This window comes from Brachybacterium saurashtrense (genome assembly GCF_003355475.1).
GTDB classification, from domain to species: domain Bacteria; phylum Actinomycetota; class Actinomycetes; order Actinomycetales; family Dermabacteraceae; genus Brachybacterium; species Brachybacterium saurashtrense.
Genome location: NZ_CP031356.1, coordinates 506223 through 621565 on the forward strand (window position 1 = coordinate 506223; position 115343 = coordinate 621565).

The following is a 115343-nucleotide window of genomic DNA, read 5'->3' on the forward strand; positions in this document are numbered from 1 at the left end:
TGGTTCCTCGGCGTCTCGCTGGTCGTGCTCGGCGTGCTCAACGCGGTGCGGGCGATCGTCGGCACGTCGCACTGAGCGCACGGCCCCGCGCCGCCTCACGCGCCCTCCCGGCCGCGCCGGGAGGGCGCGCCGTGACGCACGCCGCGCTCGAGGAGGCCGCGCCGTCGGATAGACTCGCCACAGCATCCGGTCCGTCCGGATGACTTCGCGTGCCCACCACGGCCCGTCGGCCAGCGGTCCCCGACCGTCCCCGCACCTCGCGTGCGGGAGCGAGAGGGGCGGTCGACGCCCGGGCACCAGGCCCCGCACCGACCGGTGGCGGGGGAAGAACCCAGAAAGCAGGTCCTGCGCGATGACCGCGGACGCCCCCGGGCGCGCCGTGCGAGCCCAGGGCCGGAGAACAGAGGACACCATCATGGCAGTCGTCACCATGCGCCAGCTCCTGGAGAGCGGCGTCCACTTCGGTCACCAGACCCGTCGGTGGAACCCGAAGGTCCGTCGCTTCATCTTCACCGAGCGCAACGGCATCTACATCGTCGACCTCATGCAGACCCTGTCGTACATCGACAAGGCCTACGACTTCGTCAAGCAGACCGTCGCCCACGGCGGCACCATCCTGTTCGTCGGCACCAAGAAGCAGGCGCAGGAGTCCGTGCAGGAGCAGGCCACCCGCGTGGGCATGCCCTTCGTCAACCAGCGCTGGCTGGGCGGCATGCTCACCAACCTGCAGACGGTCTCCGCGCGCGTGAACCGCCTCAAGGAGCTCGAGCAGATCGACTTCGACGATGTGGCCTCCTCCGGCCGCACGAAGAAGGAGCTGCTGATGATGCGCCGCGAGAAGGACAAGCTCGCCAAGACCCTCGGCGGCATCCGCGACATGGGCAAGGCCCCCTCGGCCCTGTGGATCGTGGACACCAACAAGGAGCACCTGGCGGTCGACGAGGCGCAGAAGCTCAACATCCCGGTCGTCGCGATCCTCGACACCAACTGCGATCCCGACGAGATCACCTACCCGATCCCGGGCAACGATGACGCGATCCGCTCCGTCACGCTGCTGACCCGCGTCATCGCCGATGCCGTGGCCGCGGGCCTGCAGGAGCGCCACGCCAAGTCCACCGGCGGCGAGAAGAACGTCTCCGCCGTGGACGCCGAGCCGCTGGCCGAGTGGGAGCAGGAGCTGCTCAAGCAGTCCGAGGTCCAGCAGCAGGACGCTCCCGCCGAGGAGTCCGTCGCCGCCGCCGAGGAGACCCCGGCCGCCGAGGCCCCCGCCGCCGACTCCGCCGAGGAGAAGGCGACCGAGGCCCCCGCCGCGGAGTGACCCACGGGCCCGGGAGCGCGCACCGCGCTCCCGGGCCCCTCCACGGGGAGGCGCACCCCGCCTCCCGCCCCTCCCGAAGCAGCTCCCACAAGGAAGAGGAACATGGCCAACTACACGGCAGCAGACATCAAGGAGATCCGCGAGAACACCGGCGCGGGCATGCTCGACGTCAAGAAGGCTCTCGACGAGGCGGACGGCGACAAGGCCAAGGCCGTCGAGCTGATCCGCGTCAAGGGCCTCAAGGGCATCGCCAAGCGCGAGGGCCGCACCGCCTCCGAGGGCCTGATCGCCGTCGACATCCGCGACAGCGAGGCCGGCCGCACCGGCACCCTGGTCGAGCTCAACTCCGAGACCGACTTCGTGGCCAAGAACGACAAGTTCGTGGCCCTGGGCGACGAGGCCGTGGCCGCGGCCGTCGAGTCCGGCGCCACCGAGCCCGAGCAGCTCTCCGAGACCCCCTTCGGCGAGGCGCTGACCAACGCCGGCGCCTCCATGGGCGAGAAGATCCTGGTGCGTCGCATCGGCCGCGTCTCCGGCGAGGCCGTCACCGAGTACATGCACCGCACCAACAAGGACCTGCCCCCGCAGGTGGGCGTGCTGGTGGCCACCGACGCCGCCGGCGCCGAGGTCGCGAAGGACGTCGCGATGCACATCGCCGCGTTCACCCCGGCCTACCTCTCCCGCGACGAGGTCCCCGCGGACATCGTCGAGAACGAGCGCCGCATCGCGGAGGACACCGCGAAGAACGAGGGCAAGCCCGAGAAGGCCCTGCCCAAGATCGTCGAGGGTCGCCTCAACGGCTTCTTCAAGGAGCACTGCCTCCTGGACCAGGCCTTCGCGAAGGACGCCAAGAAGTCCGTCGGTCAGATCGTGGAGGAGGCCGGCGGCACCGTCACCGGCTTCCTGCGCTTCCGCGTCGGCAGCTGAGACCGCCGGGGGCGAGCAGTGAGGTCCGCTCCCACCGGCCGCGCGTGAGCGTGGCCACCGCCCTGCGGCCCCGCACCATCGGTGCGGGGCCGCACCGGTACCATCACCAAGGACCCAGCGCGGAAGGACCCCCATGACCCAGACGTTCACCTCACCGATCCCTGTTCTCCCCCGACCGGAGGAGGGACGCCGAGTCCTCCTGAAGCTCTCCGGCGAGGCCTTCGGCGGCGGCGCCGTGGGCGTCGACCCGGACGTCGTCTCCCGCATCGCCGGCGAGATCGCCGAGGGGGTCTCCCAGGGCATCGAGTGCGCCATCGTGGTGGGCGGCGGCAACTTCTTCCGCGGGGCCGAGCTCTCGCAGCGCGGCATGGACCGCCGGCGCGCCGACTACATGGGCATGCTCGGCACGGTGATGAACTGCCTCGCCCTGCAGGACTTCCTCGAGCAGCGCGGCATCTCCACCCGCGTGCAGACCGCCATCGAGATGGGGCAGGTGGCCGAGCCGTACATCCCGCTGCGCGCCGTGCGGCACCTCGAGAAGGGCCGCGTGGTCATCTTCGGCGCCGGCGCCGGGATGCCCTACTTCTCCACCGACACCGTCGCCGTGCAGCGCGCGCTGGAGATCGGCTGCGAAGAGGTGCTGATGGCGAAGAACGGCGTGGACGGCGTGTACGACGCGGACCCGCGCACCCACGCGGACGCGAAGAAGCTCGAGCACGTCACTTACAACGACGCCCTCCAGCGCGGCCTGAAGGTCGTGGACTCCACCGCCTTCAGCCTCTGCATGGACAACGGCCAGCAGATGATGGTGTTCGGCCTCGACGCCCCCGGCAACATCACCCGCGCGCTGCGCGGCGACCGGATCGGCACCGTCGTCACCCGCTGACGTCCTGTCCCCGCGACCCGCGCCCGCCCCCACTCCCTCCCGCCGGGCACGGCGGTGCGGGACAATGGACCACGCACACACACCCAGAACCGAGGAGCACCCCGTGAGCGACGACATCCCGAGCATCCTGAAGGACGCCGAGGCCAAGATGACCAAGTCCCTGGACGTCACCAAGGACGAGTTCACCGCGATCCGCACCGGCCGCGCCAGCGCCGCGATGTTCCAGGGCATCACCGTCGAGTACTACGGTGCGCCCACGCCGCTGAACCAGCTCGCCTCCCTGCAGTTCCCCGAGGCGCGCACCGTGATCGTCACCCCGTACGACAAGTCGGCGATGGCCGGCGTGGAGACAGCGCTGCGCGAGTCCGACCTCGGCGTGAACCCCACCAACAACGGCGACACGCTGCGCGTGGTGCTGCCGGCCCTCACCGAGGAGCGTCGCAAGGACTACGTCAAGCTCGCCCGCACCAAGGCGGAGGAGGGCCGGGTGGCCGTGCGCGGCTCCCGCGGCAACGCCAAGAAGGCGATCGAGAAGCTCGTCAAGGACGGCGAGGTCGGCGAGGACGAGGGCACCCGCGCGGAGAAGGAGCTCGAGGCCCTGACCAAGAAGTACACCGAGCAGATCGACGAGGCGCTCGGCCACAAGGAGACCGAGCTCGAGACGGTCTGAGCCGAGGAGCGCAGAGCCCTGCACCGCAGCACCGTCCGGCGGTCCCGGTGAGCACCGAGCCGGCCGCCCCGCCCGCCTCGACCGCCTCGAGCAGCCTCGAGGCGGTCATCGGCGCGCCTGAGCCGGAGCCGGAGCACGCCAAGCGCCGCGGCGCCGGACGCAACCTGCCTGCAGCGATCGCGGTGGGCGTGGGGCTCCTGGTGCTGCTGGGCGGGGCACTGTTCGTGGTGCCGCAGGCGTTCCCCGTGATCGCCGCCATCGCCATGTGCCTGGCGGTGCTGGAGCTCACCCGGGCCCTGTCCCACGGCGGCCTGCAGCTACCGCCGGTGCCGCTGCTGGTGGGCGTGATCGGGATGGTGGTCTCCACCGTGGTGTTCGGGGTGGAGGGCCTGCTGGTCGCCACCGCCGCCGCGGTGTGCGTGCTGATCCTGTGGCGGGTGAGCGAGTCGATGGGCCTCTCCGCCCTGCGGGATGTGGCCGGCGGCGTGTTCGCCCTGGCCTGGGTGCCCTTCCTCGGCTGCTTCCTGCTGCTGCTGTTCGCCCGCGAGCAGGGGGCGATGCTGGTGCTGCTGGCGGTGCTGGGCCCGGTGGGCAACGACATCGGCGGGTACGTCGCCGGCGTGCTCTTCGGCAAGCATCCGATGGCCCCGCGGATCAGCCCCAAGAAGAGCTGGGAGGGCTTCGCGGGCTCCCTGCTGCTGGGCACCGGCGCGGTGGCGGCCGTGGGCCACTACGCGCTGGAGCTGCCCTGGTGGGTGGGTGCGGTGATCGGCGTGGTGATCGTACTCGTCTCCACCGGCGGGGACCTGTCCCAGTCGCTGCTCAAACGTGACCTGGGCATCAAGGACATGGGGCACCTGCTGCCCGGCCACGGGGGAGTGCTGGACCGGGTGGACTCGATCCTGCTCGCCGCCCCCACCACCTACGTCTTGCTGGAGGTACTGCTGCCATGACCACTCCCGAGAACCCTCGCAGGCCACGCACCGCCACGCCGGTCGCGCCGCCGTCGAACCCCGATCTCTCCCGCGAGGCGGTGCCCGGCCAGAAGGTCGCGCTCGCCCCCGGGCAGCTGCAGATGAAGCCCTCGCGGCGCGGGAAGCCGCCGGTGCACCTGGCGGATCTCACCCTCGCCGAGCGGATCGCGGCGGTGGAGGAGATGGGACTTCCCGGCTTCCGCGCCAAGCAGCTCTCGGTGCACTACTTCGAGCACTTCACCACCGAGGCGGAGGACCTCACGGACCTGCCCAAGGAGCGCCGCGACGAGCTCGTCGAGCGCTTCTTCCCGCCGCTGCTCACGCAGGTCTCGCGGCAGTCGGCGGACAACGGCGCCACGCAGAAGTTCCTGTGGCAGCTGTTCGACGGCCCGATGGTCGAGTCGGTGCTGATGCGCTACAGCGACCGCACCACCCTGTGCATCTCCTCCGAGGCCGGCTGCGGCATGAACTGCCCGTTCTGCGCGACCGGCCAGATGGGCCTGACCCGCAACCTCTCCGCCGCCGAGATCCTCGAGCAGGTGCGCCTGGCGAACCGGCTGCTGGCCCGCGGCGAGCTGCCCGGCGGTCCCGGCCGCGTGAACAACATCGTGTTCATGGGGATGGGGGAGCCGCTGGCGAACTACCGTCCCGTGGCCACCGTCTGCAAGCGCCTGAACGCGCCTGCGCCCGAGGGCTTCGGGATGGGCGCCCGTCACATCACCGTCTCCACGGTGGGCCTGGCCCCGGCGGTCCGCAAGCTCACGGCGGAGAAGATCCCCGTCACGCTCGCCGTCTCGCTGCATGCCCCCGACGACGCGCTGCGCGACGAGCTGGTCCCCATCAACACCCGTTTCGACGTGGACGAGATCCTCGACGCCGCCTGGGAGTACTTCGAGACCACCGGCCGACGGGTCAGCATCGAGTACGCCCTGATCCGCGACATCAACGACCAGGCGCACCGCGCCCAGCTGCTCGCCGACCGGCTGATCGCCAAGGGCGGCGCGCACTGGGTGCACGTGAACCCGATCCCCCTGAACCCGGTCAAGGGCTCGAAGTGGACCGCCTCGGATCCGCTGGTGGAGAAGCGCTTCGTGGAGATCCTGCGGGACAACGGCATCTCGGCGACGATCCGTGACACCCGCGGCTCCGACATCGACGGCGCCTGCGGCCAGCTCGCCGCGGAGGTCATCGAGACCGACACCCACCGCGCGGACCGCGAGGCACGGGTCGCTCGGGTCGAGGCGGTCGCCTCGGCCGTCGCCGACTGATCGGGTCGAGGCATCGCCCCGCCCCCAGGAGATCCGATGGATGCACGATTCACGCGGACGCGTTTCGCCCCGGGCTATCGCACCGAGGAGGTCGATCGCTTCATCGCACGCTGCGAGCGCGCGCTCGCAGCGCGGGACGGCTCCGTGACCGCCGACGAGGTGATGCTCCACCGCTTCACCGAGGCCCGGTTCGAGAAGGGGTACTCGATGGATGAGGTGGACCGCTACCTGGACACGATGATCCCGACCCTCCGCGCCGCCGAGGAGGGCCGGGCTCCGGCGGCCGGCGTCCCGGCCTCGCTCGGCGCTCCTCCCACCGGGGCGCAGGCTGCGGCGGAGGGCGGCGCCATGGACGCCGCACGTCGGCTGGGCGCTCGCGCGGCGCATCCCGCCGGGCAGCGACCGGGCCTTCTCGCGCGGCTCGTCGGCTCCGGGCGCTGAGGCGCCGTCCGTCACTCCGTCCCTGCACGCCTCCCCGACACACCCCGCCCGCCCCGCTACAGTGGGGCCCGACAGCACCGAGGAAGGACCCACAGGTGAGCACATCGTTCGAGCGTGTCTCGCGCTTCAGCGTCGGATACGACATGCGCGAGGTCGACGAGTTCCTCTCCCGCGCCCGCACCGCCTACGAGGGCCCCGACCCGGCCTTCTCCGGCAGCGACATCACCTCGGCGAGCTTCGGCACCGAGCGCGGCGGCTACGACATGCGCGTGGTCGACGAGGCGCTGGACCGCCTCTCGGACGCCTTCGCGCTGCAGGCGCGGGATGACGCCGTCGCCGAGCGCGGCGAGGAGGCGTGGATCGCGCAGCTCACCGAGCGGGCGGAGGTGCTCAAGGAGCGGCTCGAGCGCCCTGCCGGCGATCGCTTCGCCCCCGCCGCCCAGGGCGAGCCCGCCTACGACAAGGCCGACGTGGACGCCCTGTGCGACCAGCTCGTCGCCTACTTCACCGACGGCCACCCGATGAGCGTGGACGACGTGCGCCGCGCCGCCTTCGGGCGTCGCCGCGGCCCGGACGGCTACCGGGAGGCCGTGGTCGACGTCTACCTCGATCATGTCGCGGACGTGATGGCCTCCGTCCCGTGACGGGCACGCCCGGGCGTCGCCTCGTGCTGCTGGGCGCGACCGGCTCCATCGGCACCCAGGCGCTGGACGTCCTCACCCGCTATCCGCACCTGGCGCAGGTCCACGGCCTCGCCGTGGGCGGCTCCCGGCCGGAGCTCGTGGCCCAGCAGGTGCTCGCCCACCGCCCCGCGCAGCTGGTGGTCTCCGATCCGGCGCGCGCGGACGACGTCGCGGCCGCGGTGCACCGCGCCTGCCGGGAGGAGGGGCGCTCCGCCCCGCGGCTCGAGACGGGGCCGGAGGCGGTGAGCGCGCTGGCCGGTGCGCTCGGCGAGGGTGATGTGGTGCTCAACGCCATCACCGGGTCCGTCGGCCTGCTGCCCACGCTGGCCGCCCTCGCCTCGGGAGCGCGCCTGGCGCTGGCGAACAAGGAGTCGCTGGTGGTGGGCGGCCACCTGGTCACCGAGGCCGCCGCGCCGGGACAGATCCTGCCCGTGGACTCCGAGCACACCGCGATCGCCCAGGCGCTGGCCGGGGTGCGCCACGACCAGATCGACCACCTCGTGGTCACCGCCTCGGGCGGGCCCTTCCGCGGCCGCACCCGGGAGCAGCTCGCCGGGGTGACGCCGCAGCAGGCGCTCGCCCACCCCACCTGGTCGATGGGTCGGGTGATCACCACGAACTCCGCCACCCTGGTCAACAAGGCGCTCGAGGTGATCGAGGCCTGCTTCCAGTTCGATCTGCCGGAGGAGCGGGTGCAGGTGGTGGTCCATCCCCAGTCGATCGTCCATTCGATGGTCACGCTAGTGGACGGCTCCACGATCGCCCAGGCGAGCCCCCCGGACATGCGCCACGCGATCGGCTGGGCGCTCGCCCACCCCGAGAAGCTGCCCGGCCTCGCCGCCGCGCTGGACTTCTCCACCGCGCAGTCCTGGACCTTCGAACCGGTGGACGAGGGCACCTTCGACGCGATCGCCCTGGCCCGGGCCGCCCACCGCGAGGGCGGGGGAGCGATGGCCGTGTACAACGCCGCGAACGAGGAGGCGGTGGACGCCTTCTTCGCGGGCACCGTCTCCTTCCTCGGGATCACCGGGCTGATCCGTGAGGTGCTCGAGCATCCTCAGCGGCCGCGCGCCGCGCGCGCCGACGGGGTCGAGGGCCTGCTCGCCGTCGAGGACTGGGCGCGCCGCACCGCCCGCACGCTGCTTACCGCCGCGGAGAGCTGAGCCGTGCTGCTGTTCGCCCTGGGCGTGGTGGTGATCGCGCTGGGCCTGGCCGTCTCCATCGCGCTGCACGAGGTGGGCCACCTGGTGCCCGCGAAGCTGTTCGGGGTGCGGGTCACCCAGTACATGATCGGGTTCGGCCCCACGATCTTCTCCCGCACCCGCGGGGAGACGGAGTACGGCCTCAAGGCGATCCCGCTGGGCGGCTACATCCGGATGATCGGCATGTACCCGCCGCACAAGGGGGAGCCGGAGGGCACGATCCGCGAGGACTCCACCGGTCTGCTGCAGCAGCTCACCGAGCTGTCCGAGGACGCGAAGGCTTACGAGTCCTCCCAGTACGGGCCGGAGGACGCCCACCGCACCTTCGTGGCGCTGTCCGTCCCCAAGAAGCTCGTGGTGATGCTGGGCGGTCCGCTGATGAACCTGCTGCTCTCGGTGCTGCTGATGGGGGTGCTGGTCTCCGGGATCGGGCTGCCGGCGGTGACCCCCACGGTGCAGTCGGTCTCCGAGTGCGTGGTGCCGGCGGACGCCCCGGCGGACGTCTCCTGCGAGGGGCGCGAGGCGGCCCCCGCGCTCGCCGCCGGGATCCGCCCCGGGGACACCCTGCGCGAGATCGACGGGCGCGAGATCCGCACCTGGTCCGATGTCACCGCGGCGGTGCGCGCCGCGGGGGACCGCACCGTCGCGGTGGTGGTGGAGCGCGACGGCGAGACCCTCCATCTCGAGGCGACGATGGTGGTGGATGCCCGTCCGGTGCTCGACGAGGACGGCGCCGCCGTGCGCGACGCACAGGGGGACCTGGTCACCGAGGAGGTGGGCTTCCTCGGCGTGGCCGGCACCCCGGACTTGGCGCCGCAATCCCCGGCGGCGGTGCCGCAGATGGCGTGGACGGCGTTCACCCGCACCGGAGAGCTGGTGCTCACCCTGCCGGTGCGGCTGTGGGAGGTGGGCGAGGCGGCCTTCGGCGGCGCGGAGCGGGATCCGAACGGTCCGCTGGGCGTCGTGGGCGTCTCCCGCCTGGCGGGCGAGGTGGCCGCCGCCGAGCAGCCCGGGTTCGAGCTGCGCGAGAAGGTGGGGACGATGGTCTCCATGCTCGCGTCGCTGAACATGGCCCTGTTCGTGTTCAACCTGCTGCCGCTGCTGCCGCTGGACGGTGGGCACGTGGCCGGGGCACTGCTGGAGGGGATCCGCCGGTTCCTGGCGCGGCTGCGCGGACGGGAGGACCCGGGCCCCGTGGACATGTCCCGGATGCTGCCGCTCACCAACGCGGTGGCGGGCGTGTTCCTGCTCATGACGGTGCTGCTCGTCTACGCGGACATCGTCTCGCCGATCACCCTGTTCCCCTGACCGGCGGGGCCCGCGGCCTCTGGCGGCACCCGTCGACGCCGGGTCGCGCCCGGCGTCGCCCGGCGGCACCGCACGGCAGGACGCGCGCCCGGCGCCGCCGCATGGACTGTGCGACGGGCCACCGCGGAGGTGCAGGAGCAGTGGAGGTGGGCCACGTTCCCTCCCCCCGCCCCCGCCGGGAGTCCATAATGAGGGGGTGACTTCTGTGAGCCTGGGTATCCCGTCCGTCAAGCAGCCGCCGCCGGTGCTCGCCCCCCGGCGGAAGACCCGCAAGGTCAAGCTCGGAGACCTGTACGTGGGCGGCGACGCGCCGATCACGGTGCAGTCGATGACCACCACCCCCACCCACGACATCAACGCGACCCTGCAGCAGATCGCCGAGCTCACCGCCGCGGGCTGCGACATCGTGCGCGTGGCCTGCCCGCGCCAGGAGGATGCGGACGCGCTGGTGGCGATCGCCGCGAAGTCCCCGATCCCGGTGATCGCCGACATCCACTTCCAGCCCAAGTACGTCTTCGCCGCGATCGAGGCGGGCTGTGCGGGCGTGCGCGTGAACCCCGGCAACATCCGCCGCTTCGACGACCAGGTGAAGGACATCGCACAGGCCGCGAAGGACCACGGCACCGCCCTGCGGATCGGCGTGAACGCCGGCAGCATCGACCAGCGCATGATGACCGGCGACCGCGTCACCCCGGAGGCGCTGGTGGCCTCCGCCAAGTGGGAGGCCTCCCTGTTCGAGGAGCACGGCTTCCACGACTTCGGGATCTCCGTGAAGCACAACGACCCGATCATCATGGTCGAGGCGTACCGCCAGCTCTCCGAGGAGGGCGACTGGCCGCTGCACCTGGGCGTCACCGAGGCGGGGCCCGCCTTCCAGGGCACCATCAAGTCCTCCGTCGCCTTCGGCATCCTGCTGGGCGAGGGCATCGGCGACACCATCCGCGTCTCCCTCTCCGCCCCGCCGGTGGAGGAGGTCAAGGTGGGCAACCAGATCCTGCAGTCGCTGAACCTCAAGCCCCGCAAGCTCGACATCGTCTCCTGCCCCTCCTGCGGCCGGGCCCAGGTGGACGTCTACACCCTCGCGGACAAGGTCACCGAGGGCCTCAAGCACCTCGAGGTGCCGCTGCGCGTGGCCGTGATGGGCTGCGTCGTCAACGGCCCGGGCGAGGCCCGCGAGGCCGATCTCGGCGTCGCCTCCGGCAACGGCAAGGGGCAGATCTTCGTCAAGGGCGAGGTCATCAAGACCGTCCCCGAGGCGGACATCGTCGAGACCCTCCTGGCCGAGGCCAACCGGATCGCCGCGGAGATGGGCGAGGACGTGCCCGCCGGCGGCGCCCCGTCGGTCTCCGTGAGCTGACCTCGATGTTCCGGCGCGGAGGGCGGGTCCGAGCGGTCCGCTCCACGGGCTACGACGCCGCCCTCGCCCTCGCCCTCACCGCGCCGGCGGTCAACGCCCTGGCGGGAGCCCGCCTGCGGGAGCTGTCCCGCAGCGCCGCGCTGTCCCAGGAGTTCTCGATGGTGGGCGAGGAGCAGCGGCCCGAGGGCCTGCTGTGGCACGGCGTGAATCTCTCGCCGCTCTCGGCCACCCCGCAGGCGATCGCGGAGCTGGGCCGGCAGCAGGCCTCCCGCTCCCGGCGCTGCAGCTCGGTGGTGGGGGATCGGCGCGCGGTCGAGCAGCTGTGGGAGCATCTGGCGCCGCTGTGGGAGTCCGAGGTGCGCGAGCACCGCTGGAGCCAGCCGCTGCTGCAGGCCGAGGAGCCGCCGGCGGGCACCGGCGTCGGCGCCTCGAGCGCAGCGGGGACGCGCACCGTCGGCCCGGGCGCCGGCGGAGCGCGACTGCGCCCCGCCCTCCCGGGGGAGGAGGAGGCGGTGTTCCCGGCGGCAGTGGCGATGTTCCGCGAGGAGGTGGGCGTGGATCCGCTGGCCGGGGACGGCGGAAGATCCTACCGGGCCAGGGTGGGCGAGCTGATCCGTCGCCGTCGCACCTACGTGGTGATCGAGCACGGCGAGGTGCTGTTCAAGGCGGATGTGGGGGCGCTGTTCGGTCCGGTCGCCCAGATCCACGGCGTGTGGGTGCGACCCGATCTGCGCGGTCGCGGTCTGGGGCGTGCGGGGATGACCGAGCTGGTGCGGCAGGTGCGTCGCGATCACGCGCCGCAGGTCTCCCTCTACGTCAACGACTTCAACGAGCCCGCGCGCCGCGCCTACGCCGCCGCAGGGTTCACACAGGTGGGCGAGCTCGCCACCCTCCTCTTCTGAGCCTCTTCTGAGCGGAGCGCCGGCCCGCCCGCGGTCAGGCGTGCGCCAGCTCGTCGAGCGCGAGCAGCACGTTCGCGGCGGTCCAGGCCAGCGGTGCCACCTCGGCGGGCCGGCCGTCGTGCAGCACCTTCTCGGGCAGGGACCCGGCCTCGGTGCGGTGCGCCGCCACCCACCGGAGGATCTCGGAGGCGTCGTCGCGATGCCCGCTGCGGGCGAGGGCGAGGCCCAGCAGGCTGGTGGACGGCGTCCAGCTCACCCCGTCCTCGCGCCAGGCCGCGCCGGGGGTGATGCCGCCGCCGGGCCGGGCCAGCTCGTGCCGCAGGGCGCGCAGACGCGCCCGCGGGGCCACGCCGTGGCATCCGGTGGCGTCGAGCAGGGCGAGCGCGGAGTCGGCACCGCCCCCGGCGCGGTACCGCTGGTACCCGGTGGCCCCGAAGGTGCCCTCCAGCAGCGCGGTGAACGTCTCTGCCGCCCGGTGCGCCGAGTCGGTCCCGGTCAGCAGCGCCCCCGCGCGCAGTCCCGTCAGCGTCGCGGCCATGCTGCCCAGCGTCACCGAGCGCTCGCGCGTCTCCCAGTAGTCGGGGGAGACCGGCGGCAGCACGGCGCCGCCGCGGGTGGCGGCGTGCAGCGCGCCCGACGATCTCCCGATCAGCGCCGTGAGCCGCTCGACGATCCGGCCGCGCGTCGTGGGCACCGCGTCGTCGCCCGTCTCCGTCCCGGTGCTCGTCGCACCGGCGTGCTCGGCCACCTCCGCGCAGGCCCACAGCACCAGCCCGGTCCCGTCGAACTGTCGCGGCCGACGGTCCGGGGCGCGCCCGGTCCACGGGTCGTACCGGGCCTGGAACCAGCCGTCGTCGGCCTGCACCGACTGCAGGTGCTCGAGCACGGCGAGGGCGCGCGCCGGGTGGCCGACGCGGGCCAGGGCGACGGCGCAGAACGCGGCGTCGCGGGGCCAGATGTACCGCCAGGACGGGCTCCAGCCGGCCACCGGGGCCGGGAGTCCCTCGCCGAGCACCCAGAGATCCAGCAGAGCGGAGCGGGCCAGGTCCGGCCACGGATCGGAGCCCCCGCCGGCACGGGCGAGATGGTCCCGCCACGGCGCCGTGGCGTCGAGGAACGCGCGCGCCCGGGCGCGCACCGGGGCGTCGTCGGGCAGCTCCGCGGCGAGCCGCGTGCCCGGGGTGAGGGCGAGCGGGGCGGCGCGGCCGCCCACCAGCTGTCGCCGTCCCGCGGCGGTGAAGGCCACGGTCTGCGACCAGAGCGGGATCTCCGCCGGCGAGGCGGGCTCCGGGCGCAGCCGCCGGTGCGCGCCGACCCCGCCCGCCCCGGCCGCGCCGAGCACGGCCAGAGCCCCTGCCCCGCGCAGCACGCTGCGCCGCGCGGCGCCGGCGCGGGGCGCGGCGTCCCCTCCCGGGGTGCCGGGGGCCTGGGGGTCCTGCTGCGCTCGCCGCTGCATCGCCCCAGGGTACCGAGCCCGGTGCGTCGGCCGCGTGGGGGTGGTGGCGTCCGCCGCGTCGACGGGACGGCTCCACGGCGCCGCGACCAGTACGATGGGCGCGCGCGTGCCCCGGTGGCCCCGCCCCGAACCGCCCTGTGTGAAAGGCCTGCTCCATGATCCGTCTGTCCTCGTCGTTCGTCCGCACCCTGCGGGAGGACCCGGCCGACGCCGAGGTGGCCAGCCACAGGCTGCTGGTGCGCGCGGGCTGCATCCGCCGCAGCGCCGCCGGGGTGTACACCTGGCTGCCGCTCGGGCTGAAGGTGCTGCGCAAGGTCGAGCAGATCGTGCGCGAGGAGCAGGACGCGATCGGCGGCCAGGAGGTGCTCTTCTCCGCCCTCCAGCCGCGCGAGCCCTACGAGCGCACCGGCCGCTGGGAGGACTACGGCCCGAACCTGTTCCGCCTGCAGGACCGCCGACAGGACGACTACCTCCTCGCCCCCACCCACGAGGAGATGTTCACCCTGGCGGTGAAGGACCTCTTCTCCTCCTACAAGGATCTGCCCACGATGCTGTACCAGATCCAGTCGAAGTACCGCGACGAGGCGCGGCCCCGCGCCGGCCTGCTGCGCACCCGCGAGTTCATCATGAAGGACGCCTACTCCTTCGACGCCACCGACGCCGGGCTGGACGCCTCCTACGAGAAGCAGCGCGGCGCCTACCAGCGCACTTTCGACCGGCTGGGCCTGCCCACCGTGATCTGCCGCGCCGATGCGGGCGCGATGGGCGGCTCCCGCTCCGAGGAGTTCCTCCACCCCACCGAGGTGGGCGAGGACACCTTCGTGGTCTCCGACGGCGGGTACGCCGCGAACGTCGAGGCCGTCGAGACGCTGCCCCCGCCCGCGCTGGACGAGGCCGCGATCGCGGCGCTGCCGGCGATGCACGTCGAGGACACCCCCGGCGCGAACACCATCGCGGCGCTCACCGACTTCTCCAACCAGGCGTTCCCGGGCCGTGGCCCCGTCGCGGAGGACGGCTCGTGGACCCGCTACGAGATGCTCAAGCACCTCGTCTATCTGCTCACCCACCCCGACGGCAGCACGGAGCCGCTGGTGATCGCGGTGCCCGGGGACAGGGAGGTGGACCCCAAGCGCCTGGAGGCCGCGCTCTCCCCGGCCGTCGCCGCGCCCTTCACCGACGCGGACTTCGCCCGCCATCCGGTGCTCGCCAAGGGCTACATCGGCCCTGCGGGACTGGGCCTCGACTCCGACTCCGGGATCCGCTACCTGGTGGACCCGCGCGTGGTGCCCGGCAGCTCCTGGGTGGCCGGCGCCGGCGAGGCCGGCAAGCACGTGTACGACCTCGTGTTCGGCCGGGACTTCACCGCCGACGGCACCATCGAGGCGGCCGAGGTGCGCGACGGCGACCCCGCCCCGGACGGCTCCGGTCCGCTGCGCCTGACCCGCGGCATGGAGATGGGCCACATCTTCCAGCTGGGCCGCAAGTACGCGGAGGCGCTGGACCTCACGGTGCTCGACGAGAACGGCAAGGCGGCCGTGGTGACCATGGGCTCCTACGGCATCGGGGTCACCCGCGCGGTGGCCGCGATCGCGGAGCTGAACCACGACGAGAAGGGGCTGTGCTGGCCGCGCGCGCTCGCCCCCGCGGACGTGCACATCGTCGCCACCGGCAAGGGCCAGGAGGTGTTCGACGAGGCCGAGCGGATCGCCGCGGAGCTCGAGGGCCGCGGCATCGAGGTGCTCTACGACGACCGGCCCAAGGTGTCCCCGGGCGTGAAGTTCAAGGACTCCGAGCTGCTGGGCGTGCCCACCTCCGTGGTGATCGGTCGAGGTCTCGCCTCCGGGACCGTCGAGCTGCGTGACCGTGTTTCCGGGGAGATCCGGGAGCTGTCCCCGCAGGAGATCGTCGAGGCCGTGGTCGCCGAGGTGCGCGGCGCCTGATCCCCGGGGAGGGGCCGGCAGGGCCCGTCCCGGTCAGCCCGCCGGCTCCTCCTCCACCACCAGGCCGGGCAGCTCGTCCATGGCGTCCACGAGCGGCGCCAGGGTCTCCGCCTCCTGCAGGGCGGCGGCGATCGGCAGCGGGCGGCGCTCGAAGGGAGCGGCGCCCACCAGGGCCAGGTGGTCGAGCAGCAGCTCCTGCGCGAGCAGGGTGGGCAGCTGTGCGGCGGTCTCCTCGTCGAGGGTGCCGCCGGGGATCGCGTACACCGCCTGACGCGCCACCACCGGGGCGCCGTCCTCCTCCGCGATCCGGGAGAGCTCCTCGGCGCGCGCTCGATGGAGCTCGGCCCGGTCGAGGTGTCCCTCCCGGACCTCGTCCTCGGTGCGGGCGGCCAGCACCTCGTGGAGGTACCCGCCGTACCACTGCGCGCGCTGCGCCCGCTCGATGCTCGCGCGGTAGTCGGACTCCGCCCCGATCGAGGGAGGGTCGGCGGCGGGCACCTCGCGCCGTGGCTGCAGGTCCTCGGCGGCCGGCGAGAGCGGGACCTCGGCGTCGTCCACGCTGTCCCGGAGCCGCAGGACGCTCCAGGCGGTACGGGCGGCGATCGCCGCGACCGGGCGGGCGAGGGAGCCCGAGACCTGCCGGGCCGCGTCGGCCGCGAGATCCCGCAGCTCCACCAGCGTCGCGAGCAGCGAGGCCGCATCCGTCGGCGCCTCCGGGGGCGGAGCGGAGGCGGTGGGCTCCTCGGACGCCTCCGCGGCCGAGTCCCGCTCCGCCTCGATCTGGGCGCCGGTGAGCAGAGCGGTCCGGTGCACGGGCAGCACCCGCACGAGGTCGGCGAGCGTCACCGCGACGGCCGGGTCCGCCGCCGCGGCGACGTCCGCCTGCACGGTGCGCGACCCCGCCGCGGCCCGGTCGAGCGCGGCGAGCAGATCGGCGCGGTACAGATCGTCGATCCCCGGCGGGGGAGGGGTGTACGGCTCCGGTCCGCCCAGAGCGACCCGTCCGCAGCCCGCCAGCGACAGCGCGCCGACGGCCACGGCGCCGAGCAGGGCGCGCCGACGGAGCATCGGGGCGCGACGGGGGCCGGGGGCGGGACGGATCACAGGAGGATTCTCGCATCGCAGGCGTGCGCGGGAGCGCGGAGCCCGCGCGACCACTATCCTGGACGCACTGCTCCGGGGCGCGCCCCGGGCACCACAGGCACCCATACCGGCAGGAGGCGAGCGGCCCATGAGCGCACTCGAGGACCAGACCATCCTGCGGGAGACGGCCACGAGGGTCCTGGCGGGCCACGGGCTGGTGCTCGAGGAGGTCGAGATCCGGCGCGGCGGCGGGATGCCGCAGGTGCGGCTGGTCGTGGACCTCCCCGAGGACCAGCTGGGCAGCGCCGATCTGGACACCGTCGCCGAGGCCTCCCGCGAGCTCTCCGAGGCGGTGGACGCCGACGACGCGGTGCTGGGCGCGGACCCCGTGCTGCTGGAGGTCACCACACCCGGCGTGGAGCGCGAGCTCACCGCCCTGCGGCACTTCCGGCGCTCCCGCGGCCGGCTGCTCACGCTGACCACGACCGCCGGCACCGCGCTGCGCGCCCGGCTCCTGGCCGTGGACGGCGAGGAGATGGTGCTGCGGCAGGAGCCCGGCCGGGACGACCGCGGGCGCCCGCGGAAGCTGCCGGCGGGCACCTCCGAGCACCTGCGGCTCGCCCACGAGGAAATCGACTCCGCCCGGGTGGAGGTCGAGTTCGACCCGCCCGCCGACCTCGAGCAGCTGCTCGCCGAGGCGGAGGCCGCCCCCGACGACCCCGACGACACCACCCCCGCGGCCGCGCCGGCCGCCACGAAGGAGAGCTGAGATGGACATCGACATGGGTGCCCTGCGGGCCCTCGAGCGCGAGCGCGAGATCAGCCTGCCCGTCCTGCTGGACGCGATCCGCTCGGCGCTCCACGCCGCCTACCTCCACACCGACCACCCGGTGCGGGACTCGGAGGTGCTGATCGACGAGAGCACCGGCGAGGTCGCGGTGATCGCGCGCGAGCGCGACGCCGGAGGCACGGTGCTCGAGGAGTGGGACGACACCCCGGAGAACTTCGGCCGGGTCGCCGCCTCCACCGCCCGCCAGGTGATCTTCCAGCGCATCCGCGACCTCGAGGACGACGCGGTGCTCGGCGAGTACGCCGACCGGGCGGACGACATCGTCTCCGGCATCATCCAGCAGGGCCGCGATCCGCGGATGGTGCTGGTGGACCTCGGAGAGGTGGAGGCGGTGCTCCCGCCGCACGAGCGCGTGCCGGGGGAGGACTACTCCCACGGACGCCGCCTGCGCGCCTACGTCACCGAGGCGCGCCGCGGCCCGAAGGGGCCCCAGATCACCCTGTCCCGCTCGCACCCGAACCTGGTGCGCCGGCTGTTCGCGCTCGAGGTCCCCGAGGTCGCCGACGGCACCGTCGAGATCGCCGGGCTCGCCCGGGAGGCCGGGCATCGCACCAAGATGGCGGTGCGCGCCACCGTGGCGGGTGTGAACGCGAAGGGCTCCTGCATCGGGCCGATGGGTGCCCGGGTGCGCTCGGTGATGAACGAGCTCGGCGGCGAGAAGATCGACATCGTTGACTTCGACGAGGACCCGGCCACCTTCGTCACCAACGCGCTCTCGCCGGCGAAGGTCTCCAGCGTCACCGTCATCGACGAGGTGGGCCGTGCGGTCCGCGCGGTGGTACCGGACAACCAGCTCTCCCTCGCCATCGGCAAGGACGGGCAGAACGCCCGCCTCGCCGCCAAGCTCACGGGGTGGAAGATCGACATCCGCGCCGAGGGCGCCCCGGAGCAGCCCGCCGTCTGAGGTGTGTCCCACGCCTCTCCGCTGAGGTCGCTCCGCGGCAGGTCCGTTACACTGGGGAGGCTGTTCGCCCCGGGGCGGCCCGCATCGCCCGCCGATCGAGCCGCTGCCCGGGCGGAGATGCTCGGAACGGAGGTGGAGGAATGGACACCCGCTCCTCCCGCTCCCACCCCGAGCGCACGTGCGTCGGCTGCCGCCAGGCGGCCCCGCGCGCCCAGCTGGTGCGTCTGGTCCGGGAGCCCGCTCCCGACGGATCCGCACCGCGAGTCCGCGTCGACCCCACCCGGTCGGCGCCCGGTCGCGGCGCATGGCTCCACCCCGACGCATCGTGCCTCGACCTCGCCCTGCGGCGAGGCGGCGTCGCGCGGTCCTTCCGAGGACCGGTCGACACCGGACTGCTCGCGCAGTCGCTCGAGGATCCCGATTTCACCCGCACGTGGAACAGGTAGAAGAACCATGGACATCCGATGAGTACTCACCCATGAGCACCTTCAGGAATTAGTGGTCCGAGCCCTCTTGTCGGCCGGACCGAGACAGGAGAAATGTGGCTAAGGTCCGCGTCCACGAGCTCGCCAAGGAGCTCGGACACCCGAGCAAGGTCGTTCTGCAGAAGCTGCAGGACATGGGCGAATTCGTTCGCTCCGCCTCCTCGACCATCGAAGCCCCGGTAGCCCGTCGGCTGCGCGAGGAGCTCCCCGCCAAGGGCGGAGCCGGAGCTCCCGCGCCCAAGGGCGGCGCCGGGTCCCCGTCCGCGCCCGCCGCAGGCCCCAAGTCCGGCGGTGCCGCACCCAAGCCCGGCCAGAAGCCCGGGCCCGCGAAGCCTGCGCAGGCTCCGGCCCCGGAGAAGCCTGCCGCCCCGGCGCCGGACGCGGAGAAGCCCTCCGCCCCGAAGCCCGGTGCCGAGAAGCCGGCCACCCCCACGCCTGGCGCGGAGAAGCCCTCCGCACCGAAGCCCGGAGCCGAGAGGCCCTCTGCCCCGAAGCCCGGTGCCGAGACGCCCTCCGCCCCCAAGCCGGGTGCCGAGAAGCCGTCCGCGCCGAAGCCGGGCGGCGAGCGCCCCGGACCGCGCCCCGGCGGCGCGCGTCCCGGCAACAATCCCTTCGCCAGCGCCCAGGGCATGCCCCGTCCCGGGTCCCGCAAGCCGGGCCAGGGCGGCGGTCGTCCCCCGCGCGGCGAGGGCGGTCCCCGTCCCGGGAACAACCCGTTCGCAACCTCGCAGGGTATGCCCCGTCCGGGCCAGCGTCCCGGCCGCCCCGGCGGTGCCGGCGGCACCGGCGGCGCCGAGCAGGGCGGCGGTCGTCCGCCCCGTGAGGGCGGCGCGCCCCGTTCCGGCGGCGCCGCGCGTCCGGGCGGCGGTCGTCCCGGCATGCCCACCCCGGGCATCATGCGCCAGCACTCCAGCGGCGGTCTCGCCGAGACCAACCAGGGCGGCGGCGGTCGCGGCCGCGGCGGTCGTCCCGGCCCGGGCGGTCGTCCGGGCGGCGGCCCCGTCGGCGGTGGCGGCGGCGGTCCCCGCGGCCGCGGCGGTCGCGGCAGCACGCAGGGCGCCTTCGGGCGCGGCGGCAAGCCGGCGCGCTCGCGCAAGTCGAAGCGGGCGAAGCGCCAGGAGTTCGAGCAGCAGCAGGCGCCCGCGCCGGGCGGCGTCTCGATCCCGCGCGGCAACGGTCAGACCATCCGGCTGCGTCGCGGCGCGTCCCTCTCCGATTTCGCCGATCGCATCGACGTCAACCCGGCGTCGCTGATCACCGTGATGTTCGCGATGGGGGAGATGGCCACCGCCACCCAGTCCCTGGACGAGGACACCTTCGGCCTGCTGGGCGAGGAGCTGGGCTACAAGATCGAGATCGTCTCCCCGGAGGACGAGGAGCGCGAGCTGCTCGAGCAGTTCGACATCGATCTCGACGCCGAGCTCGCCGAGGAGGATGCGGAGGATCGCCTGCCGCGCCCGCCGGTGGTCACCGTGATGGGTCACGTCGACCACGGCAAGACCCGCCTGCTGGACACGATCCGGAAGGCGAAGGTCGGTGCGGGCGAGGCCGGCGGCATCACCCAGCACATCGGCGCCTACCAGGTCGGGGTGGAGCACGAGGGCGAAGAGCGCGCGCTCACCTTCATCGACACCCCCGGCCACGAGGCGTTCACCGCCATGCGTGCCCGTGGTGCCGACGTCACCGACATCGCGATCCTCGTGGTCGCGGCCGATGACGGCGTGATGCCCCAGACCATCGAGGCGCTCAACCACGCCCAGGCGGCGGACGTGCCGATCGTGGTCGCGGTCAACAAGGTGGACAAGCCCGAGGCGAATCCCGAGAAGATCCGTCAGCAGCTCACCGAGTACAACCTGATCGCCGAGGAGTACGGCGGCGAGACCATGTTCGTGGACGTCTCCGCCCGCGAGAACCTCAACATCGAGGCGCTGCTGGAGGCGGTCCTGCTGACCGCCGACGCCGCCCTCGAGCTCGAGGCGAACCCGGACAAGGACGCGCGCGGCGTGGCCATCGAGGCCAACCTCGACAAGGGCCGCGGCCCGGTCGCGACCGTGCTCGTCCAGCAGGGCACCCTGCGGGTGGGCGACGCGATCGTGTGCGGCAGCGGCCACGGCCGCGTCCGTGCGATGCTCGACGAGAACGGCGAGACCGTCCAGGAGGCGGGCCCGTCCCGTCCGGTCCAGGTGCTGGGCCTCGCCTCGGTGCCCGGCGCCGGTGACTCCTTCCTGGTCGCCCAGGACGAGCGTACCGCGCGCCAGATCGCCGAGAAGCGGGAGGCCGCCAAGCGCGCCGCCTCGCTCTCGAAGGTCCGCAAGCGGATCAGCCTCGAGGACATCAACAAGCACATGGCCGAGGGCAAGGTCGAGACCCTCAACCTCATCCTCAAGGGCGACGCCGCCGGTGCGGTCGAGGCCCTCGAGGAGTCGCTGCTGGGCATCGAGGTCGGGGAGGGCGTGGATCTGCGCATCATCGACCGCGGCGTCGGCGCCATCACGATGAACAACATCAACCTCGCCGTGGCCTCCGACGCCGTCATCATCGGCTACAACGTGCGGGCCGAGGGCCTGAACGCGGATTACGCCGACCGCGAGGGCGTGGAGATCAAGTACTACAGCGTCATCTACAACGCGATCGACGAGGTCGAGCAGGCCCTCAAGGGCATGCTCAAGCCGGAGTACGAGGAGGTCGAGCTGGGCTCGGCGGAGATCCGCGAGATCTTCCGCTCCTCCAAGTTCGGCAACATCGCCGGCTCCATCGTGCGCAGCGGCACCATCAAGCGCGGCACGAAGGCGCGCATCACCCGCCGGGGTGCGGTGATCGCGGAGAACATCGAGATCGCGGGTCTGCGCCGGTTTAAGGACGATGTCACCGAGGTCCGCGAGGGCTACGAGTGCGGCATTAACCTGGGCTCGTACAACGATCTGCAGCTCGAGGACCTCATCACCACCTATGAGATGCAGGAGAAGCCCCGCAGCTGATCCTGGTGCGGCCGGGCGCCCCTCGCGGGCGCCCGGCCCTCACCCGCGGGGGAGGAGACCACGATGACCCAGGTGTCCCTCGTCCTGCGCGCCCCCTCGGCCAACCGTGTCTATGCGCAGGCCGCGGGGGCTCTCGGCATCGCGGAGGCCCGCTGGGTGCTCGGGGCGCACCTGGGCGCGGTGCCCGCGGTGCGCGTGCGGAGCGTCGCCGGGATGGACTCCCTCGAGGTGCGACGCCCCACGGCCCGCGCCGGCGGCGAGGGCGCGGCGCTCCCCGCCGTGGACGAGGTCGACGCCCTGCTCTCCACCCTCTCCGGCACCCTCGGGGTGCTCGACGTGGTGGAGGACGTCCCGGCCGGCGGCGCCGCGAACGGGGCCGGGCAGCCTCTGCTGCGCCCCCGCGCCCTCCCCGCCGTGCTGTGTCACCCCGAGGACCTCGAGACCATCCAGAAGTACCCCGGCAAGACCAATGAGCAGTTCACGGCGCTGCTGATCAACCTCGCCGCAGCACTCTCCACCCGTCGCGCCGGTCTCTGGGACGGCTCGCTGTCGCTGCTGGACCCGATGTGCGGGCGGGGCACCACCCTGCACCGGGCTCTGCGCCTGGGCCTCAGCCCCGTGGGCGCGGAGATCGACGCCAAGGACGTCGAGGCCCACCGCACCTTCCTCGGCACCTGGCTGCGCACCCATCGCCTGCCCCACACCCTGACCTCCACACGCCTCACGGTGCGCGGGGAGCAGCTCGGCACCCGCACCGACGCCGAGCTCGCCGCGGATCGGCAGAGCCTCCGCCGGGGCGAGGGGCAGCGCCTCACCCTGCTGGGCTGCGACACGGTGCGCCTGGGGGAGCTGCTCCCGGCGGCGTCCGTGGATGCGCTCGTCGCCGATCTGCCCTACGGGGTCCAGCACGGCTCCCGCGCCGGCGGCTCCTGGCAGCGCTCCCCGCTGGAGGTGCTGCGGGGCGCGGCCTCCGGCTGGCGCCGTGCTCTGCGCACCGGCGGCGGGATCGCCCTGGCCGTCAACCGCCGCACCCTGGACCACGACAGCGCCCGCGAGGTCCTCGCCGAGAACGGCCTGCGCCTGCTCAGCGCCGACGGCGCCTTCCGCCACCGCGTCGACGCCTCGATCGACCGCGACGTGCTGCTCGCGATCCCCACCGACCACCCCTGCGCCGAGGAGCTCACAGCCCTCGCCGCCGAAATGGAGGATGACACCCCATGAACGACACCAACCCCCGCGCCCTCAAGCTCGCCGACCGCATCAAGGTCATCGTCGCGACCATGCTCGACACCCGCGTCAAGGACCCCCGCCTCGGTTTCGTGACGATCACCGACGCCCGGGTCAGCGGCGACCTGCAGCACGCCACCGTGTTCTACACCGTCTTCGGCTCCGAGGAGGAGCGCGAGGGCACCGCCGCGGCGCTGCAGAGCGCCACCGGCATGCTCCGCCGCGAGGTGGGCCGCCAGACGGGCGTGCGGCTCACCCCCACGCTCGAGTTCATCGCCGACGCCGTGCCGGAGAACGCCCGCGTGATCGAGGACCTCCTCACCGAGGCGCGCGGCCGCGACGCCGCGCTCGAGCAGGCCAAGGCCGGCGCCGCCTACGCTGGCGAGGCCGACCCCTACCGCAAGCCCCGCGAGGAGGAGCTCGACGACGCCGACGACGAGGGCCCCGCGGACCGGGACCTGGGCGACGACTCCCCCCGCGAGCAGGCGTGAGCCCCGCCCCGCACGGGATCCTCCTGGTCGACAAGGCCCCGGACCGCACCAGCCACGACGTGGTGGCCCGCGTCCGCTGGCTGCTGGGCACCAAGAAGGTGGGCCACGCCGGCACGCTGGACCCGATGGCCACCGGCCTGCTGGTGCTGGGCGTGGGCCAGGGCACCCGCCTGCTCACCTACCTGGTGGGCCTGGGCAAGACGTATCGGGCGACGATCCGCCTGGGGCGCGCCACCACCACGGATGATCGCGAGGGGGAGCCGCTCGGCGAGGTGGTCGACGCCACCGCCCTCACCGCGGAGGATCTCGCCCCGCACCTGGCCGCGCTGCGGGGACGGATCGCCCAGGTCCCCTCCACGGTGAGCGCGATCAAGGTGGACGGCAAGCGCGCCTACGCCCGTGCCCGCGCGGGGGAGGAGGTCGCCCTCGACCCCCGCCCGGTGACGATCTCCCGTCTCGAGGTCACCGATCGTCGCGTGGACGGTCCGTTCCTGGATCTGGACGTGGTGATCGACTGCTCCTCGGGCACCTACGTGCGCGCCCTCGCCCGCGACCTCGGCGCGGCGCTCGGCGTGGGAGGGCACCTCACCGCGCTGCGCCGCACCGCCGTGGGACCGTTCGCGACCGAGGACGCGGTGCACGTCCCCGCCCGTGGGGAGGGGGACGACGTCCCGCTGCCGCTGCAGGGTCTCGGCGCCGTCGCCGCGACGGTGCTGCCCTCGCTGCGGGTGGACGCCGCCGGGGCCGAGGCCCTCGGCACCGGCCGCCGCCTCCGCTCGGACGCCCCGCGGCACCCTGCCGCCCGCGCCACGGCGGCCGGGACGCGCGAGGACGAGGACGGGGGAGCGGTGGCCGCCCTCGACGACGGGGACCGCCTGATCGCGATCCTCGCCCGGGAGGACGGGGCTTGGCGTCCCCGACTCGTGGTGCCGCCCGAGGCGCGCTGCTGAGCCGTCCCGCCCGCGGCTGCCGCACGCCGATCCGCCCCGTGCACGCACGGACGGGGCCCCTCCCGCAGGAGGGGCCCCGTCCGTGCGTGCGAGGGGGTCGGGCTCAGTAGTGCACGACGGTCTTGGTGCCGATGCTCGCCCAGTCGTACAGCCACTTCGCATCCGAGACGGGCAGGTTGATGCAGCCGTGGGAGCCGGAGTAGCCGAAGGAGGACCGCCAGGGCGCGCCGTGGAAGCCGTAGCCCCGATGGAAGTACTGCACCCAGGGGACGTCCGGGGTGTAGTAGTACTTCGGGTGGTCCTCGGGGTAGTAGGGCGCGTTGGTCATGTCCTGCCGGTCGTAGCGCAGGTAGATCTCGTAGGTGCCCGTGACGGTCTCGTAGCCCTCCTTGCCGTCCACCATGGCGCGGGGGCCCCACACGGGGGTGTCACCCACGTAGGCGGTGACCGTCTTCGCCGAGAGGTCCACGTCGATCCACTTCTCGCCGGTGGGGTTCGCGGGCGGGGCCGCGGACTCCTCGGAGTCCTCCTCGTCCTCCTCCTCGGCGGGCGCGGGGGCGTCGACCTGCTCCACCGTCGCCTCCACCGTGGTCGACTCGAAAGCGGCCTCGAGGGGCGTGGTGCCCGTGAGGGCGGCGATCAGCTGGTCGGCGACGGCGTCCGTGTTGGTGATCTTCAGGCCGTCCTTCTTCTCGGTGACGACCTTGACCACCTCGCCGTCCTCGTCCACCTGCTCGATGCCGTCCTCGGGCTCCACGGCGTCCTGCGCTGCGACGGTCGAGACCCACTCGCGCACCGCGTCCTCGTCCACGGCGATGCGGAGGGTCTGCTCCGCCTCGTCCGGGGCCACGGAGATCCAGCCGTTGCGGCGCTCGGAGGAGACCTCATGGGTGGCGCCGTCCGGACCCTCGATCGCCATCGGCTGCTCGAGCAGCGCGGCGATGTCCGCGACCACCGCCTCCGCCTCCTCGGTGGTGATCGAGGGGGCGATCTCCTCGATGGGCTGCTCCACGCTGAAGCTCTCGAGCGTGGGGGCGTGCGCGGTGACGGCGTCGACCAGGGGCTGCGGGTCCACGCCCTGGCCGTTGCGGCCCGGCTCGGCGGTCCACGTCTGCGAGTCCTCGTCGAAGGTGACCTCGGCATCCACCGGGGTGGTGCGGTCCTCGGGCACCAGGCCCTTGGCGAACGCCACGGTGCTCGCCTCGTCCACGGCGACCACGGGTGAGACCTCGTGCTCGCCGGACCAGGTGGAGGCGATCACGTCGGCGAAGGAGTCGTCGCGCCCCACGGCGGCCTGGGCGGTGGCGGCGGCGTCCACCGACACTCCGAGCTCCTCGAGACCCACCTCGAGCTGCTTCTCCCCGGCCGTGACCGAGACGGTCACCTCCTCGCCGCGCTCGGCGACCAGTGCGGCGATCTCCTCAGGGGTCTGGCCTGCGACGTCCTGACCGAGAACGGTGGTGCCGGGGAGCGCGCGACCCTCGAACTGCTTGGCGTAGGCGAGCGCGCCACCCGTGAGGACCACGGCGATCACGGCCACGATCGCCACGATCAGCAGGGCCACGCGCCGGCGGCCATGCCGACCGGTGGGCCTGGACGGGCCGCCCAGCGCGGCCGAGTCGGTCACGTTCGTCATGGGTTCAGATCCGTTCTCGGCGGTCATCGTGATTCCCCCGCTACTCCAATGCGCGGGAGGGCGCAGGGTCCCTCCCCCGGGTCCGCCTCATCCCTCAGGATAACGGAGGGGCTTTTCCCAGGAAATGTCCGCGCGCCGGAGCTTCGTCACAAAGCGGCATCGGTCGGCGCGGGCGCCGGAGATCCGCGCGACGGGTGGACGACGCCCGTGCCCTGCGTCGTCGCGTCGGCACCGCGCCTCCGCGCCGTGCGCACCTCGGTGGGACCTCGGTGGGGACGGGTCGCGGGCGAGTGCGGGCCGGGCGCTACAGTGTGGTCCGGCGGAATCCGCCTCCGGCGCCGTCACGGCGCCCCGACCCCGGCGCGAGAGCGCATCCGGCCCCGGAAGGACATGACCTCGTCGTGACCCGCGTCCCCATCTGGCACACCGTCGACGAGGTGCCTGCAGATCTCGGCCCCACCGCGGTCTCCATCGGGAACTACGACGGCGTGCACCGCGGGCACCGCTTCGTGCTCGACCAGCTCCGTCGGCAGGCGCAGAGCCGTTCCCTCGCCCCCGTGGCGCTCACCTTCTGGCCTCATCCGCGGCACGTGATGGGCGATCCGGAGGCAACCCCGCTGCTCACCGGGCACGAGGACCGCGACCGCCTGCTGCTCCTGGCCGGGCTGCACGGCGTGCTCGATCTCGAGTTCACCCTGCCCTTTGCCCAGCATTCGCCCGAGGATTTCGTGCGGATCTTCCTGGTCGAGGGGCTGGGGGCGCGCTGCGTGGTGCTCGGCGAGGACTCCCTGTTCGGGCGCGGCAACTCCGGGGACATCTCCACGATGCGCGCCCTGGGGGAGCGGTACGGCTTCGAGGTGGTCACCGTCGACGAGCTCGGGCCGGAGGGCGCCGGCTCCGGGCGCATCTCCTCCTCCGCCATCCGGCGCGCCCTGCTGGACGGCGAGATCGAGGTCGCGAACGACGCGCTGGGCAGGCTCCACACGGTCACCGACATCGTCCACCACGGCTTCCGCCGCGGCCGCGAGCTGGGTTTCCCCACCGCGAACCTGGGCCCCGCCCCCTCCGGGCTGATCCCGGCCGACGGCGTCTACGCCGGGTACCTCACCGTCACCGAGCAGGACCTCTCCCATCTGGGCACCCCGCCGCTGGCCGGGGCGCCCGCCACGATCTCCGTGGGCACCAACCCCACCTTCGAGACCGACGGGGCGCCGCGACGCACCGTCGAGGCGTACGTGCACGGCGCCTATGACCTGGACCTCTACGGCGATCGGGTGCGGCTCGAGTTCGTCGCCCTGCAGCGGCCCACGCTGAAGTTCGACTCGGTGGAGAGCCTGGTCGAGCAGATGGATCGCGACGTCGAGGTGACCCGCCGCACTCTGGCCTCGGAGCACTCCCTGCCCGGTTCCACCCCCTGATATCCTTCCGGTGCCGTCCTATCGGCCGCGGAGAGCGATTCCGCCCCTGACTCCCTGCCCCTGCGGGCGCGTGCGTCGCGGGCGCGCTCGCCCCAGAGCCCGGGCATCCGGCCCGGCGCGCCGCGCAACGACCCCAGGAGAGCCATGGCCTTCGACACCGCTACGAAGCAGCAGATCATCAAGGAGTACGGGACCACCGAGGGCGACACCGGTTCGCCCGAGGTCCAGATCGCGCTCCTCAGCCACCGCATCACCTACCTGACCGAGCACCTCAAGACCCACAAGCACGACCACCACACCCGTCGTGGTCTGATGCTGCTGGTCGGTCAGCGCAAGCGTCTTCTGCAGTACCTGCAGGGCGTCGACATCGAGCGCTACCGCTCGCTGATCAAGCGTCTCGGCATCCGCCGGTGACCACCGCCGCCGCTCGCCCCTCGGGCGGGCGGCGGTTTCATGTGCCCCGCGCGCCGCGCGGAGGGCGCACCGTCCACCGCCCCGACCAGGTTCGGTCCTCGGCAGTGGCCCGCGGAGAGGGACCCGGCGCCCCGGGTCCACGCACCGAGGGTGACTGACGAAGGCCGCACCGGCAGGGCACCACCGTCCTCTCAAGGAGACACACATGGCCATGGAAGGCCCTGAAATCACCGCCACCACCGCCGTCATCGACAACGGCTCCTACGGGCGCCGCGAGGTCCGCTTCGAGACCGGGCGCCTCGCCCAGCAGGCCGCCGGCGCCGTCGCCGTCTACCTCGACGACGACACCATGGTGTTCTCGGCGACCGCCGTCTCGAACAAGCCGAAGGAGCACTTCGACTTCTTCCCGCTCACCATCGACGTCGAGGAGCGGATGTACGCCGCGGGCCGCATCCCCGGCTCGTTCTTCCGTCGCGAGGGCCGCCCGGGCACCGACGCGATCCTCGCCGCCCGCCTCACCGACCGCCCGCTGCGCCCCGCCTTCGTGAAGGGTCTGCGCAACGAGGTCCAGGTCGTGCTGACGGTCATGTCCTGCAACCCCGAGGACGCCTACGACGTCGTCGGCATCAACGGCGCCTCCGCCTCCACCCAGATCTCGGGCCTGCCCTTCTCCGGCCCGATCGGCGGCGTGCGCATCGCGCTCATGCCCGACGCCTCCGGCGGTGGCCAGTGGGTCGCCTTCCCCACCTTCGCGCAGCTGGACGAGGCCGTGTTCTCGATGGTGGTCGCCGGCCGCATCGTGGAGGACGACGTCGCGATCATGATGGTCGAGGCCGAGGCCACCGACAACGCCTGGACCCTCATCAAGGAGCAGGGCGCGATCGCCCCCACCGAGGGCGTTGTCGCCGAGGGCCTCGAGGCCGCGAAGGTGTTCATCCGCAGCCTCTGCGTCGCCCAGCAGGAGCTGGCCGCGAAGGCCGCCAAGCCGGTGCGCGAGTTCCCGCTGTTCCTGGACTACCAGGAGGACGCCTACGGCATCGTCGAGGCCGCCGCGACCGAGCGCCTCGCCGAGGTCATGGCCATCGCCGCGAAGACCGAGCGCGAGGAGCGCACCGAGCAGCTGCTCGCCGAGGTCACCGAGGAGCTCTCCGGCGAGGGGAAGCAGCTCGAGGGCCGCGAGAAGGAGGTCTCCGGGGCGTTCCGCGCACTGACCAAGCAGGTCGTGCGGAAGAAGGTCCTCACCGACGGCATCCGCATCGACGGCCGCGGCCTGCGGGACATCCGCGCGCTCTCCGCCGAGGTCGAGGTGCTCCCGCGCGTGCACGGCTCGGCCCTGTTCCAGCGCGGCGAGACCCAGATCCTGGGCGTCTCCACGCTGAACATGCTCAAGATGGAGCAGCAGATCGACTCGCTCGGCCCCGTCGACCGCAAGCGCTACATCCACCACTACAACTTCCCGCCGTACTCCACCGGCGAGACCGGCCGCGTGGGCTCGCCGAAGCGCCGCGAGGTGGGCCACGGCATGCTCGCCGAGCGCGCCATCGTGCCGGTGCTGCCCAGCCGCGAGGAGTTCCCCTACGCGATCCGCCAGGTCTCCGAGGCGCTGGGCTCCAACGGCTCCACCTCGATGGGCTCCGTGTGCGCCTCGACCCTGTCGCTGCTGAACGCCGGTGTGCCGCTCCGCGCCCCGGTGGCCGGCATCGCCATGGGCCTGATCTCCGACACGGTCGAGGGGGAGACGCGCTACGCGGCCCTGACCGACATCCTCGGGGCCGAGGACGCCTTCGGCGACATGGACTTCAAGGTGGCCGGCACCAGCGAGTTCGTCACCGCGATCCAGCTGGACACCAAGCTCGACGGCCTCCCGGCCTCCGTGCTCACCGGTGCGCTGTCCCAGGCGCACGAGGCGCGCCTGGCGATCCTCGGCGTGCTCGCCGAGGCGATCGACGCCCCCGACGAGATGAGCCCGCACGCCCCGCGCGTGCTCGCGGTCACCATCCCGGTGGACAAGATCGGCGCGGTCATCGGCCCGAAGGGCCAGATGATCAACCAGATCCAGGACGACACCGGCGCGGACATCACCATCGAGGACGACGGCACCGTCTACATCGGCGCCACCGACGGCCCCTCGGCCGAGGCGGCCCGCTCCGCGGTCAACGCCATCGCCAACCCGATGGTCCCCGAGGTGGGCGAGCGCTACCTCGGCACCGTGGTGCGCGTGGTCGACTTCGGCGCGTTCATCTCGCTCACCCCGGGCAAGGACGGACTCCTCCACGTCACCCAGCTGCGCAAGCTCAACGGCGGCAAGCGGGTCGACAACGTCGAGGACGTCGCCACGGTGGGCCAGAAGATCGAGGTGGAGATTCGCGAGATCGACGCCCGCGGCAAGATCTCCCTCGCGGTGATCGAGGACGAGGCGGAGTCCACCGACGCCGCCCCGGCCGAGGAGACCTCCGCGGAGTGACCCGTCCGCTCACCCGCTGAGCGCCTGCGCGAGGGCGGCACCCCACCCGGGGTGCCGCCCTCGCGTCGCCTCCGGCCCCGCGGCGTGCCGGACCGCGCGCATCGTGCCTCGGCCGTCCACAGTCGACGAGCCGTCCTCGGTGGCGTCGCGTGCCCTCACGTACGGTAGGCGACGTGCTCCAGATCACGGGGGATGGCAGCAGCGAGGAGTATGCCGAGGTGGAGCAGCAGTACGGCGTCACGCGCGAGGAGATCGACCAGTGGAGGCACGAGTTCAGGCCATGGAACTACGAGTTTCCGCCGACCGGTGATCCTGGCAGCCCCGGGTATCAGGAGCAGATGCAGGAATACCTGGACCAGGGCGTGGAGGTCGATGCCCGAGAACGTGAGGACGAGTTCGCTGACGAGTTCACCATCGAGGACCTGCAGCAGGCACAACGCGATGCTGGTGTCCCGGTGAGACAGGGATGAGCGGGACCACCAGACGAGCTCTGCTGGGCGCCGGGCTGATCCTCGGAGCGGGAACGCTCAGCGCCTGCGGCCGGCCTCCGGGCAGCGTCTGCGTGGAGGGTGATCAGCAGCTCGATCCCGGGGGCGGGGTGTCGATCCCCTTTCTCGGGGCGGAGACCCCACTGCGCAGAGAGCCGCAACTGGGGCTCCTCGGCCTTGTCGTGTCTCCGGACGGCACCCGGGTCGCTGCCCAGGAATGGTGGCACCGCAAGTCGTTGTCGGAGAGCAGGACGGCCGGGACGACGATCTGGGACACCGCGTCCGGTGAGATCGTCACCCGCTTCGACGACTCCATGACCGGTGCGATCGCCTGGCATCCGCAGGACGACCTGATCGCGACCGCCAGTGAGCTCGCGATCCACCTGGCGCGGCCCGACGGCGAGGTGCTGTGGACCCTCGGCGGGCATGTCCCGTCCGATTCCCTGCGCTCCCGGATCGTCCGGGACCTCGCCTTCAGTCCCGATGGCGACCAGCTCGCTTCGCTGAGCACGGACGGGACGGTTCGGCTCTGGACGGTCGCCGCGGGCACGTGTTCGACCGCGCAGGTCCTTCGGATCTCGTCCGGAACGCCGATGGCGCTCACCTACATGCAGGGCGGCGCACAGATCGCCGTCGCCGTCCAGGGGCGAGGCACCGAGGTGTGGGACGCCCGCACCGGTGAACGGGTCGCCACCCTGGAGGACTGCTCGCAGGACGCGGTGGGGATCGCCGCGAGCGGCCGCGGGCGCGTCATCGTGGGCATCGCCGAGGAGGCCCGGCTCCAGTCGGCGTCCCCCGATTCCGAGTGCGAGCCGGGTGTCGAATCGGGGATCCCCGTTCCCGAGTTCCTCGCCGCAGGCCCGGGCGGCCGCATCGCCGTCTCCGGAGGGGAGTCCGGGAGGGTCGAGCTCTGGGGTGCGGGCCTCGCGAACCACGAGCGCGTCGACCTGCCCGAGTCCATCCCGGACCTCGGTGTCCCCGGAGAGCTGGGGCGCACCACGTGGGGCCCGGACGGCACGCTCTTTGCGGTGACCCGTTGGTGGGGAGTGATCGTGTGGGACGGCCAGGAATGGTCGCCGCTGGAGATGCCGTGATGGGGGCCCGGTGTGAGGGCGGCGGGGGTGAGGGAGGTCTCGCGGGGCGGCGCGCCGCGCCGTGGGACACTCGAGTGATGTCCACGCTCCTCATCGACGACGACCCGACCTCCGACGTGCAGCTGGACCCCGTCACCGGGGTGCGTCGCAGCATCCTCCCCGGCGGCGTGCGGCTGCTCACCCAGACGGACCGCAGCGTGCGCAGCGCCAGCATCGGGCTGTGGCTGCCCGTCGGCTCCCGGGACGAGAGCCCGGCCCACGCCGGCTCCACCCACGTGCTCGAACACCTGCTGTTCAAGGGCACCCGGCGCCGCAGCGCGATGGACATCGCCGCCGCCTTCGACGAGGTGGGCGGGGACTCCAACGCCGTCACCGCCAAGGAGCACACCCTCTACTACGGCCGGGTCCGCTCGGCCGACGTCCCCATGGCGGTGGACGTCCTCACCGACATGATCACCGCGTCGGTGCTCGCCGAGGAGGCGCTGGAGACCGAGCGCGAGGTGATCCTCGAGGAGCTCGCGATGGCCGAGGACGATCCGAACGACATCGGCTACGAGACCTTCCTCGCCGACGTGCTCGGACCGGACACCGCCATCGGGCGGCCCGTCGGCGGCACCGCCGAGAGCGTTCGGGCGCTCAGCATCGAGGACGTGCGCGCCCACTTCGCCGCGCACTACCGCAGCGACAACGTGGTGGTCACCGCCGTGGGGGACATCGACCACGACGAGCTCGCCGCGCTGGTGCAGTCCGGGCTGCGCCGCGGCGGCTGGGCCCTCGAGCCGGGCACTCTTCCTGCACGGCGCCGCCGCGAGGAGCAGGCGACGGTCTCCCTGCCGGCGGGCGGCGTGGGCGAGGTGGCGGCGCTGACCCCGCACCGGCTGGGCCGCCCCACCGAGCAGAACCACATCTACCTCGGCGGCCACGGGGTGACCTCGCTCAGCGAGGACCGCCACACCATGGCCGTGCTGATGTCGATCCTGGGCGGGGGGATGTCCTCCCGCCTGTTCCAGACCGTCCGCGAGGAGCGCGGGCTGGCGTACTCCGTGTACTCCTTCAGCGCCGGCTTCCGGGACGCGGGCCTGTTCGGGCTGTACGCCGCCTGTCGTCCCGGCCGCACCACCCAGGTGGTGGAGCTGCTCGCCGAGGAGCTCGCGCGGATGGGCTCCGACGGCGTCACCGAGCTCGAGCTGGCGCGTGCGCGCGGGCAGATCACCGGCTCCTTCGCGCTCGGCCTGGAGGACACCAGCTCCAGGATGGGCCGTTTGGGCACGATCGAACTCGTCCACGGCCGCTACACCAGCGTGGACGAGACCCTTGCACAGATCACCGCGGTGGGCGCGGAGGATGTGCGCGGCCTCGCGTACCGACTCGCCGACTCCTTCAGCACCCGGGTCGAGGTGGGCCCGGAGAGCTGATCTCCGCTCGTCGCCCCGGCCCCTCGTCCTGCCCGACCCGCTCGTCCCGACGCCGTCCCTCCCGCACCGACCCACGACCCCAGGAGCACCCCGTGACCCAGCCCTCCACCCACCCCACCCGCGTCGCCGTGCTCGGCGCCTCCGGCCGGATGGGCGCCGCCGCCTGCGCCGCCGTGGAGGACGCCCCGGACCTCGAGCTGGTGGCGAGGATCGGCCGCGAGGACGACCTGGAATCGGCCGTGGAGGCCGGGGCCGAGGTGGCGATCGACCTCACCGTCCCCTCCGCCACCGCCGAGAACGTGCGCCGACTGGTCGAGCACGGCATCCACGCCGTGGTGGGCACCACCGGGTGGACCGAGGAGTCGCTCGCCGCGCTGCGCACCCAGCTCGCCGACGCCCCGGCAGTGGGCGTGCTGATCGCACCGAACTTCGCCATCGGCGCCGTGCTCGCGATGCGCTTCGCCGAGATCGCGGCGCGCTACTACGACAGCGCCGAGATCATCGAGATGCACCACGAAAACAAGCTCGACGCCCCCTCCGGCACCGCCCGACACACCGCGGCCGCGATCGCGCGCGGCCGCGCCGAGGCGGGGCTGGGCCCGGTGCCCGATGCCACGGAGAAGGATCCTGACGGCGCCCGCGGCGCGGTGGTGGACGGCATCCACGTCCACGCCGTGCGCCAGCGGGGCCTGGTCGCCCACGAAGTGGTGCAGTTCGGCGGGGAGGGGGAGCAGTTCGTGCTGCGCCACGACTCCTTCGACCGGATCAGCTTCATGCCCGGCGTGCTGCTGGGCGTGCGGGAGGTCGCCGCCCACCCGGGCCTCACCGTGGGCCTCGACGGCTACATGGACCTGGGCTGAGGCGGGGCGGCCCCATGAAGGACAGGCTCTTCGTGGCCCTGCTGGTGCTGATCACCGCCGCATATGCGTGGGGGCTCGGCTGGATCGCCTGGGGATTCGTGCGCGCCGGCAGCGCCCTCGGCTACGGGCTCGCCCTCGGCATCGTGATCCTGCTGCTGCTGACGGTGTGGGTCACCTGGCGCGAGGTGCTGTTCGGCCTCGCCTCGGCGCGGCTCGCGGCGCGGTACGAACCGCCGGCGGAGGCCGACGGCGAGGACCGCCGGGCCGAGTTCGAGGCGGCGCGCTCCGCGATCCAGGACGGCGCCGAGCACGAGTGGCGCGCCTGGTTCCGCCTCGCGCTGGCCTACGACGCGCTGCGCGACCGGCGCGGCGCCCGCGCGGCCACGCGGCGCGCCATCGCCGAGCACCGCGGCTGAGCCCGGCACCCGCGCCGGCGCCGGGACGGACGCCGTGCGCTCAGCCCCAGCCCAGCGCCCGCAGGCCCGCCGCCACCCCCGCGGCACCGATCACCACCACCAGGAACGGTGCCCGCCGCCACAGCAGCACGGCCGCGACCGCGAGCGCGGCCAGCCGGGCGTCGAGCACGATCTCGGGACCGCTGGTCGCCGCCTGAGTGGCGACCAGCGCCCCCAGCAGCGCGATCGGCAGCAGGGTGGTGACACGGGCGATCCGGGGCCGCTCCAGCACCTCCGGCGGGGCCTGGTAGCCGATCCACTTCTGCACGAAGGACAACGCCGACGCGCCGAGCACCGCGATCCACAGCACGCTCATGGCCGCCCCCTCCCGGCCGCACCGTCCGCGGCCGCGTCATCGTCCGTCGCACGGTCCTCGGCCCCGTCGGCCTCCTGCGCACCGCCGGCGGGCCCCTCCGGCTCGACGCCCTCGCGGTGCACCGGCCGGCGGGGCGGCAGCAGCCCGGCGAGCACCGCCACCAGTGCGGCGGCCAGCACCGGCAGACCCGCGGGCAGGGCCGGGGTGGTGACCAGGGCGACGAACGCCGCCGCCCCCGCGATCGCCACCGCGTCGCCGCTGCGAAGCCGCGGCCACAGCAGCGCCAGGAACGCCGCCGCCGCGGCCGCGTCCAGCCCCCAGGCCGCGGGATCGGCGACGTGCCGGCCGGCCAGCGCGCCCACCAGGGAGAACAGGGTCCAGAAAACGTACACCCACACCCCGGCGGCCCAGAATCCCGCGCGCTTCTGCGCGATGGTGGTGCCGGTGGCGGCGAGTGCCGCGGATTCGTCGATCGTCAGCTGCGCGCGGGCGAGGCCGCGCACCCCGCCCCGCGGCAGGGACGGGGCGAGGATCAGCCCGTAGAGGGTGTTGCGCACCCCCAGCAGCAGCGAGGCCAGCGCCGCGCCGAACGCCGAGCCGCCCCCGCCCAGCACCCCGATGAACGCGAACTGGCTGCCGCCGGTGAACATCACCGCCGAGAGCACCATCGCCTGCCAGACGTCCAGCCCGGAGGTGGTGGCCAGCGCCCCGAAGGAGATCCCGTACAGCCCGGTGGCGAGTCCGATCGAGACGCCGGTGCGGCGCAGGCCGCGCAGGGCGGCGGCCTCCTCGCCGGAGGCCGTGGCGGAGGAGGAGGGGGCCCGTCCCGGCACGGGCGTGGAGGCATCGGTCATGATGCTCGACACTCTACGTTCACCTGCGGGAACGGTGCCGCGCCGTCCGGCGGGCGGTGTGAGAATCTAGTGCCATGCCCTCGCCTGCGGATCCCACCCCCGTCGCCCCGTCCACGCAGTCCCTGCCGCTGCGCGGCGCGGCGCTGCTGCTGGACATGGACGGCACGCTCATCGATTCCGGCCCCGCCGTGGAGCGGTCCTGGAACCAGCTGTTCTCGGAGCTCGGCGTCGAGCTCGAGTTCGGCGCGGAGCAGCACGGCAAGCCCGCCCGGCAGGTCCTCGGCGAGGTGCTGCCCGAGCTGGGGGAGGAGCAGCTCGCCGAGGCGCACCGCCGCATCGAGGAGCTCGAGATCGCGGACGTCGAGGGGATCCTCGTGCTGCCCGGCACCGAGCGGCTGCTGGCCGAGCTCGACGAGGCCGCCGCCCGGCTGGGCCGCCCCACCTGGACGATCGTCACCTCCTGCACCCGCGACCTGTTCGAGGCGCGCTGGGCCCGCACCGGCCTGCCCGTGCCGGACGGGCTGGTCACCGCGGACCAGGTCGACCACGGCAAGCCCGCCCCGGATCCGTACCTGCTCGGGGCCCAGCGCCTCGCGGTGGACCCCGCCGCGAGCATCGTGATCGAGGACTCGCTGGGCGGGCTCCGCTCCGGCGCGGCGGCCGGCGCCCGCACGGTCGCGGTGACCAGCACCACCCCCGCGGGAGACCTCGCGCCGCTCGCGAATGCGCTGGTCACCTCGCTGGACGATCTCGAGGTGCGGGCCGACGGCACCGAGCTGCTGCTCACTCGCCGCGGCCAGTGAGATCTGCGCCCGCGCCTTCCTCGGCGCGGCGCGCCCCGTTGATAGGCTCGGGCGGCCGATCCCGGTCCGCCCGTGCGCGCGGGCCCGGCGGGAGCGCTCGCCCGCTCCCCGTGCCGGATCGCTGATCGCGGACGGCTGCCGTCCCCCTCGAAAGGACTCGTCGCATGTGCGGAATCTCCGGTACCTACGGATTCGGTGCTGACACCGAGGACATCGCCCGTCGGATGAGCGGGGCCCTGGCCCATCGCGGTCCCGACGGCGAAGGCCTGTTCACCGACGGCGCCGTCTCCCTCGCGCACCGGCGACTGGCGATCATCGATCGTGAGCACGGCGCCCAGCCGATGACCACGGCGGACGGCCGCTACACGATCGTCTACAACGGCGAGACCTACAACTACCTCGAGCTGCGTGCCGAGCTGGAGGAGCTGGGCCACACCTTCCGCACCGACTCGGACACCGAGGTGCTGCTCGAGGCGCACGCCGAATGGGGCACGGCCGCCTACGACCGCTTCAACGGCATGTTCGCGTTCGCGATCCACGATGCCGAGACCGGCACGGTCACGCTCGCGCGTGACCACTTCGGCATCAAGCCGCTGTACTACTGGGTCGATCCCGAGGCGGGCGAGGGCGATCCGCGGGTGCTGTTCGGCTCCGAGATCCGCTCGCTGCTGGCGGCGAAGGTGTTCGACGCCGCGCCGGACGACCGCGCCGTGTACCGCTACCTCAAGTTCCGCGTCCAGGACGACGACTCCCAGACCTTCTTCGCCGGGGTGCGCCGCCTGATGGCCGGCGAGCTGCTCGAGATCCGTGCCGACGGCACCGAGATCTCCACCTTCACCTCCCTGAAGGAGGAGCTGCGCGAGATCGCCGCCCGTCCCGGCCGTCCCTACGACGACTCCGTGGTCGAGGAGTACCGCGAGCGTTTCCAGGAGTCCGTGCGCATGCGCCTGCAGTCCGAGGTGCCCGTGGGCACCTCGCTCTCCGGCGGTCTGGACTCCTCCGCCGTCGCCGCCGTGATCGCCCGCCATCTGCGCGAGCAGCCGGACGACGAGGGCTACAGCGCCGTGGGCAGCCGCCAGAACACCTTCTCCGCGGTGTTCCCCCAGGCCTCCAACGACGAGGAGCGCTACGTCGACGCGCTGCTGGACGACTACCGCGGCCAGATCACCGCCCACAAGATCCAGCCCCGGCCCGAGGCCTTCCTCGAGGACGTGCACGACTTCGTGCGCACCCAGGAGGAGCCGATCATCTCCACCGGCCCCTACGCCCAGTACGCGGTGATGCGCGAGGCCAGCGAGCACGTCACCGTGCTGCTGGACGGCCAGGGGGCCGACGAGATGATGGCCGGGTACAACCCGTACTTCTACGTCTACCTGCGCCAGCTGCGCCGTCAGAAGCGCTTCACGGAGCTCGCCGGCGAGGTCGTCGGCTCCCGCGACATCCTTCGCAAGCTCGCCCGCACCAAGTTCTCCGGCCGCACCTCGGTGCCGATCGAGGCGCTGCTGAACTCCGGCTTCGTCGCCGAGCACAGCGGCGAGAAGGTCACCTCCGTCCAGGACGACCTCAAGGAGCGCCTGCTCGAGGACACCTTCCGCTCCTCGCTGCCCTCCCTGCTGCGCTACGAGGACAAGAACACGATGCGCTTCAGCATCGAGGGGCGCGTGCCCTTCGTGGACAAGGAACTGCTGAAGTTCCTGTTCTCCCTCGACGAGTCCGCGATCATCCACGACGGCTGGAACAAGCGGATCCTGCGCGAGTCGATGGACGGCATCCTGCCGGACATGATCTCCAAGCGCCGCAACAAGATCGGCTTCACCACCCCGGAGGGGGAGTGGTTCCGCACCATCGCGCCGCAGCTGCGGGAGATCTTCGCCTCCCCCTCCTTCGCCGCGCGCCCCTACTTCGACGCGCCGAGCGTGCTGGCGCTGTTCGACGACTACATCGCCCATCCCGAGAACCACGGCACCCTGATGTTCTGGCGTCTGCTGAACGTGGAGCTGTGGATGCGCACCTTCTTCGACGACGCCGACGGCGCCGGCCGTGCGCTCGGCGGCTCTGCCGAGACCGGTGCCGCACCCGCCGTCACGCCGGCAGCGGCCGCCGAGGCCCCGGTGGAGGAGGACGAGGAGCCCAAGAGCGACTACGCCCCCAACCCGGACAAGCAGCTCGACCTCACCTCGGAGGCCGACGGCCACGACTGGCGCCGCTTCCCGCTGCAGACCTCCCTGGTCGCGCGCGGGGACGACATCGAGGCCCTGGTGCGCGGGCACGTGGAGCGCTTCGCGGCCGGGCTCCCGGCCGACGCCGTCCCGGCCGGGGCGCCCTGGTACTTCGTGATCAGCGAGAAGATCGTCGCGATCGCGCAGGGCCGCTCCTGGTTCACCTGGGAGGTGCGCCCGCGCCGCGCGGCGAAGGTGCTCAGCCGTTTCGTGAGCCGCACCCCGGCCGGCATCGGCCTGGGGGACCCCACCACGATGGAGCTCGCGATCCGCGAGGTGGGCCTGCCGCGCGTGCTCGCCGCCTCCGCCGCGGGCGCCGCCGGCAAACTGGTGCGCCGCAAGGGCCTGTTCTACGAGGTGGTCGGGGCGAACGTGCGCGCCATCGACGGCCCCACCCCGTACTCCGCCTTCCCCTCCAACGTCTCCGCGAAGCTGCCGCCGAAGGATCCGGACGCGGTCTCCGCTCGGATCTCCGCGGCGATCCGCGGCGCGGACATCCCCGCGGCGCTGCGCGACAGCTTCGTGGGCACCGTGGTGATGGACGCCAACGACATCGGCCGCAACGTGCTGGGCTCGGACGTGCCCACCCCGGCCACGCACCTCGAGGCCACCTTCGCCGACAACCCCCTCGGCCAGGGCCGCCAGCGCACCCCGCTGGCGATCCTCGTCGATCTCGGCATCGCGTCAACCCGCTGAGCGCGGCCCGGTCTGGATTAGGCTCCGACCATCAGCACCTTTCGGAGGACACCATGACCAGCACCGACCCGCGCATCGCGCGGCCGTTCGGCGCGGTGGGGACCGCGATGGTCACCCCGCTCACCGAGGACGGCCACGGCGTGGACCTCGACGCCGCCCAGCACCTCGCCGCCCACCTGGTGGAGCACGGCCACGACATGATCGTGGTCTCCGGCACCACCGGCGAGGCGCCCACCCTCACCGACGTCGAGAAGCATGACCTCGCCCGCGCCGTGCGGGAGGCCATCGGGCCCTCGATCACCCTGGTCGCGGGCGTGGGCACGTACGACACCGCCCATTCCATCGACCTCGCCCGCGAGCACGAGAAGCTCGGCGTGGACGGCCTGCTGGTGGTCACCCCGTACTACTCCAAGCCCAGCCAGGCGGGGATCATCGCGCACATCACCGAGATCGCCGATTCCACCCCGCTGCCGGTGATGCTCTACGACATCCCGGGCCGCACCGGGATCCCGCTGACCTACGAGACCCTCTTGCGCCTGGCCGAGAACCCGCGCATCGTCGCGGTGAAGGACGCCAAGGGCGACCTGCACCAGGCCTCCCGCGTCATGGAGAACACCGATCTCGTCTACTACTGCGGCGAGGACGCGCTGAACCTGCCCTGGCTCACGATCGGCGCCGCGGGCATGGTCTCCGTGGTCAGCCAGGTCGCGGGCGACCTCGAGAAGGCGATGGTCGACGCGGTGGACCGCTTCGACCTGGAGGCGGCGCGCGCCGCGCACCACCGCCTGGTGCCGGTGGTCGAGGCGATCATGGGGCACATGCCTGGGGCCGTCGCCGCGAAGACCGCCCTGCACCTGCAGGGCGTGCTGCCCAACGCCGTCATGCGCGGGCCCCACGTGGGAGCGGACACCGACCAGCTGCGCATGCTCCAGTCCGCCCTGGAAGCCGCCGACCTGCTCTGAAACCGGAGGATCCGATGTCCACCCCCTTCTCCGAGCGCCTCGCCGCCCCGCCGCCGCAGCCGGAGGGCGCGCTGCGGATCATCCCGCTCGGCGGCCTGGGGGACGTGGGCCGGAACATGACCGTGATGGAGTTCGGCGGGCGACTGCTGGTCATCGACTGCGGTGTGCTGTTCCCCGAGGACTCCCAGCCCGGCGTGGACCTGATCCTGCCGGACTTCGGCGTGCTCGAGGACCGGCTCGAGGACGTGGAGGCCATCGTGCTCACCCACGGCCACGAGGACCACATCGGCGCGGTGCCCTACCTGCTGCGCCGCCGCCCCGACATCCCCCTGGTGGGCAGCCGGCTCACCCTCGCCTTCCTCGAGGCGAAGCTGCGCGAGCACCGCATCCGCCCCACCACGCGCGTGGTGGAGGAGGGGCAGGGCGCCGCCCTGGGCCCCTTCGACTGCGAGTTCGTGGCCGTGAACCACTCGATCCCGGACGCTCTCGCGGTGCACGTGCGCACCCCGGCCGGGACGGTGCTGCACACCGGCGACTTCAAGATGGACCAGCTGCCGCTGGACGGCCGGATCACGGATCTGCGCGCCTTCGCCCGCCTCGGCGAGGCCGGAGTGGACCTGTTCATGACCGACTCCACCAACGCCGAGGTGCCCGGCTTCACCGTGGGCGAGCGGGAGATCGGCCCCACCCTGGACGGACTGTTCGCCCGGGCCCGGCAGAAGATCGTGGTCGCCTCGTTCTCCAGCCACGTGCACCGGGTGCAGCAGGTGCTCAACGCCGCGGCGGCCCACGGCCGCAAGGTCGCCTTCGTGGGCCGGTCGATGGTGCGCAACATGTCGATCGCCGCCGATCTGGGCTTCCTCGACGTCCCGCCGGACACCCTCGTCGACGTCAAGCGCATCGGTGACCTGCCCGACGAGCAGGTGGTGCTGATGTGCACCGGCAGCCAGGGCGAGCCGATGGCGGCCCTGGGCCGGATCGCGAACCGCGACCACCGCGTCAGCGTGGGCCCGGGGGACGTGGTGGTGCTCGCCTCCTCGCTCATCCCCGGCAACGAGAACGCCGTGTTCCGCGTGGTCAACGGCCTGATGGCGCTGGGCGCCGAGGTGGTCCACAAGGGCAGCGCGATGGTGCACACCTCCGGCCACGCCAGCGCGGGGGAGCTGCTGTACTGCTACAACATCGTGCGGCCGCGGAACGTGATGCCGATCCACGGCGAAGTGCGCCATCTCCTCGCCAACGGCAGGATCGCCGAGGCCACGGGCGTCCCGCGGGAGCGGATCGTGCTGGCCCGGGACGGCCACGTGATCGACCTCCAGGACGGCATCGCCCGCACCGTCGGCGAGGTGCCCAACGGCTACGTGTACGTGGACGGCTCCAGCGTGGGCGAGATCTCCGAGGCGGATCTCAAGGACCGCCGCATCCTGGGCGACGAGGGCTTCATCTCGCTGTTCGCCGTGGTCAACTCCGAGACGGGCGCGCTCATCGCCGGTCCGGAGATCCACGCCCGCGGCGTGGCGGAGGACGACGCGGTGTTCGAGCGGATCCGGCCCGAGATCGTCAAGGCCCTCGAGCAGGCGGTGGCGGACCAGGTCGAGCGGCGCGACACCTACCAGCTCCAGCAGGTCATGCGCCGGGTGGTGGGGCGCTACGTGGGGCAGCGGCTGCGGCGCCGACCGATGATCATCCCGGTGGTCGTCGAGTCCTGAACCGCTCCGGCGTGACCGGGCCGGGGACCGGCCTCCCGGGCGTGCGGCGGGGCGGACGGTAGGATCGGTCCCATGGCGACACGTACGTCTTCCCCCGCACGTGCGTCGAAAGGCTCCTCCCGGACCGCCGCGGCCGGCACCTCCCGCACCCGCGCCTCCGGGGCGAACGACCCCTCGACGCTCCCTCTGCCGGTGCGCGCAGCGCGCTCCGGCTATCTGGCGATCGCCCGGATGGCCGGCGGCCTGGTCCGCTCGATCGGGGTCCAGCGCTGGGAGGTCGCCCCCGAGCAGCGGCGCGACGGCTACGCCCTGTTCCTGCTCATGATCGCCGTCCTGGTGGCGGTGGTGGAGTGGTGGCAGTCCACCGGCCCGGTGCTCGGGGCCGTCCACACCGTGGTGGCCGGCACCTTCGGCGTCTCCTCGATGGTGATCCCGCTGCTCGCCGCGGGCTGGTCGCTGCGCATGTTCCGCCGGCCCGATCAGGTCCGCGCCAACACGCGGATCGCGATCGGCATCGGCATCCTGCTCACCGCGCTCTCCGCGATCGCCGCGGTCTCCGCGCGCCTGCCCGCCCCGTCCGACGGAATCGACGCGCTGGCGCGCGGCGGCGGCGTGCTCGGCTACCTCGCCGCGGCGCCGCTGGAGGCGCTGGTGCCCCCGGTCGCCGTGGTCGTGGTGCACTCCGTGCTGATCGCCTTCGGCGTGCTGGTGCTCACCGCCACGCCGGTGGAGTCCATCCCCTCGCGCCTGCACGGCGTGTACGAGGTGATGGTGGGCCGCAGCGAGGAGGAGGACGAGGAGCGCATCGCCTTCGGCCTTCGCCCGCGCCGCGTGGACCCGGCCGTGCACGAGCAGGCCACCGCCGCGCAGAGCGCCCCCCGCTCGCGCCGCCGCAGCAAGAAGGAGAAGGCGGAGGCGGAGGCCTCCGAGCGCGATCACGAGAGCTTCGGCTACGTGGGGGACGAGGCCTTCGAGCAGGGCGTCGCCGAGGAGGAGGCCCGCGGCGGTGGAAAGCGCCGCAGTCGCCGCTCCGGCGCGCGCCGCGGCGCCCCGTCGGACTCCACCGAGGTGTTCGACGTCGTCGAGGACGAGAACCAGCGCGCCAAGACCTTCCCCGGCAAGGACGCGGAGAAGCCCGCCGGTCGCGCCGCCGCACCGACGCCCACGGCGCCGTTGCCCGCCGCCGCCCGGGGCGCCTCCGCGAAGGCCTCCGCGGCGGCCGCCGCGGAGGAGAAGCCCGATCTGGTGCCGCCCCCGATGGGGGACCTGCCGCGCGCCGGCGAGCAGCTCGAGCTGGCCGGGGACGTCGTCTACACCCTGCCGGAGTCGACCTACCTCGCCGAGGGCCCGCCCCACAAGACCCGCTCCGAGGCCAACGACCAGGTGGTCGCCGCCCTCACCGAGACCTTCGCGCAGTTCAAGGTCGACGCCGAGGTGGTGGGCTTCTCGCGCGGCCCCACGGTGACCCGCTACGAGGTGGAGCTCGCGCCCGGCACCAAGGTCGAGAAGGTCACAGCGCTGGACAAGAACATCTCCTACGCGGTCGCCAGCGCGGACGTGCGCATCCTCTCGCCGATCCCCGGCAAGAAGGCGATCGGCATCGAGATCCCCAACACCGATCGCGAGACGGTGGCGCTCGGCGACGTGCTGCGCAGCTCCGTGGCCCGCCGCAACGAGCACCCGCTGGTGATGGGCGTGGGCAAGGACGTCGAGGGCGGCTACGTGGTCGCGAACCTCGCGAAGATGCCGCACATGCTGGTCGCCGGCGCCACCGGCGCGGGCAAGTCCAGCTTCGTCAACTCGATGATCACCTCGATCCTGATGCGCGCCACCCCGGAGGAGGTGCGCATGGTGCTGGTGGACCCCAAGCGGGTGGAGCTCACCATCTACGAGGGGATCCCGCACCTGATCACCCCGATCATCACCAACCCCAAGAAGGCCGCGGAGGCACTGGAGTGGGTGGTCAAGGAGATGGACTCCCGCTACGACGACCTCGCCGCCTTCGGCTTCAAGCACATCGACGACTTCAACAAGGCCGTCCGCGCCGGGGACGTGCAGGTGCCGCCCGGCAGCGAGCGCCGCCTCGCCCCGTACCCGTACCTGCTGGTGGTGGTCGACGAGCTCGCGGACCTCATGATGGTGGCCCCGCGGGACGTCGAGGCCTCGATCCAGCGCATCACGCAGCTGGCGCGTGCGGCCGGAATCCACCTGATCCTCGCCACGCAGCGGCCCTCGGTGGACGTCGTCACCGGCATCATCAAGGCCAATGTGCCCAGCCGCCTCGCCTTCTCCACCTCCTCCCTGCAGGACTCCCGCGTGATCCTGGACGCGGTGGGCGCCGAGAAGCTGATCGGCCAGGGCGACGCGCTGTTCCACCCGATGGGCAAGGCCAAGCCGATGCGCGTCCAGGGCGCATGGGTGGGCGAGTCGGAGATCCACAAGGTCGTCGACCACGTCAAGGGGCAGATGAAGCCCGACTACCGCGAGGACGTCGCCGTGGTCGCCGCGAAGAAGCAGATCGACGACGACATCGGCGACGACCTCGACGTGCTCCTGCAGGCCGCGGAGCTGGTGGTGACCACCCAGTTCGGCTCCACCTCGATGCTCCAGCGCAAGCTGCGCGTGGGCTTCGCCAAGGCCGGGCGGCTGATGGACCTGCTGGAGTCGCGCGAGATCGTGGGCCCCTCGGAGGGGTCCAAGGCACGCGACGTGCTCGTGCACCCCGACGACCTCGGCACGGCCCTGGCCCGCCTCCGCGGCGAGGAGGTCGCGGACGAGGGCGAGGACGCGCCCTACGGGGCGGACGACGCCGTCGAGCTGGAGCCCGGCACCGCGGAGGACGCCGCCGCCCACGACCGCTACGGGGAGGACCCGCTGGCGCAGGACGACGCCGAGCCCGACGTCGACTACCACGACGACGACTCCGGCGCCGAGAGCGAGGACGCCTGGAGCCTCACCGGGCGCTGAGCGTTCCGGACCCCACCATCCACCCCGCAGCTCAGGAGCCCTCGATGACCGCCCCCCGCACCCCGGAGGTCCCCCTCTGGAACATCGCCAACATCCTCACCATGGTGCGCTGCGCCATGGTGCCCCTGCTGGTGGTGCTCGCCGTGCTGTACCCCGACTCCGTCGGCGGGCGCCTGCTGGTCGCGGCAATGTTCGTGCTGGCGATGATCACGGACTTCCTCGACGGGCACCTCGCCCGCAGCCGGAACCTCATCACCGACTTCGGCAAGATCGTCGATCCCATCGCGGACAAGGCGATGACCGGCGCCGCGCTGATCATGCTCTCGGTGTGGGAGTACGTGCCGTGGTGGATGACCGTCCTCATCCTGGTGCGCGAGTTCGGGATCACCGTCATGCGCTTCACGATCCTGAAGTACGGGGCGCTGCCGGCGAACATGGCGGGCAAGGCCAAGACCATGGTCCAGACCATCGCGATCACCTTCTGCCTGATCCCCTTCGAGCTCTGGTGGGAGCCGGCGCGCTGGATTGGGCTGGCGCTGGTGCTGCTGGCCGTGGTGCTCACGGTGTGGTCCGGCCTGGTGAACCTGAAGGACGGCCTGCGGCTGCGACGTGAGGCCCTCACCGGGAGCTCGAGCGCGTCGTGAGCCTGGCCGTCGATCCCGCGGAGGCGGTGATCGCGGCGGCGCGCGAACGCGGAGCGATGCTCGCCACCGCCGAGTCGCTCACCGCCGGTGCCCTGGTGGCGCGCCTGGTGGACGTGCCCGGGGCGAGCGCCGTGGTCGCCGGGGGAGCGGCCTGCTACTCCTATGAGGCGAAGACGCGTGTGCTGGGCGTCGAGGCGGAGGAGCTCGCGCGCACGGGGGCGGTGACCGCCTCTGTCGCCGCGGCGATGGCCCAGGGGGCGCTGTCCCTCTACCGCGCGGATCTCTCCGTCTCCACCACCGGGGTGGCCGGGCCGGGGCCCGACGAGCGCGGGGTCCCCGAGGGCACTGTGCATCTCGGGCTGGCGCGCCCGGGCGCGCCCACCCTCACCCGTGAGCTCCGTCTCAGCGGAGGGAGGGCACGGATCCGCGCCCTCAGCGTCGAGGCGGCGCTGGCTCTGCTCGTCGAGGCGCTCACGGACTGACCGCGCCCCCAGCTCAGCGCGTCGGGGCCGGGCCGGGAGCGGAGCCGTCCCGTTCTCCACACTGTCCAGGCACCCCTCGGGGAGGGCCACTACACTTTGGGGAACATTCTCGCGGTGTCCTGCGTTGAGCTGGTCGTGATGACGACGATCCACCCCTCCACCGCACCGCACCATGTGTTCGTCCCGAGTCAGAGGAAGGGGGGCAGGTCCATGATCCTGTTCCGCCAGGAGCTGGGCGACGTGCTCCGCGATGCGCGCCGCTCCCAGGGCCGGACCCTGCGACAGGTGTCCTCCGATGCTCGCGTGTCGCTGGGCTACCTCAGCGAGATCGAGCGCGGCCAGAAGGAGGCCTCCAGCGAGCTCCTCCTCTCGGTGACCGATGCCCTCGGGCTCCCGCTCTCCTTCGTGCTGCGCGAGGTCTCCGACCGGATCGCGATCGCCGAGCAGGTCACCATCCCGGACACGGTCCCCGAGGGCCTCGCCGACGACGCCGCGCCGCTCGTCGGCGCCCGCTGAGGTGCGCCGCAGCGAGTTCGCGGAGCTGGCCGACCACGTGTTCGGCCCCGTGCTCGCCCGCACGTACACGCACGACCTCGTGCTCGAGGAGATCGGCGGCGTCACCGCCGTCGAGGCCCTCGAGCGCGGGGTCGCCGTGCGTGCGGTGTGGAGCGCCCTGTGCGACGCGATGGACGTCCCGGAGTCCGCGCGCTGGGAGGTGCGGGACCCGCAGCGACGGCGCTGAGCCGCCCGCCCGGAGCGCGCATGCCTGCGGCGGCGGTGCTCCTGCGCGACGGGGACTGCGCACGTCCGGCGTCCCTGCCCGGCGGGGACCGCGCGCGACCGGCACGCCGGCGCGGCGGGGACCGCGCGAGACCGGGGCCGCATGAGACCGCGGTCGCGACACGCCCGCAGCAGTCGCGTGTTCGAACGTCTGTTCGGTAGTGTGTGCTCCGACGGTCCCTCCGGCACCCCTCACGCACCGACTGCCCCTCCCCGATGCTCCGCCCTCCACAGCGGAGCGGGGGCGGCGGCGAGTGTCGGGGCCGGCGCCTAGTGTGGCCGCAACGGTCACCGCGCCGGGACGCCCGGCTCTCAGGAAGGAACACGCAGATGGCTGCTTCGAAGTCCGCACCCAAGTCCGCCTCCAAGGATCGCGGCTCCTCGCTCGACAACGCGCTCGCCCAGATCGACCGCCAGTTCGGCAAGGGCTCGATCATGCGACTGGGCGACGACACCCGCCCGCCGGTCGAGGTGATCCCCACCGGTTCGGTCGCGCTGGACGCCGCCCTCGGCATCGGAGGCCTGCCCCGCGGCCGCATCGTGGAGGTCTACGGCCCGGAGTCCTCGGGCAAGACCACCGTGGCCCTGCACGCCGTCGCCAACGCGCAGCGCAACGGCGGCATCGCGGCGTTCATCGACGCCGAGCACGCCCTGGACCCGGAGTATGCGAAGAAGCTCGGCGTGGACACCGACGCCCTGCTGGTCTCGCAGCCGGACACCGGCGAGCAGGCGCTGGAGATCACCGACATGCTGATCCGCTCCGGTGCGCTGGACATCGTGGTGGTCGACTCCGTGGCCGCCCTCGTGCCCAAGGCCGAGATCGAGGGCGAGATGGGCGACTCCCACGTGGGCCTGCAGGCACGCCTGATGTCCCAGGCGCTGCGCAAGCTCACCGGTGCGCTCTCCTCCTCCGGCACCACCGCGATCTTCATCAACCAGCTGCGCGAGAAGATCGGCGTGTTCTTCGGCAGCCCGGAGACCACCACCGGCGGCAAGGCGCTGAAGTTCTACGCCTCGGTGCGGATGGACATCCGCCGGATCGAGACCCTGAAGTCCGGCGCGGACTCCGTGGGCAACCGCACCCGCGTCAAGGTGGTGAAGAACAAGATGGCCCCGCCCTTCAAGCAGGCCGAGTTCGACATCCTCTACGGCGAGGGCATCTCCCGCGAGGGCGGTCTGCTCGATCTCGGCGTGGAGCACGGCGTGGTCCGCAAGTCCGGTGCCTGGTTCACCTACGAGGGCGACCAGCTCGGTCAGGGCAAGGAGAACTCCCGCCAGTTCCTCAAGGACAACCCGGATCTCGCGGCCGAGATCGAGGAGAAGATCCTGCGCACCCTCGGCGTCGGAAAGTACGCGACGGAGCAGGCCGCCCCGGAGGCGGAGGCTCCGCTGGGTGAGGACGAGTTCCTCGACGAGGACGTCCCGGTCACGATCTGACCCGCGGCATGACCTCACCCCGCCACGCCGACGACGGTGCGCTGCGCGAGCACCTCGCGCAGCGCACCCGTCAGATCCTCGAGGCGCCGCGCCCCGCCCCGGACCCCGAGGGGGCCGCCCGGGAGAAGGCCGTGGTGCACGAGTGCCGCTACCTGATGCGCCTGCTCGCCTCCCGTCGTCGGTCCGCCGGGGAGATGCGTGAGCGCCTGGAGCGGCGCGAGGTCCCCGCTGACGTTGCCCACGAGGCCATGGCCCGGATCGACAGGGCTGGCCTGGTCGATGACGCTGGCTTCGCGCGGGACTGGGTGGCCCAGCGCCGTGCGCTCAGAGCGCTCGGCGACGAGGCGCTGCGCCGTGAGCTGGCGGCGAAGCACGTCGCCGCCCCGCTGATCGACGCCGCGCTCCGCGAGGGCGAGGACGACGAGGAGCAGCGCTGCCGGGAGCTCATCCGCTCGCGGCTCGGCGCCCGGGACCTCGAGCAGCTGCGGCAGGAGCGGGACGGCGCGCATCGCCGTCGCCTCTCCCGCCGGCTGGACGCCCTGCTCACCCGCAAGGGGTATCCCGGGGACCTCGCCGTGCGCGTCATCGCCGGCGAGCTGCGCGCCGCCGCGGAGGAGGGCACTGCCGCCTGACCGGGCACGCCGGAGCGCCGTTCGGCCCGCGGCCGTGATGCGCGCCATCGTCGATTCCGTCCACTGGGGCGCGCCCGCCCGGCGCCGCGCCGTACCCTGGAGGCACTATGTCGCTCAGCCCGCTCGCCCCGCAGACGACTCCGGACCACCGCACGGCCGGCGCGTCGTCCCAGCCCCGCGGCACCTACCAGGTGCGCACCTTCGGCTGCCAGATGAATGTCCACGACTCCGAGCGCCTCACCGGCATGCTGGAGGACTCCGGCTACGTCCCGGCGCCGGGAGACGCCGACGCCCGCAAGGGCGAGGTGGACGTGATCGTGTTCAACACTTGCGCGGTGCGGGAGAACGCCGCGAACAAGCTCTACGGCACGCTCGGCTCCCTGCGCCCGGGCAAGGACGCCAACCCCGGGATGCAGATCGCCGTGGGCGGGTGCCTGGCGCAGAAGGACCGCGACACGATCGTGGAGCGCGCCCCCTGGGTGGACGTCGTCTTCGGCACCCACAACCTCGGGTCGCTGCCGGTGCTGCTGGACCGCTCCCGGCACAACGCCGAGGCGCAGGTGGAGATCCTCGAGTCTCTCGAGGTGTTCCCCTCCACCCTGCCCACCCGTCGGGAGAGCGCCTACGCGGCCTGGGTCTCCATCTCCGTGGGCTGCAACAACACCTGCACCTTCTGCATCGTGCCCTCGCTGCGCGGCAAGGAGAAGGACCGCCGCCCCGGCGACGTCCTCGCCGAGGTGCGGGACGTGGTGGACTCCGGCGCCATCGAGGTGACGCTGCTGGGACAGAACGTGAACTCCTACGGCGTCGAGTTCGGCGACCGCGGCGCCTTCGCGAAGCTGCTGCGGGCCTGCGGCGAGATCGACGGCCTCGAGCGCGTGCGCTTCACCTCCCCGCATCCCGCCATGTTCACCGACGACGTGATCGACGCGATGGCGGAGACCCCGAACGTGATGCCTCAGCTGCACATGCCGCTGCAGTCCGGCAGCGACGACGTGCTGCGGCGCATGAAGCGCTCCTACCGCTCGAAGAAGTTCCTGGGGATCCTCGAGAAGGTGCGGGCGCGCATCCCCGAGGCCGCGATCACCACCGACATCATCGTCGGATTCCCCGGTGAGACGGAGGAGGACTTCCAGCGCACCCTCGAGGTGGTCGAGGCCTCCCGCTTCTCCAGCGCCTTCACCTTCCAGTACTCCATCCGGCCCGGCACCCCGGCGGCCACCATGGAGGACCAGCTGCCCAAGGAGGTGGTGCAGGAGCGCTTCGAGCGGCTGATCGCGCTCCAGGACCGCATCACCCACGAGGAGAACCTTGCGCGCGAGGGGCGCACGGTGGAGATCCTGATCGCCGAGGGGGAGGGGGACCGCGATGCGGAGACCCACCGCCTCTCGGGCCGCGCCCGCGATCACCGCCTGGTGCACGTCGCACTGCCCCCGGATCTCCCGGCCGCCGAGCGTCCTCGCCCCGGGGACTTGGTGACGGCGACCGTCACCCGCGCGGCGCCCCACTACCTGATCGCCGACAGCGCCCTCGATCCGACCTCCGCAGCGACGGCCGCCGAGCGGCTCTCGGTGCGCCGCACCCGCTCCGGCGACGCCTGGGAGGCCGGGGTCCAGGGGCTGGACACGGGCGGCTCCTGCGGCACCGGCGGCAGCGCCCCGGCGGGGCCGGTCACCCTGGGGATGCCGAGCCTGCGCTCCCGCTGACGGAGGCGGGCCCGGTCGGGGGCCGAGGCCGTTCGGCCGGCGGCCGAGGGCGTCCGGTCAGCAGTCGAGGTCGTCGAGCTCGGCGCCGAGCCGCTCCTCGAGGCTGTGGAAGAAGGCGATCACGGTGCTCAGTCCGCAGGTGATCGCATTGTCGATCTGGGAGTCCAGCGCCCCGGCGCGGAAATCGGCGGCGAGCTCGCCGTACACGCCCAGCAGGCCCTCGGACTCGCGGCGCACGTACACCTTCGGCCAGATGCGGTTCATGTTCCACTCGTTGCAGAGCTTGACCATCTCGACCTTGCGGGTGACGTCCACCGAGTGGCTCCAGCGCCCCCGGGTCTGGAACACGCCGTTCTCGTCGCCGGAGACCATGAACTGGAAGCGGTAGTCGTCGAAGCGGGCGCGGAGGATCTCCGGATGCTCCCCGTCCTCGACGTAGGAGTAGCCGTGCCGGGAGAGGCTCTGCTCGACCCGCGCCAGGGACAGGGGCGCCAGCTCGTCGGCCGAGCCCGTTCCCGTGTGCACAGGGGACTCGTGCGGTGCAGTCACTTCCCACCTCGGGGTTCGCTAGAGGGGTCCGTGCGGACCCGGATCTGAGGATCGCCGATCACCATACCCCGTTCGCCCCCGGGCGTCGCCTCCCCGGTCCGTGATCCCGCCGACCCTCCTGCTCGCCCCGCCCGGAGCGCCGATAGGGTGCCGAGCATGAGCACCGAGCACGCACCGGCCGGCGATCCGCGCGCGCACACGCCGCTGGTGGCCGTCGTGGGCGCGACCGCGACCGGCAAGTCCGATCTCGCGATCGCGCTCGCCGAGCGTCTGGACGGCGAGGTGATCAACGCCGACGCCCTGCAGCTCTACCGCGGCATGGACATCGGCACCGCCAAGGTCACCGCCGAGGAGCGGCGGGGGGTGCCGCACCACCTCCTGGACGTGCTGGAGGTGACGGAGGAGGCGAGCGTCTCCGCCTACCAGAGCGCCGCGCGGCAGGCGATCGCCGCGATCCGCGCCCGGGGGAGGACCCCGATCCTGGTGGGCGGCTCGGGCCTGTACGTGCGCGCCGCGCTCGACGACATCGAGTTCCCGCCCACCGACCCCGCGGTGCGGGCACGGCTCGAGGCGCGCGCGGAGGCCGACGGGGCCCCCGCGCTGCACCGCGAGCTCTCCCGGCGCGACCCGGAGGCCGCCGCGAGCATCGGGGTGCACGACACCCGGAGGATCGTGCGCGCCCTCGAGGTGGGCGAGCTCACCGGCCGCCCCTTCGCTGCGTTCCTGCCGCGGCCGCACCATCACGATCCCCTCACCGTGCAGCTGGGCCTGCAGCGGGAGCGGGCCGCCCTGCACGAGCGCGTCGCGCTGCGCGTGCACCGGATGGTGGAGCAGGGATTCCTCGACGAGATCCGGGCGCTGCGCGGGAAGGGCCTGGACAGGGGCCGCACCGCACGCCGCGCGATCGGCTACGAGCAGGGGCTGGCGGTGCTCGACGGCGCCCTGAGCTGCGCGGAGGCGATCGAGTCCACGATCGTCGGCACCCGGCGCCTGGTGCGCAAGCAGGACACCTGGTTCCGCCGCGACCAGCGCGTGACCTGGTTCGACGCGGCCGGCGGCGAGGACCTCGCGGACCGGGCGACGGCGCACGTGGCACGGGCCGCACGGGCGACGGCGCGTCCCGCGCCGTAGGCTCTCACCATGACCGCGCGCATCGACTTCACCAAGGGCCACGGCACCGAGAACGACTTCGTGCTGCTGGACGACCCCGACGGCCGACGGGACCTCGACGCCGCGGCCGTGCGGGCGCTCGCCGACCGCCGCGCCGGCATCGGCGGCGACGGCGTGATCCGCGCCGTGCGCAGCCGCGCCGCCGGGATCGAGATCCTCACGGACGCGCCGGAATGGTTCATGGACTACCGCAACGCCGACGGCTCGATCGCGGAGATGTGCGGGAACGGCGTGCGCGTGTTCGCCGCCCATCTGCGCCGCGCCGGGCACGTGGACACCGACCGCTTCGCGATCCTCACCCGCGCCGGCGTGCGCACCGTCGAGATCCTCGGCGGCGCGACGAGTCCCGGCGCCGCCTGGACCGTGCGGGTGGGGATGGGCGTCCCCGCCGTCGCACCGGCGGCGCGCAGCGTCGAGGTCGCCGGGCAGCGCCTGGAGGGGACCGACGTGGACATGGGCAATCCGCACACCGTCGCCTTCCTCCCCGAGGACGTGGTGCTCGAGGAGCTCGACCTCGCCCACCGGCCCGCGCTCGACCCGGAGCCCGCCGCCGGGGCGAACATCGAACTGGTGCGGGTGCTCGGCCCGCGGCACGTGCGCATGCGGGTGCACGAACGGGGCGTGGGGGAGACCCGCTCCTGCGGCACCGGGGTCGCGGCCGTCGCGGTCGCCGCCGCCCTGCGCGCCGGCGACACCTCGGGTGAGCCCTGGACCGTCGACGTCCCGGGCGGTCGCCTCCAGGTGGGCTGGACCGGCACCGGCGAGGTCACCCTCGCCGGCCCCGCGGTGCTGGTCGCGGACGGCACCACCCTGGTCTGATCGCGGGCGGCGACCCGGCCGGCCTGAGGAGCGGCCCTCAGGAGGCCGGGCCCACCACCAGCACCCGGAATCCCTTCGCGCTGGCCGCCTTCGCGACCGTGCGGGCGGGGAACGTCTCGCCCAGGTGCCGCGCCAGCGGATCGGCGCCCAGGTTCCGGCCCACCACCAACGCCGCGGTGCCCTGCGGGGCCAGGCGGGTGATCCACTCCTCCAGCAGCGCGTGCAGCGCCGGCTTCCCGATCCGGATGGGCGGGTTCGACCACAGCACGTCCGGGACGAGCCCGTCGGACACCTCCTCCGGTGCCACCACGCGCACGTTCCCCAGCCCGGCGCGCCGGGCGTTCTCCGACGTCAGCTCCCGGGCGCGCTCGCTGACGTCCACCGCCCACACCTCGGCATCGGGATGGTGGAGCGCCGCGGTGAGCGCGATCGGCCCCCAGCCGCATCCCAGATCCACGATCGTGGCGCCGGGCGGAGGCGCGGGCACCTCGTCGAGCCGGTCCAGCAGCACCGCGGTGGCCTTGTCGAGGCCGCGCCCGCTGAACACGGACGCGCTCGAGACGAGGTCGAGATCCCGCCCCGCCAGTCGCACGCGCAAGGGGAACCGACGGTCGTCCGTCGCGGGGGAGGGGGTGAAGTAGTGCTCGTCCACCCGAGCAGGATACGGAGGACGAGGCTTCGAGGGGGCGCCGAACGGCCCCGGCGGGGCGCCGCGGCGTGATCCCCGCTCCGCCCAGCGCAAAATCCCTCGACCCCCGCGGGCGGACGTGGGATTCTGGATCCCTCGACATCCCCGACCCGAGGAGCTCCCCGATCGTGCCCATCGCCTTCCATCCCGACCCCGCCTCCGACGCCGACGTCGACGGGACCGCTCCGGGAGGGAACGAGGCCGCGGAGCATCCGGAGATGACCGGAGGCGCTCCCGCCCCCGACCCCCTGACGCAGCGGATCCTCGACCGCGCCGATGCCTCCGTCTCCCGTGTCACCTACGACTCCGAGACCGACGGCGACCAGTACGACCTCGCGGACCGCCAGGCGCTGCGCCGTGTCGCAGGCCTGTCCACCGAGCTCGAGGACGTCACCGAGGTCGAGTACCGCAAGCTCCGCCTGGAGCGGGTGGTGCTGGCCGGCGTGTACACCTCCGGCAACGCCGACGAGGCGGAGACCAGCCTGCGCGAGCTGGCCGCGCTCGCCGAGACCGCCGGCTCGGAGGTGCTCGACGGCGTCCTGCAGCGCCGCGCCCATCCGGACCCGGCCACCTTCCTGGGCAAGGGCAAGGCCGCCGAGCTGGCGGACCTCGTCGCCGCGAACGGCGCGGACACGGTCATCGCCGATGGCGAGCTCGCCCCCGGACAGCGCCGCGCCCTCGAGGACGTGGTGAAGGTGAAGGTGATCGACCGCACCGCGCTGATCCTCGACATCTTCGCCCAGCACGCCAAGTCCCGCGAGGGCAAGGCGCAGGTGGAGCTCGCCCAGCTCGAGTACCTGATGCCGCGACTGCGCGGCTGGGGCGAGTCGATGTCCCGCCAGGCCGGCGGCCAGGTGGGCGGCGCCGGCGCCGGCATGGGCTCGCGCGGTCCGGGCGAGACGAAGATCGAGCTGGACCGTCGGCGCATCCGCGACCGGATGGCGAAGCTGCGCCGCGAGATCCGTGCGATGGCCCCGGGACGCGCCGCCCAGCGCGCGGAGCGCACCCGGCACCAGGTCCCGGCGGTCGCGATCGCCGGCTACACCAACGCCGGGAAGTCCTCGTTGCTGAACCGGCTCACCGGTGCCGGCGTGCTGGTGGAGAACGCCCTGTTCGCAACTCTCGACCCGACCGTGCGCCGCGCGCAGACGCCCGACGGGCGCGAGTTCACCTACGCGGACACCGTCGGCTTCGTGCGCCACCTGCCCACCCAGCTGGTGGAGGCGTTCCGCTCCACCCTCGAGGAGGTGGGCGACTCCCATCTGCTGCTGCACGTGGTGGACGCCTCCCATCCCGACCCCGAGGGGCAGATCACCGCGGTGCGCACGGTGCTCGGCGAGATCGAGGGCTTCGACGTGCCCGAGATCGTGGTGCTGAACAAGACGGACATCGCCGAGCCGGAGACCATCGCCCGGCTGCGCAGCCAGGTCGCCGACTGCGTGGTGGTCTCCGCCCGCACGGGCGCGGGGATCGAGGAGCTGCGGGAGCTGATCGCGCAGCGTCTGCCCCGGCCCGCCGTCGAGGTGGACCTGGTGGTGCCCTACACCCGCGGCGACCTCATCTCCCGGGTGCACAGCACCGGCGAGGTGATCTCCGAGGAGCATCTGATGGAGGGCACCCGGCTGCACGCGCACGTGGACGAGGCGCTCGCCGCCGAGCTCCACGGCGCGGCCTGAGCGGCCGGAGACACAGCGCACGGTCCGGTCCGGCCACGCCTGGGACGTCCGGCGCGGGGGCGCCGATACGCTGATCCGATGACCTCCGCACCTGAGCATCCCGTCGCGCCGGCGGTGGCCGACGTCCCCCTGTCGGGCCTCATGGATGCCGCCGTCGCGGCGGTCGGGGGATCGCCCCGGCCGGGCCAGCAGGCGATGGCCGAGGCGGTGGACACGGCGATGTCCGGGGGGCGGCACCTCCTGGTCCAGGCGGGCACCGGCACGGGCAAGTCCCTGGCCTATCTCGTCCCGGCGCTGCGCCATGCCCTGGTCACCGGCCGCCCCGTCGTCGTCTCCACCGCGACGATCGCGCTGCAGTCCCAGATCGTGCGCAAGGACCTCCCGCGCCTGGCGGAGGCCCTCGCCCCGCACCTGCCGCGCACCCCCACCTTCGCGCTGCTCAAGGGGCGGGCGAACTACCTGTGCAAGCACAAGATCGCCGGCGGCTATCCGGTCGACATCGAGCCCGGGGCGCTGTTCGCCCAGGCCTCCGCGGATCCCTCGAGCGACGGCGGGGAGAGGCTCGGCGCACAGGTCAAGCGCCTGCGGGAGTGGGCGGAGGAGACCGACACCGGCGATCGCGACTCGCTCGAGGACGCGGTCTCGGACCGGGCCTGGCGACAGGTCTCCGTCACCGGGTCCCAGTGCATCGGCTCCTCCTGCCCGATGGTGCAGGACTGCTTCGCCGAGCGCAGCCGCGAGGTGGCCCGGGAGGTCGACGTGGTGGTCACCAACCATGCGCTGCTCGCGATCGACGCCTTCGACAACCACGGCATCATCCCCGAGCACGACGTGGTCGTCTTCGACGAGGCCCACGATCTCACCGCGCGCGTCACCAGCGCCGTCACCGATGTGCTCAGCCCCGGCATGCTGCGCGCCACGGTGCGGGAGCTGCGCGGCCTGGGCGTCGCGGCGACGGCGCTGGAGGACGCGGGGGAGGAGCTGCGCGAAGCGCTCGAGCTCGCCCCCGACGGGAGGGTGCTCGGCGATCTCCCGGAGCGGCTCGCGGATGCCGTCGGCCACCTCCGGGTCGAGGCGCGCACCGCCCACTCCGACGCGAAGGACGCCGGCGACGAGTCCTCCGCCGGGGCGCGCAAGACGGTGCGCGCGAACCTCCAGGAGGTCATCGACGTCTGCGAGCGGCTGACGGACCCGGGGGAAGACGATGTCGTCTCCGTCTCCCGCGGCCAGGCCACGGGACGGGCGACGCTGCAGGTCGCCCCGCTGAGCGTGGCCGGGGCGATGCGCGGTGCGATCCTCGAGGACCGCACCGCCGTGCTCACCTCGGCCACCCTCGCCCTCGGCGGGCGCTTCGAGCCGGCCGCCGGCGAGGTGGGCCTCGCCCGGGCCGGGCGCATCGCCGAGGACGAGATCCCGCGCCGCGAGGACTCCGGTGCCTGGGCGGGGATCGACGTGGGCAGCCCCTTCGACTACCGCCGCCAGGGCATCCTCTACACCGCACGCCACCTGCCCCCGCCCGGCCGGGAGGGTCCCGCACCGGCGATGCTGGACCACCTCACCGAGCTCGTGGAGGCCTCCCGCGGCGGCGCGCTGTGCCTGTTCTCCTCCCGCCGCGGCGCGGAGCTCGCGGCCGAGCACGTCCGGGCACGGCTGGACATGACCATCGCGGTGCAGGGCGAGGACTCGATGGCGAACCTGGTGCGCACCTTCCGCGAGGAGGAGGACGCGAGCCTGTTCGGCACCCTCACCCTCTGGCAGGGCGTCGACGTCGCAGGGCGGTCCCTGCGCCTGGTCACCATCGACCGGATCCCGTTCCCGCGGCCGGACGACCCGCTGATGTCCGCCCGCCAGGAGCGGATCGCCGAGCACGGCGGCAACGGCTTCATGGGGGTCGCCGCCCAGCACGCCGCGCTGCTGCTGGCCCAGGGGGCGGGGCGCCTGATCCGCACCGAGTCCGATCGCGGGATGGTCGCGGTGCTGGACCCGCGCCTGGCCACGGCACGCTACGGCGGCTTCCTGCGCGAGGCGATGCCGCCGCTGTGGCCCACCGCGGATCCCGCGGTGGCGCTCGGCGCGCTGCGGAGGCTCGCCGAGAGCTGAGAGGGCGGAGCCCGCGCGCTCAGACCGCCCGCAGCACCGCCACCACCTTGCCGAGGATCTCGGCATGGTCGCCCAGGATGGGGGCGAAGGCCGGGTTGTGGGGCATCAGCCAGACGTGGTCGTCGCGCTGCACGAAGGTCTTCACCGTGGCCTCGCCGTCGATCATCGCGGCGACGATCTCGCCCTTCTCCGCGGTTCTCTGCGAGCGCACCACCACCCAGTCCCCGTCGCAGATCGCCGCATCGATCATCGAGTCGCCCACCACCTGGAGCAGGAACAGGTCCCCGTCGCCCACCAGGCGCTGGGGGAGCGTGAAGACGTCCTCCACCTGCTCCTGCGCGGTGATGGGCACACCGGCCGCGATCCTGCCCACCAGGGGCACCGCCACCGAGGAGGGGGCGAGGGGGAGATCCGTCGGCTCGGGCGGGGCCGGGGCGTCGTCGGCTCCCGGCATCACCACCTCCATCGCGCGGGGCCGCTTGGGATCCCGGCGCAGGAAGCCCTTGCGCTCCAGGGACTGCAGCTGATGGGCCACCGAGGAGGAGGAGGTCAGCCCCACCGCGTCGCCGATCTCGCGCATCGTGGGCGGGTAGCCGCGCTCGGCCACGGCGTCGTTGATCGTCTCCAGGATCAGCCGCTGCCGGCGCGTGAGGCCGGAGGTGCGCTCGTCGACAGGGGCGTCACCGAGGGCCCGGGTCGGCTTGGGGGTGCTCGGCGTCATCGTGCGGCCTCCTGGCGTCGTCTGTCGGACCCGTGCGGTTCCGTTGTCCTGTCACCCAGCGTAGGGCGGCGCACAGCGGATGCCAAACATGTGTTCGAGGTTTCTGTTGCGTGTCGCCGAGAGCGCGGGGTACAGTCGCACAGACATTCGATCGAACAGGAGTTCGGATATGAGTACCGGAACCGCCGTGGTCCTGCCCCTCACGTCGCAGCGCACCCTGCGTGCGGACCGCGCTCCTCGAGCGCGCGTTCGACTCGAACCCACCCGTCGTGGGCGCCGCCTGCTGCTGGCCGTCGCCTTCGCGCTGGGCCTGCTGGTCGCCCTCGTGGCGCTGCTCGTGGTGGACCTCCCCTCCGCCCTCGCCGGCACGGAGGCCGGGCAGCCGGTCACGGTCACCGTCGAGGCCGGGGACACCCTGTGGGGCTACGCCGAGGAGTACGCGCCGGAGGGCATGAGCCCTCAGGACTTCGTCAGCGAGGTGCGCAGCGCCAACCACCTGCCCACCGGCCGCATCACCGCGGGGCAGGAGATCGTGCTGCCGGCCGCGGAGCTCCCCGCGCGCTGAGCGGAGCGTGCCGGTACCCTGAGGGGATGCACTGCCCGTTCTGCCGCCACCCCGACTCGCGCGTCGTCGACTCCCGCACCTCCGACGACGGCGCGACGATCCGCCGGCGTCGGCAGTGCCCGCACTGCTCCCGGCGCTTCTCCACCTCGGAGACGGCGTCGCTGTCGGTCCTGAAGCGCTCGGGTGTGAGCGAGCCGTTCAGCCGTGCGAAGGTGATCTCCGGGGTGCGCAAGGCCTGCCAGGGCCGACCCGTGAGCGACGACCAGCTCGCCCTGCTCGCCCAGCGCGTGGAGGAGGCGATCCGCAGCAGCGGTGTGGCGGAGATCGACGCGCACCAGGTGGGTCTGTCGATCCTGCAGCCGCTGCAGGAGCTGGACCTCGTGGCCTACCTGCGCTTCGCCAGCGTCTACCAGGGCTTCGACTCCCTCGAGGACTTCGAGACCGCGATCGCACGGCTCCGTGCCGAGGCGCCCGAGGGCGGCGAGCCCGCGGCGAGCCCCGTCGTCTGAGGGGCGCCCGCAGGACCGTGTGCGCGGCGCAGGCACGGCGCGGCGCCCCCGCGGAGGGATCGTCCCGGCGTGGATCCGGGGAGGACCGCCGAGGAGCCTGTGCCCACTTCGTGGATCTGGTGCGGACGGGGCCGAACCTGTGCATAAGATATCCCTCGTGCGCTCACGCAGCGCACACCAGATCGGCGGTCGTGGAGGGGAAGCCACGGCCGCCGATCGCCGTCCGGGCCCGGCGGCCGGAGCCGCTCTCAGCCCGCGACGCCGCGGGGGAGCTCCCGGGCATGGACCACGCCGAGGTGCTGGGTGGGACGGGACATCGCGACGTACAGATCGCCGGCGCCGTGCGCGTCGATCAGCTCCGCCGGCTCGACGATCACCACGGCATCGAACTCGAGTCCCTTCGCGTCCTGCGCGGTCATCACGGCGATCTCGTCGTCCACCCCCGCGGAGCCCTGACCGATCGCGGGCAGCGTCTCGTCGGCGCGCAGGGCGGTGACCAGCTCCTCGAGCCGCTCCTCGGCGGCGATCACGGCCACCCGTCCCAGCCGTTCTGCATGCACGGAGGCGACGGCCGCGACGGTCCGTGCGGCGAGGTCCGTCGGCGCCGTGCGCTCGATCGACGGCTCCCGGTCGCCGTCGCGCACGGAGCTCACCTCGGTGACCGGCAGCTCGTGCGCCTGTGCCATCGCGACCGCCCGGTCCATGATGCGGCGGGGGGTGCGGTAGTTGACGGTGAGGTGTTCCACCTGCAGGCGGTCCTGGATGTAGGGGCTGAGCGCCGCGGTCCACGAGTCGGTGCCCGCGGCGGAGGAGGTCTGGGCGACGTCCCCCACCACGGTGAAGGACTTCGTGGGCGCCCGTCGCATCAGGGCGCGCCAGCTCATGGGGGAGTGCTCCTGCGCCTCGTCGACCACCACGTGGCCGTAGGTCCAGCTCCGCTCGGCCGAGGCGCGCTCGGCGAGGGTGCGGCCGTCGCGCACCTGGCTCACCTGATCGGCGAGGTCCTCGGCACGGATCATGCCCGAGGTGTCGATGTTCTCGATCACCTTGCGCGCGTACTCCACGTCGGCCCGGCGGCGATCGGCATCGTCCCGCGCCTTCGCCGCCGCCGGGGCGTCGTCCTCGCCGAGCAGCTCGGCGACCTCGTCCAGCAGCGGGATGTCCTCCACCGTCCACGGGGCGTCCTTGGGCCGCACCAGGAGGTCCACGTGCTCGGCGAGGGAGCGCGGCGCGGCGGCGCGCAGCCGGTCCGGGCGGGAGAGCAGGATCCTCAGGAACCCCTGCGGGGTGTACGGCAGCCAGGCCAGATTCAGCACACGCCGCACCTCGGGGTCGTGGCGCAGGTCGGCGAGCAGGTCCGGGCGGTCCTCGGGGATGATCGTGCTGCCCTGGGCGCGCAGTGCCTGTTCGTAGCGCTGCACCAGGCGGTCCAGTGCGGCGCGCACGAACACCGCGCGGGCGGCGTTGTGCGGCTTGTGGGAGGCGCGGGCCTCCCGGCGGGCGGCGCGCACGTCCTCGCGGGTGAGGGTCAGCGAGGTGCCGTCGATCCGCAGCGCGAGGTCCTTCTCCGGCACCCTCTGGCGCTGCTTGACGGCGCGGGCGATCAGCTCGGCCATGGCGACGTCGCCCTTGACCCGTGCCACCGCGTCCTCGTCGTGGGTGAAGGTGCGGATGCCCGGGAACAGCTCACCGGGGGTCAGCATCACCACGCCGGATTCGCCCAGGCTGGGCAGCACCCGTTCGATGTAGCGCAGGAAGCCGGTGGTGGGCGCCATGATCAGCACGCCGGTGTGCTCGAGCCGGCGGCGATGCGTGTAGAGCAGGTAGGCCGCACGGTGCAGGGCCACGGCGGTCTTGCCGGTGCCGGGGCCGCCCTGGACCACCAGCACCCCTCGGTTCTCGGAGCGGATGATCCTGTCCTGTTCCGCCTGGATGGTCGCCACGATGTCGCCCATGCGCCCGGTGCGCTTGCCCGAGACGGCGGCGAGCAACGCGCCCTCGCCCTGCAGCACCACGTCGTGCGCGGGATCCTCGAGGAGCGACTGGTCGAGCACGTCGTCCTCGAGCCCCACCACCGTGCGGCCGCGGCTGATGAGGTGGCGGCGCAGGGTGACGGAGAGGCGCTCCGTGCTGGTGGCCCGGTAGAAGGCGGCGGCGGCCGGAGCGCGCCAGTCCACCAGCAGCTGCTCCCGCTCCGGGGTGAACAGCCCGATCCGCCCTATGTAGTGGCGGGCGGCGTCATCCATGTCCAGGCGGCCGAACACCACGCTGCGGGACACCGAGCGCAGCAGCGCCAGGCGGTCCTCGTACAGCGCCATGAAGGAGTCCCGCTCGGAGCGGTTCTGGTGGGTCGAGGCGCTCTGCGAGCCCTGGATCTGTTCGAGATTGCGCTCCACATGGGCGATCAGCTCGTCCAGCCGTCGGTAGAGCCGATCGGCGTATTCCTGTTCGCGTGCGATCTCCCGGGCGATCTGTCCCTCAGCGTCGTCCACGGCCCTGCCTCTCACCCTGTGCGTCCACGTGCCGCATCGCTCCCGGCGGACTCCGGGGATGCGAAGCACGGTGGTCCATTATGGTGGACTGGCCCGGCCGCCGGTGCCATCCGGTGACGCGTTCCGCTGCGGGAGGAAGAGGGAGGAGCCCCATGCGAGACCCTCGTGATCTCTACCGCTTCGAGTCGACCGAGGTCCTCGAGGCCGTGCCCCGTACGGGGCTCACCCTGGTGCACGCGCTGCCGGGGATGGTCGACGCCGGCAACGCCTGCCGGATCGCGGCGACCTACCTGCGCGACGAGCTGCGTCATCTGCGGCTGGTCTCCTTCGAGACCGACGAGCTGATCGACTACCGCGGCGCCCGCCCCCACGCGACCTTCGACGGCACCTCGTTCACCGAGGTGGAGGCCCCGGAGCTCACCCTGTCGCTGATGTACGACGAGCGCGATCGCCCGTTCCTCTTCCTCGACGGCCCGGAGCCCGATCTGCAGTGGCGCCGGCTGACGGAGGCCATGATCGATCTGGTCGAGTACTTCGAGGTGGAGAACGTGGTGGGCATGCAGGCGGTGCCGATGGCGGTGCCCCACACCCGACCGATCGGCCTGTTCACCCACGCAAACGATCCCTCGCTTCTGGGCCGGCCCAACGTGGCCGCGACGCCCGCGCCGGGCACCTCTCCGGAGGCGGGGGAAGGGGAGAGCACCGAGCTGGTGATCCCCGCGACCTTCAGCGCGCTGCTCGAGCACCGGCTGGGCCGGGCCGGGCACCCCGCGATGGGATACGCCGCGCAGGTGCCGCACTACCTCGCGCGCACCGACTTCCCGGCCGGGGCGCTGGCGCTGCTGCGGCGCGTCAGCCAGGCGGCGGAGCTCGACCTCCCGCTGGTGCACCTGGGCGATCTCACCGATGCGGCCACGGTGGCCCTGCAGGGCACCCTCGCGCAGAACGACGAGGTGCGGCAGGTCGTCGAGGCGCTCGAGGAGCAGTACGACCAGATGAGCGCCGGCGAGGACCCGGCGGCGCGGGCCACCACGATGGACCTGCCCACCGCCGAGGAGATCGGGGAGCACTTCGAGCGCTTCCTCGCCGATCACGACGGCGATCTCCCTGACGAGCCGCCCTCCGCCTGAGCGCGTCGGCGCGGCCGGCGCCGCGCAGGAGCGGCCCGCGCGACCAGTTCGTTACGCCTTCGTGATCGCCGCGGGCCCAACTCAGTGTGAAGCGGGCCACGGCCGTGACAGAATGGCGGCGTTGCGGTGATGCAGGTCCAGCAGGACAGTCCGTCGAAGGTGCCTCGGCACAGAAGTACGGCACCCACGAATGCGCCACCCGCTCCGGCGGGGGACGGCTTCACTCGGCACCGCGGTCGCGTCGTGCGGCCGATGATGGACGACACAGAAGGTGACAGGTATGGCACAGGGCTCGGTCAAGTGGTTCAACGCCGAAAAGGGCTACGGCTTCATCGAGATCGACGGGGGCGGCGCTGACGTCTTCGTCCACCACAGCAAGATCGACATGGACGGCTACCGCTCCCTCGACGAGGGGCAGCGCGTGGAGTTCGAGGTCAGCCAGGGCGACAAGGGGCCGCAGGCCGAGCAGGTCCGCCCCCTCTGATCGACGGCACCCCGTCTGCTTCGACGGACCGGGCAGGAGCATCGCGCTCCCGCCCGGTCCGTTCACGTGCGGGCGATGCCGGCCCGGTCAGGTGCCCTCGCGCACACGCCCGGCGCGCGTCAGCGCCTCCACCTGAGCGCTGCGCGCCAGGCGCACCGAGACGGCGTCCGAGCGCAGGGCCCGGTCGACGCCGTCGGGCAGGGGAAGACGCGAGGCGAGCAGCACGCAGTTCCCCCGGCGACGCCCCGTCAGGTGCGCGGGTTCCGCGATGACGCCCACGTGCGGGAACACGGCGCGCAGCGTGGCGACCTCGTCGGCCATCAGGCCCGTGCCGGGCGGGGCCGCGCAGTTGGCGAGGTAGAGGCCGCCCTCGCGCAGCACGCGGTCTGCGTGCGCGGCGGCCTCCACCGTGGTGAGCTCGTCCGGCGTCACCGCGCCGCGGAAGACGTCCCTCACCAGCACGTCGAAACGGTCCTCGCGCCAGGAGGCCAGCGCGCCCAGGGCGTCGTCGACCCGCAGCCTGAGCTGCGGGGAGCGGGGGAGGTCGAACCACTCCCGCACCTGGTCGGCGAGCAGCGCGTCCAGCTCCACCACGATCTGGCGGCTGCGGGGACGGCCGGCCGCGATCGCGCGCGGGAGCGAGCACCCGCCGCCGCCGAGGTGCGCGAGCTGCGGCGCCTCGCCGCCCTGCGTCTCGAGGTGCAGGTCGATCACCAGCAGCATCCACCGCATGTACTCGAACACCAGGTGCTCGGGGTCGGGGTGGAGGTGGGAGGAGGGGACGCCGTTGACGTCCAGCAGCACCGAGCCGTCGTTCTCGAGGGTGAGCCGGGCGGTCCCGGTGGAGATCGGGATCGGCGCGTCGAGCGGACCGAGGTGCGGGAAGGCGGCGCGGGGCGCGCGGGCGCGGCGGGGCATCGCCCCACTCTAGGAGATCTCCGCACGCGCCGACGCGGCACGGGCACGTCCCCGACCCCTCCTCCCCATCGCCCGGGCGTCCACAGCCGGTGCTCCCGTGCCCCGTTCGTCACACCCCCTCCGTAGCGTGCGGAGCATCAGGCCGGTCCACGAGCCGGCGGCAGCCGCCACCTAGGAGGGGAGCACGATGACCCGCACCATGCCCCGCCGCCCGACCTCGGCCCTCGCCGGGGCGGACGCCCGCTCCCTGCGCCGTCGTCTGGTGCTGCTCGATCAGGACCAGGCCGATCTCGACCGCGCGCGGGAGCTGCTGCGGCAGGCACGGGAGCACGCTGAGGAGGCACCGCGGGACGCGTTCGAGCTGGTGCACCGGGCCGCGCTGCGCGGCGCCGGGGTGCTGGTGTCGCGGGCGAACCGGGAACGTCGCCGCCCGCTGCCGCGGAACGTGTGGAGTGCGCTCGAGCGCCTGGGCGGGGACGAGGTCTCCCGGGCGGAGGAGGTGGCCCCGATGGTGGCGGAGAGGGCGAGGCTGGACCGGGATCTCTCCCTGCCTCCGGATCCGGCGCTGCTGGGCCGGCACCTGGAGTGCACCGCGGCGCACCTCGACCTCGTCGCGGAGCGGCTGCTCGAGGACCTGCCGGCCTCGCTGGCGGAGCTCGCCGTCGAACAGTGACCGGCCCCGCGCCCCGGGCCTCGCGCCCCGGTCCCTGCGCCCCACGACCCGCGGTCGCAGGGCGGTTCCCCGGGCGGGCGCAGGCGGGCCGCCGAGTACAGTCACGGAGATGAGCGAGAGGCGGAGCGGGGCCGACGAGAGCCCCGAAAGAGGGGCCGGCGCACCGGACGCGGAGTCCCCGGACATCCTGCACCTGGACATGGACGCCTTCTTCGCCTCGATCGAGGTGCGCGACGCGCCCGATCTGAGGGGGCTGCCCGTGGTGGTGGGCGGCAGCGGCGCCCGAGGCGTCGTCGCCGCGGCCAGCTACCCGGCCCGCGCCCGCGGCATCCGTTCGGCGATGCCGATGTCCAGCGCACGCCGCCAGGCGCCGGACCTCGTGGTGGTGCCGCCGCGGATCGACCACTACCGGCAGGTATCCACCCAGGTCATGGCGCTGCTCGGGGACGTCGTCGCCGACGTCGAGCAGATCAGCGTCGACGAGGCGTTCCTCGACGTGCGCGGCGCCCGTCGACTGTTCGGGCCGCCTGAGCGGATCGCCGGCCTCCTGCGCGCACGGATCCGGGAGGAGCTCGGCCTGCCCAGCTCCGTGGGCGGCTCCGTCTCGCGGCCCGTCGCCAAGATCGCCTCCGCACGCGCGAAGCCGGACGGCATGCTCATCGTCCCGGCGGCGGGCACCGCCGAGTTCCTCGCCCCGCTGCCCGTCGCGGCGATCTCCGGCATCGGGCCCACCGCGCAGCAGGCGCTCGCCCGGCTCGGCGTGCGCACCATCGGGCAGCTGCGGGAGGTGCCGCGCTCCACCCTCACCCGCGTGCTCGGCCCCCGGACGGGGGAGGTGCTCGCCCTCGCCGACGGCAGTGACCGCACCGGCCTCGGCAGGCGGGTGCGGGACAGGTCGCTGGGCACCGAGCGCACCTGGGACGAGGACCTCACCGACCCCGCCGAGATGCGGCGATGGATCACCCGGATGAGCGATGACGTGGCCCGCCAGCTGCGCCGCGGAGGGTTCGTGGCCCGCACCGTGGTGCTCAAGCTGCGCGCCCCGGACGGCACCACCCTCACCCGCTCGTCCACCCTGCCGCTCCCCACCGCGAGCGGGGAGCGGATGCGCGAGCACGTCATCGCGCTGTGGGAGCGGGAGCGGCCCACGATGCCGCGGCTCCGCCTGGCGGGGGTGCGCGCCGCGCACCTGGAGCCCGCCGCCGACACCCCCGTGCAGGCGGAGCTCAGCGCACGACCGGCGGGATGGCGCGACCTGGAGCAGGCGATGGACAGGGCGCGCGAGCGCTTCGGCGACCGAAGTCTGGACCGCGGCTCGACGCTCCGACCCTCCACCGACGCCGCGCCGCCCGAGCGCCCCGTGTGAGGCTCTGCCCAGCCGGTTCCCATATCCCAGGATCACGCTCTAAACTGGGTGAACCGCCGACGAGGGCAACAAGAACCTCGCACGGCGGGCACTGCGCCGACCGGCGCGAGAGGACGGGGACAAGGAGCGGGATCATGCCGCTGTCTGAACACGAGCAGAAGATGCTCGACGAGATGGAGCGTCAGCTCTTCGCCGACGATCCGCGCCTGGCACGGGCCTTCGCGCCCACGGCACGGCCGCGCCGCAGCGGTCGGCGGATCCTCATCGGACTGGGTGCGGTGGTGGTCGGTCTCGGCATCCTGGTGCTGGCCGTGAGCCTGCCGGCCGTCTGGCTGGGCGTGATCGCCTTCATCGGCATGCTGGCCGGCGCGGTCTACGCGGTCACCGCCCCCGGCGGCACCGCCCAGGGCAACGACTCCGGGAACGGCCCGGGCGGCGGCTCCGGTCCGTCGGCCCCGACGGGCGACGATTCCGGCAGCTTCATGCGCCGGATGGAGGAGCGCTGGGAGAAGCGCGCCGGGGACGACCCCCGCCTCTGACGCCCCGCCCGACGGGACACCGCCCGCGCCCCCGCGCGCCCCACCGCAGCACACGATGCCCCGGCTCCTCGGAGCCGGGGCATTCTCATGTCCGCCCTCGCCCCGTGAGCCCGGGGACGTCGCCCGCCCGCCCGCTGCGACGCACGGGTCCCTTCCCGCGCACCTCCCGCCGTGACGCGCCGACCGACCGGGCGGTTCCCCGGCCCGTCCGCCCGTTCCCGAGGCCGCTCCCCACCGCGCTCCCCACCCCTCCCCACCGCATTCCCCACTTCGCTCCACCGGCGTCCTCCCCGGCCCTCCACTGCGCCCCCGGGGACGATCCCCCCTCCGGGCGCGATGCGCTGACCTGCAACGTTTCGCGCAGGCTCGGGGGTGCTCCCTCCACGGCGCCCGGACTCTGCTCCGTGGCGTGCCGTGTGCGACATGCGTGCCGGAGATTTCCCCCCACCTCGCCCCACCGCTGTGACCAGCGCAGATGACGCGAGCGTGGGGTGATTTCCGGGTTTCTGGGAGTCCGGGTGGGGAGTTGTGGGGTAAAGTGGAGCGCGTTGGGAGGAGATGGGTTCCGGATCGCGAGTCGCGGCAGGTGAAGGAGGGCGCTGATGTTCCTCGGCACCTTCACGCCCAAGCTCGACGAGAAGGGGCGCCTGATCTTCCCGGCGAAGTTCCGCGACGAGCTCGCCTCCGGGCTGGTCATGACTCGAGGGCAGGAGCACTGCATCGCCGTGTACCCGCTCATGGAGTTCCGCCAGAAGCTCGAGGAGGCCCGTCGGGCGCCCACCACCGATCGGCGCACACGTGACTACCTGCGCGTGCTGCTGTCCGGCGCGGAGGACGTCATCCCGGACAAGCAGGGCCGCATCACCATCCCGGGCCATCTGCGCACCTACGCGGACCTGGACCGGGAATGCGCCGTCATCGGCGCACTCGACCGCCTCGAGATCTGGTCGCTCCCGGCCTGGGAGACCTACCTCGAGCAGAAGGAGGAGGGCTTCGCCGAGACCTCCGAGGAGGTGATCCCGGGCCTGTTCTGAGCTCGGCTCGACGGATTCCGTCCTGTGAGACCTCTCGTCGTTCCCGCCCCGACGCAACTTCCCCGGTGGCGGGTCGGGAACGACGGGGAATCTGGCAGGACGGCACCGCGCAGGAGGCGCGGAGCCGAGCAGGACCGCAGGACCATCGCACGCAGCACGAGACGACCCAGGGGGTGACATGGACTCGCAGCACACCGGACGACCCGCCGAGGACAGGCACGTCCCCGTCCTGCTCGACACCTCCGTCCAGCTGCTCGTCCCCGCGCTGCGCGAGCCCGGCGCCGTCCACGTCGACGCGACCCTGGGCATGGGCGGCCACGCCGCCGCCGTGCTACACGCCGCGCCCGAGGCGCACCTGGTGGGCATCGACCGCGACCCCCAGGCCCTCGTCCTCGCCCGCGAACGGCTCGACCGCGAGGGCGTGGGGGAGCGGGCCACCCTGGTGCACGCCACCTACGACCGCATCCCCGAGGTGCTCGCGGATCTCGGCCTGCCCGGCGCTCACGGCGTGATGATGGACCTGGGGCTCTCCAGCTTCCAGATCGACACCGCCGAGCGCGGGTTCTCCTACTCGGTGGACGCCCCGCTCGACATGCGGATGGACACCGCCTCCGACGGCCCCACCGCGGCGGACCTGCTGCGCGACCTGCCCGAGGCCGAGCTCGCGCGGATCCTCCGGGACCTCGGCGACGAGCGCTTCGCCAAGCGCATCGCCCGCCGGCTGGTCGCGCAGCGGGAGATCGCCCCGCTCACCCGCAGCGGCGAGCTCGTCGACCTGCTGGAGCAGGCCATCCCCGCGGCCTCGAAGGCCAGCGGCGGCCATCCCGCCAAACGCACCTTCCAGGCGCTGCGCATCGCGGTCAACGAGGAGCTCGAGATCCTCGCCTCCGCGATCGAATCCGCCCTCGACAGCCTCCACGTGGGCGGCCGGATCGTGGTGGAGTCCTACCACTCCGGTGAGGACCGCCTGGTCAAGACCGCGTTCACGCGTCGCACCCGCTCCTCGGCTCCGCCCGGGCTCCCGGTGGAGCTCGAGGAGCACAAGCCCACCTTCTCCCCGCTCGTGCGCGGCGCCCTCCAGGCGGACGACGCCGAGCGCGGCACCAACTCGCGCGCGGCCTCCGTCCGCCTGCGCGCCCTGACCCGCACCCGATCCGTCGAGAGAGCACACTGAGATGGCCAGCACGTCAGCCGTTCATGCGCCCGCGATCCGTCCCGTCCGCGGCAGTCGGAGGCACACCGCCCGCCCGGGACTGACCATCGTCGCCTCGCCGAAGACCGCGGGCAGCTCGATGCCGTTCACGCTCCTGTGCACCCTGATCGTCGCCGCCACCCTCGCGGCGCTGCTCTACCTCAACATCCAGATGTCGGACACCAGCTACGAGATCACCCGCCTGCAGGGCCAGTCGCAGCGCCTCACGGAGGAGGGCCAGGCGCTCGCCGAGACGAACGAGCGCCTCGGCACCCCCCAGGAGCTGGAGCGCCAGGCCCGCGAGATCGGCATGGTCCCGGTGACGGATCCGGCCTACATCGACCTCGACACGGGCGAGATCATCGGCGAGACGGCCCCGGCGGAGCAGACTGGGGCCAATCCCGAGCTCGCGCAGGTGCCCGCCGAGGTGGCGGTGCCGCCGGCTCAGATCTACGACGAGCCCTCCGCCTACCACGGCATGGGCAACGAAGGGGCCTGAGGATGACGCCACCGCGCAGCAGAGGCCGCCGCGGGACCACCAGCCGGAGCACGGGCGGGGCGGGGCGACCCCGCGCCGCGGCCCGGGCGACGGCGCGCAGGGGCGGCCTGGTCCCCCCGGCCCGCGTGGGCGAGCCCTCCACCCGCCACCGCCTCCTGATCAGCGTGATCCTGGTGGCGGTGATGGCGCTGTCCGGGCGCTTGATCTGGGTGCAGGGGCTGGACGCGAGCGCCCGCGCCCAGGAGGCCATCGACCAGCGCACGGTCACCCGCACCATCCCCGCCCTGCGCGGCGAGATCACCGATCGCAACGGCACCGTGCTGGCCAGCTCCGTGGAGCGCTACGACCTGTGGGTCAACCAGCTCCAGGTGGACGACTACCTCGCCGGCTCCACCACCGCCGAGGTGACCGGCGTGGAGGCCGCGGCGCAGGAGCTCGCCCCGGTGCTCGGCTGGAGCGAGTCGAAGACGGTCGAGGCGCTCACCGGAGAGGCCGGGTTCCAGTACCTGCGCAAGAACGTCGAGCCCGAGGTGCGCGACGCCGTGATCTCCCTGCGCATCCCCGGCATCGGCGCGGACCGCGTGGCGGACCGCATCTACCCGGCCGGCTCCGTGGGCGGGAACATCATCGGCTTCGTGGGCAGCGACGGCACCGCGCTCGCGGGGACGGAGCTCTCCTTCGACGACGAGCTCAGCGGCACCGACGGCGAGACCACCTACGAGCGCGGCGCCCAGGGGCAGATCATCCCCACCGGGAGACAGGAGACCACCCCGGCCGTGGACGGCCAGGACGTGGTGCTCACCATCGACCGTGACCTGCAGTGGAAGGCGCAGCAGATCGTCGCCGGCGCCGTCGAGCAGTGGGGCGCCACCGGAGGCAGCGCCGTCGTGTACAACTCCCGCACCGGCGAGGTGATGGCCCTGGCCGAGTACCCGAGCTTCGACCCGAACTCCCCGGGCAGCTCCGATCCGGAGGACCTCGGCAACCGCTCCATCTCCAACGTCTTCGAGCCCGGCTCCACGGGGAAGCTGTTCACCTTGGCGGCGGCGATCGAGGAGGGCACCGTCACCCCCGAGTCCGAGTACGAGATCCCGTACGAGATGTGGTTCGACGGGCACCGGGTCAAGGACTCCCACCAGCATCCGGATCAGCGACTCACCCTCGCCGGCGTGCTGAAGAACAGCTCGAACGTGGGCACCGTGCAGATCTCGGAGACCCTCACCCCCGAGGTGCGCTACGACTACCTCAAGGCCTTCGGGCTCGGGGAGACGACGGGGGTGGAGCTGCCCGCCGAGTCCGCCGGCATCGTCCACCCCGCCGACCAGTGGACCGGCCGCACCCGCTACACCACCGCCTTCGGGCAGGGCTACAGCGTCAACGCCCTGCAGATGGTCTCCGCCGTCGGCACCTTCGCCAACGACGGCGTGCGGGTGCAGCCCTCGCTCATCGCCGGCACCCGCGAGGCCGACGGCACCGTGCGACCCCTGGGCGAGCCCGAGAGCACCCGGGTGGTCTCGAGCGACACCGCGGACACCATGCTCGCCCTGATGGACAACTCCGTGGACGACGAGACCTCCTCGGCCGCCGTCACCGGCTACGCGGTGGGCGGGAAGACCGGCACCGCGCAGGTGGGGGACGGCACCTACACCGCCTCCTTCGTGGGCGTCGCCCCGGCGGATGATCCCGATCTGGTGGTGGGTGTGTTCGTGTTCGGTCTGGACACGTTCATCTCCGGCAGTCGGGCCGCCGCGCCCGCCTTCTCTGAGCTGACCACCTTCGCCCTGCAGAACCAGGGCATCGCCCCCACCGGTGCGGCCGGTCGCGAGCTCGAGAACGAGTGGTGAACACGATGAGCGACACCGTCGGGAGCATTCCCGAACCCGCCCGCCCGCGCCGTCCGCACGGCGCCTCCGCCGCGGAGCTCGCCGCCGTGCTGGGGGCCCCGGCGCCGAGCACCGACCTCACGCTGCAGGGCGTCACCCTCGACTCCCGCGCCGTGGAGCCGGGGGACCTGTGGTGCGCGCTGCCCGGCGCGAACGCCCACGGCGCGGACTTCGCCGCCCAGGCCGCCGCACGCGGCGCCGTCATGGTCCTCACCGACCCCCAGGGCCGCGGGCGCTGCGAGGCGGCCGGACTCGCCGTGCTGGAGGTCGCCGATCCCCGCGCCGCCACCGCCGTCGCGGCGGCGGTGGTCCAGGGACGGCCGTCCCGGCGGCTGGCCACCATCGGCGTCACCGGCACCAACGGCAAGACCTCCATCACCACGGCGATCACCCGCACCCTGCTGGCGCTCGACGTCCCGGCTGGCTCCATCGGCACCAGCGGCACCAGCTACCGCGGCGCCGACGGGCGCGACCACGCGATCGCGACCGTGCGCACCACCCCGGAGGCCCCCGAGCTGCACGGGCTGCTGGCGCGGATGGCGGAGGATGCCGTGGAGACGGTCTCGATGGAGGTCTCCAGCCACGCCCTGGTGCTGCACCGCGCGGACGAGGTGGTCTTCGACGTCGCCTGCTTCACCAACCTCACCCAGGACCACCTCGACTTCCACGGCACGATGGAGGAGTACTTCGCGGCGAAGCAGCAGCTGTTCACCCCCGCCCATGCCCGTCACGGCGTGGTGTGCGTGGACGACGAGTGGGGCCGGCGCCTCGCGCGCGAGGCGCAGATCCCCGTGACCACCTACACCACCCGGGAGGACGTCGCGGCGGATCACCGCGCCCGGGACCTGCGCGCCGAGGGCTACGGCACCACCTTCGTGGTGGACGGTCCGGGCGGCTCCCGCACGCTGCACGCCGCCCTCCCCGGCCGCCACTACGTCGCCAACACCCTGGCCGCCGAGCTCCTGCTGGCCGCCGTGGGCCGCAGCGGCGAGGACGTGGTCCGGGCCCTGGGCGAGGCCGGCACCGTGCCGGGCCGGATGGAGCCGGTCGCCGATGCGCCCGTGCGCGGCATCGTCGACTACTCCCACACTCCCGACGCCCTCCGACAGGCTCTCCTGACGCTGCGCGCCGTGCCCGGCACCCGTCGCCTGCTCGTGGTGATGGGCGCCGGCGGCGACCGCGACCGCACCAAGCGACCGCTCATGGGGCGCACCGCCGCCCAGCTCGCGGACGTGGTGATCGTCACGGACGACAACCCGCGCGGAGAGGATCCGGCCGCGATCCGCCGCGAGGTGCTCTCCGGGATCGAGGAGGGCACGACGGCGCAGGTCCACGAGGTGGACGGGCGTGGGGAGGCGATCGCCCTGGCGGCCTACCTGGCCGACGTGGCGGACACCATCCTCGTGGCGGGCAAGGGCGCCGAGACCGGACAGACGATCGGCGGTATCGTCCATCCGTTCGATGACCGCCTCCGACTGCGGGACGCCCTGCGGGACGCACATCCGGCGCGCGGAGGCGCCGACGACATGGACGAAGGACGCTGAGCATGCTCCAGACCACTGCACGGGACATCGCCGCCCTCACGGGCGGCGCCCTCGTGGGCGGCGCGACCGGGGACGAGACCGTCTCCGGCGTCGCCCGCATCGACTCCCGCGAGGTCGGCGACGGGGACCTCTTCGCCGCCTTCCTCGGCGAGCACGCCGACGGCCACGACTTCCTGGCCGCCGCCCGCGCCGCCGGGGCTCCGCTCGCCCTGGTCACCGAGGACCGCGGGGTGCCCGCCGTGCAGGTCCCGGACGTGCGCGAGGCGCTCTCCGTCCTCGCCACCGCGCAGCTGGACCGGGGACGCCGGGAGAACCCGGGGCTGGTGGTGCTCGCCGTGACCGGAAGCGCCGGCAAGACCGGCACCAAGGACCTCCTGGGCACCGTCCTCGCTACCGCCGGGCCGGTCATCGCCCCGGCCGGGAGCCTGAACAACGAGCTCGGCCTGCCGCTCACCGTGCTGGGCCTCACCGATGCCACGCGCTTCCTCGTGCTCGAGATGGGCGCCCGGGGCGTGGGCCACATCGCCCAGCTCACCGCGATCGCGCGCCCGGACATCTCGCTGGTGCTCAACGTCGGCTCCGCCCACCTGGGCGAGTTCGGCGGCATCGAGGCCACCGCCCGCGCCAAGGGCGAGCTGGTCGAGGCCCTCGCCGCGGATGGCCGCGCCCTCCTCAACGCGGAGGACCGCCTGGTGCTGGGCATGGCAGAGCGCTCCGCGGCACCCGTCCTCACCTGGGGGTTCAGTGCCGGGGACGTGCGCGGCACGGAGCTGAGCCTTGATGAGCGCGCCCGGGTGAGCTTCACCCTCGAGGTGCCCGAGGGGCTCGCCTCGCTGCACGGCGCCCCGATCGCCCCCGGTCGCTACGCCGTGCGTCCCGATCTCCTGGGCGAGCACCAGGCGGCCAACGTGCTGGCGGCGCTCGCCGCCGCACTGGTCGCCGGGGTGGACCCCGCAGCGGCGACCGCGGCCCTCGACGGCGCCCGGATCGCCTCCGGACAGCGGATGCAGGTGCTCGAGGCCGGCGGTGCGCTCGTCATCGACGACGCGTACAACGCCAACCCCGATTCCATGCGGCAGGCGCTGAAGACCCTCGCCCATCTGGGACGCGGCCACCGCACCATCGCGGTGCTCGGCGAGATGCTCGAGCTGGGGGAGGACACCGTGCGCCTGCACGACGAGATCGGCCGCCTCGCGGTGCGCCTGAACATCTCCCAGCTCTACGTGGTGGGGGACGGCGCCGCGCCGATCCACCACGGGGCCAGCCTCGAGGGAAGCTTCGGCGGCGAGTCCGAGTACCTCGACACGGTCGAGGAGGCGATCGCTGTGCTAGAACGGACCGTGCGGCCCGGGGACGCGGTGCTGCTGAAGTCCTCGCGGGACGCGGGGCTCCGACGGATCGCCGGGCCGCTCATCGAGCACCTGGCCGAGCGTCGCGAGACCGAGGACACCACTCCGACGGGAGCCGACCAGTGATCGCGATCATCATCTCCGGTGCGATCGCCCTGACCCTCTCGATCCTGGGCACGCCCCTGTTCATCAAGGTGCTCGAGCGCCACGGCTACGGCCAGTTCGTGCGCGACGACGGGCCCACCACCCATGCCACCAAGCGCGGCACGCCCACGATGGGCGGCGTGGCGATCATCCTCGCGGTGCTGCTCGCGTACCTGCTCACGCACCTGCTGCTGTGGACCTCGCCGAGCGTGTCCGTGCTGCTGGTGCTGTTCCTGATGATCGGGTTGGGCTTCGTCGGCTTCCTCGACGACTACCTGAAGATCTCCCAGCAGGACAGCACCGGGCTGCGCCCGCGCTACAAGCTCCTGGGGCAGTTCGTGGTCGCGACCGCCTTCGCGGTGCTCGCCCTGCTGTTCCCGGACGAGAACGGTCTCACCCCCGCCTCCACGCACCTCTCCTTCGTGCGGGACATCCCCTGGCTGGACCTGGCCTTCTTCGGCACCGTCGCCGGCTTCATCCTCTTCGCGATCTGGGCGAACTTCCTGGTCGCGGCGTGGTCCAACGGTGTCAACCTCACCGACGGGCTCGACGGTCTGGCCAGCGGCGCGACCATCATCTTCACTGCCGCCTACCTCATCATCAGCTTCTGGCAGTGGCGGCAGGTGTGCACCGTGGACCTCGACGCCGGGGGCCTGGTGCACTGCTACGACGCGCGTGACCCGCTGGACACGGCCGTGCTGTGCGCCGCGCTCATCGGCGCCTGCGTGGGCTTCCTGTGGTGGAACACCTCCCCGGCGAAGATCTTCATGGGGGACACCGGTTCCCTCGCCCTCGGCGGCGCCATCGCCGGTCTCACGATCATCTCCCGCACCGAGATCGTCGGCGCCATCATCGGCGGCCTGTTCGTGATCATCTCGCTGTCGGTGATCATCCAGGTCACCAGCTTCAAGCTCACCGGGAAGCGGGTGTTCCGGATGGCGCCCCTGCAGCACCACTTCGAGCTCAAGGGCTGGAACGAGGTCACCATCGTGGTGCGCTTCTGGATCGTGGCCGGCATCCTCGCCGGCGTGGGACTGGGCCTGTTCTACCTCGACGCGCTGCCGAGGCTCACCTCATGAGCGCCACGGGGTCCGCCGGCCCCGCCGAGGAGCGTGCCTGGCCCGGGCTGGACGTGCGCGACCTGCGGATCCTGGTGACGGGATTCGGGGTCTCCGGCTACGCGATCGCCGATCAGACCATGCAGCGCGGCGCCCGCGTGCTGGTGATCGACGGCGCGGACAGCGCGTCGCTGCGCGAGCGCGCGGGGATCCTCGAGGTGCTCGGCGTGGAGGTGCGCCTCGGCCCCGAGCACCTCGACGCCCTTCCCGCGGACCGGGAGATCGACCTCGTGGTCACCTCGCCCGGCTGGCGCCCCGACCAGCCTCTCCTGCGCGCCGCGCAGCAGGCCGGCATCCCCGTGTGGAGCGAGATCGAGCTGGCCCGCCGGATGCAGAGCGCCGACGGTCCGGCCTGGCTGGGCATCACCGGCACCAACGGCAAGACCACCACCGTGACCATGCTCGAGTCGATCCTCCACCACGCCGGTCTGCGCGCGGTGGCCTGCGGCAACGTGGGACTGCCCGTGATCGAGGCGGCGCTGGACCCGGAGGGCTTCGACGTGCTGGCGATCGAGCTGTCGAGCTTCCAGCTGCACTGGACGGAGCATCTGGACTGCGAGGCGGCCGTGGTCCTCAACGTCAGCGACGACCACCTGGACTGGCACGGCGGCGCGGAGGCCTACGCGCGGGCGAAGGGGAAGATCTTCGAGGGCGTGCGCAGCGCGTGCGTGTACAGCGTCGCCGACCCCACCACCCAGCTTCTGGTCGAGGAGGCGGACGTGGTCGACGGCGCGCGCGCCGTGGGCCTCACCCTCGGCCCGCCCGGGCTCTCCGAGCTCGGCGTGATCGACGGGCTGCTCGTCGACCGCGCCTTCCTCGCCGAGCGGCGCACCGCCGCCGCGGAGCTCGCCTCCCTCGAGGACCTCGCCCACCTGGGCGCCCGGGGAGCCGGACCGCACGTGGTGCTGGACGCCCTCGCCGCCGCCGCCCTCGCGCGCGCCCACGGGGTCGCCCCGGCGGCGGTGCGGGACGGCCTGCGCGCCTACCGGATGGGCGACCACCGCGCCCAGCACCTCGCCACCGTGGACGGCGTCGGCTACGTCGATGACACCAAGGCCACCAACCCCGCCGCCGCGGCCGCCTCCCTCGCCGCGGCCGCGCGCGTGGTGTGGATCGCGGGCGGCGACGCCAAGGGCGCCGATCTCGACGCCCTGGTGGCCACGGTGCGCGACCGCCTGGTCGGCGTGGTGCTGCTGGGCAGGGACGACGCCCCGTTCACCGCGGCGCTGTCGCGACACGCACCCGAGGTCCCGCTGCGGCGCATCGATCCGGGTGACACTGGCGACGTCGCCGGGCGATCCCGGCTGATGGAGGACGCGGTCCGCGCCGCCCACTCCCTCGCCCGTCCGGGGGACGTGGTGCTGCTGGCACCCGCGGCCGCCTCCATCGACCAGTTCCGTGACTACGCGGAGCGGGGGGATCTGTTCGCGGCGGCCGTGTCCCGACTGCCAGGAGAGCGCGCATGACCGTGGAGGACACCCGCACGGGCTCCCGCCCGGCGGCACGTCGATCGACCGGGGTGATCCGCCCCGACGAGGAGCAGCCGCTGGGCAACATCGGCGGCCGCGTGCGCGACGGCGTGGCCGGCTGGCTGAAGTCCCCGGCGCTGGACTTCTACGGACTGATCGTCATCGGCACCCTGCTGGTCAGCGTGGGCCTCGTGATGGTGCTGTCCTCCTCCGCGGTGCTGAACATCTCTCGCGGGAACTCCGGGTTCGCGGGCCTCTTCCGCCAGGGCACCTTCGCCGGGCTGGGCCTCGTGCTGCTCGTCGTCGCGGCGATGCTTCCGCCGGGCTTCTACCGCCGCGCCGCCTGGCCGCTGCTCGGCGTCGGTCTCGCACTGCAGTGCCTGGTGTTCGTCCCGGGGCTGGGCTGGGCGGTGGACGGCAACCAGAACTGGATCCGGATCGGCGGGCAGACCTTCCAGCCCTCGGAGTTCCTCAAGCTCGCCCTCGCGGTGTGGATCGGTGCGCTGCTGGCCATGAAGCGCCCGCTGCTGCACCGCCCCGCGCATCTGCTGTTCCCGCTCGCGCCCGGCGTGCTGCTGGCCCTGGGGCTGGTGATGCTCGGCCATGACCTCGGCACCATGCTCATCATGGCGATGCTGGTCGCGGGCGCCGTGTGGGTGGGCGGGGTCCCGCGCCGCTGGTTCGCGGCGGCCGGCGCCGCCGCCGTGCTGGGGATCCTCGCGCTCACGGTGACCAGCTCGAACCGGATGGCGCGCATCACCAACTGGATCCACGGCATCTGCGAGGGCGATTCCTGCTACCAGTCCGATCAGGGGCTGATGGGGCTGGCCGAGGGCGGCTGGTGGGGTGTGGGCCTCGGGGAGTCGCGGCAGAAGTGGGGCCGCCTCCCGGCCGCCGAGGACGACTACATCTTCGCCATCATCGGCGAGGAGCTGGGACTGATCGGCACGCTCGGCGTGCTCGCCCTGTTCTCCGCGCTGGCCCTGATCATGTTCCGGATGATCACCCGTCTCGACGACCACTTCATGCAGATCTCCGTGGCCGGCATCAGCGCCTGGCTGCTGGGCCAGGCCTTCGTGAACATGATGGTGGTGACGGGGCTGCTGCCCGTGATCGGCGTGCCGCTGCCGTTCATCTCCTCCGGCGGCTCGGCGCTGCTCGCGTCGATGACGGCGCTCGGCGTGCTGCTCTCCTTCGCCCGCCGCGAGCCCGGGGCCTCCGAGGCGATCGGCGCCCGGGTGAGCGCCGTGCGGAACTCGATCAGCGTGCTGCCCGCGCCGCGTCGTCGTGCCGCCGCGTCCTCCGGCGCCACCGGCTCCTCCCGTCCCGCCCGTTCCTCCCGCTCGCGGCGCTCCGGCCGGGGCGCCTCCTCCTCCCGAAGGTCCTGATGTCCTCCACCGCCCCCCGCATCCTCCTCGCCGGCGGCGGCAGCGCCGGGCACGTGTCCCCGCTGCTCGCCACCGCCGCGCAGATCAGCCGCCGCAGCCCGGAGGCGGAGGTGATCGTGCTGGGCACCCAGGAGGGGCTCGAGGCGGATCTCGTGCCCGCGGCCGGCTACGAGCTGGTCACCATCGACAAGGTGCCCTTCCCGCGCCGTCCGAACGGCTCCGCGCTGCGCTTCCCGGGCCGGTTCGCGGCCACCCTGCGGCAGGTGGGCGCGCTGCTGCGGGAGCGGGAGATCGACGTGGTCGCGGGCTTCGGCGGCTACGTGTGCCCGCCCGCCTACCTCGCGGCCGCGCGGTCCCGCACGCCGCTGGTGGTGCACGAGGCGAATCGTCGGCCGGGACTCGCGAATCGCCTGGGCGCCCGCCGCGCTGCCGCGGTGCTCACCGCCTTCGAGGGCTCCACCCTCCCCGGCGCCCGCCGCATCGGGATGCCGATGCGGGAGGCGATCGCGCACCTGCACCGCCCCGCCCGACGGGACGCGGCGGTGCGCGCCCTCGGCCTGGACCCCGCCCGCCCGGTGCTGCTGGCCACGGGCGGCTCCCTCGGGGCGCAGCGCCTCAACGCCGCGGTCGCGGAGGTCGCGGCGGAGTTCGCGGAGGCCGGCGCCCAGATCCTCCACGTCACCGGCCGTGGCAAGGCGGAGGGCCTGACGCCCCGCGACGGGTACGTGGTGCGCGAGTACGTCAGCGCCATGGAGGATGCCTACGCCGCGGCGGATCTGGCCCTGACCCGCTCCGGCGCCGGAACCGTCAGCGAACTCACCGCGGTGGGGCTCCCCTCCGTGCTGGTGCCGCTCCCGATCGGGAACGGGGAGCAGGCGCTGAACGGCGAGCAGGTGGTGGCCGCGGGCGGTGCCCTGATGGTGCCCGACGCCGAGCTCGATGCGGCGCACCTGCGTGCGGTCGTGCTGCCGCTGCTGCGTGATCCGGCACGACGGGCCGAGATGTCCGCGGCGGCGCGCGCCTTCGGCATCGCCGACGCTGCCGAGGTGATGGCGGACGTGGTGACGGGCGTCGCACGCCGAGCCTGACCGGCGCGCCCGGCCCCGCGGATTACGGTGACCCCATGACGGACCCCCTGCACAACGCCCCCGCCCCGGTGGAGCCCCGCACGATCCTCCGCCCGGGCGGCGTGATCACCCACGCCCGCTGGCCCGAGGGGGCCGCGGTGCGCTCGGTGCACGTGGTGAGGATCGGCGGCGCCGGGATGAGCGCGGTGGCCCGTCTCGCCCTGGAGGCAGGGCTCGCCGTGAGCGGCTCCGACTCCCAGGACGGCCAGTTCATCGGGCCCCTGCGCCAGGCCGGTGCCCGCATCGGCATCGGCTTCGACGCCTCTCTGCTCGCCGACGACCTCGACCTCGTGATCGTCTCCACCGCGGTGCGGGCCGACAACCCCGAGGTGCTCGCCGCGCGCGAGCGCGGGATCCCCGTGATCCACCGGGCCGCCGCCCTCGAGGGCCTGCTGCGCGGCCGCGAGCTGGTGGCGGTGGCCGGCACCCACGGCAAGACCACCACCACCGGCATGGCGGTGACGGCGCTGCGGGGCGCGGGCCTGGACCCGGCCTGGGCGCTCGGGGCAGCGATGCCTGACCTGGGCCGCAACGCCGGCCTCTCCGCGCGGCCGGGCGCCGCCGCGGGCGGGCTCGCCGTGGTGGAGGCCGATGAGTCCGACGGCTCCTTCCTCGCGTTCACGCCCCGGGCGCTGGTGGTGACCAACCTGGAACCGGACCACCTCGACTTCCACGGCGACGCCGCGACGCTCACCGCCGCGTTCGACGCGCTCACGGAGCGGCTCGTGGCCGGCGGCACCCTGGTGGTGTGCGCCGACGATCCCGGCGCCCGCGCCCTCGGGGACCGGGCCGCCGAGCGCGGCCTGGACGTCATCGCCTACGGCGAGCACCCGGAGGCGGACTGGTCGCTGCGCGCGGAGCGCAGCGGCGCCCGCGGTGCGGAGGTCGAGCTCGCCACGCCGCGCGGGGCGCTCACCGCGGAGCTGTCCGTCACCGGCCACCACAACGTGCTCAACGCCCTCGGAGCCCTCGCGGCGGTCGCCGCCGCGGCCCCCGAGGTGCCCCTGGCCTCCCTCGCCACCGGCCTGGGGAGCTTCACCGGGGCCTCGCGACGCTTCGACGTGGCCGGGACCGCCGGTGGGGCGACCGTGGTGGACGACTACGCCCACCATCCCCGCGAGGTGGCGGCCACCATCGCCGCCGCCCGGGGGATCGTGGCCGCGCAGCCCGCGGGAGGCAGGGTGCTGGTGGGCTTCCAGCCGCACCTGTTCTCCCGCACCCGCGACTTCGCCGAGGAGTTCGCCGCGGCGCTGTCCGCCGCGGACGCCGCCTGGGTGCTGCCCGTCTACGCGGCCCGCGAGGAGCCGGATCCCAGCGTGGACGCGACCACGATCACGACCCGCGCCGCGGGGAGCGTGGTGCCCGTGGCCGGGCTGGAGGAGCTCACCGAGGGCGTCGTCGCCGCGGTGCGCCCCGGCGATCTGCTGCTGATGCTCGGCGCCGGGGACATCGTGGAGCTCACGCCCGCGCTGATGGCCGCGCTCGATGCGCCCCGGAGCCGCGACTGATGGCGCGCCGCCCCACCGCACCGCGCCCTCGCCCCGCGGCGCGCCCGCCGGCCGAGGGCGGCGCGGCGCGGCCCGCCCGCCCCGCCCCCGAGCAGGCGCGATCCGGAGGCTCCGCCGATCGTCGGCCGCGGCCCCGCGGCGGCGCCCCCGCCCGCCCGTCGGCGCCGACCGGCGCACGCGGTGCAGCCTCGTCCTCGCGCAGCGCCGCCCCCGATCCGTCGCACCGCTCCGCGCCGTCGGCCCGCTCGGCCCCGTCCGCGCGGTCGGCCCCGTCGGCCCCCTCCGCGGGCGCGCCTCCGTCGGCGCCGTCGCCCCGCTCGGCCGGGTCGGCCGGCACGGCCCGCTCCGCGCCCTCGGCGCGGTCGGCGGCCTCGCCCTCGCCCGCGCCGCGTCCCCTCCGCCGTGGCGGTCCGCGGCCGGTGGGCGCCGCGGCGCCCACCGCGCCGTCCGACGACGGCGGCCGCGTGGTGCAGGCCGCCGGCCGGTTCCGCGAGCTCGTGGTGGGCCGGCCGTGGCGCCGCCGCCGACGCGCGCTCCTGGCCGGGGCGGCGCTGACGGTGCTGCTGCTCGTCGCCGCTCTCACCACCGTGATCTTCCTGCCCGCCCTGCAGCTGCGGGAGGTGACCGTGGCGGGCACCGGATACCTGCAGCAGGAGGAGATCCAGGACGTGGCCGCGCCCCGCCTCGGCGACAGCGTGCTGCTGCTGCCCACCGGCGCCCTCGCCGAGCAGGTGGAGCAGATCCCGGGCGTGGAGTCCGCGGAGGTCGAGCGGGTCTGGCCCGACGGCGCGCGGATCTCCGTCACCGAGGCGGCGCCCGTCGCCGTGCTGACCCGCACCGACGGCACCACCGCGGTGATCGATGCGCACGGCGAGGAGCTGCCGGCCGCGGCGGGGGAGGGGCAGTCCCTGACCCCGCTCGCCGTCGAGAGCGGCGCGGAGGACCCGGAGAGCGCCGCGACGGCGATGAGCGAGGTGCTGGCCACGGTGCCCTCCCCGCTGCGCGGCGCGATCACACAGGTGACCGCCTCGAGCGCGAGCGACGTCACCCTCGAGCTGGCGCTCGAGGACGGCGGCGCCAAGACCGTCGTCTGGGGCGACGCGCACGACGCGGAGCTCAAGGCCGAGGTGGTGCAGGCGCTGCTGGGCCGGCCCGGGGACGTCATCGACGTCTCCTCCCCGGTCGCACCCGTCACCCGCTGAGCCGCCCGCGGTGATCTGGCACGCCCTGCGGGGCCGACACGCGCAGGCGGTGTTTGCGTGCACGTGCCCTCGTCCTTAGCGTCGAGGGAAAGGAGAGGCGCCCCGAAGTCCGAACCTCAACTCGAGGTCTAGGGTTTCGGAAGTCCACGACCAGGTGCGACGCAGGCCCCTCTCCCCGGAGGAACGACAAGAGCAAGGACCCAAACGTGGCCGGAACCCAGATCTCCCTCGCAGTCATCAAGGTCGTCGGCGTCGGCGGCGGAGGTGTCAACGCCGTCAACCGCATGATCGAGTCCGGGCTCAAGGGCGTCGAGTTCATCGCGATCAACACCGACGCCCAGGCCCTGCTGATGTCCGATGCGGACGTCAAGCTCGACGTCGGCCAGGAGATCACCCGCGGGCTCGGCGCCGGCGCGGATCCCGAGGTCGGCAAGAAGGCCGCCGAGGACCACGCCGAGGAGATCGAGGAGGTCCTGCGCGGGGCCGACATGGTCTTCGTCACCGCCGGCGAGGGCGGCGGCACCGGCACCGGCGGCGCGCCGGTGGTGGCGAGCATCGCCCGCAGCCTCGGCGCGCTGACCATCGGTGTGGTGACCCGCCCGTTCACCTTCGAGGGCCGCCGCCGCTCCACCCAGGCCGAGTCCGGCATCGCCGCGCTCCAGGCCGAGGTGGACACCCTCATCGTCATCCCCAACGACCGCCTGCTCTCCATCGCGGACAAGCAGGTCTCGATGCTCGACGCCTTCAAGAGCGCGGATCAGGTGCTGCTCTCCGGCGTCCAGGGCATCACCGACCTGATCACCACACCGGGACTGATCAACCTCGACTTCGCGGACGTGAAGTCCGTGATGCAGGGCGCCGGCAGCGCGCTGATGGGCATCGGGTCCGCCCGCGGCGAGGACCGCGCCCTGCAGGCCGCCGAGCTCGCGGTCTCCAGCCCGCTGCTCGAGGCCTCGATCGACGGCGCCTACGGCGTGCTCCTGTCCATCCAGGGCGGCAGCGACCTAGGCCTGTACGAGGTCTCCGAGGCGGCGCGCCTGGTGCAGGAGGCCGCGCACCCGGATGCGAACATCATCTTCGGCTCCGTGATCGACGACGCCCTCGGCGACGAGGTGCGCGTGACGGTGATCGCGGCCGGCTTCGAGGGCGGCGGCCCCGCCCCGCGCCAGGACGTCGCACCGCAGCAGCGTGCCGTGCCGCGTGCGGAGAAGGCGCCGGCGCAGCGCGCCCCGCAGCCCCGTCCGGCCGTGCAGGAGCAGCGTCCCGCCCAGAGCGGTGCCGCGGCCGCGCCCGGTGCGTGGGGCCTGCCGCAGCAGTCCTTCTCCCCGTCGCGCCCCAGCGCGCAGGAGCCGGAGACCGAGGTGCTCGACGCCGCCGAGACCGAGGGCGAGGCCGCCCCGCAGCAGGCGCAGGCCGCCCCGCAGCCCGCGCCCCGCGCCCCCGAGCGCGAGGCGGCCCGCCCGCCGCACATCGAGGAGCCGCCGGCGGACGACGACGACCTCGACCTGCCCTCCTTCCTCAAGTGAGTCGTCCCCTCTCACCGGCCGCACGGGCCCCGCGTCATCGCGGGGCCCGTGCCCTGTTCACGGGACGGGACGGGGGAGTGAGCACGGGAGACCACGCCTCGCTGAACCTGGCCCGGCACGTCGGCGACGACGAGGCCGCGGTGGAGCGCAACCGCGCCCTGCTCGCGGTGGAGATGGGCGCGCCGCTGGTGTTCGTGGACCAGGTGCACTCCGCGGACGTGCACGTGCTCCCGAGCTCGGGCGAGGTGCCGGTCCTCACGGCCGACGCACTGGTCACCGATCGCCGGGACGTGGCACTGGCGATCATGGTCGCCGACTGCCTGCCGGTGCTGCTCAGCGATCCGGAGGCAGGGGTGGTGGCCGTCGCCCATGCGGGGCGGCAGGGGCTGCTGGGTGGGGTGCTGCAGAACACCGTGCAGGCCATGCAGGGCCGGGGTGCCCGCCCGGAGCGCCTCGAGGTGAGCATCGGCCCATCGATCTGCGGTGCGTGCTACGAGGTGCCCGAGTCGATGCGGGAGGAGACGGCCGCGCAGCTGCCCGCCGCCCGTGCGACCACCTCGTGGGGCACGCCGGCGCTCGATCTGCGCGCCGGGGCCGTGGCCGTTCTCGACGCCGCCGGCGTCCCCCGCGAGGCGATCGCCGCGGAGGCTCCCTGCACCCTCGAGGACGAGCGTTTCTTCTCCTACCGCCGCAGCTCCCGCACCGGACGGTTCGCGGGCGTGCTCCGGCGGGAGTGAGCAGGGCCGCGGCCGGCCGCGGGACCGGTCGGGGCCTGCCCGCACGCCGCCCCGACGCGCCCCGACACGCCCCGACACGCCGAGCGCCTCCCGGTCACCGGGAAACGCCTGCGGTACTTTCTGGGGGACGGGCTCCCGCGCACTCCCCGTGCTTCCCCGGAGTCCAGGTCAGCGTGAACAACAGACTGGGAGATCTGCGATGGGAACCTGGCGCAACGCCATGGTCGCACTCGGCCTCGCCAACGAGGTCGACGACGAGTACTACGAGGACGAGCGTGCCCGCCATGACGAGGTCGCCGCGCCGTCCCGCCGCACCGAGCGGGCTCCCGAGCCCGCCCCCGAACGGGAGGCCCAGGTGACCCCGATCCGCCAGCACTCCAACGTGGTCGCGATGGCCCCAGCCGTGGAGGAGTCGATGCACCGCATCACCACGATCCACCCGCGCTCCTACAACGACGCCAAGGCGATCGGCGAGTCCTTCCGCGACGGCGTGCCCGTGATCATGAACCTCTCGGACATGCAGGACGGCGACGCCAAGCGCATGGTCGACTTCTCCGCCGGTCTGGTCTTCGGCCTGCGCGGCACCATCGAGCGCGTCACCTCGAAGGTGTTCCTGCTCTCACCGGAGTTCGTCCAGGTCGACGGGGACACCTCGGCCGACGAGGGCAGCTTCTACAACCAGAGCTGAGGGGCTCCGTGCAGCTCATCGCCGGCATCCTCTACCTCGCGGTCCTGATCTACCTGCTCCTGCTCCTGGCACGACTGGTCCTGGAGTGGATCCAGTCCTACGCCCGGGACTTCCGCCCGTCCGGGCCGGTGCTGGTGCTCTTCGAGGTCGTCTACACGCTGACCGACCCGCCGGTGAAGGGGCTGCGCCGCCTCATCCCGCCGCTGCGCCTGGGCGCGGTGTCGCTCGATCTGAGCCTGATGATCCTTCTGATCCTGGGCTGGATCCTGCTGCGCGTCCTGGGCGGCATGGCGATGTGAGCACGCTCCCGTTCGGGAACCCGCGCCGCATCGGCTACGCTTGACCGCACTGCGCCCACCGCGCTTCTGACGCATTGACTAGGAAAAGGTGACCCATGGCTCTGATGCCCGAAGACCTGCAGAATCAGCGGTTCACCCCCGTTCGGTTCTCCGAGGGCTACGACATGGACGAGGTCGACAACTTCCTCGACAACGATGTCGAGCCTCGTCTGAAGGAACTGATCGCCGAGAACGAGCGCCTGAAGAAGGAGCTCGAGGAGGCGCACAACCGCATCGCGGAGCTCGAGTCCGGCGCCGCGGAGGCGACCCCCGCCGCGGACACCGCCGCCACCGGCGAGACCGATGCGATCATCGACACCGCCCCGGTCACCTCCGAGCAGGACGAGGCCGCGGAGGAGACCCCGGCCGCCGCGGACACCACCGCGCAGCAGCCGGTCGTCGAGGCGCCCGGCGCGCAGGAGTCCCCGGACCAGTCCGCCGCCGGGATCATCGCGCTGGCCAACCGTCTGCACGACGAGTACGTCAAGAAGGGCGAGGACGAGCGAGACCGCCTCATCACCGAGGCGAACGACGAGCACAAGCGGATCGTCGGCGACGCCGAGGAGAAGTCCCGCGTCACCCTCGCCGAGCTCGAGGAGAAGAAGGCCGAGCTCGACAAGACCATCGAGGGCCTGCGCAACTTCGAGCGGGACTACCGCAACCGCCTGCGCAACTACCTGGAGAACCAGCTCCGCGATCTCGACACCAGCGAGACGCAGGACAAGCAGGCGAACTTCGGTCTGTGAACAGCACTGCCACCGAGTCGGCGAGCGCCGGGCCCGCGGGGTCCGGCGCTCGCCGCCGTCTGAGCCGCCGCGCGGTCCTCGCCACGATCGCCGCCCTCGCCCTCGTCCTCGCCGTGATCGACCAGGTCACGAAGAACTGGGCGGTGGCGAACCTGCCGCTGCTGGAGCCGCAGCCGTTCCTCGGCGAGGTGCTCCAGCTCACCCTGCTGTACAACTCCGGCGCCGCCTGGGGGATGGGCTCGGAGATCACGCCGGTGGTCACCTGCCTGCAGATCGCGATCGTGCTGGGCGTGATCGTGTTCGCCGTGCGGGCCGTGCGCTCGCCCTGGTACGCGCTCGCCCTGGGCCTCGTGATGGGCGGCGCGCTGGGGAACATCCACGACCGGCTCCTGCGCGCCCCCTCGCCCTTCCACGGCGAGGTGGTGGACTTCCTCGAGCTGCCGCGCTGGCCGGTGTTCAACGTCGCGGACATGGGCGTGGTCGCCGGCGCGCTGCTCATCGTGCTGCTGGGCCTGCTGGGCGTCGCCGCCGATCCCGCCGAGGGCGAGGAGCAGGCCGCCCAGGAGGGGGAGGAGCGGGCCGTCGACGAGGGCGCGGAGGAGGACGGGCGATGAGCGCCTCCCGCACCCTGATGGTCCCGGACGGTCTGGCCGGCGAACGGGTGGACGTGGGCATCTCCCGCATGCTGGGGCTCTCCCGCACCCGTGCCGCCGAGCTGGTGACGGCCGGCCACGTGCTCGTGGACGGGCAGATGCCCGCCCGCTCCACCCGTCTCGAGCCCGGCGCGATGGTGGACGTCGAGCTGCCGGACGAGAAGCCCGCCGTCGCGGTGCGGCCCCAGATCGCCGAGGGCATGAGCCTCATCCACCAGGACGACGACATCGTCGTCATCGACAAGCCCGTGGGCGTGGCCGCGCACCCGAGCGCCGGCTGGTCCGGGCCCACGGTGCTCGGCCACCTCGCCGCCGCCGGCGTCGCCATCCGCACCAGCGGGGATCCGGAGCGGCAGGGCATCGTCTCCCGCCTGGACGTGGGCACCAGCGGGCTCATGGTGGTGGCCCGCACCGAGCGTGCCTACACCACGCTCAAGGACGCCTTCCGCGCCCGCGAGGTGGGGAAGGTGTACCACGCCGTGTGCCAGGGCGCGCCCGATCAGCCCTCCGGCACGATCGATGCCCCCATCGGCCGCTCCCCGAACCATGACTACAAGTTCGCGGTGCGCGAGGACGGCAAGCACTCGGTCACCCACTACGAGACGCTCGAGGCGCTGCACGGCGCCACCCTGCTGCGTGTGGGCCTGGAGACGGGCCGCACCCACCAGATCCGAGTGCACATGGCCGCGCTGCGACACCCGCTGGTGGGCGACCCGCTCTACGGTGCGGACCCCACCCTCGCCGCGAAGGTGGGGCTCGGGCGCCAGTGGCTGCACGCGATGGAGCTGACCTTCACCCACCCGGTGAGCGGCCGAGAGGTGACGTTCTCCTCCACCTACCCCTCCGATCTCCAGCAGGCGCTGGAGGCGCTGCGCGAGCGCTGAGCGGCCCCCTCCGCGCCCTCGTGACGCGCTACGGTCGAGGCATGAGCGACGAGCATCTTCCCGGCGCGCTGGCGCCCACCCGCGACGCGGCGCTGTCCCGTCCCGACTTCCCCCTGGCGCGGGTCGCCCGTCGGCTGGGCCTGGATCCTGCACACGCCGAGGTCACGCTGCGGGACGACGACGCGGCGCGGGCGGCGATCGCGCGCTCGGTCCAGGAGTTCCTCGCCGCCGACGACGACCGTCGTGCCGGGAGGTCGCCCGCCACCGCCCTCGCCCTGGACCCCGACTTCCCGACCGGGGTGGGGATGGCGCTGGTGGGCGCGGCCGTGCTGTGGGAGGCGCGGGACCTGGTGCCGAAGGTCGCCCTGCGAGTGGCGAAGGACCACCACGAGGACGGCGCCGACGAGCTCGCCGCGAGCTACCTCGCCCTGGTGCAGGAGTCCGTGGACCCGGGGGAGCGCCGTGACGACGACGCCCTCGCCTGGGCCGCGCAGTCGCTGCTCGTCGCGGTGCTGCAGCGCCGCGGGGAGCCCGCCCAGGCGGAGGCGCTCGCCCGCGACCTCGCCGCCCACGCGATCCCGATCGACCTGTGGCGCGACGCGGACCCGACCCTGCCCGACGACTCGATGGCGTGGCACGGCGGCGCCTTCGTGGGCGGGATGCCGCCGCGGCGCGACGAGCGCCGTCTCAGCTACGAGGACGTCCACGACTACATGAACACGCTCCTGGCGGACATGCGCCGTGACCAGGACGCGGAGGAGGACGGGAGGTGAGCGGCGAGGTATCGTGAGAGCGGGCGCTCGATGGGCCCGCCGCCCGCTCCGACCCCGTCGGCACGGTGAACGCATCGAGAGGACCACCCGCCCTGATCGTGCATCCACGGCGTCGCGAGGCGGCAACGCGGGCACCGACCACCGAGACGACGCCGGGAACGGCACATCATGGACCACCTCACCCCCGACGAGGCGAAGTCGGCCGCGAGAGCGCTCCGCAGGAGCCTCGCCGCTTCCGGGATCGACATCTCCCACGCACAGGCCCTCGAGCACGTCGCCCACCAGCTCGGGTTCCGCGACTGGAACACCGCGACGGCGCAGCTGTCGCGGTCACGGGGCGGGATGGGACCGGCCGTCCCGCTGCTGCGGATCCAGGACGAGGACATCGCCCGCCGGTTCTACGTCGACCACCTCGGGTTCGCCGTCGAGTGGGAGCATCGGTTCTCCCCGGGGATGCCGCTGTACGCGCGCCTGCGGCGGGGCGCGACGACACTGGACCTCACCGAGCACCACACGGCGACGGGACACCGGGAACCGTCGTCTGGATACCGGTGGCGGACGTCCGTGCCCTGCACGCCGAGCTCCTGACCCGTCCCCACCCGCGCGTACGACCGGGCGTCGAGGCGGACGCTCCGGGCGGGCCCACCATGGAGATCCCCGATCCCTTCGGCAACGTGCTGCGCTTCTGCGAACCCGAGGCGCGGTGACCGCCGCGCGGACCGGAAGGGCGACGCCTGCGCGCGTCGTGCGGCGCCGGATGCTCCCGGCGGGGGCGCGCTGCTCCGGGGCGGAGAGCCCGTCGCCGGTGCGGAGCCCGGGTCGGGGATGAACCCCCACCGTGCACAGCGGAGCGATGGTACGCTTCCTAAACCGCTTAAGAGCCACCGTCGGCCCCGGCCGGGCGGTCCTCTCCGTGCACCCGCTCCGTCCCACAGCAAGGTGGTCATCGATGTCCTCAGCTGCTCTCGGCGTCAACTACACCCCGCGGAAGGGGTGGTTCCACTCCTGGGGCGATCTCGATCCGGCGGCGGTCTCCGAGGACTTCGCCCAGATCGCCGACCTCGGGCTGGACCACGTGCGGATCTTCCCGCTGTGGCCGCTGCTGCAGCCCAACCGCACGCTGATCCCCGCCGCGGCGATCGCGGACGTGCTCACCGTGGTGGACCTCGCCGGCGAGCACGGTCTCGACATCTCGGTGGACCTGCTGCAAGGTCACCTCTCCAGCTACGACTTCCTGCCGGCCTGGGTCTCCACCTGGCACCGGCGGAACCTCTTCACCGATCCGGACGTGGTCGGTGCGCAGCACCAGCTCGCGCGGGTGCTCGGCGGCGAGCTCGCCCGGCGCCCCCACGTCACCGGCATGACCCTCGGCAACGAGATCGGCCAGTTCGCCGTCTCCTACCACCCCGACCCCGATGCGGTCAGCAGCGCGCAGGCCACCGCCTGGACCCGGGACCTGCTCGCCACCGTCGACGAGGCGCTGCCCGGCCGCCGCAGCCACCACAGCTTCGACGACTGCCTCTGGTTCAAGGACGACCACCCCTTCACCCCTGAGGACGCCGTGCACCTCGGCGCCTCGACCACGGTGCACTCCTGGGTGTTCACCGGGGCCGGTCAGCGCCTGGGCGCCGGGCACCCGGGCCTGGGCCTGTTCGGCCGCTACCTCATCGAGGTGGCGGCGCTGTGGCAGCGTCTGCTCGGTGCGCCGGCCGACCGCCGGATCTGGCTGCAGGAGATCGGGGCGCCCACTCCCTGGGTGAGTGCCGAGGACGCCCCCGCCTTCGCCGACGCCAGCATCCGCAGCGCCCTGGACAGCCCCGCCGTGGAGGCCGTGACCTGGTGGTGCTCGCACGACGTCAGCCGCGAGCTCGCCGACTTCCCCGAGGTCGAGTACAGCCTGGGCCTGTTCGACGAGCACGGCCGGCTCAAGCCCGTCGGCGAGGCCATCGCGCAGATCGCGCGGGAGCGGGCCGCAGGCGGCGGGACCGCGACCGCGACCGCCGAGAGCGCCTCGGGAGGGGCGGGCGCCGCCGCGTCGCGGCAGGACGGTCCCGTCGCGGTCCCCGGCGCGGCGCTCCCGGCGCCGCTGGTGATCGAGGGGCTCGCACCGGACGGCAGCAACCGCTCCCTGCTCTCGCCCCGCGGCGAGATCTTCCCCCGCTGGGTCGAGGACGCGCTGGCCGGCACCGTCCGCCCGCTCGCCGTGGAGGCTGAGAGCATGGTCGCGGCGCCCGTGGTCGACCACAGCGCCAGTCCCGTCATCGGCCGCTGACCCCCTTCCCACCACCGGCGCGTGAGACGCCGGCCGTCACCGTCCCGAGGAGACCCTCATGCACGACAACCGCCCCACCAGCGAGGACCGGGTCCGCCGGTTCCTCCGCGAGATGCTGCCCGCCCGCCGCCACCTGGCCACCGCACCGCTGACCATCGAGGCCTGGGAGGTGCCCGGCGAGCCGGTGCCCTTCGAGCAGGCGCGCCACCAGAGCTACACCCCGGTCTCCGTGGGAGACCGCTGGGGCCGCCCCTGGTCCACCCTGTGGCTGCACGTCACCGGCGAGGTGCCGGCTGGCTGGACGGCAGGGGAGGACCGCGACATCGAGCTGCAGCTCGACCTCTCCTTCACCAACATGCCCGGTTTCCAGGCCGAGGCGCTGATCTGGACCCCCGAGGGCGAGACCGTCAAGGCGGTCAACCCCTACAACCAGTACCTCACCCTCGAGCCCGGCGAACGGGTGGACTACTACCTCGAGTGCGCCGCGAACCCCAACGTGCCGGGGGACTGGACCTTCGCCCCCACCGCGCTGGGGGACCCGGCCACCGCCGGCGAGGACCCGATCTACGACCTCACCACGCTGCAGCTGGCCTGGCGCTCGCGCAGCGTGTGGGAGCTGGAGCAGGACGTGGTGGCGCTGAACGGCCTCATGCACACCCTGCCCGAGCAGTCCGCGCGCCGCTTCGACATCCTCCGCGCCCTGGGCGAGGCGCTGGACGCCGCCGATCCCGACGACCTCCACGGCACCGCCCCGGACGCGCGCGAGCGGCTGCGCGGCGTGCTCGAGGCCCCGGCCAACGCCTCGGCGCTCACGGTGATCGCCACCGGACACGCCCACATCGACTCGGCCTGGCTGTGGCCGCTGCGGGAGACCAAGCGCAAGTGCGCCCGCACCTTCTCCAACGTGTGCTGGCTGCTGGAACGCTATCCGCAGCTCACCTTCTCCTGCTCCTCCGCCCAGCAGTACCAGTGGATCCGCGACGAGTACCCGGGGCTCTTCCGCCGCATCGCCGGGCACGTGGCCGCCGGCCGGTTCGTGCCGGTGGGCGGCATGTGGGTGGAATCGGACACCAACATGCCCGGCTCCGAGGCCATGGCGCGCCAGTTCCTGCACGGGAAGAAGTTCTTCCTCGACGAGTTCGGGGTGGAGACGCGGGAGACCTGGCTGCCGGACTCCTTCGGCTACTCGGCCGCGCTGCCGCAGATCTGCGCGCTCGCCGGCAACGACGCCTTCCTCACCCAGAAGGTCTCCTGGAACCAGTACTCCACCTTCCCCCACCACACCTTCCAGTGGGAGGGGATCGACGGCACCACCCAGTTCACCCACTTCCCGCCGATCGACGCCTACAACGGGCAGCTCACCGCGGCGGAGCTCGCCTACTTCGAGGAGAACTTCAAGGACAAGGGCGCCAGCCATCTGGGCCTGACCCCCACCGGCTGGGGCGACGGCGGCGGCGGCCCCACCCGGGAGATGCTCGCCTCCGCCGAGCGCTTCGCCGATCTCGACGGGGCCCCGAAGGTGGAGTGGTCCACCTCCTGCGACTTCTTCGACCGCGCCCGGGAGGACTACGAGGAGCCGCCCGTGTGGAACGGCGAGCTCTACCTCGAGCTGCACCGAGGCACCTACTCCTCCCAGATCCACGGCAAGCAGGGCAACCGCCGCACCGAGGCGCTGATGCACGACGTGGAGCTGTGGAGCGCCACCGCGGCCCACCTGGTCGACTCCTTCGCCTACCCTCACGAGGAGATCGACTCCCTCTGGGACAAGCTGCTCCTGCTGCAGTTCCACGACATCCTGCCCGGCTCCTCGATCGCCTGGGTGCACCGCGAGGCCGAGCAGTCCTACGAGCACATCACCGAGCGCGGCGAAGCACTGGTCGCCGCCGCCCTCGAGGCGCTCGGCGACGACTCCGGCACGGCGCTGACCGCGAACTCGGCCGGCCGCACCCGCCGGGGCGTCGCCCCGCTCGCGCTCGCCGCTCCCGCGGCTCCCGGCGCGGCGCCGCAGGTGGAGGAGGCGGGCGGTGCGGTCACGGTGCGCACCGACGCCCTGCAGGTCACGATCGACGAGCGCGGCCTGCTCACCTCGCTGCGCGAGGGCGCGGACGGCCGCGAGGCGATCGCGCCAGGCGCCGCGGGAGCGCTGCTCCAGCTGCACCGCGACGCCCCCAACGCCTGGGACTCCTGGGACATCGACGAGTTCTACCGCCACGTGCACCGCGACCTCGAGGCGGAGGGCGCCCCGGCGCTCACCCGCGCCGAGGACGGCACCGTCCAGGTGGCGGTCACCTACCGCACCCGCGCCGAGGGCGCCGCCGAGCGCCCGTACGAGGGGATGCCCTCGGTGGGGACGGGCTCGCGGATCACGGTCACCTACTCGGTCGCCCCCGGCGCCGCGGCCCTGGGGATCGACCTCGACGTGGACTGGCATGAGCGCAAGAAGGTGCTCAAGCTCGCCTTCCCGCTGGACGTCCGCGCCGCGGTGATGAGCAGCGAGATCCAGTTCGGCCACATCGACCGGCCGGTCCCGGTGAACACCACCGCGGACTTCGGCCGCTTCGAGACCTGCGCCCACCGGTGGGTGCGCGTCGCGGAGGCGGACTACGGCATCGCCCTGGCCAATGACTCCTCCTACGGGCACGACGTGCGCCGGGTGCTGCGCGAGGACGACGGCGGCACCACCACGGTGGTGCGGGCGACCGTGCTGCGGGCCGCCCAGTTCCCGGACCCCCTCGCGGAGGAGGGCCGCTACCGCCTGCGCTACGCGATCCGTCCGGGGGCGGCCGTGGGCGAGGCGATCGATCTCGGCGAGGACCTGAACCAGCCGCTGCGCACGGTGCAGCGCGCCGACGAGCTCGCGCCGGTGGCACGGCTCGGGGACGGCGAGGACGCCGGCGGCAGCGCCCGGATCCAGACGGTCAAGCTGGCCGAGGACCGCTCCGGGGACCTGGTGGTGCGGCTCTACGAGGCGGAGGGCCGCCGCACCGGCACCACCCTCGAGGTGCCCGGCGCCCGCGTGCTCGAGGTGGTCGACCTGCTGGAGCGGCCGCTCACGGCGGGCGCGCCGCTGGGGCACCGCGCGGCGCGCACGGAGGGCTCGGCGATGGACCTCGCGCTGCGACCCTTCGAGATCACGAGCGTGCGCGTGCGCATCTGACGCGCCGACCACGGCGGTGCCGGGGATCTCGCGGATCCCCGGCACCGCCGTGTGCACGGGGCGGGTGCGCGTGCCTGGTGCCTGGGGGCGGTTCGAAGCGGCCGGTGCGGCGTCCGGAGGCGGCCCGCGCCCCGTGCGCCCGGTCGGTGCTTTGACAGGGGAGGGCGTCGGTGCGATGATCGCTTGAGCGCTTTAGTGATCGGACTCCGGTGTCCGCACGGGGCGCCGACCACCCGCTCATCGAAGAGTCGCGCCACAGAAGAGGTCCCGTCATGGCAACCACCCGTCGTTCCTTCCTCGCCGCCGGTTCCGGCGCCGCCGCCGTCTCGCTCGCCGGGTGCGGGCTCTCCGGCAACGGCGGCAGCGGCGGCGACGAGGCGGCCGAGGAGGCCGCCTCCGGCGAGGTCACCGGGGAGATCACCTTCCAGTCCTGGTCGCTGAAGAACGAGACGTTCACGCCCTTCTTCGAGAAGGTCATCGCGGACTTCGAGGAGCAGAATCCCGGCACCACCGTCCAGTGGATGGACCAGCCCGGCGAGGGCTACCAGGACAAGGTGCTCGCGCAGGCGAACTCCGATGCCCTCCCGGACGTCATCAACCTCCCTCCGGATCTCGCCTACCCGCTCGCCTCCACCGATTTCCTGCTCGACCTGGGCGCGGCGGTGCCGGAGCTGTCCAGCACCTACGTCGAGGGGGCCGTGCAGGGCTATCAGTTCCCGCAGGTGGAGGGCTCCTTCGGGTTCCCCTGGTACCTGGGCACGGACATGAACTGGTGGAACCTCGGCGAGCTCTCCGCCTACGGCGTGGACGAGTCCTCGCTGCCCACCTCGATGGAGGAGATGTTCGAGCTCGCCCGCACCGCCCACGAGGAGGGCGCGGAGAACCCGGTGGTCTCGAACATGCCGGAGATCGTCATCACCTCGAACGACGCCGGCGAGTTCGACTTCAACACCGCCGAGAACGTCGCGCTGCTGCAGCAGTACGTGGATCTCTACGCCGACGGCGCGATGCCGCCGGAGGTGCTCAACGACGACTACACCGGCAACGCCACGCTGTACAAGCAGGGCAAGGTGCTGTGGACCACCGCCACCTCCTCCTTCGCCGGCGACCTCGAGAAGGAGGCCCCCTCCCTCCTCGAGAACACCGTGGTGGCCCCGCGCTTCGGCAACCCGCCGCTGTTCGTGCAGGGGATCTGCGTCTCGAAGATGTCGGCGAACTCGGCGACGGCGCTCGCCTTCGCGCAGTTCCTCACCAATGACGAGAACCAGATCGCGTTCTGCACCCTCGCCCAGGGCTTCCTGCCCGGCACCCAGAAGGCCGCCGCCGATCCCTCGAAGTTCGCCGAGACCAGCGACCTGGAGCTGGCGAACCGGGCGGTGGAGGTGGCGTCGGAGTCGATGCAGAACGCCGTGGACACCACCAACGTGCTGTGGACCGAGGACATGCGCACGAACCTGGTCCAGCAGATGGCCAAGGCGATGCAGGGTGACCTCTCCGCCCAGGAGGCCCTCGACTCCGCGGTCGAGTACGGCAACCAGAACCTCGCCTGAGGCGCGGCCGGTCCCGCCCGCCGCCGGGCGGGGCCGGCACCGCCCCGTCCGATGCGGCCCGTCGGCCGCGTCCCGCCCCGCGACCGGTCCAGGTCGACACGAAGGAGTGATCTCGCGTGCGCGCATTCCGCTGGTACATCCCGTGGGTCCTCGTGGCACCGGCCCTGATCTGGGTGTTGGTGTTCGCGCTGTGGCCCTTCCTCAACACCGTGGTGCTCTCGTTCACCGATGCCCGGCCGCTCACCGGCGGCAGCTTCGTGGGGCTGGAGAACTACCAGGCGCTGCTCACGGACCAGAGGTTCTGGAACGCCCTGGTGACGAGCCTCGCGTACGTGGTGCTGAGCGTCCCGTTCCTCACCGTGCTGCCGCTGCTGCTGGCCCTGCTCGTGGAGAAGCAGATCCCCGGGATCTCCGCATTCCGCACCACCTTCTACTTCCCGGTGATCGCCTCCGTGGTGGTGGTGGGCCTGATCTGGACGTGGCTGTTCGACTCCCGCGGCATCGTCAACGAGGCCCTCGAGTTCATCGGGCTGATCCAGGAGCCGATCCCGTTCCTCGCCAGCCGCTGGGGGCTGATCCTCACCGCGGTGCTGCTCACGGTGTGGAAGGGACTGGGGTACTACATGGTGGTCTATCTGGCGGCGCTCGGGAACGTGGGCCGTGAGCTGCACGAGGCCGCGGCGATGGACGGCGCGAACTCGCTGCGCCGGCTGCTCTCGGTGACGATCCCGGGGGTGCGGGGCGCCATGTTCCTGGTCAGCGCCCTGATCACGGTGAGCGCGATGCGTGTGTTCACCGAGCTGTACGTGCTCTCGAACGGCTCGGGCGGGCCCGGCGGCTCGGCGGCGAGCATCGTGATGCTGGTCCAGCAGACGGGCTCGGGCCTGCAGGGGCGGCTGGGCTACGCCTCGGCCGTCTCCGTGGCGCTGTTCCTGCTCACCATCGGGCCGCTGCTGCTGGTGGCGTACCTCAACCGGGGCGACAAGCCCGCGAAGGGGGCATGAGATGAGCACCTCGACCCACGATCCGGCTCCCGCCGCGACGGTCGCGCCGGTCGCGACGGGCGCCTCCGCGCCGCAGCGGACGCGCCGCACCAACCGTCCCTGGAGGACGAAGGGGGCCGGCGGCTTCGGCAAGCCGACCCTCGGCGGTCTCGTCGCGCGGTACGTGCTCCTGGTGGGCATGCTGCTGGTCGCGATCGGGCCGTTCCTCTGGCAGCTCTCGACCTCCGTGAAGGGGCCGCGGGACGACATCTACTCGTTCCCGCCGCAGCTGATCCCCGGGGACGCCACGCTGGACAACTACTCACGGGTGGCGGCGACGATCCCGATCATCGACTACGCCTGGCACTCCCTGATCGTGGCGGTGACGCTGGCCGTCGCCAACGTGGTGCTGGGAACCCTCGCGGGCTACGCGCTGGGCTGCCTCACCTTCCGGGGCAAGCGCCTGGCGATGCTGATCCTGGTCTCGACCCTGCTGCTCCCGGGCGAGGTCACCCTGATGAGCCAGTTCCTCACGATCAAGTCGCTGGGCCTGGCCGACACCCTGGGCGGCGTGATCCTGCCGGGCCTGGTGGGGGCGATCAACGTGCTGCTGATGACGGCGGCCTGCCGGGCGATCCCGAAGGAGCTGCTGGAGGCGGCGGTGATCGACGGCGCGAGCACGTGGGACGTGCTGCGGCGGATCGTGTGGCCGAGCGTGCGCGGCATGGCGTCGGTGGTGGCGATCTTCGCGTTCATCGGCGGCTGGGACGACTTCCTGTGGCCGCTGATCGTGCTCTCGGACCCGGCCAAGTACACGCTCACCGTCGGCATGGAGTACCTGAACTCGAACTTCGGCTCGGACCCGCGCGTGGTGGCCGCCGGCACCATGATCGCCCTGATCCCGATCATCGTGTTCTTCGCCGTCTTCCAGAAGTTCTTCTTCCGCGGCGTGGAGGACGGCGCGGTCAAGGGGTGAGGGCCCCGGGCGGGCCCGCGCGCCCCGACACGCCGGGCGCGCCAGGGTGACCTCTCCGACCCCTCGCGGGGGCGTCGGGACGGCCCGTCGGGGCTAAGCTGGTGGGCATGGCTTCCGCGGGTTCCGATGACTTCGTCCACCTCCACGTCCACACCGACTACTCGCTCCTGGACGGGGCCGCGAAGATCGACAAGCTGGTCGACGAGACCGTGCGGCAGGGGCAGTCGGCGGTCGCGATCACGGATCACGGCTACCTGTTCGGCGCCTACGAGTTCTACAAGGCGGCCACCGGCGCCGGCGTGAAGCCGATCATCGGCATCGAGGCGTATGTGACCCCCGGGACGAGTCGTCATGACCGCACCCGCACCCAGTGGGGCACCCGGGAGCAGCAGCTGGCCGGGGACGACGTCTCCGCCCGCGGCGCCTACACCCACATGACGCTGCTGTCGAAGAGCACCGCCGGGATGCACAACCTGTTCCGGCTCGGCTCCGCCGCCTCGCTGGACGGGCAGATGGGCAAGTGGCCGCGCATGGACCGCGAGATCCTCTCCCAGTACGGGGACGGGCTCATCGCCACCACCGGATGCCCCTCCGGCGAGGTGCAGACCCGCCTGCGGCTGGGCCAGTTCGACGAGGCGGTGAAGGCGGCGGGCGAGTACCAGGACATCTTCGGCACGGAGAACTACTTCGTCGAGCTGATGGACCACGGGCTCGACATCGAGAAGCGGGTCACCAAGGACCTGCTCGAGGTGGCCAAGGCCGTGGGCGCCCCGCTGGTGGCCACCAACGACCTCCACTACGTCACCGAGCAGGACGCCACCATCCAGGACGTCCTGCTGTGCATCAATTCCGGCTCCCGCCTGAACGACCCCGACCGCTTCAAGTTCGGCGGCTCCGGCTACTTCCTCAAGTCCGCGCAGCAGATGCGCGAGCTGTTCCGCGAGTTCCCCGAGGCGTGCGACAACACGCTGCGCATCGCGGAGATGTGCGAGGTGGAGTTCCGCACCACCGCCGAGGGCGCGAACTACATGCCGCGCTTCCCCACCCCGTCGGGCGAGGACGAGGAGTCCTGGTTCGTCAAGGAGGTCCAGCGCGGGCTCGAGTACCGCTACCCCGCCGGGATCCCGGACGCAGTGCAGCAGCGCGCCGACTACGAGGTCTCCGTGATCCTGCAGATGGGCTTCCCGGGCTACTTCCTGGTGGTCTCCGACTACATCAAGTGGGCGAAGGAGCAGGAGATCCGGGTGGGGCCGGGGCGAGGCTCCGGCGCCGGCTCGATGGTGGCCTACGCGATGCGGATCACCGACCTGGACCCGCTGGAGCACGGCCTCCTGTTCGAGCGGTTCCTGAACCCCGATCGCGTCTCCATGCCGGACTTCGACGTCGACTTCGACGACCGCCGCCGCGGCGAGGTGATCGAGTACGTGGAGCGCAAGTACGGCGACGACCGCATCGCGCAGGTGGTCACCTACGGCGTGATGAAGACGAAGAACTCCCTCAAGGACGCCGCGCGCGTGCTGGACTACCCCTTCGCGATGGGGGACCGCCTCTCCAAGGCGCTGCCGCCCACCGTGATGGGCAAGGACATCTCCGTCAAGGGCATCTTCGACCCGGAGGACAAGCGCTACGCGGAGGCGGGGGAGTTCCGTCGCATCCACGACGAGGACCCGGACGTGCAGAAGGTCGTCGAGATCGCCAAGGGCGTGGAGGGCCTCACCCGCGGCTGGGGCGTGCACGCCTGCGCGGTGATCATGTCCAGCGATCCGCTGGTGGACATCGTGCCGATGATGCGCCGCCCCTCCGACGGCCAGATCATCACCCAGTTCGAGTACCCCACGCTCGAGACGCTGGGCCTGCTGAAGATGGACTTCCTGGGCCTGCGCAACCTCACCGTGCTCTCCGACGCGGTGGCGAACATGGAGCGCAACGGCAAGACGCCCCCGGACCTCGAGACCCTGCCGTTCGACGACCCCGCCACCTACGAGCTGCTGCAGAAGGGGGACACGCTCGGCGTGTTCCAGCTGGACGGCTCCGGCATGCGCACCCTGCTGCGGCAGATGAAGCCGGACCAGTTCGGGGACATCACCGCCGTCTCGGCCCTGTACCGCCCCGGCCCGATGGGCATGGGCTCGCACACCAACTACGCGCTGCGCAAGAACGGGCTCCAGGAGATCACCCCGATCCATCCCGAGCTCGAGGAGCCGCTGGCGGAGATCCTCGACGAGACCTACGGCGTGCTCGTCTACCAGGAGCAGGTCATGCAGACCGCGCAGAAGGTCGCGGGGTACTCGCTCGGCGAGGCGGACATCCTGCGCCGCGCGATGGGCAAGAAGAAGAAGGCGGAGCTGGACAAGCAGTTCGTCTCCTTCGAGGCCGGCATGAAGAACAGCGGCTACTCCGATGCGGCCGTGCAGGCGCTGTGGGAGACGCTGCTGCCCTTCGCGGACTACGCCTTCAACAAGTCCCACTCCGCCGCCTACGGCGTGGTCTCCTACTGGACCGCCTATCTCAAGGCGAACCACCCCACCGAGTACATGGCGGCGCTGCTCACCTCCACCCAGGAGAACCGCGACCGGCTGGGGCTGTACCTGGGCGACTGCCGCCACCGCGGCATCACGGTGCTGCCGCCGGACGTCAACGAATCGGATCTGTACTTCTCCGCCGTCGGCGACGACATCCGCTTCGGCCTCTCCGCGATCCGCAACGTGGGCGCGCACGTGGTGGAGGAGATCATCGCCGCCCGGAAGGAGAAGGGGGCGTTCACCTCCTTCACCGACTTCCTGGACAAGGTGCCGCTGAGCGTGTGCAATAAGCGCACCATCGAATCGCTGATCAAGGGCGGCGCCTTCGACTCGATGGGGGCGAACCGCCGGTCGCTGGTGCTGATCCACGAGGACGCCGTGGACTCGGTGGTGGACGTCAAGCGCAAGGAGGCCCAGGGCCAGTACGACCTCTTCGCGGACGTCTTCGGCGGCGGGGGCGGCGCCGAGGAGGACTCGATGGCCACCGGCTCCGCCGCGACCATCACGATCCCCGATCTGCCCGAATGGGACCGCAAGGAGAAGCTCGCCTTCGAGCGGAACATGCTGGGCCTGTACGTCTCGGACCACCCGCTGTACGGGCTCGAGCACGTCATCGCGCAGAACTCCTCCACCTCGATCAGCGCGCTCGCCGACGACGGCGCCGTCGAGGACGGCTCGATGGTCACGATCGCGGGGCTGATCACCTCGCTGCAGCGCAAGACCACCAAGAAGGGCGACATGTGGGCGATCGCCACCGTCGAGGACCTCGAGGGCTCGATCGACTGCCTCATGTTCCCCTCCACTTACCAGACCGTCGCCACGGAGCTGGCGGAGGATCTGGTGGTCTCGATGAAGGGCAGGGTCGACACCTCCAAGGGCATGCCGGAGCTGCGCGTGATGGAGATGACCATCCCGGAGACCGGGGGAGGGGCCGACGGGCCCGTGGTCATCGCGCTGCCCGCCCTGCGCGCCAGCGAGCGGGTGATCACCGACCTGCGCGGCGTGCTCGAGGACAACCCCGGCGGCAGCGAGGTGCGGCTGAAGCTGCAGGAGCCCGGCCGCACCACGCTCATGCAGCTGGACAAGCGCCTCTCGGTGACGCCCTCGGCCGCGCTGTACGCCTCGTTGAAGACTCTGCTGGGACCGGGCTGCCTGCAGTGACGGTCCCGGCGGGGCGCGCGGCGGCGCAGGTACGGACCGGCCGCCACCGCGAGGCGATGGGGGTGTGGCCCGGCCGTCACCGCGCGGCGGCGGGTGCGCGGCCCGGCCGTCACCGCGCGGCGGCGGGTGCGCGGCCCGTCCGGCACTGCACGGCGCCGTGACCACCTGGCGGGTGGCGACCTGGAACATCCGCCACGGCCTGGGGCCGGACGGCCGCGTCGACCTCGAGCGCACCGCGCGGGAGATCGCCGCCCTCGGGGCCGACGTGATCGCCCTGCAGGAGGTCGACGTCGCCTTCGGCGCCCGCTCGGCGCACGAGGACCAGGCCGCCCGGCTGGGTGCGCTGCTGGGCATGTCCGTCGCCTTCGGGGCGGCCCTCGATCTGCCGCCGGAGCACGACGGGGCTCCGCGGCGCCGCTACGGCGTCGCGCTGCTGACCCGCCACGAGATCGTCTCCTCGCGCATGCACCCGCTGCCCGGCGCTCCGCTCGACGCGTGGGCCGGCACGGAGGCCGACGAGCAGGCCGGCGCGCCGGGCGCCGACGGGGACATCACCTCCCGACCCGCATCGGCTCCCGAGCCGCGCGGTGTGCTGCACGTGCGCGTGGCCGGGGCCGACGGGGCAGGCCTGGACGTGCGGGTCACCCATCTCGACGCCACCCATCGTGCGCACCGCGCCGTCCAGGTGCAGGAGCTCGTGAGCCTCGTGGCGGCGGGGGAGCGGACCGGATGCGGAAGCGCTCCCGACGGGATCGGAGCGGCCGTGCTGCTGGGCGACCTGAACGCGGAGCCCACGGCGCCGGAGCTGACGGCGCTGCCCCGTGCCGGGTGGCGCGAGGCGGCCGATCAGCTCCTGCACCGTCGCGGCGCGCACGGGCCCGTCCGAGCGGACCGGGCGGACCGAGCGGTCCGGCTGCTCGAGGGAGGCCGTCGCCTGCTCGGCGCGCTCCGTGCACTGTGCGGGGTGCCGGGGCGCCGACCGGACCGCGCCACCCACCCCGCCCGGTTCCCCCTGCGCCGTCTCGACCAGGTGTGGCTGCGGGGCGGCGTCACGGCGACATCGCTCGAGGTGGGCGGGCGCGGCTCCTCCGACCACCGGCCGGTGGTGGCCACGCTGCGCCTCGAGCGCTGAGCCCCACGGCAGTCCCCTCGCGGCCACGGGTCCGGACCCGGCCGTGCCGGTCACGGTCCCGGCGGGCGGCCGGGGGCGGGGATCGGCGCGGCCTCCGTGTCGAGAGCGACACGGCCGCGCTCTGGCCGGTGCTCTAGCGTGGTCCCATGAGTCTCTCCGCCGACGATCTGCTGCCCGACTCCCTGCTGGAGACCTTCCGCGAGCGCGCGGCGGTCCATGATCGGGAGAACACCTTCCCCGAGGACGACCTCGCCGACCTGCGCGACCGCGGCTATCTGCGCCTTCTGGTGCCCTCCGAGCTCGGCGGCACCGGCGCGAGCCTGCTCCAGGCCTCCCGCATCCAGCGTCGCCTCGCCGGGGCCGCCCCGGCCACGGCGCTCGCGCTGAACATGCATCTGGTGGTCACCGGGGCCGCTCTGCACGCCCACCGTCTGGGCGTCGAGGCGGTGCGGCCGATCCTGGAGGACGCCGCCGCGGACCGTCTGTTCGCGTTCGGCATCTCCGAAGCCGGCAACGATGCCATGCTGTTCGACTCCTCCACCCGGGCGGACGCACAGGACGGCGGCGGCTTCCGCCTCACCGGCACCAAGATCTTCACCTCGGCCGCCCCGGTGTGGGACCGCCTGGTCGCCCACGGCCGCGTCGCCGAGGCCACCGAGCGCGATCCTCGGCTGGTGTTCGGCGTCCTCGAGCGCAGCGAGGCGGTCGAGGTGCTCGACGACTGGGACACCCATGGCATGCGCGCCACCCAGTCCCGCACCACCCGCCTGCACGGGGCGGAGTTCCCGGCCGAGCGCCTGCTGGCCACCACGCCCGTCGGCCCCAACCCCGACCCCTTCGTGAGGGGGATCTTCGGGGCGTTCGAGCTGCTGATCGCCTCGGTGTACCTGGGCATCGCCGAGCGCGCGATCACCGTGGGAAGCCGCGTGGCCGCCACCCGCCGCAGCGCCACCAAGGGGATCGTCCACGCCGACGACCCCGACATCCGGTGGCGCCTGGCCGATGCGGCGATCGCCGTGGACGGCGCCCTGCTGCAGTGCGAGAAGGTCGTCGCGGACCTCGACGCCCTGGGCACGGGGGAGGAGGGGCCCGGCGTCACGGACCACGGGGCGCGCTGGTTCCTGCACTTCTCCGGCGTCAAGGCCCGCGCCACCGAGGCGGCGATCGGCGCCGTGGACCAGGTGCTGCGTGCCAGCGGCGGCGCCCAGTTCTTCCGCCGCAGCGAGCTGGAGCGCCTGTCCCGGGACGTGCGCGCGGCGATGTACCACCCCTCCGACGAGGAGTCCGTGCACGCCTCCTACGCCAAGGCGCTGCTGGGCGAGATCGGCGAGACCCGCACCGAGCTGCCCCGGTGAGGAGCCGCTCCGCGGGCGATGCGCCGGTGCGTGCTCACGGGCGCCGGCACCGGGACACCGCGCGATGCAGAAGAGGGCTCAGCCGAACAGCACCTCCGCCTCGCGCCAGCGGGACTCCGGCACGCGCTTGACGCTGTCGATCGCCTCGGTGAGCGGCACGTCCACGATCTCGGTGCCGCGCAGCGCGACCATGCGGCCGAACCGGCCGTGGTGCACGAGATCCACCGCGGAGGTGCCCAGGCGCGTGGCGAGCACCCGGTCGTAGCCGGTGGGCTCCCCGCCGCGCTGGATGTGGCCCAGCACCGTCGCCCGGGACTCGATCCCCAGACGCTCCTCGATCAGCGGCGCCAGCACCTGCGCCACTCCGCCGAACCGCGGGCGGCCGAACTCGTCGAGGTCGTAGTCCATGAACCGCTCCGGGGCGTCCGAGGGCACGAACCCCTCGGCGACCACCACCAGCGGCGCCCGCCCCCGATCGAAGGCGGACTTCACGTACTGGCAGATCTCGCCGATCGTCAGCGGGAACTCGGGCAGGCAGATCACGTGGGCGCCGGCGGCCATCCCGGAGTGCAGCGCGATCCAGCCCACGCTGCGCCCCATCACCTCCGCCACCATGCAGCGGTGGTGGGAGTCGCCGGTCATCCGCAGCCGGTCCAGCGCCTCGGTCGCGATCTCCACCGCCGTGTTGAAGCCGAACGTGTAGTCGGTCGCGTCCAGATCGTTGTCCACCGTCTTCGGCACCCCCACCACCGGGATGCCGGCCTCGGAGAGTCGGTTGGCGGTGTACAGCGTGCCGTCGCCGCCGATCGCGATGATCGCGTCCATGTCGTGCTCGTCCAGTTGGCGTCGCACGAGCGCGGCGCCGTCCTCGCCGTCGGCGAAGGGGTTGGAGCGCGAGGTGCCCAGGATCGTGCCGCCCAGGCGGCCGATGCCGCGCACCCGGCGCCGCGGCAGCGTCATCCAGTCGTCCTCGATGACGCCGCGCCACCCGTCGCGGAAGCCGATGAACTCGTCCTCGAAGAGCTTGTCGCCCTTGATCACGGCGCCGCGGATCACGGCGTTCAGGCCGGGGCAGTCGCCGCCGGAGGTCAGGATGCCGATCTTCATGGGAGTCTCATCTCTCGTCGAGCACAGGGGCGGTGACCGAAGTGTCCACGGCCACTCTATGGCCGTGGGCGCGGCCGCGGCAGGGCCGCTCGTCCCGGCGGACGGACGACCGCGCGGCAGGGCCGCTCGCCCGGTCGCCGGGCGGCGGGATGCACCGACTCGCGGGACGGGCGCCCTGTGCCGGGGCCGAGCGGCGGGACGGAGAAGCGCCCCGGCTCCGTGGCGGAGCCGGGGCGCTGACCCGGGTGCGTCGGCCGGGCGCCGACGAGCCGCGAGCTCAGTCGGCGTCGTCCTCCGTGCGGACCGCGCCGCCGGCGACCTCGGGGCGGGCCGTGTTCCCGGCGTGGCCGGTCTGCTCGGCCTGCTCGCGCACCTCGCGCCCGCCGTTGGCGGCACGCTGGAGCGTGTCCTGGAAGTCCACGCCGGTGGTGGACTTGACCATGTCGAGCACCTGGGCGAGGCCCAGCGAGATGTTCTGCCCGATCTTCGCCTCGCCGTCGGTGGAGAACACCGAGAGGTTGGAGATGTTCGAGTAGGGGGCGGCCAGCTCGTTGGCGACGGTGGGCAGCACCTCGAGCACCTGACCCAGCACGGCGGCGTCGTTGAACTGCTTGTACGCCTCCGCGCGGGCGCGGGTGGTCTCCGCCTCCGCGTCGCCCTTGGCGCGGATCGCCGCGCCCTCGGCCTCGCCCTTGGCGCGCAGGGACGCGGCCTCGGCCTCGCCCTCGAGGCGCACGGCCTCGGCGTCCTTCGAACGGCGCTGCAGCTCCACCTCGGCCTCGGCGCGGCCGCGGGCCTCGATGGCGTGCGCCTCCGCGTCCGCGGTGACCTTCCTCGACTCGGCGCGGTTGCGCTCGTCGGTCAGCTCGGCCTCGGAGTCGGCGATGCGGGCGTACTTCTTGGAGTCCGCGTCCTGCTGCTCGGCGTAGCGCTTCGCCTCGGCCGGCTTGTGGACCTCGGCGATCAGCTGCTTCTCGCGCAGGTCGTTGTTGCGGACCGCGATGAGCTCTTCCTGCTCGATGATCTTCTGCTGCTGTGCGGCGCGGGCCAGGGGACCGGCGGCGTCGGCGATCGCCTGGCGCGCGTCGGTCTCCTCCTTGATCTCCGCGTTGCGCAGGTCGAAGGCCTGCTTCGACTCCGCCTCCTGCTGGAGGTTCACATTCTTGGCCTGGGTGGACTCGCGGTTCGCGTCCGATTCGGCGATCGCCGCCCGCTTGGCGACCAGGGCAGCCTCCGGGCGCCCCCAGTCGCGCAGGTAGGAGCCGTCGTCCTCCACGGCGGAGATCTGGAAGGTGTCGATCACCAGGCCCTGGTTGTTCATCGAGTGCTCGGCCTCGGCCTGCACCTGGCTGGCGAAGGAGGCGCGGTCGCGGATGATCTGCTCGACGGTGAGGGTGCCCACCACGGCGCGCAGGGTGCCGGAGAGGATCTCCTGCGTGTAATGGTCGATCTGCCCCTGCTGGTCGAGGAAGCGCTGGGACGCCTTGCGCACGTCCTCGATGTTGCCGCCCACCTTCACCTGCGCCACCCCTCGCAGGCGCAGGAAGATGCCGTTCATCGAGTAGCCCTCGACCTCCACCGGGATCTGGCGGGAGCTGAGGCTCAGCACGAAGGCGCGGTCGAAGATCGGGCGCACGATGGCGCGGCCGCCGATCACCACGCGCGCGCCGCCGGACTCGAGGTCCACGTCGCCCGCCTTGGTGCCGCGGCCGGTGATGATCAGTGCTTCGTTCGGTGCGGCGATGCGGTAGCTGCGCACCAGCACGAGCAGCAGGATCAGGATGATGAGTGCGACGACGATGACGCCGCCGACCAGCGGTATCAAGGCTTCCATGGGTTCCCCTCGGTCAGTTCAGACATGCCGCGGTCGATTCTTCCATCACGGTGCCCTTCATGGGAGCGCATTCCGTGACCAGGGCTCGCTGCGCGGGATCCGGGGGCACGCGGGCCGCCCCACCCTCCGAGAGTCTCACCATGCGGAGGCGACGTCCGCATGGCAGAACGTCGGGTCTAGCGTCGCGCGCCGTGACCACTCAGCACGCCTCCGCCCGCACCAGCCCGCCCACCGCCCCGGCGAACTCCCGGGGCCGGGTCATCACCGCCTCGATGGTGGGCACCACCATCGAGTTCTTCGACTTCTATGCCTACGCCACCGCGGCCTCGCTCGTCTTCCCGGCGCTGTTCTTCCCCACCCAGACCCCGGCCAATCAGCTGCTGAGCTCCTTCGCGGTGTTCGGCGTGGCCTTCGTGGCCCGGCCGCTCGGCTCCCTGGTGTTCGGCCACTTCGGGGACCGGGTGGGGCGCAAGGCCACCCTGGTGGCGAGCCTGCTGGTGATGGGAGTGGCGACCTTCCTCATCGGGGTGCTGCCCACAGCCTCCACCCCCGGGTTCGCGGTGCTGGCGCCGGCGATCCTGGTGCTGCTGCGCTTCTGCCAGGGCATCGGCCTGGGCGGCGAGTGGTCCGGCGCGGCGCTGCTGGCCACCGAGAACGCTCCGCCCGGTAAGCGCGCCCTGTACGGCACGTTCCCGCAGCTCGGCGCCCCTCTCGGCTTCATCCTCTCGAACCTGCTGTTCGTGCTGCTCAGCGTGCAGCTCAGCGATGAGCAGTTCATGGCCTGGGGCTGGCGCGTGCCGTTCCTGCTCTCCTCGATCCTGGTGGTGGTGGGGCTCTGGGTGCGGCTGAAGCTGATGGAGTCCCCGGCCTTCCAGAAGGTGCTCGACGAGCAGCGGGTCGCCGCCGTGCCGATCGCGCGCGTGTTCCGCACCGCCTGGAGGCCGCTGGTGCTCGCCACCCTCGCGATGGTGGCCACCTACGTGCTCTTCTACCTGATGACCGCCTTCCTCATGGTGGTGGGCACCACCTCGGCCGACGAGGGCTCCGCCCGCGCGGCGGCGGAGGCGGCCGGCGACGGCTTCGACGCCTCGAGCTTCGTGCCCGGCCTGGGCTATGCGCGTCCCGACTTCCTCACCATGCTCATCATCGGAGTGGTGTTCTTCGGGATCTTCACCGTGGTCTCCGGCCCGCTCGCGGACCGGCTGGGCCGCAAGCGCCTGCTGCTCGCCGTCACCGCCGGGATCGGCGTCTTCGGCCTGCTGCTGGACCCGCTGATGCACGCCGGGACGGCGGGCGTGATGGCGGCGCTGATCCTCGGCTTCACGCTGATGGGGCTCACCTTCGGCCCGATGGCCGCATTCCTGCCAGAGATGTTCCGGGCCGACGTGCGCTACACCGGCAGCGCCGTGGGCTACAACATGGCCTCGGTGATCGGTGCCGCCCCCGCGCCCTACGCCATGATCGCGCTGTGGCAGCTGCAGGGCGGCGGGCTGCTGCTGGTGGGCTGCTACCTGGTGCTGGCCGCGGTGATCACGCTGGTGGCGCTGCTGCTCGGCGGGGAGACCCGCGAGGTGGACTACCTGGCCTGAGCGGGGCTGTCCATGAAAGGGACGTGAGCGGCACGAGACCTGCATATGGCAGGTCTCGTGCCGCTCACGTCCCGTCGGCGGGCAGGGCCGGGGCCGGGTCCAGAGCCGGTGGCCCGGGGTCAGGTCCGGGGCCTGTGCGCCGGTGCCCCACGGACCCGCAGACCCGCAGGCCCGGTAAGGCTCAGCCCTTGCGGTGGTCCCGGTAGTACCGGATCAGCCCGGCGGTGGAGGGGTCCTCGGCGGCGATCGCGGACTCGTCCCCGGCGACCGCGCCGGCGAGACCCTTCGCCAGCTGCTTGCCGAGCTCTACGCCCCACTGGTCGAAGGAGTTGATGCCCCACACCGCGCCCTGCACGAAGGTGATGTGCTCGTACAGCGCGATCAGCTGGCCCAGCACGGAGGGGGTGAGCTTCGGCGCCATGATCGAGGTGGTGGGGCGGTCGCCGGAGAACTCGCGGGCGGCCACCAGCGGGCCCTCGGTGCCCTCGGCCCGCACCTCCTCGGCCGTCTTGCCGAAGGCCAGCGCCTTCGTCTGGGCGAAGAAGTTCGCCAGGAACAGCTCGTGGACGTCCTGCTCCCCGTCGGCCAGGGCGTGGTCCGGGGTGGCGAAGGCGATGAAGTCCGCCGGGATCACGCGCGTTCCCTGGTGGATCAGCTGGTAGAAGGCGTGCTGTCCGTTGGTGCCGGGCTCGCCCCAGAACACCTCGCCGGTCTCGGTGGTGGCCAGCGAGCCGTCCCAGCGCACGCCCTTGCCGTTGGACTCCATGGTGAGCTGCTGGAGGTAGGCGGGGAAGCGGTGGAGGTACTGCGAGTAGGGGAGCACCGCGTGGGTCTCCGCCTCCAGGAAGTTCACGTTCCAGATGTTCAGCAGGCCCATCAGCAGCGGCACGTTCTGCGCCGACGGGGCGGTGCGGAAGTGCTCGTCCATCGCATGGAAGCCAGCCAGCAGCTCCTCGAAGGTCTCCGGGCCCAGTACCACGGCGAGCACGGTGCCGATCGCGGAGTCCACCGAGTAGCGGCCGCCCACCCAGTCCCAGAAGCCGAAGGCGTTCCGCTCGTCGATCCCGAACTCGGCCACCTTGTCCAGCGCGGTGGAGACGGCCACGAAGTGCTTCGCGACAGCCTCCGCCTCCTGCTCGGGGGTGAGCCCGGCGTTCTCGCGCAGGGTCTCCAGCAGCCACTGCCGCACCAAGCGCGCGTTGGTGAGCGTCTCGAGGGTGGTGAAGGTCTTCGAGGCGACGATCACCAGGGTGGTCTCGGGGTCGAGGTCGCGCGTGGTCTCGTACGCGTCGGTGGGGTCGATGTTCGACAGGAAGCGCGCGGTGAGCCCGTCCTGCGCATGGGGCTTCAGCGCCTCGTAGACCATCACGGGGCCGAGGTCGCTGCCGCCGATGCCGATGTTCACCACGGACTCGATGCGCTTGCCGGTCACGCCGGTCCACTCCCCGGAGCGGACCTTCCGGGCGAACTCGTGCACGCGGTGCAGGGTCTCGCGCACGTCCTGGTCGATGTCCTGCCCGTCGACGGTCAGGGAGGGGGAGGAGCCGGCCGGGCGGCGCAGCGCGGTGTGCAGCACCGCGCGGTCCTCGGTGGTGTTGATGTGCGCGCCGGCGAACATGGCGTCCCGCCGCTCCTCGACGCCCACCTCGCGGGCGAGCTGGAGCAGCAGCTCCACCGTGCGCGGTGTGACCAGGTTCTTGGAGAGGTCGACGTGCAGATCCGCCGCCTCGTGCGTGAAGCGCTCGGCGCGGCGGGGATCCTCGGCGAACCATTCGCGCAGGGAGCCCTCGAGCTCGAGATCGTGCGCCTCGAGCTCGGCCCAGGCGTCGGTGGTGGTGGGGTCGACGGGTGCGGTGGAGGCATCGGGAGAAGTCATACGACCATTGAACACCGCCGGGTCGCGTTCCGGCGGCTCCGCCCGCCGGCAGGGCGATCCACCCCGTCGACGACGCCGTCGCGGAGCCTCGTGACCTCATCGTTACCAGCGACGAGACCGAAGCGTTACCGATAGATGGAATGCAGTTGACATCTCAGGGTGCAGACTGTGACTGGTACCGCACACAGACAGGTCGTGCGGATCACGATCTCGAGCACCCAGGAGAACCCATGGCCATCTCGCGCCGATCAATGATGCTGGGCACCGCCGCCGGCGGCGCCGCCGCGCTCACCCTCGCCGCCTGCGGCGGCGACGACGGCGGCAGCGGCGGCGGCTCCGGGGCCGGCGGCGGCTCCGGCGAGCCGATCTACGCGAACACCACCGAGCCGGAGAACCCGCTGATCCCCACCAACACCGGTGAGGTGGGCGGCGGCCGCATCGTCACGATGCTGTTCGCCGGTCTCGTCTACTACACGGCGGACGGCTCCGCCGAGAACGACATCGCCGAGTCCATCGAGTCCGAGGACAACCAGAACTGGACCATCACGATCCGTGAGGGCCTGACCTACTCCGACGGCTCCACCCCGATCACCGCGCAGGACTTCGTCGACGCCTGGAACTTCGGCGCCAACGCGGCCAACGCCCAGATCGGCCAGTACTTCTTCGAGCCCTTCGAGGGCTACGAGGAGCTCTCCGCGGAGGACGTCGCCGAGGACGCGACCCTCTCCGGCCTCGAGGTGGTCGACGACCTCACCTTCACGGCCCGCCTGGTCTCCCCGCAGTCGGACTTCCCCACCCGTCTGGGCTACTCGGCCTACATGCCGCTGCCGCCCAGCGCCTTCGACGACATCGAGGCGTACGGCGAGTCGCCCCTGGCCAACGGCCCGTACATCCTCGAGTCCTGGAGCCACGACACGGAGCTGGTGCTGGTCCCCAACGAGCACTACGACGGGCCCCGCGCCCCGCAGAACTCCGGCATCACCTTCACGGTCTACCAGGACCCGGAGACCCTCTACCTCGATCTGCAGTCGGACAACGTGGACGTGGTGGACCAGCTGCCCGGCTCCGCGCTCGCCACCTTCGAGGACGATCTCGGCGACCGTGCCGTCAACGATCCCGGCGCCGTCTTCCAGTCGATCACCCTGCCCGGCTACGACAAGAACTTCGAGGGCGAGGCCGGCACGCTCCGCCGCCGGGCGATCTCCCGGGCGATCGACCGCCAGTCGATCTGCGACAACCTCTTCTTCGGCACCCGCACCCCGGCCACGGACTTCGTCTCCCCGGTGGTCCCCGGCGGCGGCGCCACCGACATTCCCGGCTCCGAGGTGCTCGAGTTCGACGAGGCCGAGGCGAAGAAGCTGTGGGACGAGGCCGAGGCCATCACCCCGTTCGAGGGCCCGCTCACCCTGGCCTACAACTCGGACGGCCCCCACGCCGACTGGGTCGAGGCGGTCTGCAACTCGCTGAGCAACGTGCTCGGCATCGACGCCCAGCCCACCCCCTTCGCCGCCTTCGGCGAGATGCGCGAGCAGATCCGTGCCCGTGAGCTCCAGGGGACCTGGCGCTCCGGCTGGCAGGCGGACTACCCCTCGGCCTACAACTTCCTCGGCCCGCTGTACGGCAGCGCCGCCGCGGACGGCAACGGCAGCAACGACGGGGACTACAAGAACCCCGACTTCGACCAGCTGCTCTCCGACGGCCTCGCGGCCGAGACGGAGGAGGAGGCCATCGCGCTGTGGAAGGAGGCCGAGGCGCTGCTGATGCGGGACCTGCCGGTGCTGCCGCTCTGGTACCAGAACACCATCGGCGGCTACTCCACGCTCGTCTCCGACGTCGAGTACGGCTGGGACACCGTGCCGCTGTACCACCAGGTCACCAAGTGATCCGCTGACCCTCCCCGTCACAGCGGGAACCGGTATGCTCCGGTTCCCGCTGTGGTGTGTCCGGCTCCGGCCGGTCTGCTCCACCAGGCCCACGCGGCCCCTCCTCCATCGAAAGGAACGACGTGCTCTGGTACATCGGGCGGCGACTGCTGCAGATGATCCCCGTCTTCCTCGGCGCCACCCTGATCGTCTACCTGATGGCGTTCTACACCTCGGGTGACCCGATCCTCGCCCTCGCCGGCGACAAGCCCATCTCCCCGGCCGTCGAGCAGCAGCTGCGCGAGCAGTACAACCTCGACAAGCCCGTGCTCGTGCAGTGGCTGATCTATCTGAAGAACGTGCTCACGTTCGATCTCGGGGTCGGTTTCAACGGCCGGCCGATCATGGACCAGATCGCGGCGGCCTTCCCCACCACGGCCCGCCTCGCGATCATCGCCGTGGTCATCGAGACGCTCTTCGGCGTGATCGCCGGCGTGATCTCCGGGCTGCGCAAGGGCAAGCTCATCGACACCACGCTGCTGATGCTCTCGCTGCTGCTGATCGCCACCCCCACCTTCGTGCTCGGCTTCCTCGCGCAGTTCGTCTTCGGCCTCCAGCTCGGCATCGCCCCGATCAACGTCGGCCGCGACCCGTCCTGGGTGAACCTGCTGCTGCCGGGCTTCGTGCTCGGCGGCGTCTCCTTCGCCTACGTGCTGCGCCTGACCCGCACCTCGATCGCGGAGACCGCGGAGGCCGATCACGTGCGCACCGCGACCGCGAAGGGCCTCTCCCGCGGCGGCGTGGTCTCCAAGCACATCCTGCGCAACTCCCTGATCCCGGTGCTCACCTTCATCGGTGCGGACCTGGGCGCCCTGATGGGCGGCGCGATCGTCACCGAGCGAGTGTTCAACGTCCCCGGCATCGGCACCCTGCTGTTCTCCTCGATCATCTCGGGGGAGTCCCCGATGATCGTGTCGCTGGTGACGCTGCTGGTGATCATCTTCCTGCTGTCCAACCTCGTCGTGGACCTGCTCTACGGCGTGCTCGACCCGAGGATCCGCTATGCCAAGTGACACTCAGAAGTCCCGCCGTCCCGAGGCGGAGCACTGGGTCGCGCCCCTCGCGGAGACCCCGCTGCAGGAGGTCGACGCGGCCGACACCACCACCGCGCCCCGCTCGCTGTGGGCCGAGGCCGGTCACAGCCTGATCCGCAACCCCGTGTTCGTGATCTCCGCGCTGCTGATCCTGTTCGTGCTCTTCGTCGCCGTGTTCCCGCAGGTGTTCACCTCGCAGGATCCGCGCTTCGGCGACCTGGGACGGGCCAACCAGCCGCCCGGGCCCGAGCATCCCTTCGGCACCTCGCGCCAGGGCTACGACATCATGGCGCGCACCTTCTGGGGTGCACGCACCTCGGTGATCATCGGGTTCTTCGCCATGATCGGCTCCACGCTGATCGGCGGCACCCTGGGTGCGCTCGCCGGGTACCTCGGCGGATGGTTCGACGAGGTCCTCTCCCGGGTCACCGACATCTTCTTCGCGGTCCCGCTGATCCTGGGCGCGATCGTGGTGGCCACCCGGCTCGGCTCCATGAACATGCTCACGGTGATCCTGGTGCTGAGCGTGTTCGGCTGGACCAACGTCGCGCGCATCATGCGCGGGTCGGTGATCTCGACGAAGAGCCAGGACTTCGTGACGTCCTCCGTGGCGCTCGGCGCCTCGAGCCGCACGGTGCTGCTCAAGCACGTGATCCCCAATGCGATCGCGCCCGTGATCGTCACGGCGACCGTGAACCTGGGCGTCTTCATCGTCGCCGAGGCCACGCTCTCCTTCCTCGGCGTGGGCCTGCCCACGAGCGCCGTCTCCTGGGGCGGCGACATCGCCGACGCGCGCGACGCTCTGCGCACCCAGCCGTCGATGCTGTTCTACCCCTCCGTGGCGCTCGCGATCACCGTGCTGAGCTTCATCATGCTCGGCGACGCGGTGCGCGACGCCCTGGACCCGAAGGCGAGGAAGCGATGACCACGACCTCCGTCACCCCCACCCCGGCCGGGGCCCCCTCCGACCCCGCACGGCCCCTGCTCGAGATCTCGGACCTCGAGATCACGTTCTCGACGTCCAACGGGCCGGTCAAGGGCGTGCGCAGCGCCTCGCTCGAGGTCTACCCGGGCGAGACCGTCGCGATCGTCGGCGAGTCCGGCTCGGGCAAGTCCACCACCGCGATGGCGATCGCCCACCTGCTGGCCAAGAACGGCGCCATCACCGGCGGGAAGATCCTCTTCGAGGGCCGCGACATCACCCATGTCTCCGAGAAGGAGATCCGGGTGCTGCGCGGCGACCAGGTGGGCCTGGTCCCGCAGGATCCGATGAGCAACCTGAACCCGATGTGGCGCGTGGGCAGCCAGATCCGCGAGACGCTCGTGGCCAACGGCGTCGCTAAGGGCGCCGAGGCGAAGGCGCGCACCGTGGAGCTGCTCCAGGAGGCGGGCCTCTCGGACGCCGAGCGTCGTGCCCTGCAGTACCCGCACGAGTTCTCCGGCGGCATGAAGCAGCGCGCCCTGATCGCGATGGGCCTGGCCGCCCGGCCCAAGCTGCTGGTGGCCGACGAGCCCACCAGCGCCCTGGACGTCACGGTCCAGCAGCAGATCCTCGACCACCTCGACCACCTCACCGGGGAGCTCGGGGTGGCGGTGCTGCTGATCACCCACGACCTGGGCCTCGCCGCCGAGCGTGCCCAGCACCTGGTGGTGATGTACAAGGGGCAGGTGGTCGAGTCCGGTCCGGCGCTCGAGCTGCTGCAGGACCCGCAGCACCCGTACACCAAGCGACTGATCGGCTCGGCACCCTCGCTCGCCTCGCGACGGCTGGTCTCCGCGACCGAGCGCGCCGCGGTGCGGGAGCAGGCGCAGGAGCACGCCCAGAAGCACGCCGACGACGACTCGCCGGCCACGGCGCCGGCCGTCGAGGAGCAGGGCCCGGAGTTCGGCGACCGGTCCCCGGACGCCGACGCCGTCATCG

Annotated in this window: 100 protein-coding genes (2 of these 100 cut by a window edge); 87 read left to right on the forward strand and 13 right to left on the reverse strand. The window is 72.8% G+C overall.

Annotated elements, in window-relative coordinates:
- From DWV08_RS02325 to DWV08_RS02385, 13 genes are all read left to right on the forward strand, one after another.
- Positions 1–75, forward strand: the final stretch of a protein-coding gene (locus DWV08_RS02325; RefSeq protein ID WP_115412325.1) for an HdeD family acid-resistance protein. The gene continues 486 nt to the left of window position 1, outside the view; 75 of the gene's 561 nt are visible here — the last part of the coding sequence; the start codon falls outside the window, past its left edge; it ends in the stop codon at positions 73–75.
- 340 nt (positions 76–415) lie between these two features.
- Positions 416–1318 carry a 30S ribosomal protein S2 gene (gene rpsB / locus DWV08_RS02330; protein ID WP_115412326.1) on the forward strand — a complete coding sequence of 301 codons (903 nt, stop codon included), beginning with the start codon at positions 416–418 and terminating at the stop codon, positions 1316–1318.
- A 102-nt stretch (positions 1319–1420) separates the two neighbouring features.
- Positions 1421–2245 (forward strand): translation elongation factor Ts, encoded by an 825-nt coding sequence (gene tsf, locus DWV08_RS02335; protein WP_115412327.1) that lies wholly within the window; start codon positions 1421–1423, stop codon positions 2243–2245.
- Positions 2246–2378: 133 nt separating this feature from the next.
- Positions 2379–3131, forward strand: a complete 753-nt coding sequence (gene pyrH, locus DWV08_RS02340) for a UMP kinase (RefSeq protein ID WP_115412328.1) — start codon at positions 2379–2381, stop codon at positions 3129–3131.
- 103 nt (positions 3132–3234) lie between these two features.
- Positions 3235–3801 (forward strand): ribosome recycling factor, encoded by a 567-nt coding sequence (gene frr, locus DWV08_RS02345; RefSeq protein ID WP_115412329.1) that lies wholly within the window; start codon positions 3235–3237, stop codon positions 3799–3801.
- Between the two features lie 47 nt (positions 3802–3848).
- Positions 3849–4754 (forward strand): phosphatidate cytidylyltransferase, encoded by a 906-nt coding sequence (locus DWV08_RS02350; RefSeq protein ID WP_115412330.1) that lies wholly within the window; start codon positions 3849–3851, stop codon positions 4752–4754.
- Complete coding sequence (gene rlmN, locus DWV08_RS02355) at positions 4751–6043, forward strand: dual-specificity RNA methyltransferase RlmN (RefSeq protein ID WP_115412331.1); 1293 nt, start codon at positions 4751–4753, stop codon at positions 6041–6043. Before DWV08_RS02350 ends, rlmN begins: the two co-directional genes overlap by 4 nt.
- Positions 6044–6079: 36 nt before the next feature.
- Entirely contained in the window at positions 6080–6484 is a 405-nt protein-coding gene (locus DWV08_RS02360; protein WP_115414875.1) for a DivIVA domain-containing protein, read from the forward strand.
- Positions 6485–6579: 95 nt separating this feature from the next.
- Positions 6580–7128 (forward strand): DivIVA domain-containing protein, encoded by a 549-nt coding sequence (locus DWV08_RS02365; protein WP_115412332.1) that lies wholly within the window; start codon positions 6580–6582, stop codon positions 7126–7128.
- Complete coding sequence (gene dxr, locus DWV08_RS02370; RefSeq protein WP_115412333.1) at positions 7125–8330, forward strand: 1-deoxy-D-xylulose-5-phosphate reductoisomerase; 1206 nt, start codon at positions 7125–7127, stop codon at positions 8328–8330. The genes DWV08_RS02365 and dxr overlap by 4 nt, the downstream gene beginning before the upstream one ends.
- Before the next feature lie 3 nt (positions 8331–8333).
- Positions 8334–9677: a M50 family metallopeptidase gene (locus tag DWV08_RS02375; RefSeq protein ID WP_115412334.1), complete on the forward strand. Its 1344-nt coding sequence runs from the start codon at positions 8334–8336 to the stop codon at positions 9675–9677.
- 196 nt (positions 9678–9873) lie between these two features.
- Positions 9874–11034: a flavodoxin-dependent (E)-4-hydroxy-3-methylbut-2-enyl-diphosphate synthase gene (gene ispG / locus DWV08_RS02380; RefSeq protein WP_115412335.1), complete on the forward strand. Its 1161-nt coding sequence runs from the start codon at positions 9874–9876 to the stop codon at positions 11032–11034.
- A gap of 5 nt (positions 11035–11039) precedes the next feature.
- Entirely contained in the window at positions 11040–11936 is an 897-nt protein-coding gene (locus tag DWV08_RS02385) for a DUF4081 domain-containing GNAT family N-acetyltransferase (RefSeq protein ID WP_115412336.1), read from the forward strand.
- 34 nt (positions 11937–11970) lie between these two features.
- Here DWV08_RS02385 and DWV08_RS02390 read toward each other — a convergent pair whose 3' ends face one another.
- The gene (locus tag DWV08_RS02390) at positions 11971–13392 is read right to left on the reverse strand and encodes a glycoside hydrolase family 15 protein (protein WP_241237292.1); all 1422 of its coding nucleotides are present in this window, start codon (positions 13390–13392) and stop codon (positions 11971–11973) included.
- Positions 13393–13547: 155 nt separating this feature from the next.
- On the opposite strand from DWV08_RS02390, the gene DWV08_RS02395 reads away from it, so the two are divergent.
- On the forward strand, positions 13548–15332 hold the full coding sequence (locus tag DWV08_RS02395; RefSeq protein WP_115412337.1) for a proline--tRNA ligase: 1785 nt from the start codon (positions 13548–13550) through the stop codon (positions 15330–15332).
- A gap of 33 nt (positions 15333–15365) precedes the next feature.
- Here the strand turns inward: DWV08_RS02395 and DWV08_RS02400 are convergent, their stop codons facing one another.
- A complete protein-coding gene (locus tag DWV08_RS02400) occupies positions 15366–16436 on the reverse strand; it encodes a DUF4439 domain-containing protein (protein ID WP_241237293.1) in 1071 nt (356 codons plus the stop codon).
- A gap of 127 nt (positions 16437–16563) precedes the next feature.
- Between DWV08_RS02400 and DWV08_RS02405 the strand changes: the two genes are divergently transcribed.
- The 7 genes from DWV08_RS02405 (at position 16564) to truB (ending at position 24300) form a co-directional block, all read left to right on the forward strand.
- Entirely contained in the window at positions 16564–17184 is a 621-nt protein-coding gene (locus DWV08_RS02405) for a ribosome maturation factor RimP (RefSeq protein ID WP_115412338.1), read from the forward strand.
- Positions 17185–17197: 13 nt separating this feature from the next.
- Complete coding sequence (gene nusA / locus DWV08_RS02410; protein WP_420897508.1) at positions 17198–18169, forward strand: transcription termination factor NusA; 972 nt, start codon at positions 17198–17200, stop codon at positions 18167–18169.
- 140 nt (positions 18170–18309) lie between these two features.
- Positions 18310–18615, forward strand: a complete 306-nt coding sequence (locus DWV08_RS02415; protein WP_115412340.1) for a YlxR family protein — start codon at positions 18310–18312, stop codon at positions 18613–18615.
- Between the two features lie 95 nt (positions 18616–18710).
- The gene (infB, locus tag DWV08_RS02420; protein WP_115412341.1) at positions 18711–21632 is read left to right on the forward strand and encodes a translation initiation factor IF-2; all 2922 of its coding nucleotides are present in this window, start codon (positions 18711–18713) and stop codon (positions 21630–21632) included.
- Between the two features lie 63 nt (positions 21633–21695).
- Entirely contained in the window at positions 21696–22853 is a 1158-nt protein-coding gene (locus DWV08_RS02425) for a TRM11 family SAM-dependent methyltransferase (RefSeq protein ID WP_115412342.1), read from the forward strand.
- Positions 22850–23350, forward strand: coding sequence for a 30S ribosome-binding factor RbfA (gene rbfA / locus DWV08_RS02430; protein WP_115412343.1), 501 nt, complete (start codon positions 22850–22852; stop codon positions 23348–23350). The genes DWV08_RS02425 and rbfA overlap by 4 nt, the downstream gene beginning before the upstream one ends.
- Positions 23347–24300 carry a tRNA pseudouridine(55) synthase TruB gene (gene truB / locus DWV08_RS02435; protein WP_115412344.1) on the forward strand — a complete coding sequence of 318 codons (954 nt, stop codon included), beginning with the start codon at positions 23347–23349 and terminating at the stop codon, positions 24298–24300. Before rbfA ends, truB begins: the two co-directional genes overlap by 4 nt.
- A gap of 103 nt (positions 24301–24403) precedes the next feature.
- Here the strand turns inward: truB and DWV08_RS02440 are convergent, their stop codons facing one another.
- Positions 24404–25936 (reverse strand): L,D-transpeptidase family protein, encoded by a 1533-nt coding sequence (locus DWV08_RS02440; RefSeq protein WP_115412345.1) that lies wholly within the window; start codon positions 25934–25936, stop codon positions 24404–24406.
- 401 nt (positions 25937–26337) lie between these two features.
- Between DWV08_RS02440 and DWV08_RS02445 the strand changes: the two genes are divergently transcribed.
- The 8 genes from DWV08_RS02445 to DWV08_RS02480 all read left to right on the forward strand — a co-directional run bounded on the left by DWV08_RS02445 (position 26338) and on the right by DWV08_RS02480 (position 34505).
- Complete coding sequence (locus DWV08_RS02445; protein ID WP_115412346.1) at positions 26338–27354, forward strand: bifunctional riboflavin kinase/FAD synthetase; 1017 nt, start codon at positions 26338–26340, stop codon at positions 27352–27354.
- A 144-nt stretch (positions 27355–27498) separates the two neighbouring features.
- Positions 27499–27768: a 30S ribosomal protein S15 gene (gene rpsO, locus DWV08_RS02450; protein WP_115412347.1), complete on the forward strand. Its 270-nt coding sequence runs from the start codon at positions 27499–27501 to the stop codon at positions 27766–27768.
- A gap of 211 nt (positions 27769–27979) precedes the next feature.
- Positions 27980–30232: a polyribonucleotide nucleotidyltransferase gene (locus DWV08_RS02455; protein ID WP_164740389.1), complete on the forward strand. Its 2253-nt coding sequence runs from the start codon at positions 27980–27982 to the stop codon at positions 30230–30232.
- 173 nt (positions 30233–30405) lie between these two features.
- Positions 30406–30702: a hypothetical protein gene (locus DWV08_RS02460; RefSeq protein ID WP_115412349.1), complete on the forward strand. Its 297-nt coding sequence runs from the start codon at positions 30406–30408 to the stop codon at positions 30700–30702.
- Positions 30699–31814 (forward strand): WD40 repeat domain-containing protein, encoded by a 1116-nt coding sequence (locus DWV08_RS02465; protein ID WP_115412350.1) that lies wholly within the window; start codon positions 30699–30701, stop codon positions 31812–31814. The genes DWV08_RS02460 and DWV08_RS02465 overlap by 4 nt, the downstream gene beginning before the upstream one ends.
- Positions 31815–31891: 77 nt before the next feature.
- Positions 31892–33229: a M16 family metallopeptidase gene (locus DWV08_RS02470; RefSeq protein WP_115412351.1), complete on the forward strand. Its 1338-nt coding sequence runs from the start codon at positions 31892–31894 to the stop codon at positions 33227–33229.
- Positions 33230–33321: 92 nt separating this feature from the next.
- Positions 33322–34089: a 4-hydroxy-tetrahydrodipicolinate reductase gene (gene dapB, locus DWV08_RS02475; RefSeq protein ID WP_115412352.1), complete on the forward strand. Its 768-nt coding sequence runs from the start codon at positions 33322–33324 to the stop codon at positions 34087–34089.
- 14 nt (positions 34090–34103) lie between these two features.
- Entirely contained in the window at positions 34104–34505 is a 402-nt protein-coding gene (locus DWV08_RS02480; protein ID WP_115412353.1) for a hypothetical protein, read from the forward strand.
- A 40-nt stretch (positions 34506–34545) separates the two neighbouring features.
- Here DWV08_RS02480 and DWV08_RS02485 read toward each other — a convergent pair whose 3' ends face one another.
- Positions 34546–34860, reverse strand: a complete 315-nt coding sequence (locus DWV08_RS02485) for an AzlD domain-containing protein (protein WP_115412354.1) — start codon at positions 34858–34860, stop codon at positions 34546–34548.
- Positions 34857–35714, reverse strand: coding sequence for an AzlC family ABC transporter permease (locus DWV08_RS02490; RefSeq protein WP_115412355.1), 858 nt, complete (start codon positions 35712–35714; stop codon positions 34857–34859). The genes DWV08_RS02485 and DWV08_RS02490 overlap by 4 nt, the downstream gene beginning before the upstream one ends.
- A gap of 74 nt (positions 35715–35788) precedes the next feature.
- Here DWV08_RS02490 and DWV08_RS02495 point away from each other — a divergent pair, with 74 nt between their 5' ends.
- The 12 genes from DWV08_RS02495 (at position 35789) to miaB (ending at position 50751) form a co-directional block, all read left to right on the forward strand.
- Positions 35789–36517: an HAD family hydrolase gene (locus DWV08_RS02495; protein WP_115412356.1), complete on the forward strand. Its 729-nt coding sequence runs from the start codon at positions 35789–35791 to the stop codon at positions 36515–36517.
- 164 nt (positions 36518–36681) lie between these two features.
- Entirely contained in the window at positions 36682–39432 is a 2751-nt protein-coding gene (gene asnB / locus DWV08_RS02500) for an asparagine synthase (glutamine-hydrolyzing) (RefSeq protein WP_115412357.1), read from the forward strand.
- A 53-nt stretch (positions 39433–39485) separates the two neighbouring features.
- Positions 39486–40394 (forward strand): 4-hydroxy-tetrahydrodipicolinate synthase, encoded by a 909-nt coding sequence (gene dapA / locus DWV08_RS02505; RefSeq protein ID WP_115412358.1) that lies wholly within the window; start codon positions 39486–39488, stop codon positions 40392–40394.
- Positions 40395–40408: 14 nt separating this feature from the next.
- Positions 40409–42103, forward strand: coding sequence for a ribonuclease J (locus tag DWV08_RS02510; RefSeq protein ID WP_115412359.1), 1695 nt, complete (start codon positions 40409–40411; stop codon positions 42101–42103).
- A gap of 72 nt (positions 42104–42175) precedes the next feature.
- Positions 42176–45070, forward strand: coding sequence for an FtsK/SpoIIIE family DNA translocase (locus DWV08_RS02515; RefSeq protein ID WP_115412360.1), 2895 nt, complete (start codon positions 42176–42178; stop codon positions 45068–45070).
- Positions 45071–45114: 44 nt separating this feature from the next.
- Complete coding sequence (gene pgsA, locus DWV08_RS02520; protein WP_115412361.1) at positions 45115–45714, forward strand: CDP-diacylglycerol--glycerol-3-phosphate 3-phosphatidyltransferase; 600 nt, start codon at positions 45115–45117, stop codon at positions 45712–45714.
- Positions 45711–46196 carry a CinA family protein gene (locus DWV08_RS02525; RefSeq protein ID WP_277601775.1) on the forward strand — a complete coding sequence of 162 codons (486 nt, stop codon included), beginning with the start codon at positions 45711–45713 and terminating at the stop codon, positions 46194–46196. The genes pgsA and DWV08_RS02525 overlap by 4 nt, the downstream gene beginning before the upstream one ends.
- Before the next feature lie 210 nt (positions 46197–46406).
- Positions 46407–46712, forward strand: coding sequence for a helix-turn-helix domain-containing protein (locus DWV08_RS02530; protein WP_115412362.1), 306 nt, complete (start codon positions 46407–46409; stop codon positions 46710–46712).
- Between the two features lies 1 nt (position 46713).
- On the forward strand, positions 46714–46938 hold the full coding sequence (locus DWV08_RS02535; RefSeq protein WP_115412363.1) for a DUF3046 domain-containing protein: 225 nt from the start codon (positions 46714–46716) through the stop codon (positions 46936–46938).
- A 368-nt stretch (positions 46939–47306) separates the two neighbouring features.
- Positions 47307–48413, forward strand: a complete 1107-nt coding sequence (gene recA, locus DWV08_RS02540) for a recombinase RecA (protein WP_115412364.1) — start codon at positions 47307–47309, stop codon at positions 48411–48413.
- Between the two features lie 8 nt (positions 48414–48421).
- Positions 48422–49045, forward strand: coding sequence for a regulatory protein RecX (locus DWV08_RS02545; protein WP_162801481.1), 624 nt, complete (start codon positions 48422–48424; stop codon positions 49043–49045).
- Positions 49046–49152: 107 nt separating this feature from the next.
- Entirely contained in the window at positions 49153–50751 is a 1599-nt protein-coding gene (gene miaB / locus DWV08_RS02550) for a tRNA (N6-isopentenyl adenosine(37)-C2)-methylthiotransferase MiaB (RefSeq protein WP_115412365.1), read from the forward strand.
- A gap of 57 nt (positions 50752–50808) precedes the next feature.
- On the opposite strand, the gene DWV08_RS02555 is transcribed toward miaB, so the two are convergent.
- The gene (locus DWV08_RS02555; RefSeq protein WP_241237294.1) at positions 50809–51300 is read right to left on the reverse strand and encodes a YbjN domain-containing protein; all 492 of its coding nucleotides are present in this window, start codon (positions 51298–51300) and stop codon (positions 50809–50811) included.
- A 156-nt stretch (positions 51301–51456) separates the two neighbouring features.
- Here DWV08_RS02555 and miaA point away from each other — a divergent pair, with 156 nt between their 5' ends.
- Positions 51457–52431, forward strand: a complete 975-nt coding sequence (gene miaA, locus DWV08_RS02560) for a tRNA (adenosine(37)-N6)-dimethylallyltransferase MiaA (protein WP_115412367.1) — start codon at positions 51457–51459, stop codon at positions 52429–52431.
- A gap of 9 nt (positions 52432–52440) precedes the next feature.
- Positions 52441–53289, forward strand: a complete 849-nt coding sequence (dapF, locus tag DWV08_RS02565; RefSeq protein ID WP_115412368.1) for a diaminopimelate epimerase — start codon at positions 52441–52443, stop codon at positions 53287–53289.
- 37 nt (positions 53290–53326) lie between these two features.
- Here the strand turns inward: dapF and DWV08_RS02570 are convergent, their stop codons facing one another.
- The gene (locus tag DWV08_RS02570; protein WP_115412369.1) at positions 53327–53941 is read right to left on the reverse strand and encodes a class I SAM-dependent methyltransferase; all 615 of its coding nucleotides are present in this window, start codon (positions 53939–53941) and stop codon (positions 53327–53329) included.
- Positions 53942–54105: 164 nt separating this feature from the next.
- Between DWV08_RS02570 and hflX the strand changes: the two genes are divergently transcribed.
- Together hflX and DWV08_RS02580 are read left to right on the forward strand one after the other, a co-directional pair.
- Positions 54106–55653, forward strand: coding sequence for a GTPase HflX (hflX, locus tag DWV08_RS02575; protein ID WP_115412370.1), 1548 nt, complete (start codon positions 54106–54108; stop codon positions 55651–55653).
- Positions 55654–55731: 78 nt separating this feature from the next.
- Positions 55732–57753 (forward strand): ATP-dependent DNA helicase, encoded by a 2022-nt coding sequence (locus tag DWV08_RS02580; protein ID WP_115412371.1) that lies wholly within the window; start codon positions 55732–55734, stop codon positions 57751–57753.
- Between the two features lie 19 nt (positions 57754–57772).
- Here DWV08_RS02580 and lexA read toward each other — a convergent pair whose 3' ends face one another.
- A complete protein-coding gene (gene lexA, locus DWV08_RS02585; RefSeq protein ID WP_115412372.1) occupies positions 57773–58474 on the reverse strand; it encodes a transcriptional repressor LexA in 702 nt (233 codons plus the stop codon).
- Positions 58475–58643: 169 nt separating this feature from the next.
- On the opposite strand from lexA, the gene yneA reads away from it, so the two are divergent.
- Both yneA and nrdR read left to right on the forward strand, forming a co-directional pair.
- Positions 58644–59039, forward strand: a complete 396-nt coding sequence (yneA, locus tag DWV08_RS02590; protein WP_115412373.1) for a cell division suppressor protein YneA — start codon at positions 58644–58646, stop codon at positions 59037–59039.
- A 26-nt stretch (positions 59040–59065) separates the two neighbouring features.
- Positions 59066–59548, forward strand: coding sequence for a transcriptional regulator NrdR (gene nrdR, locus DWV08_RS02595; protein ID WP_115412374.1), 483 nt, complete (start codon positions 59066–59068; stop codon positions 59546–59548).
- Between the two features lie 248 nt (positions 59549–59796).
- Here the strand turns inward: nrdR and DWV08_RS02600 are convergent, their stop codons facing one another.
- Positions 59797–62040 carry a HelD family protein gene (locus DWV08_RS02600; RefSeq protein ID WP_115412375.1) on the reverse strand — a complete coding sequence of 748 codons (2244 nt, stop codon included), beginning with the start codon at positions 62038–62040 and terminating at the stop codon, positions 59797–59799.
- Between the two features lie 152 nt (positions 62041–62192).
- Between DWV08_RS02600 and DWV08_RS02605 the strand changes: the two genes are divergently transcribed.
- Both DWV08_RS02605 and DWV08_RS02610 read left to right on the forward strand, forming a co-directional pair.
- On the forward strand, positions 62193–63170 hold the full coding sequence (locus DWV08_RS02605; protein WP_115412376.1) for a proteasome assembly chaperone family protein: 978 nt from the start codon (positions 62193–62195) through the stop codon (positions 63168–63170).
- A gap of 280 nt (positions 63171–63450) precedes the next feature.
- Positions 63451–63654 (forward strand): cold-shock protein, encoded by a 204-nt coding sequence (locus tag DWV08_RS02610; protein ID WP_115412377.1) that lies wholly within the window; start codon positions 63451–63453, stop codon positions 63652–63654.
- 87 nt (positions 63655–63741) lie between these two features.
- On the opposite strand, the gene DWV08_RS02615 is transcribed toward DWV08_RS02610, so the two are convergent.
- Positions 63742–64572: a spermidine synthase gene (locus DWV08_RS02615; RefSeq protein ID WP_115412378.1), complete on the reverse strand. Its 831-nt coding sequence runs from the start codon at positions 64570–64572 to the stop codon at positions 63742–63744.
- 187 nt (positions 64573–64759) lie between these two features.
- On the opposite strand from DWV08_RS02615, the gene DWV08_RS02620 reads away from it, so the two are divergent.
- From DWV08_RS02620 to DWV08_RS02775, 33 genes are all read left to right on the forward strand, one after another.
- The gene (locus DWV08_RS02620) at positions 64760–65245 is read left to right on the forward strand and encodes an SAV_6107 family HEPN domain-containing protein (RefSeq protein ID WP_115412379.1); all 486 of its coding nucleotides are present in this window, start codon (positions 64760–64762) and stop codon (positions 65243–65245) included.
- A 109-nt stretch (positions 65246–65354) separates the two neighbouring features.
- Positions 65355–66611 (forward strand): DNA polymerase IV, encoded by a 1257-nt coding sequence (gene dinB / locus DWV08_RS02625; RefSeq protein WP_115412380.1) that lies wholly within the window; start codon positions 65355–65357, stop codon positions 66609–66611.
- 134 nt (positions 66612–66745) lie between these two features.
- Complete coding sequence (locus DWV08_RS02630) at positions 66746–67150, forward strand: DUF3040 domain-containing protein (protein WP_115412381.1); 405 nt, start codon at positions 66746–66748, stop codon at positions 67148–67150.
- A gap of 602 nt (positions 67151–67752) precedes the next feature.
- Entirely contained in the window at positions 67753–68184 is a 432-nt protein-coding gene (gene mraZ, locus DWV08_RS02635; RefSeq protein WP_115412382.1) for a division/cell wall cluster transcriptional repressor MraZ, read from the forward strand.
- A gap of 178 nt (positions 68185–68362) precedes the next feature.
- On the forward strand, positions 68363–69358 hold the full coding sequence (rsmH, locus tag DWV08_RS02640) for a 16S rRNA (cytosine(1402)-N(4))-methyltransferase RsmH (protein WP_115412383.1): 996 nt from the start codon (positions 68363–68365) through the stop codon (positions 69356–69358).
- Between the two features lie 118 nt (positions 69359–69476).
- The gene (gene ftsL, locus DWV08_RS02645; RefSeq protein ID WP_241237295.1) at positions 69477–69875 is read left to right on the forward strand and encodes a cell division protein FtsL; all 399 of its coding nucleotides are present in this window, start codon (positions 69477–69479) and stop codon (positions 69873–69875) included.
- Between the two features lie 125 nt (positions 69876–70000).
- Positions 70001–71719: a peptidoglycan D,D-transpeptidase FtsI family protein gene (locus DWV08_RS02650; protein ID WP_241237296.1), complete on the forward strand. Its 1719-nt coding sequence runs from the start codon at positions 70001–70003 to the stop codon at positions 71717–71719.
- Between the two features lie 5 nt (positions 71720–71724).
- Positions 71725–73302, forward strand: a complete 1578-nt coding sequence (locus DWV08_RS02655) for a UDP-N-acetylmuramoyl-L-alanyl-D-glutamate--2,6-diaminopimelate ligase (RefSeq protein ID WP_115414880.1) — start codon at positions 71725–71727, stop codon at positions 73300–73302.
- Between the two features lie 2 nt (positions 73303–73304).
- The gene (locus tag DWV08_RS02660; protein WP_115412386.1) at positions 73305–74777 is read left to right on the forward strand and encodes a UDP-N-acetylmuramoyl-tripeptide--D-alanyl-D-alanine ligase; all 1473 of its coding nucleotides are present in this window, start codon (positions 73305–73307) and stop codon (positions 74775–74777) included.
- Entirely contained in the window at positions 74774–75874 is a 1101-nt protein-coding gene (gene mraY, locus DWV08_RS02665) for a phospho-N-acetylmuramoyl-pentapeptide-transferase (protein WP_115412387.1), read from the forward strand. The genes DWV08_RS02660 and mraY overlap by 4 nt, the downstream gene beginning before the upstream one ends.
- A complete protein-coding gene (gene murD / locus DWV08_RS02670) occupies positions 75871–77379 on the forward strand; it encodes a UDP-N-acetylmuramoyl-L-alanine--D-glutamate ligase (RefSeq protein ID WP_115412388.1) in 1509 nt (502 codons plus the stop codon). The genes mraY and murD overlap by 4 nt, the downstream gene beginning before the upstream one ends.
- Positions 77376–78770, forward strand: a complete 1395-nt coding sequence (gene ftsW / locus DWV08_RS02675) for a putative lipid II flippase FtsW (protein WP_115412389.1) — start codon at positions 77376–77378, stop codon at positions 78768–78770. The genes murD and ftsW overlap by 4 nt, the downstream gene beginning before the upstream one ends.
- Positions 78770–79858, forward strand: a complete 1089-nt coding sequence (murG, locus tag DWV08_RS02680) for an undecaprenyldiphospho-muramoylpentapeptide beta-N-acetylglucosaminyltransferase (protein WP_115412390.1) — start codon at positions 78770–78772, stop codon at positions 79856–79858. Before ftsW ends, murG begins: the two co-directional genes overlap by 1 nt.
- A gap of 35 nt (positions 79859–79893) precedes the next feature.
- Positions 79894–81405 carry a UDP-N-acetylmuramate--L-alanine ligase gene (murC, locus tag DWV08_RS02685; protein ID WP_115412391.1) on the forward strand — a complete coding sequence of 504 codons (1512 nt, stop codon included), beginning with the start codon at positions 79894–79896 and terminating at the stop codon, positions 81403–81405.
- Between the two features lie 464 nt (positions 81406–81869).
- Positions 81870–82607 (forward strand): cell division protein FtsQ/DivIB, encoded by a 738-nt coding sequence (locus DWV08_RS17005; RefSeq protein ID WP_244923656.1) that lies wholly within the window; start codon positions 81870–81872, stop codon positions 82605–82607.
- Between the two features lie 206 nt (positions 82608–82813).
- A complete protein-coding gene (gene ftsZ, locus DWV08_RS02695; protein WP_115412393.1) occupies positions 82814–84133 on the forward strand; it encodes a cell division protein FtsZ in 1320 nt (439 codons plus the stop codon).
- Positions 84130–84870, forward strand: a complete 741-nt coding sequence (pgeF, locus tag DWV08_RS02700) for a peptidoglycan editing factor PgeF (protein WP_115412394.1) — start codon at positions 84130–84132, stop codon at positions 84868–84870. Before ftsZ ends, pgeF begins: the two co-directional genes overlap by 4 nt.
- A gap of 199 nt (positions 84871–85069) precedes the next feature.
- A complete protein-coding gene (locus tag DWV08_RS02705; protein WP_115412395.1) occupies positions 85070–85558 on the forward strand; it encodes a cell division protein SepF in 489 nt (162 codons plus the stop codon).
- Between the two features lie 8 nt (positions 85559–85566).
- Complete coding sequence (locus DWV08_RS02710; RefSeq protein WP_115412396.1) at positions 85567–85857, forward strand: YggT family protein; 291 nt, start codon at positions 85567–85569, stop codon at positions 85855–85857.
- A gap of 95 nt (positions 85858–85952) precedes the next feature.
- The gene (locus DWV08_RS02715) at positions 85953–86642 is read left to right on the forward strand and encodes a DivIVA domain-containing protein (protein WP_115412397.1); all 690 of its coding nucleotides are present in this window, start codon (positions 85953–85955) and stop codon (positions 86640–86642) included.
- A complete protein-coding gene (gene lspA / locus DWV08_RS02720) occupies positions 86639–87256 on the forward strand; it encodes a signal peptidase II (RefSeq protein WP_162801482.1) in 618 nt (205 codons plus the stop codon). Before DWV08_RS02715 ends, lspA begins: the two co-directional genes overlap by 4 nt.
- Positions 87253–88179, forward strand: a complete 927-nt coding sequence (locus DWV08_RS02725) for an RluA family pseudouridine synthase (RefSeq protein ID WP_115412398.1) — start codon at positions 87253–87255, stop codon at positions 88177–88179. Before lspA ends, DWV08_RS02725 begins: the two co-directional genes overlap by 4 nt.
- Positions 88180–88220: 41 nt before the next feature.
- Positions 88221–88952, forward strand: coding sequence for a hypothetical protein (locus tag DWV08_RS02730; RefSeq protein WP_115412399.1), 732 nt, complete (start codon positions 88221–88223; stop codon positions 88950–88952).
- Positions 88953–89120: 168 nt separating this feature from the next.
- Positions 89121–89540 carry a glyoxalase superfamily protein gene (locus DWV08_RS17010; RefSeq protein ID WP_277601776.1) on the forward strand — a complete coding sequence of 140 codons (420 nt, stop codon included), beginning with the start codon at positions 89121–89123 and terminating at the stop codon, positions 89538–89540.
- On the forward strand, positions 89504–89659 hold the full coding sequence (locus tag DWV08_RS17265) for a glyoxalase superfamily protein (RefSeq protein ID WP_277601777.1): 156 nt from the start codon (positions 89504–89506) through the stop codon (positions 89657–89659). The genes DWV08_RS17010 and DWV08_RS17265 overlap by 37 nt, the downstream gene beginning before the upstream one ends.
- A gap of 242 nt (positions 89660–89901) precedes the next feature.
- The gene (locus DWV08_RS02740; RefSeq protein WP_115412400.1) at positions 89902–91224 is read left to right on the forward strand and encodes a glycoside hydrolase 5 family protein; all 1323 of its coding nucleotides are present in this window, start codon (positions 89902–89904) and stop codon (positions 91222–91224) included.
- 58 nt (positions 91225–91282) lie between these two features.
- Positions 91283–94381, forward strand: a complete 3099-nt coding sequence (locus tag DWV08_RS02745) for an alpha-mannosidase (RefSeq protein ID WP_115412401.1) — start codon at positions 91283–91285, stop codon at positions 94379–94381.
- 272 nt (positions 94382–94653) lie between these two features.
- Entirely contained in the window at positions 94654–95931 is a 1278-nt protein-coding gene (locus tag DWV08_RS02750) for an ABC transporter substrate-binding protein (RefSeq protein WP_115412402.1), read from the forward strand.
- Between the two features lie 116 nt (positions 95932–96047).
- Positions 96048–96935 (forward strand): carbohydrate ABC transporter permease, encoded by an 888-nt coding sequence (locus tag DWV08_RS02755; protein ID WP_115412403.1) that lies wholly within the window; start codon positions 96048–96050, stop codon positions 96933–96935.
- Position 96936: 1 nt separating this feature from the next.
- On the forward strand, positions 96937–97890 hold the full coding sequence (locus DWV08_RS02760; protein ID WP_115412404.1) for a carbohydrate ABC transporter permease: 954 nt from the start codon (positions 96937–96939) through the stop codon (positions 97888–97890).
- Positions 97891–97997: 107 nt separating this feature from the next.
- Complete coding sequence (gene dnaE, locus DWV08_RS02765; RefSeq protein WP_115412405.1) at positions 97998–101573, forward strand: DNA polymerase III subunit alpha; 3576 nt, start codon at positions 97998–98000, stop codon at positions 101571–101573.
- A 157-nt stretch (positions 101574–101730) separates the two neighbouring features.
- Entirely contained in the window at positions 101731–102705 is a 975-nt protein-coding gene (locus DWV08_RS02770; protein ID WP_115412406.1) for an endonuclease/exonuclease/phosphatase family protein, read from the forward strand.
- Positions 102706–102851: 146 nt separating this feature from the next.
- On the forward strand, positions 102852–104060 hold the full coding sequence (locus tag DWV08_RS02775; protein ID WP_115412407.1) for an acyl-CoA dehydrogenase family protein: 1209 nt from the start codon (positions 102852–102854) through the stop codon (positions 104058–104060).
- Between the two features lie 78 nt (positions 104061–104138).
- Here the strand turns inward: DWV08_RS02775 and DWV08_RS02780 are convergent, their stop codons facing one another.
- On the reverse strand, positions 104139–105167 hold the full coding sequence (locus DWV08_RS02780) for an ATP-dependent 6-phosphofructokinase (RefSeq protein WP_115412408.1): 1029 nt from the start codon (positions 105165–105167) through the stop codon (positions 104139–104141).
- 277 nt (positions 105168–105444) lie between these two features.
- Positions 105445–107001, reverse strand: a complete 1557-nt coding sequence (locus DWV08_RS02785; protein ID WP_244923657.1) for a flotillin family protein — start codon at positions 106999–107001, stop codon at positions 105445–105447.
- 191 nt (positions 107002–107192) lie between these two features.
- Here DWV08_RS02785 and DWV08_RS02790 point away from each other — a divergent pair, with 191 nt between their 5' ends.
- Positions 107193–108590 (forward strand): MFS transporter, encoded by a 1398-nt coding sequence (locus DWV08_RS02790; RefSeq protein ID WP_115412409.1) that lies wholly within the window; start codon positions 107193–107195, stop codon positions 108588–108590.
- Between the two features lie 181 nt (positions 108591–108771).
- On the opposite strand, the gene pgi is transcribed toward DWV08_RS02790, so the two are convergent.
- Positions 108772–110466 (reverse strand): glucose-6-phosphate isomerase, encoded by a 1695-nt coding sequence (pgi, locus tag DWV08_RS02795; RefSeq protein WP_115412410.1) that lies wholly within the window; start codon positions 110464–110466, stop codon positions 108772–108774.
- A 230-nt stretch (positions 110467–110696) separates the two neighbouring features.
- On the opposite strand from pgi, the gene DWV08_RS02800 reads away from it, so the two are divergent.
- The 4 genes from DWV08_RS02800 to DWV08_RS02815 form a co-directional block, all read left to right on the forward strand.
- Positions 110697–112349, forward strand: coding sequence for a peptide ABC transporter substrate-binding protein (locus DWV08_RS02800; protein WP_115412411.1), 1653 nt, complete (start codon positions 110697–110699; stop codon positions 112347–112349).
- Between the two features lie 122 nt (positions 112350–112471).
- Entirely contained in the window at positions 112472–113401 is a 930-nt protein-coding gene (locus DWV08_RS02805) for an ABC transporter permease (RefSeq protein WP_115412412.1), read from the forward strand.
- Entirely contained in the window at positions 113391–114347 is a 957-nt protein-coding gene (locus tag DWV08_RS02810; protein ID WP_115412413.1) for an ABC transporter permease, read from the forward strand. The genes DWV08_RS02805 and DWV08_RS02810 overlap by 11 nt, the downstream gene beginning before the upstream one ends.
- A protein-coding gene (locus DWV08_RS02815; RefSeq protein WP_115412414.1) for a dipeptide ABC transporter ATP-binding protein crosses the window boundary here: on the forward strand, positions 114344–115343 show its 5' portion. The gene runs 896 nt beyond the window's last position; the window shows 1000 of its 1896 coding nt (coding positions 1–1000); its start codon is at positions 114344–114346; its stop codon lies beyond the right edge, outside the window. The genes DWV08_RS02810 and DWV08_RS02815 overlap by 4 nt, the downstream gene beginning before the upstream one ends.

Bases quoted from the DNA above. Each gene is read 5' to 3' on its own strand.
- rpsB (WP_115412326.1), top strand. From the start codon at position 416: ATGGCAGTCGTCACCATGCGCCAGCTCCTGGAGAGCGGCGTCCACTTC.
- tsf (WP_115412327.1), top strand. From the start codon at position 1,421: ATGGCCAACTACACGGCAGCAGACATCAAGGAGATCCGCGAGAACACC.
- pyrH (WP_115412328.1), top strand. From the start codon at position 2,379: ATGACCCAGACGTTCACCTCACCGATCCCTGTTCTCCCCCGACCGGAG.
- rlmN (WP_115412331.1), top strand. From the start codon at position 4,751: ATGACCACTCCCGAGAACCCTCGCAGGCCACGCACCGCCACGCCGGTC.
- DWV08_RS02360 (WP_115414875.1), top strand. From the start codon at position 6,080: ATGGATGCACGATTCACGCGGACGCGTTTCGCCCCGGGCTATCGCACC.
- DWV08_RS02385 (WP_115412336.1), top strand. From the start codon at position 11,040: ATGTTCCGGCGCGGAGGGCGGGTCCGAGCGGTCCGCTCCACGGGCTAC.
- DWV08_RS02390 (WP_241237292.1), bottom strand. From the start codon at position 13,392: ATGCAGCGGCGAGCGCAGCAGGACCCCCAGGCCCCCGGCACCCCGGGA.
- DWV08_RS02395 (WP_115412337.1), top strand. From the start codon at position 13,548: ATGATCCGTCTGTCCTCGTCGTTCGTCCGCACCCTGCGGGAGGACCCG.
- DWV08_RS02405 (WP_115412338.1), top strand. From the start codon at position 16,564: ATGAGCGCACTCGAGGACCAGACCATCCTGCGGGAGACGGCCACGAGG.
- nusA (WP_420897508.1), top strand. From the start codon at position 17,198: ATGGGTGCCCTGCGGGCCCTCGAGCGCGAGCGCGAGATCAGCCTGCCC.
- DWV08_RS02415 (WP_115412340.1), top strand. From the start codon at position 18,310: ATGGACACCCGCTCCTCCCGCTCCCACCCCGAGCGCACGTGCGTCGGC.
- DWV08_RS02425 (WP_115412342.1), top strand. From the start codon at position 21,696: ATGACCCAGGTGTCCCTCGTCCTGCGCGCCCCCTCGGCCAACCGTGTC.
- rbfA (WP_115412343.1), top strand. From the start codon at position 22,850: ATGAACGACACCAACCCCCGCGCCCTCAAGCTCGCCGACCGCATCAAG.
- DWV08_RS02440 (WP_115412345.1), bottom strand. From the start codon at position 25,936: ATGACGAACGTGACCGACTCGGCCGCGCTGGGCGGCCCGTCCAGGCCC.
- rpsO (WP_115412347.1), top strand. From the start codon at position 27,499: ATGGCCTTCGACACCGCTACGAAGCAGCAGATCATCAAGGAGTACGGG.
- DWV08_RS02455 (WP_164740389.1), top strand. From the start codon at position 27,980: ATGGAAGGCCCTGAAATCACCGCCACCACCGCCGTCATCGACAACGGC.
- DWV08_RS02465 (WP_115412350.1), top strand. From the start codon at position 30,699: ATGAGCGGGACCACCAGACGAGCTCTGCTGGGCGCCGGGCTGATCCTC.
- DWV08_RS02470 (WP_115412351.1), top strand. From the start codon at position 31,892: ATGTCCACGCTCCTCATCGACGACGACCCGACCTCCGACGTGCAGCTG.
- DWV08_RS02480 (WP_115412353.1), top strand. From the start codon at position 34,104: ATGAAGGACAGGCTCTTCGTGGCCCTGCTGGTGCTGATCACCGCCGCA.
- DWV08_RS02485 (WP_115412354.1), bottom strand. From the start codon at position 34,860: ATGAGCGTGCTGTGGATCGCGGTGCTCGGCGCGTCGGCGTTGTCCTTC.
- DWV08_RS02490 (WP_115412355.1), bottom strand. From the start codon at position 35,714: ATGACCGATGCCTCCACGCCCGTGCCGGGACGGGCCCCCTCCTCCTCC.
- DWV08_RS02495 (WP_115412356.1), top strand. From the start codon at position 35,789: ATGCCCTCGCCTGCGGATCCCACCCCCGTCGCCCCGTCCACGCAGTCC.
- asnB (WP_115412357.1), top strand. From the start codon at position 36,682: ATGTGCGGAATCTCCGGTACCTACGGATTCGGTGCTGACACCGAGGAC.
- dapA (WP_115412358.1), top strand. From the start codon at position 39,486: ATGACCAGCACCGACCCGCGCATCGCGCGGCCGTTCGGCGCGGTGGGG.
- DWV08_RS02510 (WP_115412359.1), top strand. From the start codon at position 40,409: ATGTCCACCCCCTTCTCCGAGCGCCTCGCCGCCCCGCCGCCGCAGCCG.
- DWV08_RS02515 (WP_115412360.1), top strand. From the start codon at position 42,176: ATGGCGACACGTACGTCTTCCCCCGCACGTGCGTCGAAAGGCTCCTCC.
- pgsA (WP_115412361.1), top strand. From the start codon at position 45,115: ATGACCGCCCCCCGCACCCCGGAGGTCCCCCTCTGGAACATCGCCAAC.
- DWV08_RS02530 (WP_115412362.1), top strand. From the start codon at position 46,407: ATGATCCTGTTCCGCCAGGAGCTGGGCGACGTGCTCCGCGATGCGCGC.
- recA (WP_115412364.1), top strand. From the start codon at position 47,307: ATGGCTGCTTCGAAGTCCGCACCCAAGTCCGCCTCCAAGGATCGCGGC.
- DWV08_RS02545 (WP_162801481.1), top strand. From the start codon at position 48,422: ATGACCTCACCCCGCCACGCCGACGACGGTGCGCTGCGCGAGCACCTC.
- miaB (WP_115412365.1), top strand. From the start codon at position 49,153: ATGTCGCTCAGCCCGCTCGCCCCGCAGACGACTCCGGACCACCGCACG.
- miaA (WP_115412367.1), top strand. From the start codon at position 51,457: ATGAGCACCGAGCACGCACCGGCCGGCGATCCGCGCGCGCACACGCCG.
- dapF (WP_115412368.1), top strand. From the start codon at position 52,441: ATGACCGCGCGCATCGACTTCACCAAGGGCCACGGCACCGAGAACGAC.
- DWV08_RS02580 (WP_115412371.1), top strand. From the start codon at position 55,732: ATGACCTCCGCACCTGAGCATCCCGTCGCGCCGGCGGTGGCCGACGTC.
- lexA (WP_115412372.1), bottom strand. From the start codon at position 58,474: ATGACGCCGAGCACCCCCAAGCCGACCCGGGCCCTCGGTGACGCCCCT.
- yneA (WP_115412373.1), top strand. From the start codon at position 58,644: ATGAGTACCGGAACCGCCGTGGTCCTGCCCCTCACGTCGCAGCGCACC.
- nrdR (WP_115412374.1), top strand. From the start codon at position 59,066: ATGCACTGCCCGTTCTGCCGCCACCCCGACTCGCGCGTCGTCGACTCC.
- DWV08_RS02605 (WP_115412376.1), top strand. From the start codon at position 62,193: ATGCGAGACCCTCGTGATCTCTACCGCTTCGAGTCGACCGAGGTCCTC.
- DWV08_RS02610 (WP_115412377.1), top strand. From the start codon at position 63,451: ATGGCACAGGGCTCGGTCAAGTGGTTCAACGCCGAAAAGGGCTACGGC.
- DWV08_RS02615 (WP_115412378.1), bottom strand. From the start codon at position 64,572: ATGCCCCGCCGCGCCCGCGCGCCCCGCGCCGCCTTCCCGCACCTCGGT.
- DWV08_RS02620 (WP_115412379.1), top strand. From the start codon at position 64,760: ATGACCCGCACCATGCCCCGCCGCCCGACCTCGGCCCTCGCCGGGGCG.
- dinB (WP_115412380.1), top strand. From the start codon at position 65,355: ATGAGCGAGAGGCGGAGCGGGGCCGACGAGAGCCCCGAAAGAGGGGCC.
- DWV08_RS02630 (WP_115412381.1), top strand. From the start codon at position 66,746: ATGCCGCTGTCTGAACACGAGCAGAAGATGCTCGACGAGATGGAGCGT.
- mraZ (WP_115412382.1), top strand. From the start codon at position 67,753: ATGTTCCTCGGCACCTTCACGCCCAAGCTCGACGAGAAGGGGCGCCTG.
- rsmH (WP_115412383.1), top strand. From the start codon at position 68,363: ATGGACTCGCAGCACACCGGACGACCCGCCGAGGACAGGCACGTCCCC.
- ftsL (WP_241237295.1), top strand. From the start codon at position 69,477: ATGCCGTTCACGCTCCTGTGCACCCTGATCGTCGCCGCCACCCTCGCG.
- DWV08_RS02655 (WP_115414880.1), top strand. From the start codon at position 71,725: ATGAGCGACACCGTCGGGAGCATTCCCGAACCCGCCCGCCCGCGCCGT.
- DWV08_RS02660 (WP_115412386.1), top strand. From the start codon at position 73,305: ATGCTCCAGACCACTGCACGGGACATCGCCGCCCTCACGGGCGGCGCC.
- murD (WP_115412388.1), top strand. From the start codon at position 75,871: ATGAGCGCCACGGGGTCCGCCGGCCCCGCCGAGGAGCGTGCCTGGCCC.
- ftsW (WP_115412389.1), top strand. From the start codon at position 77,376: ATGACCGTGGAGGACACCCGCACGGGCTCCCGCCCGGCGGCACGTCGA.
- murG (WP_115412390.1), top strand. From the start codon at position 78,770: ATGTCCTCCACCGCCCCCCGCATCCTCCTCGCCGGCGGCGGCAGCGCC.
- murC (WP_115412391.1), top strand. From the start codon at position 79,894: ATGACGGACCCCCTGCACAACGCCCCCGCCCCGGTGGAGCCCCGCACG.
- DWV08_RS02705 (WP_115412395.1), top strand. From the start codon at position 85,070: ATGGGAACCTGGCGCAACGCCATGGTCGCACTCGGCCTCGCCAACGAG.
- DWV08_RS02715 (WP_115412397.1), top strand. From the start codon at position 85,953: ATGGCTCTGATGCCCGAAGACCTGCAGAATCAGCGGTTCACCCCCGTT.
- DWV08_RS02725 (WP_115412398.1), top strand. From the start codon at position 87,253: ATGAGCGCCTCCCGCACCCTGATGGTCCCGGACGGTCTGGCCGGCGAA.
- DWV08_RS02730 (WP_115412399.1), top strand. From the start codon at position 88,221: ATGAGCGACGAGCATCTTCCCGGCGCGCTGGCGCCCACCCGCGACGCG.
- DWV08_RS17010 (WP_277601776.1), top strand. From the start codon at position 89,121: ATGGACCACCTCACCCCCGACGAGGCGAAGTCGGCCGCGAGAGCGCTC.
- DWV08_RS02740 (WP_115412400.1), top strand. From the start codon at position 89,902: ATGTCCTCAGCTGCTCTCGGCGTCAACTACACCCCGCGGAAGGGGTGG.
- DWV08_RS02745 (WP_115412401.1), top strand. From the start codon at position 91,283: ATGCACGACAACCGCCCCACCAGCGAGGACCGGGTCCGCCGGTTCCTC.
- DWV08_RS02750 (WP_115412402.1), top strand. From the start codon at position 94,654: ATGGCAACCACCCGTCGTTCCTTCCTCGCCGCCGGTTCCGGCGCCGCC.
- DWV08_RS02760 (WP_115412404.1), top strand. From the start codon at position 96,937: ATGAGCACCTCGACCCACGATCCGGCTCCCGCCGCGACGGTCGCGCCG.
- dnaE (WP_115412405.1), top strand. From the start codon at position 97,998: ATGGCTTCCGCGGGTTCCGATGACTTCGTCCACCTCCACGTCCACACC.
- DWV08_RS02775 (WP_115412407.1), top strand. From the start codon at position 102,852: ATGAGTCTCTCCGCCGACGATCTGCTGCCCGACTCCCTGCTGGAGACC.
- DWV08_RS02780 (WP_115412408.1), bottom strand. From the start codon at position 105,167: ATGAAGATCGGCATCCTGACCTCCGGCGGCGACTGCCCCGGCCTGAAC.
- DWV08_RS02785 (WP_244923657.1), bottom strand. From the start codon at position 107,001: ATGGAAGCCTTGATACCGCTGGTCGGCGGCGTCATCGTCGTCGCACTC.
- pgi (WP_115412410.1), bottom strand. From the start codon at position 110,466: ATGACTTCTCCCGATGCCTCCACCGCACCCGTCGACCCCACCACCACC.
- DWV08_RS02800 (WP_115412411.1), top strand. From the start codon at position 110,697: ATGGCCATCTCGCGCCGATCAATGATGCTGGGCACCGCCGCCGGCGGC.
- DWV08_RS02810 (WP_115412413.1), top strand. From the start codon at position 113,391: ATGCCAAGTGACACTCAGAAGTCCCGCCGTCCCGAGGCGGAGCACTGG.